At 58.1% G+C, this 112,724-nt stretch carries 99 protein-coding genes and 1 riboswitch; of the genes, 55 read left to right on the top strand and 44 right to left on the bottom strand.

Annotated elements, in window-relative coordinates; genetic code table 11:
- Positions 1-212 precede the first annotated feature (212 nt).
- The 4 genes from ruvA (at position 213) to ACIPF8_RS18505 (ending at position 3,430) form a co-directional block, all read left to right on the top strand.
- Complete coding sequence (ruvA, locus tag ACIPF8_RS18520; RefSeq protein ID WP_400423767.1) at positions 213-791, top strand: Holliday junction branch migration protein RuvA; 579 nt, start codon at positions 213-215, stop codon at positions 789-791.
- Between the two features lie 91 nt (positions 792-882).
- Entirely contained in the window at positions 883-1,941 is a 1,059-nt protein-coding gene (gene ruvB / locus ACIPF8_RS18515) for a Holliday junction branch migration DNA helicase RuvB (protein ID WP_400423765.1), read from the top strand.
- 43 nt (positions 1,942-1,984) lie between these two features.
- Complete coding sequence (locus ACIPF8_RS18510; RefSeq protein ID WP_400423763.1) at positions 1,985-2,437, top strand: YaiI/YqxD family protein; 453 nt, start codon at positions 1,985-1,987, stop codon at positions 2,435-2,437.
- A gap of 150 nt (positions 2,438-2,587) precedes the next feature.
- Entirely contained in the window at positions 2,588-3,430 is an 843-nt protein-coding gene (locus tag ACIPF8_RS18505) for a 2-keto-4-pentenoate hydratase (RefSeq protein ID WP_400423761.1), read from the top strand.
- Positions 3,431-3,566: 136 nt separating this feature from the next.
- On the opposite strand, the gene ACIPF8_RS18500 is transcribed toward ACIPF8_RS18505, so the two are convergent.
- A complete protein-coding gene (locus ACIPF8_RS18500) occupies positions 3,567-4,001 on the bottom strand; it encodes a DUF2147 domain-containing protein (RefSeq protein WP_400423789.1) in 435 nt (144 codons plus the stop codon).
- Positions 4,002-4,098: 97 nt separating this feature from the next.
- The gene (locus ACIPF8_RS18495; RefSeq protein WP_400423760.1) at positions 4,099-6,933 is read right to left on the bottom strand and encodes a valine--tRNA ligase; all 2,835 of its coding nucleotides are present in this window, start codon (positions 6,931-6,933) and stop codon (positions 4,099-4,101) included.
- Between the two features lie 234 nt (positions 6,934-7,167).
- Positions 7,168-7,274: riboswitch (TPP riboswitch) on the top strand.
- Positions 7,275-7,372: 98 nt separating this feature from the next.
- Between ACIPF8_RS18495 and thiC the strand changes: the two genes are divergently transcribed.
- From thiC to thiE, 5 genes are all read left to right on the top strand, one after another.
- Entirely contained in the window at positions 7,373-9,286 is a 1,914-nt protein-coding gene (gene thiC, locus ACIPF8_RS18490; protein ID WP_400423759.1) for a phosphomethylpyrimidine synthase ThiC, read from the top strand.
- An 8-nt stretch (positions 9,287-9,294) separates the two neighbouring features.
- Positions 9,295-9,495, top strand: a complete 201-nt coding sequence (gene thiS, locus ACIPF8_RS18485; RefSeq protein WP_400423787.1) for a sulfur carrier protein ThiS — start codon at positions 9,295-9,297, stop codon at positions 9,493-9,495.
- Positions 9,496-9,594: 99 nt separating this feature from the next.
- Complete coding sequence (locus ACIPF8_RS18480) at positions 9,595-10,407, top strand: thiazole synthase (protein ID WP_400423757.1); 813 nt, start codon at positions 9,595-9,597, stop codon at positions 10,405-10,407.
- The gene (locus tag ACIPF8_RS18475; RefSeq protein WP_400423755.1) at positions 10,404-11,237 is read left to right on the top strand and encodes a hydroxymethylpyrimidine/phosphomethylpyrimidine kinase; all 834 of its coding nucleotides are present in this window, start codon (positions 10,404-10,406) and stop codon (positions 11,235-11,237) included. Before ACIPF8_RS18480 ends, ACIPF8_RS18475 begins: the two co-directional genes overlap by 4 nt.
- Before the next feature lie 4 nt (positions 11,238-11,241).
- Positions 11,242-11,856 (top strand): thiamine phosphate synthase, encoded by a 615-nt coding sequence (gene thiE, locus ACIPF8_RS18470; RefSeq protein ID WP_400423753.1) that lies wholly within the window; start codon positions 11,242-11,244, stop codon positions 11,854-11,856.
- An 8-nt stretch (positions 11,857-11,864) separates the two neighbouring features.
- Here the strand turns inward: thiE and ACIPF8_RS18465 are convergent, their stop codons facing one another.
- Together ACIPF8_RS18465 and ACIPF8_RS18460 are read right to left on the bottom strand one after the other, a co-directional pair.
- Positions 11,865-12,353, bottom strand: a complete 489-nt coding sequence (locus ACIPF8_RS18465; RefSeq protein WP_061532259.1) for a Dps family protein — start codon at positions 12,351-12,353, stop codon at positions 11,865-11,867.
- 124 nt (positions 12,354-12,477) lie between these two features.
- On the bottom strand, positions 12,478-13,704 hold the full coding sequence (locus tag ACIPF8_RS18460) for an MFS transporter (protein WP_400423751.1): 1,227 nt from the start codon (positions 13,702-13,704) through the stop codon (positions 12,478-12,480).
- Between the two features lie 178 nt (positions 13,705-13,882).
- On the opposite strand from ACIPF8_RS18460, the gene ACIPF8_RS18455 reads away from it, so the two are divergent.
- On the top strand, positions 13,883-16,162 hold the full coding sequence (locus tag ACIPF8_RS18455; RefSeq protein WP_400423750.1) for a UvrD-helicase domain-containing protein: 2,280 nt from the start codon (positions 13,883-13,885) through the stop codon (positions 16,160-16,162).
- Positions 16,163-16,250: 88 nt separating this feature from the next.
- Here ACIPF8_RS18455 and ACIPF8_RS18450 read toward each other — a convergent pair whose 3' ends face one another.
- The 4 genes from ACIPF8_RS18450 to ACIPF8_RS18435 all read right to left on the bottom strand — a co-directional run bounded on the left by ACIPF8_RS18450 (position 16,251) and on the right by ACIPF8_RS18435 (position 19,494).
- Complete coding sequence (locus tag ACIPF8_RS18450) at positions 16,251-17,048, bottom strand: BPSS1780 family membrane protein (RefSeq protein ID WP_400423749.1); 798 nt, start codon at positions 17,046-17,048, stop codon at positions 16,251-16,253.
- A 15-nt stretch (positions 17,049-17,063) separates the two neighbouring features.
- Positions 17,064-18,020 (bottom strand): homoserine kinase, encoded by a 957-nt coding sequence (locus ACIPF8_RS18445; RefSeq protein WP_400423747.1) that lies wholly within the window; start codon positions 18,018-18,020, stop codon positions 17,064-17,066.
- Between the two features lie 122 nt (positions 18,021-18,142).
- Positions 18,143-18,571 (bottom strand): DUF2782 domain-containing protein, encoded by a 429-nt coding sequence (locus ACIPF8_RS18440; RefSeq protein ID WP_400423745.1) that lies wholly within the window; start codon positions 18,569-18,571, stop codon positions 18,143-18,145.
- A gap of 185 nt (positions 18,572-18,756) precedes the next feature.
- Complete coding sequence (locus ACIPF8_RS18435) at positions 18,757-19,494, bottom strand: TIGR00730 family Rossman fold protein (protein WP_400423743.1); 738 nt, start codon at positions 19,492-19,494, stop codon at positions 18,757-18,759.
- Between ACIPF8_RS18435 and polA the strand changes: the two genes are divergently transcribed.
- The 3 genes from polA (at position 19,495) to ACIPF8_RS18420 (ending at position 24,208) form a co-directional block, all read left to right on the top strand.
- Entirely contained in the window at positions 19,495-22,275 is a 2,781-nt protein-coding gene (gene polA, locus ACIPF8_RS18430) for a DNA polymerase I (protein ID WP_400423741.1), read from the top strand. It abuts the gene before it with no gap.
- A 56-nt stretch (positions 22,276-22,331) separates the two neighbouring features.
- Positions 22,332-23,216, top strand: a complete 885-nt coding sequence (locus ACIPF8_RS18425) for a dienelactone hydrolase family protein (protein ID WP_400423739.1) — start codon at positions 22,332-22,334, stop codon at positions 23,214-23,216.
- 197 nt (positions 23,217-23,413) lie between these two features.
- Entirely contained in the window at positions 23,414-24,208 is a 795-nt protein-coding gene (locus ACIPF8_RS18420; protein WP_400423785.1) for a ZIP family metal transporter, read from the top strand.
- Positions 24,209-24,337: 129 nt separating this feature from the next.
- On the opposite strand, the gene ACIPF8_RS18415 is transcribed toward ACIPF8_RS18420, so the two are convergent.
- From ACIPF8_RS18415 to ACIPF8_RS18405, 3 genes are all read right to left on the bottom strand, one after another.
- Positions 24,338-25,204 (bottom strand): sulfurtransferase, encoded by an 867-nt coding sequence (locus ACIPF8_RS18415; protein ID WP_400423737.1) that lies wholly within the window; start codon positions 25,202-25,204, stop codon positions 24,338-24,340.
- Between the two features lie 57 nt (positions 25,205-25,261).
- Positions 25,262-26,185 carry a DMT family transporter gene (locus tag ACIPF8_RS18410; RefSeq protein ID WP_400423736.1) on the bottom strand — a complete coding sequence of 308 codons (924 nt, stop codon included), beginning with the start codon at positions 26,183-26,185 and terminating at the stop codon, positions 25,262-25,264.
- A gap of 155 nt (positions 26,186-26,340) precedes the next feature.
- Positions 26,341-27,444: an aromatic ring-hydroxylating dioxygenase subunit alpha gene (locus ACIPF8_RS18405; protein WP_400423735.1), complete on the bottom strand. Its 1,104-nt coding sequence runs from the start codon at positions 27,442-27,444 to the stop codon at positions 26,341-26,343.
- Between the two features lie 234 nt (positions 27,445-27,678).
- Between ACIPF8_RS18405 and ACIPF8_RS18400 the strand changes: the two genes are divergently transcribed.
- From ACIPF8_RS18400 to folE2, 4 genes are all read left to right on the top strand, one after another.
- Positions 27,679-27,945, top strand: coding sequence for an exodeoxyribonuclease VII small subunit (locus ACIPF8_RS18400; RefSeq protein ID WP_400423734.1), 267 nt, complete (start codon positions 27,679-27,681; stop codon positions 27,943-27,945).
- Complete coding sequence (locus ACIPF8_RS18395; protein ID WP_400423733.1) at positions 27,942-28,871, top strand: polyprenyl synthetase family protein; 930 nt, start codon at positions 27,942-27,944, stop codon at positions 28,869-28,871. The genes ACIPF8_RS18400 and ACIPF8_RS18395 overlap by 4 nt, the downstream gene beginning before the upstream one ends.
- 8 nt (positions 28,872-28,879) lie before the next feature.
- A complete protein-coding gene (gene dxs / locus ACIPF8_RS18390) occupies positions 28,880-30,751 on the top strand; it encodes a 1-deoxy-D-xylulose-5-phosphate synthase (RefSeq protein ID WP_400423732.1) in 1,872 nt (623 codons plus the stop codon).
- Positions 30,752-30,871: 120 nt separating this feature from the next.
- Positions 30,872-31,675, top strand: a complete 804-nt coding sequence (gene folE2, locus ACIPF8_RS18385) for a GTP cyclohydrolase FolE2 (protein ID WP_400423730.1) — start codon at positions 30,872-30,874, stop codon at positions 31,673-31,675.
- 78 nt (positions 31,676-31,753) lie between these two features.
- Here folE2 and ACIPF8_RS18380 read toward each other — a convergent pair whose 3' ends face one another.
- Positions 31,754-32,311 carry a cob(I)yrinic acid a,c-diamide adenosyltransferase gene (locus tag ACIPF8_RS18380; RefSeq protein ID WP_400423728.1) on the bottom strand — a complete coding sequence of 186 codons (558 nt, stop codon included), beginning with the start codon at positions 32,309-32,311 and terminating at the stop codon, positions 31,754-31,756.
- A 94-nt stretch (positions 32,312-32,405) separates the two neighbouring features.
- Here ACIPF8_RS18380 and ACIPF8_RS18375 point away from each other — a divergent pair, with 94 nt between their 5' ends.
- Both ACIPF8_RS18375 and ACIPF8_RS18370 read left to right on the top strand, forming a co-directional pair.
- Positions 32,406-33,815: an FAD-binding oxidoreductase gene (locus ACIPF8_RS18375; protein ID WP_400423727.1), complete on the top strand. Its 1,410-nt coding sequence runs from the start codon at positions 32,406-32,408 to the stop codon at positions 33,813-33,815.
- A gap of 53 nt (positions 33,816-33,868) precedes the next feature.
- On the top strand, positions 33,869-34,756 hold the full coding sequence (locus ACIPF8_RS18370; protein WP_400423783.1) for a LysR substrate-binding domain-containing protein: 888 nt from the start codon (positions 33,869-33,871) through the stop codon (positions 34,754-34,756).
- Here the strand turns inward: ACIPF8_RS18370 and ACIPF8_RS18365 are convergent.
- Positions 34,743-34,925: a hypothetical protein gene (locus tag ACIPF8_RS18365; protein ID WP_400423725.1), complete on the bottom strand. Its 183-nt coding sequence runs from the start codon at positions 34,923-34,925 to the stop codon at positions 34,743-34,745. The genes ACIPF8_RS18370 and ACIPF8_RS18365 overlap by 14 nt on opposite strands.
- Here ACIPF8_RS18365 and ACIPF8_RS18360 point away from each other — a divergent pair.
- The 3 genes from ACIPF8_RS18360 to glcF are packed head-to-tail and all read left to right on the top strand — an operon-like array spanning position 34,924 to position 38,789.
- Complete coding sequence (locus tag ACIPF8_RS18360; protein ID WP_400423724.1) at positions 34,924-36,420, top strand: FAD-linked oxidase C-terminal domain-containing protein; 1,497 nt, start codon at positions 34,924-34,926, stop codon at positions 36,418-36,420. The two genes, ACIPF8_RS18365 and ACIPF8_RS18360, sit on opposite strands and share 2 nt — an antisense overlap.
- A 17-nt stretch (positions 36,421-36,437) precedes the next feature.
- The gene (gene glcE, locus ACIPF8_RS18355; protein ID WP_400423722.1) at positions 36,438-37,517 is read left to right on the top strand and encodes a glycolate oxidase subunit GlcE; all 1,080 of its coding nucleotides are present in this window, start codon (positions 36,438-36,440) and stop codon (positions 37,515-37,517) included.
- A gap of 21 nt (positions 37,518-37,538) precedes the next feature.
- Positions 37,539-38,789, top strand: coding sequence for a glycolate oxidase subunit GlcF (gene glcF / locus ACIPF8_RS18350; protein ID WP_400423720.1), 1,251 nt, complete (start codon positions 37,539-37,541; stop codon positions 38,787-38,789).
- A gap of 12 nt (positions 38,790-38,801) precedes the next feature.
- Here glcF and ACIPF8_RS18345 read toward each other — a convergent pair whose 3' ends face one another.
- From ACIPF8_RS18345 to ACIPF8_RS18310, 8 genes are all read right to left on the bottom strand, one after another.
- Positions 38,802-39,983, bottom strand: a complete 1,182-nt coding sequence (locus ACIPF8_RS18345) for a porin (protein ID WP_400423718.1) — start codon at positions 39,981-39,983, stop codon at positions 38,802-38,804.
- A gap of 16 nt (positions 39,984-39,999) precedes the next feature.
- Positions 40,000-42,471 (bottom strand): TIM-barrel domain-containing protein, encoded by a 2,472-nt coding sequence (locus ACIPF8_RS18340; protein ID WP_400423716.1) that lies wholly within the window; start codon positions 42,469-42,471, stop codon positions 40,000-40,002.
- A 22-nt stretch (positions 42,472-42,493) separates the two neighbouring features.
- Positions 42,494-43,771, bottom strand: coding sequence for an MFS transporter (locus ACIPF8_RS18335; protein ID WP_400423714.1), 1,278 nt, complete (start codon positions 43,769-43,771; stop codon positions 42,494-42,496).
- Positions 43,772-43,822: 51 nt separating this feature from the next.
- On the bottom strand, positions 43,823-44,773 hold the full coding sequence (locus ACIPF8_RS18330) for an aldose 1-epimerase (RefSeq protein ID WP_400423712.1): 951 nt from the start codon (positions 44,771-44,773) through the stop codon (positions 43,823-43,825).
- A complete protein-coding gene (locus tag ACIPF8_RS18325) occupies positions 44,770-45,555 on the bottom strand; it encodes an NAD-dependent epimerase/dehydratase family protein (RefSeq protein WP_400423710.1) in 786 nt (261 codons plus the stop codon). The genes ACIPF8_RS18330 and ACIPF8_RS18325 overlap by 4 nt, the downstream gene beginning before the upstream one ends.
- A complete protein-coding gene (locus ACIPF8_RS18320; RefSeq protein WP_400423708.1) occupies positions 45,552-46,442 on the bottom strand; it encodes an SMP-30/gluconolactonase/LRE family protein in 891 nt (296 codons plus the stop codon). Before ACIPF8_RS18320 ends, ACIPF8_RS18325 begins: the two co-directional genes overlap by 4 nt.
- A 91-nt stretch (positions 46,443-46,533) precedes the next feature.
- Positions 46,534-47,889 (bottom strand): glucarate dehydratase, encoded by a 1,356-nt coding sequence (gudD, locus tag ACIPF8_RS18315; protein WP_400423706.1) that lies wholly within the window; start codon positions 47,887-47,889, stop codon positions 46,534-46,536.
- 198 nt (positions 47,890-48,087) lie between these two features.
- Positions 48,088-49,161, bottom strand: a complete 1,074-nt coding sequence (locus tag ACIPF8_RS18310) for a LacI family DNA-binding transcriptional regulator (RefSeq protein ID WP_400423704.1) — start codon at positions 49,159-49,161, stop codon at positions 48,088-48,090.
- A 167-nt stretch (positions 49,162-49,328) separates the two neighbouring features.
- Here ACIPF8_RS18310 and ACIPF8_RS18305 point away from each other — a divergent pair, with 167 nt between their 5' ends.
- The 4 genes from ACIPF8_RS18305 to ACIPF8_RS18290 all read left to right on the top strand — a co-directional run bounded on the left by ACIPF8_RS18305 (position 49,329) and on the right by ACIPF8_RS18290 (position 54,531).
- Positions 49,329-50,123, top strand: coding sequence for a DeoR/GlpR family DNA-binding transcription regulator (locus ACIPF8_RS18305; RefSeq protein ID WP_400423702.1), 795 nt, complete (start codon positions 49,329-49,331; stop codon positions 50,121-50,123).
- 424 nt (positions 50,124-50,547) lie between these two features.
- A complete protein-coding gene (gene glpD / locus ACIPF8_RS18300; RefSeq protein WP_400423700.1) occupies positions 50,548-52,092 on the top strand; it encodes a glycerol-3-phosphate dehydrogenase in 1,545 nt (514 codons plus the stop codon).
- Positions 52,093-52,212: 120 nt separating this feature from the next.
- Positions 52,213-53,709, top strand: coding sequence for a glycerol kinase GlpK (gene glpK / locus ACIPF8_RS18295; RefSeq protein ID WP_400423698.1), 1,497 nt, complete (start codon positions 52,213-52,215; stop codon positions 53,707-53,709).
- A gap of 108 nt (positions 53,710-53,817) precedes the next feature.
- Positions 53,818-54,531 carry an MIP/aquaporin family protein gene (locus tag ACIPF8_RS18290; RefSeq protein ID WP_061532283.1) on the top strand — a complete coding sequence of 238 codons (714 nt, stop codon included), beginning with the start codon at positions 53,818-53,820 and terminating at the stop codon, positions 54,529-54,531.
- 135 nt (positions 54,532-54,666) lie between these two features.
- Here ACIPF8_RS18290 and ACIPF8_RS18285 read toward each other — a convergent pair whose 3' ends face one another.
- The 3 genes from ACIPF8_RS18285 to ACIPF8_RS18275 all read right to left on the bottom strand — a co-directional run bounded on the left by ACIPF8_RS18285 (position 54,667) and on the right by ACIPF8_RS18275 (position 57,419).
- A complete protein-coding gene (locus tag ACIPF8_RS18285) occupies positions 54,667-55,164 on the bottom strand; it encodes a glutathione peroxidase (RefSeq protein WP_400423696.1) in 498 nt (165 codons plus the stop codon).
- Positions 55,161-56,297: a PilT/PilU family type 4a pilus ATPase gene (locus ACIPF8_RS18280; protein ID WP_400423694.1), complete on the bottom strand. Its 1,137-nt coding sequence runs from the start codon at positions 56,295-56,297 to the stop codon at positions 55,161-55,163. Before ACIPF8_RS18280 ends, ACIPF8_RS18285 begins: the two co-directional genes overlap by 4 nt.
- A gap of 78 nt (positions 56,298-56,375) precedes the next feature.
- A complete protein-coding gene (locus ACIPF8_RS18275) occupies positions 56,376-57,419 on the bottom strand; it encodes a type IV pilus twitching motility protein PilT (protein WP_400423692.1) in 1,044 nt (347 codons plus the stop codon).
- Between the two features lie 179 nt (positions 57,420-57,598).
- Here ACIPF8_RS18275 and ACIPF8_RS18270 point away from each other — a divergent pair, with 179 nt between their 5' ends.
- Both ACIPF8_RS18270 and proC read left to right on the top strand, forming a co-directional pair.
- Positions 57,599-58,354 (top strand): YggS family pyridoxal phosphate-dependent enzyme, encoded by a 756-nt coding sequence (locus ACIPF8_RS18270; RefSeq protein ID WP_400423691.1) that lies wholly within the window; start codon positions 57,599-57,601, stop codon positions 58,352-58,354.
- A gap of 24 nt (positions 58,355-58,378) precedes the next feature.
- Entirely contained in the window at positions 58,379-59,203 is an 825-nt protein-coding gene (gene proC, locus ACIPF8_RS18265; RefSeq protein ID WP_400423689.1) for a pyrroline-5-carboxylate reductase, read from the top strand.
- Positions 59,204-59,342: 139 nt separating this feature from the next.
- On the opposite strand, the gene ACIPF8_RS18260 is transcribed toward proC, so the two are convergent.
- From ACIPF8_RS18260 to recG, 4 genes are all read right to left on the bottom strand, one after another.
- Positions 59,343-59,663, bottom strand: coding sequence for a YqjD family protein (locus ACIPF8_RS18260; protein ID WP_061532289.1), 321 nt, complete (start codon positions 59,661-59,663; stop codon positions 59,343-59,345).
- A gap of 71 nt (positions 59,664-59,734) precedes the next feature.
- Complete coding sequence (ubiA, locus tag ACIPF8_RS18255; RefSeq protein WP_400423688.1) at positions 59,735-60,589, bottom strand: 4-hydroxybenzoate octaprenyltransferase; 855 nt, start codon at positions 60,587-60,589, stop codon at positions 59,735-59,737.
- A 131-nt stretch (positions 60,590-60,720) separates the two neighbouring features.
- Positions 60,721-61,668, bottom strand: a complete 948-nt coding sequence (locus tag ACIPF8_RS18250) for a LysR substrate-binding domain-containing protein (RefSeq protein WP_061536965.1) — start codon at positions 61,666-61,668, stop codon at positions 60,721-60,723.
- 131 nt (positions 61,669-61,799) lie between these two features.
- Positions 61,800-63,929, bottom strand: coding sequence for an ATP-dependent DNA helicase RecG (gene recG, locus ACIPF8_RS18245; protein ID WP_400423686.1), 2,130 nt, complete (start codon positions 63,927-63,929; stop codon positions 61,800-61,802).
- 185 nt (positions 63,930-64,114) lie between these two features.
- Between recG and queA the strand changes: the two genes are divergently transcribed.
- From queA to secF, 5 genes are all read left to right on the top strand, one after another.
- Positions 64,115-65,134, top strand: coding sequence for a tRNA preQ1(34) S-adenosylmethionine ribosyltransferase-isomerase QueA (gene queA / locus ACIPF8_RS18240; protein ID WP_400423684.1), 1,020 nt, complete (start codon positions 64,115-64,117; stop codon positions 65,132-65,134).
- Between the two features lie 27 nt (positions 65,135-65,161).
- Complete coding sequence (gene tgt / locus ACIPF8_RS18235; protein WP_400423682.1) at positions 65,162-66,289, top strand: tRNA guanosine(34) transglycosylase Tgt; 1,128 nt, start codon at positions 65,162-65,164, stop codon at positions 66,287-66,289.
- A gap of 219 nt (positions 66,290-66,508) precedes the next feature.
- A complete protein-coding gene (gene yajC, locus ACIPF8_RS18230) occupies positions 66,509-66,862 on the top strand; it encodes a preprotein translocase subunit YajC (protein WP_400423680.1) in 354 nt (117 codons plus the stop codon).
- Between the two features lie 181 nt (positions 66,863-67,043).
- On the top strand, positions 67,044-68,909 hold the full coding sequence (gene secD, locus ACIPF8_RS18225; RefSeq protein ID WP_400423678.1) for a protein translocase subunit SecD: 1,866 nt from the start codon (positions 67,044-67,046) through the stop codon (positions 68,907-68,909).
- 102 nt (positions 68,910-69,011) lie between these two features.
- Entirely contained in the window at positions 69,012-69,956 is a 945-nt protein-coding gene (gene secF / locus ACIPF8_RS18220) for a protein translocase subunit SecF (protein ID WP_400423677.1), read from the top strand.
- 227 nt (positions 69,957-70,183) lie between these two features.
- Here the strand turns inward: secF and purB are convergent, their stop codons facing one another.
- Positions 70,184-71,551, bottom strand: a complete 1,368-nt coding sequence (purB, locus tag ACIPF8_RS18215) for an adenylosuccinate lyase (protein WP_400423781.1) — start codon at positions 71,549-71,551, stop codon at positions 70,184-70,186.
- Positions 71,552-71,788: 237 nt separating this feature from the next.
- Here purB and ACIPF8_RS18210 point away from each other — a divergent pair, with 237 nt between their 5' ends.
- A complete protein-coding gene (locus ACIPF8_RS18210; RefSeq protein WP_400423675.1) occupies positions 71,789-72,397 on the top strand; it encodes a glutathione S-transferase N-terminal domain-containing protein in 609 nt (202 codons plus the stop codon).
- A 223-nt stretch (positions 72,398-72,620) separates the two neighbouring features.
- Here the strand turns inward: ACIPF8_RS18210 and ACIPF8_RS18205 are convergent, their stop codons facing one another.
- Positions 72,621-73,412 carry an AraC family transcriptional regulator gene (locus tag ACIPF8_RS18205; protein ID WP_400423673.1) on the bottom strand — a complete coding sequence of 264 codons (792 nt, stop codon included), beginning with the start codon at positions 73,410-73,412 and terminating at the stop codon, positions 72,621-72,623.
- Between the two features lie 243 nt (positions 73,413-73,655).
- On the opposite strand from ACIPF8_RS18205, the gene ACIPF8_RS18200 reads away from it, so the two are divergent.
- Positions 73,656-74,897 carry an MFS transporter gene (locus tag ACIPF8_RS18200; RefSeq protein WP_400423779.1) on the top strand — a complete coding sequence of 414 codons (1,242 nt, stop codon included), beginning with the start codon at positions 73,656-73,658 and terminating at the stop codon, positions 74,895-74,897.
- Between the two features lie 79 nt (positions 74,898-74,976).
- Here ACIPF8_RS18200 and ACIPF8_RS18195 read toward each other — a convergent pair whose 3' ends face one another.
- The 10 genes from ACIPF8_RS18195 to ACIPF8_RS18150 all read right to left on the bottom strand — a co-directional run bounded on the left by ACIPF8_RS18195 (position 74,977) and on the right by ACIPF8_RS18150 (position 83,593).
- The gene (locus ACIPF8_RS18195; protein WP_400423671.1) at positions 74,977-75,516 is read right to left on the bottom strand and encodes a peroxiredoxin; all 540 of its coding nucleotides are present in this window, start codon (positions 75,514-75,516) and stop codon (positions 74,977-74,979) included.
- Between the two features lie 133 nt (positions 75,517-75,649).
- Positions 75,650-75,877 (bottom strand): hypothetical protein, encoded by a 228-nt coding sequence (locus tag ACIPF8_RS18190; RefSeq protein ID WP_400423669.1) that lies wholly within the window; start codon positions 75,875-75,877, stop codon positions 75,650-75,652.
- Between the two features lie 206 nt (positions 75,878-76,083).
- Positions 76,084-77,016 (bottom strand): carbohydrate kinase family protein, encoded by a 933-nt coding sequence (locus ACIPF8_RS18185; protein WP_400423667.1) that lies wholly within the window; start codon positions 77,014-77,016, stop codon positions 76,084-76,086.
- 223 nt (positions 77,017-77,239) lie between these two features.
- Positions 77,240-78,718 (bottom strand): DUF3426 domain-containing protein, encoded by a 1,479-nt coding sequence (locus ACIPF8_RS18180; protein WP_400423666.1) that lies wholly within the window; start codon positions 78,716-78,718, stop codon positions 77,240-77,242.
- Positions 78,719-78,728: 10 nt separating this feature from the next.
- Entirely contained in the window at positions 78,729-79,640 is a 912-nt protein-coding gene (gene prmA / locus ACIPF8_RS18175; RefSeq protein WP_400423664.1) for a 50S ribosomal protein L11 methyltransferase, read from the bottom strand.
- Positions 79,641-79,709: 69 nt separating this feature from the next.
- Complete coding sequence (gene accC / locus ACIPF8_RS18170; RefSeq protein WP_061536970.1) at positions 79,710-81,092, bottom strand: acetyl-CoA carboxylase biotin carboxylase subunit; 1,383 nt, start codon at positions 81,090-81,092, stop codon at positions 79,710-79,712.
- 165 nt (positions 81,093-81,257) lie between these two features.
- Positions 81,258-81,725 (bottom strand): acetyl-CoA carboxylase biotin carboxyl carrier protein, encoded by a 468-nt coding sequence (gene accB, locus ACIPF8_RS18165; RefSeq protein ID WP_400423662.1) that lies wholly within the window; start codon positions 81,723-81,725, stop codon positions 81,258-81,260.
- Positions 81,726-81,874: 149 nt separating this feature from the next.
- On the bottom strand, positions 81,875-82,312 hold the full coding sequence (gene aroQ, locus ACIPF8_RS18160; RefSeq protein ID WP_400423660.1) for a type II 3-dehydroquinate dehydratase: 438 nt from the start codon (positions 82,310-82,312) through the stop codon (positions 81,875-81,877).
- Between the two features lie 139 nt (positions 82,313-82,451).
- Positions 82,452-82,973: a TlpA disulfide reductase family protein gene (locus ACIPF8_RS18155; RefSeq protein WP_400423658.1), complete on the bottom strand. Its 522-nt coding sequence runs from the start codon at positions 82,971-82,973 to the stop codon at positions 82,452-82,454.
- The gene (locus ACIPF8_RS18150) at positions 82,973-83,593 is read right to left on the bottom strand and encodes a hypothetical protein (RefSeq protein WP_400423657.1); all 621 of its coding nucleotides are present in this window, start codon (positions 83,591-83,593) and stop codon (positions 82,973-82,975) included. Before ACIPF8_RS18150 ends, ACIPF8_RS18155 begins: the two co-directional genes overlap by 1 nt.
- Before the next feature lie 157 nt (positions 83,594-83,750).
- On the opposite strand from ACIPF8_RS18150, the gene mpl reads away from it, so the two are divergent.
- The 8 genes from mpl (at position 83,751) to corA (ending at position 92,418) form a co-directional block, all read left to right on the top strand.
- Positions 83,751-85,139 carry a UDP-N-acetylmuramate:L-alanyl-gamma-D-glutamyl-meso-diaminopimelate ligase gene (gene mpl / locus ACIPF8_RS18145; protein WP_400423655.1) on the top strand — a complete coding sequence of 463 codons (1,389 nt, stop codon included), beginning with the start codon at positions 83,751-83,753 and terminating at the stop codon, positions 85,137-85,139.
- Positions 85,136-85,735, top strand: coding sequence for a YqiA/YcfP family alpha/beta fold hydrolase (locus tag ACIPF8_RS18140; protein WP_400423653.1), 600 nt, complete (start codon positions 85,136-85,138; stop codon positions 85,733-85,735). Before mpl ends, ACIPF8_RS18140 begins: the two co-directional genes overlap by 4 nt.
- Positions 85,735-86,397, top strand: a complete 663-nt coding sequence (locus ACIPF8_RS18135) for a chorismate--pyruvate lyase family protein (protein ID WP_400423651.1) — start codon at positions 85,735-85,737, stop codon at positions 86,395-86,397. Before ACIPF8_RS18140 ends, ACIPF8_RS18135 begins: the two co-directional genes overlap by 1 nt.
- Positions 86,398-86,498: 101 nt before the next feature.
- Positions 86,499-88,598, top strand: coding sequence for a ribonuclease catalytic domain-containing protein (locus tag ACIPF8_RS18130; protein WP_400423649.1), 2,100 nt, complete (start codon positions 86,499-86,501; stop codon positions 88,596-88,598).
- Between the two features lie 96 nt (positions 88,599-88,694).
- The gene (locus ACIPF8_RS18125; protein WP_400423647.1) at positions 88,695-89,594 is read left to right on the top strand and encodes a TonB C-terminal domain-containing protein; all 900 of its coding nucleotides are present in this window, start codon (positions 88,695-88,697) and stop codon (positions 89,592-89,594) included.
- Complete coding sequence (gene aroE, locus ACIPF8_RS18120; RefSeq protein WP_400423645.1) at positions 89,591-90,430, top strand: shikimate dehydrogenase; 840 nt, start codon at positions 89,591-89,593, stop codon at positions 90,428-90,430. The genes ACIPF8_RS18125 and aroE overlap by 4 nt, the downstream gene beginning before the upstream one ends.
- Before the next feature lie 222 nt (positions 90,431-90,652).
- Positions 90,653-91,348: a monofunctional biosynthetic peptidoglycan transglycosylase gene (gene mtgA / locus ACIPF8_RS18115; RefSeq protein WP_400423643.1), complete on the top strand. Its 696-nt coding sequence runs from the start codon at positions 90,653-90,655 to the stop codon at positions 91,346-91,348.
- A gap of 104 nt (positions 91,349-91,452) precedes the next feature.
- Entirely contained in the window at positions 91,453-92,418 is a 966-nt protein-coding gene (gene corA / locus ACIPF8_RS18110) for a magnesium/cobalt transporter CorA (RefSeq protein WP_400423641.1), read from the top strand.
- Positions 92,419-92,519: 101 nt separating this feature from the next.
- On the opposite strand, the gene hemL is transcribed toward corA, so the two are convergent.
- Both hemL and ACIPF8_RS18100 read right to left on the bottom strand, forming a co-directional pair.
- Positions 92,520-93,803 (bottom strand): glutamate-1-semialdehyde 2,1-aminomutase, encoded by a 1,284-nt coding sequence (hemL, locus tag ACIPF8_RS18105; protein WP_400423640.1) that lies wholly within the window; start codon positions 93,801-93,803, stop codon positions 92,520-92,522.
- 81 nt (positions 93,804-93,884) lie between these two features.
- Positions 93,885-94,736, bottom strand: coding sequence for a hydroxymethylpyrimidine/phosphomethylpyrimidine kinase (locus tag ACIPF8_RS18100; protein ID WP_400423638.1), 852 nt, complete (start codon positions 94,734-94,736; stop codon positions 93,885-93,887).
- Between the two features lie 98 nt (positions 94,737-94,834).
- Between ACIPF8_RS18100 and ACIPF8_RS18095 the strand changes: the two genes are divergently transcribed.
- The 6 genes from ACIPF8_RS18095 to ACIPF8_RS18070 all read left to right on the top strand — a co-directional run bounded on the left by ACIPF8_RS18095 (position 94,835) and on the right by ACIPF8_RS18070 (position 105,224).
- Positions 94,835-94,987 (top strand): rubredoxin, encoded by a 153-nt coding sequence (locus tag ACIPF8_RS18095; RefSeq protein ID WP_061536974.1) that lies wholly within the window; start codon positions 94,835-94,837, stop codon positions 94,985-94,987.
- A gap of 161 nt (positions 94,988-95,148) precedes the next feature.
- Complete coding sequence (locus tag ACIPF8_RS18090; RefSeq protein WP_061536975.1) at positions 95,149-95,565, top strand: PleD family two-component system response regulator; 417 nt, start codon at positions 95,149-95,151, stop codon at positions 95,563-95,565.
- A gap of 58 nt (positions 95,566-95,623) precedes the next feature.
- Positions 95,624-95,989 carry a PleD family two-component system response regulator gene (locus ACIPF8_RS18085; RefSeq protein WP_061532314.1) on the top strand — a complete coding sequence of 122 codons (366 nt, stop codon included), beginning with the start codon at positions 95,624-95,626 and terminating at the stop codon, positions 95,987-95,989.
- 74 nt (positions 95,990-96,063) lie between these two features.
- Entirely contained in the window at positions 96,064-96,657 is a 594-nt protein-coding gene (locus ACIPF8_RS18080) for a chemotaxis protein CheW (protein ID WP_400423636.1), read from the top strand.
- Positions 96,658-96,724: 67 nt separating this feature from the next.
- The gene (locus ACIPF8_RS18075; protein WP_400423634.1) at positions 96,725-99,118 is read left to right on the top strand and encodes a methyl-accepting chemotaxis protein; all 2,394 of its coding nucleotides are present in this window, start codon (positions 96,725-96,727) and stop codon (positions 99,116-99,118) included.
- Between the two features lie 181 nt (positions 99,119-99,299).
- Entirely contained in the window at positions 99,300-105,224 is a 5,925-nt protein-coding gene (locus tag ACIPF8_RS18070) for an Hpt domain-containing protein (RefSeq protein ID WP_400423633.1), read from the top strand.
- Positions 105,225-105,284: 60 nt separating this feature from the next.
- Here ACIPF8_RS18070 and ACIPF8_RS18065 read toward each other — a convergent pair whose 3' ends face one another.
- Positions 105,285-106,784 carry a cryptochrome/photolyase family protein gene (locus tag ACIPF8_RS18065; protein WP_400423631.1) on the bottom strand — a complete coding sequence of 500 codons (1,500 nt, stop codon included), beginning with the start codon at positions 106,782-106,784 and terminating at the stop codon, positions 105,285-105,287.
- Positions 106,785-106,911: 127 nt separating this feature from the next.
- Between ACIPF8_RS18065 and ACIPF8_RS18060 the strand changes: the two genes are divergently transcribed.
- From ACIPF8_RS18060 to ACIPF8_RS18035, 6 genes are all read left to right on the top strand, one after another.
- On the top strand, positions 106,912-107,568 hold the full coding sequence (locus tag ACIPF8_RS18060; protein ID WP_400423629.1) for a YqgE/AlgH family protein: 657 nt from the start codon (positions 106,912-106,914) through the stop codon (positions 107,566-107,568).
- A gap of 42 nt (positions 107,569-107,610) precedes the next feature.
- Positions 107,611-107,997: a Holliday junction resolvase RuvX gene (gene ruvX, locus ACIPF8_RS18055; RefSeq protein ID WP_400423627.1), complete on the top strand. Its 387-nt coding sequence runs from the start codon at positions 107,611-107,613 to the stop codon at positions 107,995-107,997.
- Between the two features lie 33 nt (positions 107,998-108,030).
- The gene (pyrR, locus tag ACIPF8_RS18050; RefSeq protein ID WP_400423625.1) at positions 108,031-108,552 is read left to right on the top strand and encodes a bifunctional pyr operon transcriptional regulator/uracil phosphoribosyltransferase PyrR; all 522 of its coding nucleotides are present in this window, start codon (positions 108,031-108,033) and stop codon (positions 108,550-108,552) included.
- Positions 108,545-109,504, top strand: a complete 960-nt coding sequence (locus ACIPF8_RS18045) for an aspartate carbamoyltransferase catalytic subunit (protein ID WP_400423623.1) — start codon at positions 108,545-108,547, stop codon at positions 109,502-109,504. Before pyrR ends, ACIPF8_RS18045 begins: the two co-directional genes overlap by 8 nt.
- Before the next feature lie 126 nt (positions 109,505-109,630).
- Positions 109,631-110,920, top strand: a complete 1,290-nt coding sequence (locus tag ACIPF8_RS18040) for a dihydroorotase (protein ID WP_400423621.1) — start codon at positions 109,631-109,633, stop codon at positions 110,918-110,920.
- A complete protein-coding gene (locus ACIPF8_RS18035; protein WP_400423619.1) occupies positions 110,917-111,678 on the top strand; it encodes a lysophospholipid acyltransferase family protein in 762 nt (253 codons plus the stop codon). The genes ACIPF8_RS18040 and ACIPF8_RS18035 overlap by 4 nt, the downstream gene beginning before the upstream one ends.
- Positions 111,679-111,686: 8 nt before the next feature.
- Here ACIPF8_RS18035 and ACIPF8_RS18030 read toward each other — a convergent pair whose 3' ends face one another.
- The gene (locus tag ACIPF8_RS18030) at positions 111,687-112,520 is read right to left on the bottom strand and encodes a symmetrical bis(5'-nucleosyl)-tetraphosphatase (protein ID WP_400423618.1); all 834 of its coding nucleotides are present in this window, start codon (positions 112,518-112,520) and stop codon (positions 111,687-111,689) included.
- Between the last annotated feature and the right edge of the window lie 204 nt (positions 112,521-112,724).

Genomic DNA, 112,724 nt, shown 5'->3' with positions numbered 1-112,724 from the left:
TGATAGTGCTGCAACCAGTGTGAAAGTAGGTCATCGTCAGGCTTTTATTAGAAAACCCTCTGTGCTTAACCGCACAGAGGGTTTTTGCTTTGCGCAGAAAATTTAATCTTTCTGTTCACTTCGCTCAATTTCAGCATTCTCGCAAGAAAACTACTGTGTTTTTAACCAGTTGTCCTGTATGATTCATTGATTCACATTAAGGCCATACCGCGATGATAGGTCGTCTTTCAGGCATTCTGCTCGAGAAAAATCCTCCCCAACTGCTGATCGACTGCAATGGCGTCGGTTACGAAGTCGGGGTACCGATGAGTACTTTCTATAACCTGCCGGGACTTGGCGAAAAAGTCGCCTTGCTGACACATCTGGCGATACGCGAAGATGCGCACGTGTTGTATGGTTTTGGCAGCGCGGAAGAGCGAAATGTCTTCAAGCAGCTGATCAAGATCAGCGGTGTTGGTGCCCGTACTGCACTTTCTATCCTGTCCGGCATGTCGGTGCAGGATCTGGCCCAAGCTGTCACTTTGCAGGAAGCCGGACGGCTGACCAAAGTGCCTGGCATTGGCAAGAAAACAGCTGAACGCCTGTTGCTGGAGCTGAAAGGCAAGCTGGGCGCAGATTTGGGGCCGGTCGGTAGCCCGCACGGCAGCGATGCCAGCGGCGATATTTTGAACGCCCTGATCGCGCTTGGTTATTCCGACAAGGAAGCGATGCTTGCACTCAAGCAGTTACCGCCGGATGCGACCGTATCGGAAGGTATCAAATTGGCATTGAAAGTACTCTCCAAGCTGTAGGAAAGCGACACAAAGCAGGAAGATGTGTTTTTTATTGGTGTAGTGAATTTTTTTCTATATTTAATCGCCGCACACTGGCTACAATCCGATAATGAGTATCCAAACCGACGATTTCACCGAACAACGCATCATTGCTGCAACACCGGCTTCGCCGAACGAAGAGGCAATCGAGCGGGCGTTACGGCCGAAGCAGTTGGACGAGTACGTCGGGCAGGAAAAGATACGCGATCAGCTGCAGATTTTCATCACTGCGGCAAGGCAACGGCGCGAGGCGCTGGATCACACCCTGCTGTTCGGGCCGCCGGGCTTGGGCAAGACAACGCTGGCGCATATTATTGCGCGTGAAATGGGTGTCAATCTGCGCCAGACTTCGGGGCCGGTGCTTGAGCGTGCCGGCGATTTGGCGGCACTGCTGACCAACCTCGAGGCAAACGACGTTCTGTTCATTGATGAAATTCACCGTTTGTCGCCGGTTGTAGAGGAAATCCTGTATCCGGCATTGGAAGATTATCAGATCGACATCATGATTGGCGAAGGACCTGCAGCCAGGTCGGTGCGTCTCGATTTGCAGCCATTTACACTGGTCGGCGCCACCACGCGTGCCGGCATGTTGACTAATCCGTTACGCGATCGCTTCGGTATTGTGGCCCGGCTTGAGTTCTATACTCCCCCGCAACTGAGCAAGATCGTCACCCGCAGCGCCTCATTGCTGGGTGCGCCGATTGTCGATGATGGCGCATTCGAGATTGCCAAGCGTAGTCGCGGTACGCCGCGTATCGCCAATCGCTTGTTGCGGCGCGTGCGCGATTATGCGGAAGTCAAAGGCAACGGCGAAATCACCAAGGCGATGGCCGATGCCGCGCTGGTGATGCTGGATGTCGATCCGGTTGGCTTTGACGTCATGGACAGGAAGTTGCTGGAAGCGGTGCTGTTCAAATTCGGCGGTGGGCCGGTCGGGTTGGATAACCTTGCGGCAGCGATTGGCGAAGAACGCGACACCATCGAGGATGTATTGGAGCCGTATCTGATTCAGCAGGGATATTTGCAACGCACGCCGCGTGGTCGTATTGCTACGCCGGCCGCTTATAGTCATTTTGGCGTTGCGGCGCCGCGCACCGGGCCGAACGGCGAGTTGTGGGGGCAAAATTAATTCGCAGCCGGTGGCCGATGAGGCGCCGCGCCAGCTTGCAGAAATGCAGATCTGGGTGGATGCCGATGCTTGTCCCAACGTTATCAAAGAGATTCTGTACCGGGTTGCCGATCGGTTGCAGATACAGCTGATCCTGGTTGCCAATAAATTGTTGCGGGTGCCACCATCGCGATTCGTCAGGGCAGTGCAAGTACCATCCGGTTTTGATGTTGCAGACCGTGAGATTGTGCGCTTGCTGCAAGCCGGCGACCTGGTGATTACCGGCGATATTCCGCTGGCGGCGGATGTGTTGGAAAAAGGTGGCCATGCGTTGAATCCGCGTGGCGAGTTTTACACCAAGGACAATATCCAACAGCAATTGACGATGCGCAATTTCATGGACGAGTTGCGTTCCAGTGGAGTCGAAACAGGCGGTCCGGCCGCATTCAGCCAGGGCGATCGCCATTTGTTTGCATCACAGCTTGACCGTTTTTTACAAAAACATCGCAGTCGGTGAATTTTTTCCAATACGCCACTATCTATATGTGATGGCAGGTATGACGGCTCTTTTTATTCGGATGTCGAAAAGATAATAATTCGATGCTTGTATAAAAATTAAACGTCACAGACAATACGATAGTGTTCACTAATAGTGTGCAAATCAACCATGCTCATGTCCACCAAAGCTAACCGTTATGCCCATCAGCTTCTCGATGCGCGGGCGTGCGCCAAACTGATGCCTCTGTTGTCGAACGCGGATGTACTTTCGCCGACGGATGGCTACGATATTGGCAAGCGCATCCTTGATGCCAGTATCGGCCAGGGAGCAACCCCGGTCGGTCGCAAGCTGGGATTCAGTAATCGCACCATATGGAAAAAATATGGCGTGACCAAAGCCATCGATGAGCCTTTTTGGGCCCACGTATTTGATACCACGGTGCGCTATGCCGAAGATAACCGCGGGATTCAAAGCCTGGAAGGCGCGCTGCAACCGCGCATTGAACCGGAAGTGGTGTTCAGTCTTGGCACGACGCCATCGCCGGATGCCGGTATCGAGGAGTTGGCCGATTGCATCGAATGGATGGCGCACGCATTTGAAATTGCAGTTTGCCCATTTCCTGATTGGAAATTCGATGCGGTTGATGCGATTGCCGCGTTTGGCTTGCACGGCACGCTGATCATTGGCGAACCGCATGTACTGTCGTCTGCGACCCGGCGCAACCTGGCCAGCATGTTGGCCAACGCCAGCGTTTCACTGTCGTGCTGCACAGAAGATTCAGTGACATTGTGTGGCGCCGGTTTTGGCAGCGATGTGCTGGATAGTCCGGTGCACGCGCTATGGCATTTACATCAGCAGCTCAATGCACAATCACAGTTCGCACCGTTGCAAGCCGGTGAGATCATTACCACCGGCACCTGGACCGATGCTTATCCGGTGCAAGCTGGGCAAACCTGGGTGACCGCATTCTCGGGGATTGCACTGCCGGGCCTGACCGTTTCTTTTGTCTGAGCCAGGCCGACAACGCTGTTGTTGCTGTCCGCTGTTACTGCCGCCGTATATGAAAAATGCCGTTCAAGCTTTCAGCTGAACGGCATTTTTTATTTATGACTGATTACTTGTAAAACGACAGCGCTGCGCTACTGAATCACTCCTCGCGCAGCCAGGTTTGCGTGCGGCCGAGCAGCGGTACGCCAATGTAGCCGCGCACATTCAATTTCTTGCCGCCGTCGGTCAACGACATCTTGCTCTTGTAGACCTTGCCGTTGTCCGGATCCAGAATCTGACCGCCGTTGTATTCGTCACCGTCATGCTTCATTCCAGTGATGATGGTCATGCCGATGATGGGCTGGTCTTTCAGCGCACCTTCGCATTTGACGCATTTCGGATTCTGGTCTTCGCTTGGGTCGCGCAACAGCTTTTCAATTTTGCCGCGCAGCTCGCCGTTGGATTCGCTGATGCGGATCAGCGCTTTTGGCTTGCCGCTGTGATCGTCGATATTTTTCCAGAGACCCACCGGTGAGTTGATGTCCTGGGCGAAGGCGCCAAATGCCAGCAGCGCGCTACTGGCGATGGCGGTCATCAACAACCGCGTTGAAAGTTTGTGCATGCTTTGTCTCCTGTATTCGTTGCGCCGGCCGCGTTGCTGCAGCCGGACGCCACTATGTATTAGTAAGGAATCAAGATACTTTTAACTTTGCAAACTGTTCGCGTAACTTCTCCAGCGTACCTGAAAAATTGGCAAGACGCTCTTGCTCTTGCGCCACCACCTGCGCCGGCGCCCGAGCGACAAAGCTTTCATTACCCAACTTGGCCTGAGCTTTGACGATTTCACCCTCAATGCGGGTAATTTCCTTGCCGAGCCGTTCGCGTTCAGCTGCTACATCAATTTCTACTTTGAGCAGCAGCTTAGCATCACCGACTATCGAGACCGGCGCCGGGGATTCGGGTAGAGTCTCTACTACTTGCACTTCTGCCAACTTGGCCAGGGCTTGCAAGTATGGAGCGAAAGACTGCAAGGTCGCTTGCTGTTCTGCCGAGCCGGCGATAATCAGCGGTACGCGCAACGCTGGCGACAATTGCATTTCGCCGCGCAGGTTGCGACATGCATCCGTCAGCGATTTCAATTGCGTCATCCAGGCTTCGGCGCTTTCGTCGATCTTTTCCAGATTCGCTTCCGGATACGACTGGCGCATGATGGAATCGCCAGCTGGATCCAGTGTCTTGCCGGTCAGCGGCGCGACGCTCTGCCACAAGGCTTCGGTGACGAATGGAATGATCGGATGCGCCAGGCGCAACACCACTTCCAACACGCGCAACAAGGTGCGACGGGTAGCGCGCTGCTGCGCTTCATTGCCTTGCTGGATCTGCACCTTGGCGACTTCCAGGTACCAGTCGCAGTATTCATCCCAGACGAACTTGTAGATGGCCGAGGCGATATTGTCGAAGCGGTAGTCGGCAAAACCCTTGGCGACATCGGCTTCGGTACGCTGCAGCAGCGACACGATCCAGCGGTCGGCGTGCGAGAACTGCAGCTTTTCCTTGTCGCAGACGCCAGGCGTATGGCCCTCGAAACCGCAGTCCTTGCCTTCGGTATTCATCAGCACGAAACGGGTGGCGTTCCACAGCTTGTTGCAGAAATTGCGATAGCCGTCGCAGCGGCCGAGGTCGAAGTTGATGTTGCGGCCGAGCGTTGCCAGCGAGGCGAAGGTAAAGCGCAGTGCATCGGTGCCGAAGGCCGGGATGCCGTCTGCGAATTCCTTGCGGGTCGCCTTGGCAATGCTGTCAGCCTGCTTTGGATTCATCAGGCCGACGGTACGCTTGGCAACCAGATCATCAAGGCTGATGCCGTCGATCAGGTCGATCGGATCGAGCGTATTGCCCTTCGACTTCGACATTTTCTGGCCGTTACCGTCACGCACCAGGCCGTGTACATACACGGTCTTGAACGGCACCTTGCCGGTGAAGTGGGTGGTCATGATGACCATCCGCGCGACCCAGAAGAAGATGATGTCGAAACCGGTGACCAGCACCGATGACGGCAAGAACATCTTGTAGTCAGGCGTTTCTTCTGGCCAGCCGAGGGTCGAGAACGGCACCAGCGCCGACGAGAACCAGGTGTCGAGCACGTCGTCGTCGCGGCGCAGCGCGCCGGTATAGCCGGCTGCCGCAGCTTGCGCCTTGGCGTCCGCTTCATTGCGGGCGACATAGATCTTGCCGTCGTCGGCATACCAGGCCGGAATCTGATGGCCCCACCACAGTTGGCGGGAAATGCACCAGTCCTGGATATTATTGAGCCACTGGTTGTAGGTGTTATTCCAGTTTTCCGGAATCATCTGGATTTCGCCGTTGGCGACTTTTTCCAGCGCTACTTCGGTAATCGATTTGCCCGGGAAATGCGTGCCTTCCGGCGCCGGCTTGCTCATCGCCACGAACCATTGGTCGGTCAGCATCGGTTCGATGACGACGCCGGTGCGGTCGCCGCGCGGCACCATCAGCTTGTGCGGCTTGACGGATTCGAGCAGGCCTGCGGCGTCCAGATCGGCAACGATCTGTTTGCGCGCGACGAAACGGTCGAGGCCTTGATATTTGGCCGGGCCGTTTTCGTTGATCTTGGCGTCCAGCGTCAGTATGGTGATTTGCGCCAGCTTGTGCCGTTGTCCCACCGCATAGTCGTTGAAGTCATGCGCCGGCGTGATCTTCACGCAGCCCGTGCCGAATTCCTTGTCGACATAGCTGTCGGCGATGATCGGGATTTCGCGATCGGTCAGCGGCAGCTTCAGCATCTTGCCAACCAGGTGGATGTAACGCTCGTCAGTCGGATCAACTGCCACCGCGACGTCGCCCAGCAGGGTTTCCGGACGGGTAGTCGCTACCGTCAAATGGCCGCTGCCATCGGCGAACGGATAACGGATGTGCCACATCGAACCGTCTTCTTCTTCCGACAGCACTTCCAGTTCCGAGATAGCGGTGCCCAGCACCGGATCCCAGTTGACCAGCCGTTTGCCGCGATAGATCAAGCCTTGTTCGAACAGGCGCACAAATACTTCCACCACGGTGCCGGACAATTTGTCGTCCATCGTGAAATATTCACGGCTCCAGTCGGTGGAGGCGCCCATACGGCGCATCTGACCAGTGATGGTCGAACCGGATTTTTCTTTCCACTCCCAGACTTTTTCGACGAATTTCTCGCGGCCGAGGTCATGGCGCGAGACTTTCTGCGCATCGAGTTGTCGTTCGACCACGATCTGGGTCGCGATGCCGGCGTGATCGGTGCCAGGAATCCATGCCGTGTTGAAACCGCGCATGCGATGGTAACGCGTCAGGCCATCCATGATGGTCTGATTGAAGGCATGCCCCATGTGTAGCGTGCCGGTCACGTTGGGCGGCGGCAACTGAATGCTGAAGGACGGTTTGTCGGCGTCGGTGGTGGCGGTGTAATACCCGCGCTTTTCCCACTCGCTACGCCAGAATTGTTCAATCTCGGCAGGGTCGAAAGACTTGGCTAATTCCATGATTATTGGTGTTTTTTCCTAAAACGATGATTATAAAGTACGCAGCCGATTGGCTCCTAACATTGCGGGCCGGGACGCAGTTTTTTTGACGTAATGACAAGCGTGCCGACGAATTTGTTGCCGATGCGGCCTTCTATACTTGACCTGAGATAAGGAAGCCCGCATTTTTGATATACCGCGGGCGGATTGCGGGTGTAGAATTCTCTCCGCTGTCTTGGTATTGAATCCAAGGCGGCAAAACGCTAGGGGTCCTGATTGCTGAAATGCAATGCAATCGGGTGAGAAATACCCTCGAACCTGATCTGGGTAATGCCAGCGAAGGGAAGCTGTCGAGATTGTTGTCGGCCGATTCACCACGCATCATAGTGATCCCGCGCCGCTAGACTCGAAAACTCCTTTGCTGGCTCCAAGCCATGAATGACAAGCAAAGGAGCCAAAATTGAACGCCAACCCAAAATTCTTATCTGCCACAGCTACGGTGGATGAAGCCGCAATCCATCCTTTACCGAATTCCCGCAAGATCTATATCACTGGCTCGCGTCCTGATATCCGCGTACCGATGCGCCAAATCAGCCAGTCCGATACGCCGGCTTCGTTCGGCGCCGAAAAGAATCCACCGATCTATGTCTACGACACATCCGGTCCGTACAGCGATCCGGACGTCAAGATCGATATCCGCTCCGGTCTTGCAACACCACGCCTGCCGTGGATCATGGAACGCGACGATACTGAAGAACTGTCTGGTCCAAGTTCGGAGTACGGCATCGAACGCCTGAACGATCCGAAGCTGGCGGAACTGCGCTTCAACCTGCACCGCAAGCCGCGCCGCGCCAAGGCCGGCAAGAATGTCTCGCAAATGCATTATGCGCGTCAGGGCATCATCACGCCGGAAATGGAATTCGTGGCGATCCGCGAAAACATGCGCCGCAAGGAATACCTGGAAGAACTGAAAGCCTCCGGCCCGATGGGCAACAAACTGGCCGACCTGATGGGCCGCCAGCATCCGGGTCAATCGTTCGGTGCTTCGCTGCCGGCTGAAATCACGCCGGAATTCGTGCGCGATGAAATCGCCCGCGGCCGCGCCATCATTCCCGCCAACATCAATCACCCGGAAATCGAACCGATGATCATCGGCCGCAATTTCCTGGTCAAGATCAATGCCAACATCGGCAATTCGGCGGTGACCTCGTCGATCGGCGAAGAAGTCGAAAAAATGACCTGGGCGATCCGTTGGGGCGGCGACAACGTGATGGACCTGTCGACCGGCAAGCACATTCACGAAACACGCGAATGGATCATCCGCAATTCGCCGGTGCCTATCGGTACCGTGCCGATTTATCAGGCGCTGGAAAAGGTCAATGGCAAAGCCGAAGACCTGACCTGGGAAATTTTCCGCGACACGCTGATCGAGCAAGCCGAGCAGGGCGTCGACTATTTCACCATCCACGCCGGCGTACGCCTGCAATACGTGCCGATGACCGCCAAGCGCCTGACCGGCATCGTCAGCCGCGGCGGTTCCATCATGGCCAAGTGGTGCCTGGCGCATCATCGCGAATCCTTCCTGTATGACCATTTCGAAGAGATTTGCGAAATCATGAAAGCCTATGACGTCAGCTTCAGCCTCGGCGACGGCTTGCGTCCTGGCTCGATCTACGATGCCAACGACGAAGCGCAACTCGGTGAACTGAAGACCCTGGGCGAACTGACCCAGATCGCCTGGAAGCACGACGTGCAGGTGATGATCGAAGGTCCTGGCCACGTGCCGATGCACCTGATCAAGGAAAACATGGACCTCCAATTGGAACAGTGCCACGAAGCGCCGTTCTACACACTGGGACCATTGACCACCGACATCGCACCAGGCTACGACCACATCACCTCCGGCATCGGCGCCGCCACCATCGGCTGGTACGGCACGGCGATGTTGTGCTACGTCACGCCGAAGGAACATCTCGGTTTGCCGAACAAGGTCGATGTCAAGGACGGCATCATCACCTACAAGATCGCTGCCCACGCAGCCGACCTGGCCAAGGGCCATCCGGGCGCGCAGATCCGCGACAACGCGTTGTCAAAAGCACGCTTCGAATTCCGCTGGGAAGACCAGTTCAATATCGGCCTCGATCCGGACAAGGCGCGTGAATTCCATGACGAAACCTTGCCCAAGGATTCGGCCAAGGTGGCGCATTTCTGCTCGATGTGCGGTCCGCATTTCTGTTCCATGAAGATCACGCAGGAAGTCCGCGAATATGCCGCCGCACAGGGCATTTCGGACATCGCTGCGCTGAAGCAGGGCATGGAAGTGAAAGCCATCGAGTTCGTCAAGAACGGTGCGGAAATCTACAGCAAGCAGTGAGGTCGATGATGGAAATCGTACTCAACGGCGCGCCGCATCCGTTGCCTGACGGTGAGAACCTGGAGCAGCTGATTGTCGCCCTGGAATTGGCCGGCAAAGCGGTGGCAGTGGCTGTCAACCGGCAGGTCGTGCCGGCCAAGCTGTGGCCGCAGCGCGTCTTGCAGCCGCAAGACAAAGTTGACGTGGTGCGCGCCATAGGCGGCGGCTGACATCGTAGGGTGGGCACGAGTGCCCACGCGGATGCCAACGATGCGCCAACGCGTGGGCATTCCATGCCCACCCTACGGAAATTTTTTTGAGGATTTGTCATGGATATCAATTCTTCCCTGGAGACAGGACAAGCAGACACCGGCCTGACCATTGCCGGCAAGACCTATAGCTCGCGGCTACTGGTCGGCAGCGGCAAATATCGCGACCTGGAACAAACGCGCGCCGCTACCGAAGCCAGCGGCGCGGAAATCATTACGGTGGCGATCCGGCGCGTCAATATCGGGCAGGACCCGAAGGCGCCTAATCTGCTGGATGTGGTGCCGCCGACGCGCTACACGATACTGCCGAATACCGCCGGCTGTTATACCGCGGCCGACGCGGTGTACACGCTGCAACTCGGGCGCGAACTGCTGAATGGCCATAAGCTGGCCAAGCTGGAAGTGCTGGGCGACGAACGCACATTGTTCCCGAACATGCCGGAAACCCTGAAGGCGGCGGAAGCGCTGGTCAAGGATGGTTTCGATGTGATGGTGTATTGCAGCGACGATCCGATCCAGGCACGCATCCTGGAAGAGATCGGTTGCGTCGCGGTGATGCCGCTGGCGTCGTTGATCGGTTCCGGCATGGGCATCTTGAACCCGTGGAACCTGTCGCTGATTATCGAACAGGCCAAGGTGCCGGTGCTGGTCGATGCCGGTGTCGGTACGGCGTCCGATGCGGCGATCGCGATGGAGCTGGGATGCGATGGCGTACTGATGAATACGGCGATTGCCGGCGCCCAGGATCCGATCCGCATGGCGCGGGCGATGCGGCTGGCGATTGAAGCCGGACGCGAAGCATTTCTCGCCGGGCGGATTCCGAAGCGCTTTGCGGCGTCGCCATCGTCACCGATGGCTGGACGAGTCAAGTGAGTGCAGTAGCAACACCGCCGAGCGTATTGGTATTTTCCGGCTCGGACCCGAGCGGCGGCGCCGGCATGCAAGCCGATATCACCGCGATCGCTGCGTTCGGCGCGCACCCGTTGTCAGTGGTGACGGTGCTGACGGTGCAGGACAACGAACGGGTGTTCGGCGTTTATCCGGTGGCGGCAGAATTGGTGCGGCAACAGGCGCAAGTGCTGGTTGATCGTATCGATATCGCCGCGGTCAAGCTAGGTATTGTCGGCAATCGCGCCAATGCCGAAGTGATTGCTGCGATCATCCGCGACTTGCGCACGCGGCGGCCGGATTTGCCGGTGGTGTTCGATCCGGTGCTGGCGAACGGCCATGGCGATAATCTGGCAAGTGAAGATCCGATTGCTGCGATTGCACCGCTGTTTGAACTGGCGACAGTCATCACGCCGAACCGGATCGAGGCGAATCGCCTGTGTGGCGCAGAAGCCAGTCCGGAGCAGCAGGCGGCCTTGCTGCTGGAGCGTGGTTGCCGGCATGTACTGCTGAAGGGCGGACACGGACCGGAACAGCATGAAGTGTTGAATCGCTGGTTCAGCGCCAACGGGCAACGCAATTGGAGCTGGCCGCGCTTGCCGGGAGAGTTTCACGGGAGCGGCTGTACGCTTGCTGCAGCCCTGTCGGCGCTGCTGGCGCGCGGATTCAACATGGAGCAGGCGATTGATGCGGCGCAAACCTATTGCCAGCAAACGTTGGCCGCATCCTATGCAATAGCTCCGGGCCAGCGGATTCCCAGCCGGACGCTGCCGTTTCTTGCATCCCCTATTTCACATCTCACATTGCAAGGATAGAGCCATGAAGGGTCTATACATCGTTACGCCCGATTGGGATGACACCGACAAACTGTTGCATGTCACCGAGCAGGCATTGCAAGGCGGCGCGGCATTGCTGCAATATCGGCACAAGACCGCCGATGCAGCGCAGCGGCGCCAGCAAGCTGGTGCTTTGCTGGCATTGTGCCGTCGTTATCAGCGGCCATTCATCATCAATGACTTTGTTGAATTGTGCATGGAACTGGATGCGGACGGGATTCATGTTGGCGGTACCGATGCCAGCGTGGCCGAGGTGCGCGCTTTGGTCGGCCCGGACAAGATTGTCGGCGCTTCCTGCTATGGCGATCTGGAACTGGCGCATGTCGCACATCGGGCCGGCGCCAGTTATGTCGCTTTCGGGGGATTCTATCCGTCGCGCGTCAAAAAATATCCGGTCACCACTGCACCCGATATCGTCACGCGCGCCAAGGCTGAAATCGCGTTGCCGAATGTGGTGATCGGCGGCATGACGCAGGAGAATGCGGTGCCGCTGATCGCTGCTGGTGCAGATATGGTGGCCGCGATCAGCAGTGTTTATCTTGCGGACGACTCAACTGCTGCGGCACGCGAGTTCACTGCCTTGTTTGAAAAACGCTAGTCGGCGGTTCAGCTTTCCAGCAAGCTGCGCAACATCCACGCATTCTTTTCATGCAGCTGCATGCGTTGCGTCAGCAGATCGGCGGTCGGTTCATCGGCGGCGGCGTCGACCACCGGGAAGATTGAACGCGCGGTGCGCGTCACTGCTTCCTGGCCGGTCACCAACTGCTGGATCATCTCGGTCGCGTTAGGCACGCCTTCTTCTTCCGAAATGGAAGTCAGTTTCGAAAACGCTTTGTAGGTGGCCGGCGCTGGATAGCCGAGTGCGCGAATGCGTTCGGCGATCAGGTCAACCGCCAGCCACAGCTCGTTGTACTGGGTTTCGAACATCAGGTGCAGCGTGTTGAACATCGGCCCGGTGACGTTCCAGTGGAAGTTGTGGGTCTTGAGATAGAGGGTGTAGGTATCGGCCAGCAGTTTGCTGAGTCCGTCGGCGATTTTCTTGCGATCCTTGTCGCTGATGCCGATATCGATTGCCGCGACGATTTTCTTTGCCATTGTGCTGCTCCTTCTAACAATGATGTATGAATGAGAGACTTGCACCCCGATTTTATGTCAATTCGCAATCGGCAAGGAAATCGGCCGGAAAATGCGGCGCGTCTAACATCGCGCCGCAAGCCGTCTAGCCGGCGGTTACAGGGCTCGTTGCCGCCTGTGAGCGGCGATACATGTTGACCGTCAGCGCCACAGCCGCCAGCGATGCGATCGCGGCAAACAGGAATACTTCGGGATAGCCGAATTCGCTGACGATCAAGCCTGCCAGCGGACCGGTAACGCCCAGCGCCAGGTCCAGAAACACTGAATACGCGCCCAGCGCACTGCCGCGATTGTTGGCCGGCACCAGGTTCACTGCCTCCACGCCCAGCGCCGGGAAGATCAAGGCGAAACCGAAGCCGGTGAGCGCCGCGCCGACCAGCGCCATCGGCGGTGAGCTGGCTTGCCACAGCAGCAGCAGGCCGAGCGCCTCCACCGAAAAACAGACGATCGATACGCGGAATCCGCCGAATTGCGAGATGGTGCGGGCAAACAGCAGTCGCGCGCCGACGAAGAAGGTGCCGAACAGCGTCAGCGAAAAAGCTGCGTTCGGCCATTGATGGCTGGCGTAGAACAGGGTGATGAAGGTGGCAATCGAACCGAAGCCGATTGATCCCAGCGCCAGGCCCATACCGTGCGGGAATACCCGGCGCAGTACGTTGCCGAATGGCATATGCTCGCCGCGCACCACCGCGGTCGGGGCTTTCATGCGCGCCAGGAAGAAACCGCCGACCGACAGCACGGCGACAGTGGCGCCAACGGCAGCCAGGCCCCAGGCGTGCTCGATCACCACGCCGAGCGGGGCGCCTATGGCCAGCGCGCCGTAAGTGGCGATGCCGTTCCAGGAAATCATGCGTGCCGTATGCTGGGCGCCGACCTGGCCGATGCCCCAGGTGATGGCGCCGGTGCCGACCATGCTTTCACCGCAGCCGAGCACCAATCGCCCGATCAGCAGGATGGCCAGGCTCAATGCCGGAATATGGGTGAAGAACGCCGCCACCAGCAGGAATACGCCGCTGATGCTGCAGCCGACCAGGCCGCGCAGAACCGCAGTCTTGGGCCCGACCGAGTCCGCCATGCGGCCGGCCAGCGGACGGCTCAGCAGGGTGGCCAGGTATTGCATGCTGATCGCCAGCCCCGCCAATACCGAGCTGTAGCCCAGATCTGTGTGGACATAGCCGGGCAGCACGGCCAGCGGAATACCAATTGCCAGATAGCAAATAAATGTGAAAAATGCAGTGGAGACGATCTGAAACGTAACGGCGGCCTCTGACCGCGGCTGGCTGGCGCGGTCGAGACGAACTTCTTCGGGCATGATATTAGACGGCTTGGTTGATTTTTTGGAAGGCGTCCAGAGTGGACAATGATGCAATGCAGTATTTTACTCTTCCAGTCACGATGCTGCTGGCGAGCACAATTGTTGGTATTTTCCTGTCTGGATAAGTATGGGGAACTAGGCATCAGGCATCACCCGTGCAGCTTATAATGGCGGGATGCAAAATCTTCTTCATAACCTCAATCAAGAGCAGCTGGCGGCAGTAACCTTGCCAGCGCAATCCGCACTGATCCTGGCGGGCGCCGGCTCCGGCAAAACCCGGGTCCTGACTACGCGCATTGCCTGGCTGATCCAGACCGGCCAGGTGTCGCCCGCCGGCGTGCTGGCGGTGACATTTACCAACAAGGCTTCCAAGGAAATGATGACGCGTTTGTCGGCGATGCTGCCGATTAACACGCGCGGCATGTGGATCGGCACTTTCCACGGTTTGTGCAATCGCTTGCTGCGCGCGCATTATCGCGATGCCGGATTGCCGCAGACCTTTCAGATCCTCGATTCGCAGGATCAACTGTCGGCCATCAAGCGCTTGTTGAAGGCAATGAATGTCGACGATGAAAAATATCCGCCGCGGAATCTGATGTATTTCATCAACGGCGCCAAGGATCAGGGGCTGCGTGCCAACGATGTCGAGGCCAATGACGATTACAACCGCAAGTTCGTCGAGCTGTACGATCTGTACGACCAGCAATGCCAGCGCGAAGGCGTGGTCGATTTCGCCGAATTGCTGTTGCGTACATATGAACTGCTGAGCCGCAACCAGCCGTTGCGCGAGCATTATCAGTCGCGCTTCCAGCACATCCTGGTCGACGAGTTCCAGGATACCAATGACCTGCAATACAAGTGGCTGAAGCTGATGGCCGGGCAGCGCGGCGCGGTGTTCGCAGTGGGCGATGATGACCAGAGCATCTACGCCTTCCGCGGAGCCAACGTCGGCAACATGAGCGCTTTCGAGCGCGAGTTCCGGGTCGAGAACCTGATCAAGCTGGAGCAGAACTACCGCTCGCACGGTCACATCCTCGACAGCGCCAACACGCTGATCGCCAACAACAGCAAGCGCCTCGGCAAGAACCTGCGCACCGATGCCGGACATGGCGAACCGGTGCGCATCTACGAAGCCACCAGCGATTTGCAGGAGGCGCAGTGGATCGTCGAAGAAACCAAGAGCCTGATCAACGACGGCGCCAGCCGCAGCGAAATCGCCGTGCTGTACCGCTCGAATGCGCAGTCGCGCGTGATCGAACATGCTTTGGTGGCGTCCGGCATTCCATACCGGGTGTACGGCGGCCAGCGCTATTTCGAACGTGCTGAAGTCAAGCACGCGATTGCGTATCTGCAGTTGATGGATAATCCGCACAATGATTCAGCCTTCCTGCGCGTGGTGAATTTCCCGGCGCGCGGCATCGGTGCGCGCTCACTGGAACAGTTGCAGGATGCGGCAAAACAATACGGCATTTCCCTGTACGCGGCGGTGCCGTATGTGGCCGGCAAGGCCGGTGCCACGCTCGGCTCTTTCCTCAAGCTGATCGAAGGCGGACGCTTCGAAACCCAGCATCTGCCTTTACCGGAAATGGTGCAGGTGGTGCTCGATCTGAGCGGCCTGTTGAAGCATTACCAGACTGAAAAAGAAGGCGCCGACCGCATCGAGAATCTGGAGCAGCTGGTGAATGCTGCGACCCTGTTTGTCTCGGAAGAGGGATTCGGCATCGATGCGCCAGCCTTGCTTGGCCCGAAGGCGCAAGCGGTGTCGGGCGCAGCCATCACGACCGCCGACGGCATCGAGATTTTCGATGCTGATGCGCCGTTGTCCGCGGTCATGTCGCCATTGTCGGCTTTCCTTTCGCATGCTTCGCTGGAGGCCGGCAACAACCAGGCCCAGGCCGGTGAGGAAGCCTTGCAATTGATGACGGTGCACTCGGCCAAGGGGCTGGAATTCGACGCGGTGTTCATCACCGGGCTGGAAGAGGGTTTGTTCCCGCACGAGAATTCGCAGAAAGAAGATGCCGGCGTGGAAGAGGAGCGGCGCCTGATGTATGTCGCCATCACTCGCGCCAAGAAGCGCTTGTACATGAGCTTTTCACAGACTCGCATGCTGCACGGCCAGACCCGCTACAACATGCGCTCGCGTTTCTTCGACGAGTTGCCGGAAGATGCATTGAAATGGCTATCGCCGAAGGTGCAGCAGCATAGCTGGTTTGCCAATCCGAAATCGGCGTGGGATGAGGCGCCGGAAAAGGCTGCGAATTCGATTTCCAAGAATTTTGGGCGGCGCGATATCGGCTGGCGCATCGGCGAAAACGTCGCGCACCAGAAATTCGGTGAAGGTGTGATCGTCAATATCGAAGGCAGCGGCGGCAATGCACGCGCTCATATCAACTTCGGCAGGCATGGGATGAAGCTGCTGGATTTGAGTGTGGCGAAGCTGGAGAAGGTGGCGTAGGGTTGGCGCCTGTGCCCGCGTCTGAGTGGCGTGGGGCCTTGCAGCAACGCGTGGGCAGAAAAATCCTGCCCACCCTACGTCCGGTTATTTATTCTTGGGGTTCGGTTGCCGGCGGCAACGGCAAATCTTCTTCGGGCCTGCCGAAAATGTGAGTGTAGGTCGGATAGAAAGAGCAGTACATCACCACCGTCAAGGCAATCGACAGCGGCAGCAGGACCATCATGGTGACCGCCGCATTGCCGATCAGCAGTGCAATCAGCACGCTGATGATTGCCGGCAGCATGACGCCGATGGCAGCCCACGCCAGGCCATACACGGTGAATGCTTTCATTTCACGCCATACCGCAAAGAAGCTGTAGAAAACCGCCTTCGAGACGCTCATTTTTTTCCACATGATGAGCGGCGCGGCGTACCAGAAGGCCATGGCGGCCGGCGTGTACACCAAGGCGGAAAACAGCATCCCCAGCGACATGCTGGAATCCTGTATTTCTTTTGCATCGAGCGAAGTCTGGCCGGTCAAGGTTTTCCAGAACATGCCGTCGTCGACCAATGCAGACGCAGCAATCGCGACGACGCCGGCGATCAGGTACAGCACGCCAAGGATCAGCAGATTCTTGATCGCCGGCGAACGGAAGCCGACCAGAAGCAGATTCGGGAAGACGCGTTTCCCTTGCTCGATATGCACGCACGCTTCCATGAAGGACATCGCAAATACCGGGATCAGGACCAGCGGCATGATCTGGCCCAGCACCGGGATGAAATTGAGCAGCAGCATCAGGAACATATATCCCAGGAACAGCGTGGATATTTCAGCGGGTTGTTTGCGGAAAAGCGCAAAGCCCTCTTTGATCCAGATCCATCCGGTTTTTGCAGGCAGTTTTTCCATCGTTTCCATCAACAATCAGTACAGGGCAGGAGCAGGGTGCGCCACGCGCTGCTGCAAAATTCGTTCAAAGTGGCTTGGGTCGTGCGGCGTCAACATTTCCGCAGCACGAGGCAAGTAAAAGTCGTACAGTCGCGACAGCCAGAAGCGCAACGCCCCGGCTCGCAGCATCGGCTGCCACGCCGTCTGTTCGGCGGCGCTGAACGGCCGCACCGCATGATAGGCGTCGAGCATGGCGCGCACCCTGGCGTTGTCCAGAACGCCGCTGTCGAGGTCGATGCACCAGTCGTTGACAGTCACCGCCAGGTCAAACAGCCAGGTATCGCAACCGGCGAAGTAGAAATCGAAGAATCCGGTCAGCCGGTCGCCGTCGAACATGACATTGTTGCGGAACAGATCGGCGTGGACCGGCCCGTTCGGCAGTTGACGATAGGTATCCGAGGCGGCGAAAGCTTCCTGGAACGCCATTTCATCATGCAGCAATTGCTGTCCTTCTGCTGGCAGGTACGGCAATACAACCGGCGCCGTTTCGCGCCACCATGGCAGACCGCGCAAATTAGGCTGGCGGATCGGGAAATCCTGTGCCGCCAGATGCATTTTTGCCAGCATCGCGCCCACCTCTGCGCAATGTACCGCCGCCGGCGCCAGTTGGCAATCGCCGGCCAGCTTGGTGACGATTGCAGCCGGTTTGCCGTGCAGAGGGTTGATGATCTGCCCTTGGCTGTTGGCGATCGGCTCCGGCACCAGCACGTCCCGTTGCGCCAGGTGGCGCATCAATTCCAGGTAGAACGGCAGTTGCTCGAAAGTGAGCTTTTCAAACACTGTCAGCACGTACTCGCCGCGCTCGGTATTGATGAAAAAATTGCTGTTCTCGATACCGGAGGAAATCCCTCTGATTGCCAGCGCCTTGCCTAACGAGAAGGGGGGAATCCACTGCGAGAGATCGTCCAGTGTGACGGGAGTAAATACTGCCATGGGAAAAATCGGGGAAAGAACTACGTTAAGACTATGTCGGAATAAATATGCGGCAAATGCGCGGCTAATCTGTGTTGATTCCGCGCATTAGCCGCATGGCTGCTTGCTGGCCGTTGCAGTTGCTAGTTCTGGGACGCCGGTATGGTAGGCGGTGGCAATCCCGGATCGCCGTTGGTTTGCGCCGCTTCGCCTTCCTTGCGTGGCTTCTGGCCCAGATCGAATTCCTTGATCTGCCATTGCGCGCCGCGTACCGGTCCGTCATTTGGGCCCAGGGTGCCGGCTTGCGATTGCGGTTTCACAGAATAGGTGCTGCCGCCGCTGTTGACCTTGACTTCGGTAACTCGGCCTTGCTCACGCTTTTCGGTGATGTCGGCAGGGCCTTCGCCCGGCTTGCGGATCGTCACGGCCGGCGCTTCGCCTTCGTCGAGCTTCTGCAGTTCGGGCGGCGGCGGGGCGACGGTCTGCGGTGGTTGCTGAGCGTTCACCAACACCGGTGTTGCAATCGAGGCAATGCAAACTGCCAATAGTTGCCAGACTTTGGATTTATTCATGTGAATTTGGGCTGCCTTGGTTAAAACAAGATGTGGAAGCGAGTCTCCATTGTAACAAACCGCCGACCTGGATAGGCGATAAGGCGGCCTTGGTCCACCGATTCCGGTAAATTCAGCCGCCTGCGCCCATCTTTATATAAAGCCATTAACTGTTGTGCAAATGGCAGTTATTTCATGCCGAAATGTTACAGCAGCACGCCGGTATGGCGATCGGACTCGGCCATGACGGTTTCGCCGGATTCATAGAATTTCACCACTGCATCGAGAATCTCGGCCGGATCGTCAAGCACCTGGATCAGATCCATGTCCTTGGCGGCAATCATGCCGTCGCCAACCAGCTGCGTACGGAACCAGTCCAGCAGGCCGCTCCAGAAGCTGCTGCCGACCAGGATGATCGGGATATGGCGGCATTTGCCGGTCTGGATCAGGGTCAGCACCTCGGTCAATTCGTCCATCGTGCCGAAACCGCCAGGCAAGACGATGTAGGCATCGGCGTAGCGCACGAATGCAACCTTGCGGGCGAAGAAATGGCGGAAGCTGAGAGAAATGTCCTGCCATTTATTTCCGCTTTGTTCATGCGGCAATTCGATGTTCAGGCCGACCGATGGCGATTTGCCTTCGAAGGCGCCTTTGTTGGCGGCTTCCATCAGGCCTGGGCCACCGCCCGAAATCACGGCAAATCCTTCGTCCGAAAAACGGCGCGCGATATCCATGCACAGCGGATAATATGGGTTGTCAGCCTTGATGCGCGCCGAGCCGAAGATCGATACTGCGGGATGCAACTCGGAAAGGCGTTCGGTCGACTCGATAAATTCTGCCATAATCGTGAACATATGCCACGATTCGCGCGCCTTCTTTGAAGTGGCGCGTTCGATGTCCGTCACTTGCCGCAAACGCGGCACATTTTTTCCGTTCAATTCCATATGCAAAAAACCCTGCTGTTAGTTGATGGTTCCAGTTATCTTTACCGGGCCTTTCATGCGCTGCCCGATATGCGCAATGCCGCCAATGAACCGACCGGCGCACTATACGGCATCATCAATATGTTGCGCCGTTTACGCATTGATTACCCCGCAGCTTACCTTGCCTGTGTGTTCGATGCAAAAGGTAAAACTTTTCGCGACGACATGTACGCCGACTACAAGGCCACTCGGGCATCGATGCCGGAAGACCTGGTTAAACAGATTACGCCAATTCACGCCGCCGTGCGCGCGATGGGCTGGCCGATCCTGATGGTCGAAGGCGTGGAGGCCGATGACGTGATCGGCACACTGACCGTGCAGGCGGTTGCGCACGGCATGGATGCGGTGGTCTCGACCGGCGACAAGGATCTGGCGCAACTGGTCAACGACCATGTGACACTGATCAACACCATGAACAATGAGAAGCTCGACCGCGCTGGCGTGATCGCCAAGTTTGGCGTGCCGCCGGAACGCATCGTCGATTACCTGACATTGATCGGCGATACCGTCGACAATATTCCGGGTGTCGCCAAGGTCGGTCCGAAGACCGCGGTCAAATGGTTGGCGCAATACGACACTGTCGATGCGGTCATCGCGAACGCAGCGAACATCGGCGGCGCGGTAGGCGAGAACCTGCGCCAGGTGCTCGATTGGCTGCCGAAGGCCAAGGAACTGGTGACGGTAAAAACCGATTGCGACCTGAGCGCACACATGGTGTCGATCCCGGAATCGCTGAAGGCGCCGGAGCAAGACAAGGACACCCTGATCGACTTGTTTACCCGTTACAACTTCAAGACCTGGCTGCGTGAATTGAGTGGGCCAGGAGATGCTGCCGTCGTTGCAGAAGGCGCCGCCAAAACTGCCGGCAACGATAGTGTGGGGAAGAGCGCACCGGGTAGCGCCGAGCCGGCCCAAAGCAGCCTGTTTTCCAAGGTTGAGCGGCACTACGAAACCGTGCTGACGGAAGCCCAGCTGGACCAATGGCTGAAACGTATCGACAGCGCTACCTTGACTGCGGTAGATACGGAAACTACGTCGCTTGAACCGATGACGGCGCAACTGGTCGGCATCTCGTTGTGCTGCGAAGTCGGCACAGCCGCCTACATTCCAGTGGCGCATCGTTACCAGGACGTGCCGACGCAATTGTCGCGCGAGTTCGTGCTGGAAAAAATGCGCGCCTGGCTGGAAGATGACAGCAAGCCGAAGGTTGGCCAGAACCTCAAGTACGACAGCCATATCTTCGCCAACCAGGGTGTGAACCTGCGTGGCATCGTGCATGACACGCTGCTCGAATCCTATGTGTTCGAATCGCATCGCAGCCACGATATGGACAGCCTGGCGCTGCGGCATCTGAACCATCAGACCATCACGTTCCAGGAAGTATGCGGCAAGGGCGCGTCGCAGATCGGGTTTGATGAAGTCGAGATCGGCCGCGCCACCGAATATGCGGCGGAGGATGCCGACATCACGCTGCAGCTGCATCTGGCGATGTGGCCGCATATCGTCGACGACGCCAAGCTGCGTTTCATCTACGAAAAAATCGAAGTGCCGACTTCGGTAGTGCTGCAGAAGATCGAGCGCAACGGCGTGCTGATCGATGCCAGCCGACTGGCGACGCAATCGAATGAACTGGGCAAGCGCATGCTGGAAATCGAACAGCAGGCTTATGACCTGGCAGGGCAACCGTTCAACCTGAGTTCGCCGAAGCAGTTGGGTGAAATCCTGTTTGAAAAACTCAAGCTGCCGGTGGTCAAGAAGACGCCGTCCGGATCGCCGTCGACCGATGAAGAAGTGCTGCAGAAACTGGCCGAGGATTATCCGTTGCCGAAGGTGTTGCTCGACTACCGCAGCCTGTCGAAACTGAAGTCGACCTATACCGACAAATTGCCGAAGATGGTCAATCAGAATACCGGCCGCGTGCACACAAATTATGCGCAGGCGGTGGCGGTAACCGGGCGGTTGGCATCGAACGATCCGAACCTGCAGAACATTCCAATTCGCACAGCCGAAGGACGGCGCATCCGCGAAGCATTCGTGGCGCCCGAGGGTAGCGTGATCGTGTCGGCCGACTATTCGCAGATCGAGTTGCGCATCATGGCGCACATCTCGGGCGATGAAAACATGCTGAGCGCGTTTGCCGAAGGCGTCGACATCCACCGCGCCACCGCTGCCGAAATCTTCGGCACGCCGGCGGCTGAAGTCACCAGTGAGCAACGTCGTTACGCCAAGGTCATCAACTTCGGTTTGATCTATGGCATGAGCGCATTCGGCCTGGCCGGCAATCTCGGCATCGAACGCGCGGCAGCGCAGATGTACATCGAAAAATATTTCATGCGTTTCGCCGGCGTCAAGCAATTCATGGACATGACCAGGGTGCAGGCCAAGTCGCAAGGCTATGTCGAGACCGTGTTCGGTCGCCGTCTGTGGCTGCCGGAAATCAATTCGCCGAACGGCCAGCGTCGCCAGGGCGCCGAACGCGCGGCGATCAATGCGCCGATGCAAGGCACCGCCGCCGACCTCATCAAATTGTCGATGATCGCCGTGCAAAACTGGATTGAAACAGACCGGTTAAAATCCAAGATGGTCATGCAGGTGCACGATGAACTGGTGCTGGAAGTGCCGCAGGACGAATTGGAACTGGTGCGGGTAAAACTGCCGCAGCTGATGGCTGGTGTGGCTGAATTGCGGGTGCCGCTGATTGCAGAAGTGGGAGTCGGGAAGAACTGGGACGAAGCGCATTGATGCTGACGCCGATGCGTAAATCGATCATTGATGGTCAATGTTGAAGGAGAGCTTGCATGCCGAATTTGAAAGAGGATTTCGATAGCCTGGTGGCGAAAACCAGTTTGTCTGGCGAGGTGGATCGCCGCACCTTCCTGAAGACGACGCTGGGTACCGGGTTTGCCGCTGCGGTAATGCCTGTCACCGCGCAAACCGTGATCAAGACCGATTCCGTCGGCCTCACCGCCGGGCCGCTCGAGATCCAGCAGAACGGTCTCAGTGTGCCGATCTACCGCTCGCAGCCTGAGGGGAAAACCAATCTGCCGGTGGTGCTGGTGATTTCCGAAATTTTCGGAGTGCACGAGCACATTGCCGATATCACCCGGCGTTTTGCCAAGCTGGGTTATCTGGCGATTGCCCCGGATCTGTTTGTTCGCCAGGGCAATCCGGCGGCTTTTGCATCGATTCCCGAGTTGTATAAAAACGTGATTTCAAAAGTGCCGGACGATCAGGTGATGGGGGATATCGATGCCTGCGTCGCCTGGGCCAAGGAAAATGGCGGCAACGTCGACAAGCTGACCATCACCGGCTTCTGCTGGGGTGGCCGCATTACGTGGCTGTATGCCAGCCATAATCCCAAGGTGAAGGTGGCTGCGGCATGGTACGGCGGCCTGGTGGGTGAGCGCAACGAGCTGACGCCGAAACAGCCGGTCGATATCGCGCCTACCTTGAAAGTGCCGGTGCTTGGATTGTATGGCGGCAAGGACCAGGGCATTACCCAGGAGCATGTGGCGCAGATGAAAGAAGCGCTGGCCAAGGGCAACAGCAAGTCGGAATTTGTTGTCTACCCGAATTCCGGTCATGCATTTAATGCCGATTACCGGCCCAGCTACGTTGAAGCGGATGCCAAGGATGGGTGGAAGCGGGTCTTGGCTTGGTTCAAGGCGCATGGCGTGAGTTGACGCGATGGCGGCGACTTCGTGCTTTCTTGATCTTTAAATGTCGTTTTGTCATCTGGTAACTCGTAGGGTGCGGGCAAAAAAACTTGCCCATCCTACGGGATGACATGGCTGTTGGGCTCCGTTCCAAAAAAGTAAAATTTGCCCAATTGCAGCGGTTGTGCTTTAATTTGCAACATTGTTGCATCTAACATCTGTTGCTGGGGCCAAAAATTAATTCCACACTCGTTTCAATTCTCCTGGCGACCACTATCGCCGGCCTCTTCAGTATCACCGCTGCCGCCATATTTTCGTTCGCTCTGCTGTCCAAGATGGTCGAGCGCATGGTCAGTTTGTCAGTCGGCATCATGCTGGCGACTTCTTTGCTGCACGCGCTGCCTGAGGCGTTCGAATCGAATGCCGACAGCCACACGCTGTTCTCAGTGCTGCTGGGCGGTTTGCTGGCGTTCTTCGTGCTGGAAAAATTTGCCATCCTGCGCCACTCGCATCATCACGAAGAAGATGGGCATGGGCATCACCATGGACATGACAAGAAAGAAGCGGGCAAGGCCGGCTGGATGATCCTGGTCGGCGATGGCTTGCATAATTTCACCGACGGTATCCTGATCGCTGCAGCCTTCCTGGCCGATCCGCATCTGGGTTTGATCACCGGCCTGGCGATCATCGTGCATGAAATCCCGCAGGAAATCGGCGACTTCATCGTGCTGCTGAATGCCGGCTTCTCCCGTACGCGTGCCTATGTGTATAACCTGATCTGCAGCCTGATGGCGGTGGCCGGCGGCTTGCTGGGTTATTTTACGCTGGAGCGCGGCATGGAATGGATTCCCTACGTGCTGGTGTTTGCCTCATCGGGGTTCATCTACATCGCTGTGAGCGACCTGATGCCACAAATGCAGCGCCGCGCCACGTTGCGCGAAACCATTCCGCAGATACTGCTGATCGGCGCCGGGGTAGCGATTGTGCTGTTCCTGACTCGTCACGCGCATCATCATTAAATTTCGGCGTTAGCCGAAACACCAAACCTAGGAGTAGGGTGGGCAGGGTGTTCTGCCCACGCGGAACTCCCGGTTCGCATGCAATGCGTGGGCAAAAAAACTTGCCCACCCTACCTATTGCAATGATGTTCAGGCGCCCCTGGCCATCGGCCGGGTGGCGTCGGAACACCATTCGCTCCATGAACCCGGATAGAGCGCTGCACCGTGCAGGCCGGCGATTTCCAGCGCCAGCAAGTTATGGCAAGCGGTCACGCCGGAGCCGCATTGCATGACTGCCGCTTGCGGTTCGCTGATCAGCGCGCCGAATTCCTCATGCAATTGATGCCCCGACTTGAAACGGCCGTCGGCTTGCAGGTTGTCCTTGAAGAAGCGGTTCTTGGCGCCGGGAATATGGCCGCCGACCGGGTCGATGGTTTCATTTTCACCGCGAAAGCGATCCGGCGCGCGGGCGTCGATCACGGTCCTTCTTGGGCTGGTCAGGTTGACCAGCACGTCATGGGCGTCGACGCTGCTGGTCAGCGGCGCCTTGGCGCTGATGTTGCCGGGTGTTGGCGTCGGCTCGGCCGTGGTCAGGGTTTGCCCCTCCGCCTGCCAGGCAGCAAGGCCGCCGTCCAGCACGGCGACCGAGTCGTGACCGATCCAGCGCAGCAACCACCACAGGCGTGCGGCATACATGCCGCCCTGGGCATCGTAGGCTACGACTTGCGTGTCGTCGCTGATGCCCCAGCCGCGCAGTGTTGCAATCAGCGCGTCTTTTTCAGGCAACGGATGGCGGCCTTTGAAGCTGCCGTCGGCGGCTTGCTTGGCGCCGGACAGGTCGCGATCGAGGTTGGCGAAACGGGCCCCGGCAATGTGGCCGGCGGCATACGCCGCCTGACCCGCGCCCGGGTCCATCAAATCATGGCGGCAATCGACGATGACCCAATTCGGGTTGTGCGCGTTCGGCAACAGATTGGCTGCCGAAATCAGCGTCTTGTAGGGATGTGCTTGGGTCATGGCTTTCCTCTTGTCTGTAGGTTGATCAGGTGCTGCGGTAATGCACCGGAAATGCGATCAGACGGTCTCGTCGGCCAATGGCTTTTCCTGCCGCAGCGGCGTCTGTGGACGCGCCTGCCTTTGATTATAAAACGTTGCCAGCAAACCGCCGACAAGGATTACCGCCGTGCCCGTCCAGCCGCGCCAGCCGAGCTGATCTTGCCAAATGAGAATCCCCCAGACGCTGGAAAAGACGATGCCGGTGTATTGCAGGTTGGCTGTCAGTAGCGGATTGCCGAGCCGATACGCGCGCGTCATGGCCATCTGCGCCAGGGTGGCGGACAGGCTGAGGGTGACCAGCAACGCTACGCCTTGCACGTTGTGTGCATGCCAGAACGGTATGCTGCCGCCGGGCAGCAGCAGGCAGCAGGCCAGGCCGGCAATCGCGCTGGTTGTCGAAAAATAAAAAACCACCCGATATTCCGGTTCGCCCAGCTTTCCCAGGTGACGCACCTGCAGGTAGGCAACCGCCGAGATCAGACCGGATGCCAACGCAATCAGGCCACCCAGGGTCTGGTTCGGATCGAAGGATGGTTGCAGCAGCAACATCACGCCGATGAAACTGATCAGGATGGTAGCCGCCATGCCCCAATCGAAGCGGGTGTTGCCGCGCCACCAGGCGGCGCCGAACAATATTGCCGCCAGCCAGATCGAGGAAGTGTAGTTGAGGGTGGTGGCGGTGGCGACCGGCAGCAGGCTGAACGAATAGAACCACAACGACAGCGCAATCACGCCGATCACCCCGCGCCATACATGCTGGCGCGGCATCGGCGTCTTCAGTGTGCCGCCTTTGACCAGGATCAGGGCGATGATGAACAGCATGCCGATCAGGCCGCGGCTGAGGACGATTTCCCAAATGGAGTAATGATCGGAGGCGAGTTTGACGCAGACGCCCATGATAGAAAACATGAGGCTGGCGAGGAGCATCCAGAGGGATTGCATGAAATGAGGGGCGAAGGCCGGTTAGCAGCGAATCCGTTATTTTGACCGATTCCACGGGCGTTGCCTGTTTTGTGTCGCAAATAATGAAAAAGGCCGGGTTGATTCGCTTGATCAAACGAATCAACCCGGCCCAAGTGCGGCGATTGAATGCGGTGTTACAGCAGGCCGGCCTGGTTGCGATACCACTCGTGGAAGTGCTGCATGCCGTCTTCCATTGGCGACTGGTAAGGACCTACTTCGCTGACGCCGCGCTCCATCAGGATGCGTCGTCCGGCATCCATGCGCAGTGCAATTTCGTCATCTTCGACGCAGGTTTCCATGTAGGCGGCGCGTTCCGCTTCCACCATTTCGCGCTCAAACAGCGCAATCTCTTCCGGATAATAGAACTCGACCACGTTGGTGGTTTTTTGCGGGCCGCGCGGCCACAGCGTCGATACCACCAAGACGTGCGGATACCACTCGACCATGATGTTCGGGTACAGCGTCAGCCAGATCGCGCCGAATTTCGGTGCTTCGCCATTGTTGAACTTGAGGACTTGTTCCTGCCACTTGCGATAGGTCGGCGAACCGGATTTTGCCAATCCGTGGTTGACGCCAACCGTCTGCACGCTGTAATCCTTGCCGAATTGCCATTGCAGATCGTCGCAGCTGACGAAACTGCCCAGGCCCGGATGGAAAGGCTCGACGTGATAATCCTCCAGGTAGACCTCAATGAAGGTCTTCCAGTTGTAGTCGCACTCGTGCACTTCGACGTGGTCGAACAGATAGCCGCTGAAATCCAGGTCCTTGGCAACGCCGAGCTCTGCCAGTTTTTCACCGACATGGAAGGCATTTTGCTCGAACAGCAGGCCGTTCCAGCTTTGCAGCGGTGTCCTGGACAGGTTCATGCACGGCGTTTCGCCGAAATGCGGCGCGCCGATCAGTTCGCCCTTCAGATCGTAAGTCCAGCGATGCAGCGGGCAGACGATGTTGCGTGCATTGCCGCGGCCATCGAACATCTTGGCCTGCCGATGACGGCAGACGTTGGAAATCAACTCAATCCCCTGAGGATTGCGCACCAGCATGCGGCCTTCCGCTTCGGATGCAAGCGTGGCGTAATCGCCGACGTTAGGCACCATCAGTTCATGGCCGACATAACGCGGGCCATTATGGAAGAGTTGCTGGATTTCGCGCTTTAAAAGCGCTTCGTCAAAATAGACGTTGACTGGAAGTTGCGCATCGGAGCGCGCGAGCTTGGTAATAGAAGCCAGATCGGACATCCCTCCACCCCCAAATGTGTTGTATCAACCTAAGAGAGAAAGAATCCGCAAAAACCTGTGTTCAAATAATATGAAACGGAAATTTTGGACAGAACCGAGGATTATCCCATAAAAATCCGGAAAAGGGCGCTGTTTTGGCCTGGTTATCGCCTATTTATCCAGATTAACTGCTCGAAATTCAACGAGTTACACATGTTTGCTCTAAAATAGCGGACTAAACTATTTACATCCACTATGCCAAAAAATCCGATTTCCACCAGCACTCCGGCTTCGTTCGAGCAGGCAATGGCCGAACTGGAGCAACTGGTTGCCCAGATGGAAGCTGGCGAGTTGCCACTGGAAGCCTCTGTTGCCGCCTATAAACGAGGATCGGAGCTGGTCAAGTTTTGCTCTTTGCAACTCGATAAGGTCGACAGCCAGGTCAAGGTACTGGAAGGCGACATGCTCAAGCCGTTCGCCGGTGAAGCCCTCAATGATCACAGCGGCGGAGCCGACGAATGACGGCAGCTCAGCTAACGACGCAGTTGCCGAACCAGGCACAGCCTTTCGCCGACTGGATGCGCCAGGTGCAGGCCGATATGGAGGCTGCCCTCGGCCGTTTCCTGCCAACCGAAACAAGCACGCCGGCGAAGCTGCACCAGGCCATGCGCTATGCGGCGCTGGACGGCGGCAAACGGGTGCGGCCATTGCTGGCATTTGCCGCTGGGGAACTGTTTTCGGCGCCGGCCACTGTCGTGCAACGCGCTGCCGCAGCGGTCGAAATGATTCATGCCTATTCGCTGGTGCACGACGATATGCCGTGCATGGATGACGACGCCTTGCGCCGCGGCAAGCCGACGGTGCACGTGAAATACGACGAAGCGACTGCCTTGCTGGTCGGCGACGCCTTGCAGGCACAGGCATTCGTGGTGCTGGCTGCTGCAGATGAGGGCATCGATGCGGCGCGCCAGATCGTCATGCTGCGCTTGCTGGCGCAGGCTTCCGGTTCGCTCGGCATGTGCGGCGGACAAGCCATCGACCTGGCCAGCGTCGGCCTGAATCTGTCGCTGGCAGAGCTGGAACAGATGCACAAATTGAAAACCGGCGCCTTGCTGCGCGCGTCGGTCTTGCTTGGCGCCTGGAGCGGCAAGGTGTTGTCGCAAGAAGAAGTCGCCGCGCTGGAAGCCTATGGCGCGGCCATCGGCCTGGCGTTCCAGGTAGTCGACGATATCCTTGATGCGACCGCGGATTCTGCTACGCTGGGTAAAACCGCTGGCAAGGATGCTGCCGACAACAAGCCGACTTACGTTTCGATCCTGGGTTTGCCGGAATCGCAGGCGCTGGCGGAAAAATTGCGCAATGACGCCCATCAGGCGCTTGCGATCTTTGGTGACAAGGCACGACGCTTGCGCGAGCTGGCGGATCTGATCGTGCAGCGAAAAGCTTAGTAGGGCATATGGAAATTCTCAATACAATAGACAGCCCGGCAGATTTGCGAAAACTGACACGGGCGCAACTCAAACCGTTAGCCGACGAGTTGCGCGAATTCGTCATCGAATCGGTATCGCAGACCGGCGGCCATCTGTCGTCCAACCTGGGCACGGTGGAACTGACGATTGCGCTGCATTACGTATTCAACACGCCGGAAGACCGCATCGTCTGGGACGTCGGCCATCAAACCTATCCGCACAAGATTCTCACCGGTCGGCGCGAGCGCATGAACACCTTGCGCCAGCTGAACGGCATCTCGGGTTTCCCGCGCCGCGACGAAAGCGAATACGACACCTTCGGCACGGCGCATTCGTCGACTTCGATTTCGGCAGCATTGGGCATGGCCCTGGCCGCCAAGACCAAGGGCGAGACCGACCGCCATGCGATTGCCGTGATCGGCGATGGCGCGATGACCGCCGGCATGGTGTTCGAAGCCATGAACAACGCCGGTGTCTACGACGACATCAACATGCTGGTCATCCTGAACGACAACGACATGTCGATCTCGCCGCCGGTGGGTGCGCTGAACCGCTACCTGGCGCGTTTGATGTCGGGGCAGTTCTACGCGCAGGCCAAGAATGTCGGCAAGTCGATCCTGCCGGCGCCGATGCGGCAGCTGGCCAAGCGTTTTGAAGAACACGCCAAAGGCATGGTGGTGCCTGCCACCATGTTTGAAGAATTCGGTTTCAATTACATCGGTCCGATAGATGGTCATGACCTCGAATCGCTGATCCCGACGCTGCAAAACCTGAAGAACCTGAAAGGCCCGCAGTTCCTGCACGTGGTGACCAAGAAGGGCCAGGGCTACAAGCTGGCGGAAGCCGATCCGGTGCTGTACCACGGCCCCGGCAAGTTCAATCCGGCGGAAGGCATCAAGCCGGCTGCGGTCAGCAAGATGACTTACACCCAGGTGTTCGGCGACTGGCTGTGCGACACGGCGGCACAGGACGAAAAATTGATCGGCATCACCCCGGCGATGTCCGGCGGCTCCGGCCTGGATACGTTTGCCAAGCGTTTCCCGCAACGCTTCTACGACGTTGGCATCGCCGAACAGCATGCAGTCACGTTCGCCGCCGGCATGGCGTGCGAAGGCCTGAAACCGGTGGTGGCGATTTACTCGACTTTCCTGCAGCGCGCCTACGATCAATTGATCCATGACGTCGCCCTGCAAAACCTGGACGTGACGTTTGCGCTGGATCGTTCCGGCCTGGTCGGCGCCGATGGCGCCACCCATGCCGGCAATTACGACATGGCGTACCTGCGTTGCATCCCGAACATGGTGGTGATGGCCGCCTCCGACGAGAACGAATGCCGGCAGATGCTGACTACCGCTTATCAATATAACGGCCCGGCCGCAGTGCGTTATCCGCGCGGCAGCGGCACCGGCGCGGCTATCGATCCGGCACTGACGGTTCTGCCGCTGGGTAAGGGCGAGATCAAGCGCAAAGGTCACAATGTTGCGATCCTGGCCTTCGGCTCGCTGCTGGCGCCTAGCATTGCCGCCGGCGAACTGCTGGACGCCACGGTGGTCAACATGCGTTTCATCAAGCCGCTGGATGTCGAACTGGTGCTGGAATTGGCTGCCAGCCACGACGCACTGGTCACGGTGGAAGAGGGCTGCATCATGGGAGGCGCCGGCGCCGCTGTGGCGGAAGCATTGGCTGCCGCAGGATGTGTCAAGCCGCTCTTGAATCTCGGCCTGCCGGACCGATTTATCGATCATGGCGACGCCAACCTGCTGTTGGCGCAGTGCGGCCTGAATGCCGAAGGCATCGCAGCTTCGATACGTCAGCGCTTTGGCAAAGATCAGCCGCGCCTAGTCGTTAATCAAAATTAATAGAAGCAAAATCAATACAGTAGGGTGGGCATGCAATGCCCACGCGGTAGCAGCCAATTGGCGTCCGCGTGGGCACGATGTGCCCGCCCTACGTTCTTTCACTCTAAGGCTCAGCATTTCATGAATACTCGTGACAACAACCTGACGATTCCAGACGTGCAAAGCAGCGTCGATACCCGCCACATCGCGATCCAGCGTGTCGGCGTCAAAGGCGTACGCTATCCGGTGACGGTGCGCACCGCCGGCAAAGCGCAACCGACTATCGGCAACTGGAACATGTATGTGCATCTGCCGGAACAGCAGAAGGGCACCCACATGTCGCGCTTCATCGCGTTGCTGGAAGGCCTGGACGGCCCGCTCGACGTCACCTCCTTTGGCGAATTGATGCGCAAGATGGTGACCTTGCTGGACGCCGAGCGCGGCCGCATCGAACTGACCTTCCCGTATTTCGTCAACAAGACCGCGCCTGTGTCCGGCGTGCAGAGCTTGATGGATTACGAAGTCGGCCTCACCGGCGAAATCAACAATGGCGTGCTGGAGGTGACGTTGAAAGTGTTGGTGCCGGTGACCAGCCTGTGCCCATGCTCGAAGCAGATTTCCGCTTACGGCGCGCACAACCAGCGTTCGCACATCACCGTCAATGCGGTGCTGGATGGCGAGATATTGGTCGATGAGCTGATTGCCAACATCGAAGCGCAAGCATCGTGCGAACTGTTTGGTTTGCTGAAGCGTCCGGATGAAAAATATGTGACCGAGCGCGCTTACGAGAATCCGAAATTTGTCGAAGACCTGGTGCGCGATGTGGCGGTGGCCTTGAACAACGAGCCGCGCGTGCTGGCGTATGTGCTGGAAGCCGAGAACTTCGAGTCGATCCATAATCACTCGGCATATGCGTTGATCGAGCACGACAAACGTAGCAAATAAGCGTTACAAACAACGGCACTTGCCGCATTGCGGGCCGGCTGATGTTGCACTTCAAGTGCTGCACAGCCGGCCCGTTTTTTATTGTTCGGGTGCGCCGTCCTTTTGCCACAGCACATCGCTACCGCCGTCCGCACGGTTCAGCACGCGCGACAGCACGAACAGCAGATCGGATAAGCGGTTCACATACTGCCGAACCGGCTCATGTACCGTTTCTTCCCGGCCCAGGCTGACAATGCTGCGCTCTGCGCGCCGGCAGACAGTGCGGCAGACATGCGCCAGCGCCGCTGAATGGCTGCCGCCGGGCAGGATGAATTCCTTCAGCGGCGGCAGGTCGGCATTGTATTTCTCCAGCAGTTGATCCAGTTGCATCACTTGTGCTTCGGTAATCAGGGTATAGCCTGGAATGCAAAGTTCGCCGCCGAGATCGAACAGCGCGTGTTGTATCGCCAGCAATTCTGCACGCATCAGCGGATCCAGTTTGTTGCACAACAGAAGTCCAAGTTGCGAATTCAATTCATCAACATCGCCAATGGCCTGGATACGCAAGCTGTCCTTGCCGGTCCTGCTGCCGTCGCCGAGCCCGGTGCTGCCGTTGTCGCCGGTGCGTGTCGCAATTTTTGAAAGTCGGTTGCCCATGTTGTTGCTCGCTTCGTTTGGATTCAGAATGCTGGTACTTTACACCAGCACTAGTCGCCGCTGCGGAGTAAAATCATGACAAAGGAGCATGTCAATGAATCATATAGCCGATTTCGCCGCAACCAGGAAACCATTGCCGGATGACCTGATTGCAACCCTCAAAACCCTGTTCGGCGAGCGTTTCTCGACCACCATGGCGATGCGCGAGCACCACGGCCGCGATGCCTCGTCCTACGATCCGATGCCGCCCGATGCGGTGGTGTTTGCCGAGTCGACCGAAGATGTCGCGGCGCTGGTCAAGCTGTGCAGCGAATATCAGGTGCCGGTGATTCCGTTCGGCAGTGGCACGTCGCTCGAAGGCCATGTACTGGCGCTGCAAGGCGGTATTTCCGTCGACCTGTCGCGCATGAACCGGATGTTGGCAATCCATGCCGAAGACTTGACTGCGACCGTACAGACCGGCGTCACCCGCAAGCAGTTGAATCATGAAATCAAGGATAGCGGCCTGTTCTTCCCGATCGATCCCGGCGCCGATGCTTCGATCGGCGGCATGGCCGCCACCCGCGCTTCCGGCACCAACGCCGTGCGCTACGGCAGCATGCGTGAGAACACGTTGGCGTTGACAGTGGTAACGGCCGATGGCCGCATCATCAAGACCGGTACGCGCGCCAAGAAATCGTCGGCAGGCTACGACCTGACCCGCATCTTTGTCGGCAGCGAAGGCACACTCGGCATCATTACCGAAGTCACCGTCAAGCTGTATCCGCAACCGGAAGCGATTTCCGCCGCAGTCTGTTCGTTTGAAACGATAGCCGATGCTGTCAATGCCGTGATCCAGGCGATCCAGCTTGGCGTGCCGCTGGCGCGGGTTGAACTGCTGGATGAAAACGGCGTGCGTGCGATCAACGCTCACTCCAAGCTGGCGCTGCCGGAGCAGCCGCTGTTGCTGTTTGAATTCCATGGCAGCGAGAATGGCGTCAAGGAGCAGGCCGAGCTGGTGCAGGAAGTGGTGGCGGAGCATCGCGCCACCGGTTTTGAATGGGCGACCCGGCCGGAAGACCGCTCGCGCCTGTGGGCAGCGCGTCACGATGCATATTTCGCGTTGCTACAGCTGCGTCCCGGCAGCCGCGCGATCTCCACCGATTGCTGCGTGCCGATTTCGCGGCTGGCGGAGTGTATCCTCGACACCAAGGCCGATTGCGAAGCGAACGGCCTCGTGTACTCGATCATCGGCCATGTCGGCGACGGCAATTTTCATACGCAGATGTTGGTCGATCCGGATAGTGCGGCCGACATTGCGCGCGCCGAAGGCGTCAATGCGCGCATGGTCAGCCGCGCCATCGCCATGGACGGTACCTGCACCGGTGAACATGGGGTGGGCTTGCACAAGATCGATTTCCTGGTCGAAGAACACGGCGAGGAAGCGATTGCGACCATGCGCATCCTCAAGCATGCGTTCGATCCGAAGAACATCATGAATCCCGGAAAAATAATCCGCTGGTAAACTGCCCGAGCCTGATCAACCCGCCAAGAAAAAAGATGTCGAATAAAACTCCCTTGGTCAATCGCCTGCCGCCGGTGCATGCCTTGTCGGCGTTCGAAGCCGCCGCGCGCCATCATTCGTTTGCGCTGGCGGCCGACGAACTTTGCATTACACCGTCGGCGCTGTCGCACCGTATCCGGCTGCTGGAGGATTTTGTCGGCGAGCGTTTATTTTCACGCGAGGGCCGCACGGTGGCCCTGTCGGAATTCGGCCATCGCTATCTGGATGTGGTGCGCAGCGCCTTGCGCACCCTGACCGAATTCCCACTGCCGCAACGCAATGCCCAGGTGCAGCCGCGCGTCAAGCTGACCGCGCCGCCGACATTCGCACGCAACCTGCTGATTCCGCATCTGGACGATTTCGTCCAGCGCCATCCTGATATCGTGGTCGAGATTTTCCTGTCGGTGCCGCTGTACGACCTGAGCCTGACCGAGAGCGATCTGGAAGTACGTTTCGGCGCCGGCAACTATCCCAACACCACTACCGAAAAGCTATTCGAAGAACCGACCTTTGCTGTCACCAGTCCGCAATACCTGAAGAAAATCGGCCCCCTCGACAAGCCTGCCGACCTGCGCAAGGCGACCTTGCTGCGCTCGGCGCTGGAGCCTTGGCAGCCGTGGTTCCAGGCTGCCGGACTGGATTGGCCTGAGCCATCCTCCGGTTTGCGCGCCGACGACCTGGGTTTGCTGCTGGAATTGGTGCGGCACGGCCACGGCGTAGGCCTGACCCGCAAGCATTTCGCCCAGCAGATGATTGCGCAGGGAGAGCTGGTGCAGCTGTTCGATATCAGCCTGACTTCGCCGCCACACGCCTATTACCTGGTGTACCAGCAAAAGCCGCAGGAACGGCCGGAAGTGACGACTTTCATCGATTGGATGAAGCAGACCTTCAGCCGTATCTGACTTTCCCGGGCAGGCGCTGCCAGCCGCCTGAAAACATTTCACCTGCACGGTGCAAGTTTTTCAGCAGCTGGGTTGGCGGAAAACATCCTGTAAAAAACGCAAAATCGTTATACTCATTGGCGGAGATATAGATCGCTCTGAAGAGCGTCAATAAATAGGAAAACAGCATGAACTCGCTCGCTTCAGCAGCTGAAACCACTTTCAGTCCTGCTCGTCAACAACAGGTAGTCGCCGCGTTGCGGGCGCTGTTGCCGGAACATGCCTTGTTGTCGAATAGCGAAGACACCCGGCCCTACGAATGCGACGGCTTGGCCGCCTACCGGCAAATGCCGATGGTGGTGGCGCTGCCGGAAAACGAAGCGCAAGTAGTTGCCATCCTCAAAACCTGCCGCGACCTGAAGGTGCCGCTGGTGCCGCGCGGCGCCGGCACCGGCCTGTCGGGCGGTGCCTTGCCGATCGCCGATGGCGTGGTGCTGTCGACCGCCAAATTTACCCGCATCGTCAAGCTCGATCCGTATGCCCGAACTGCCGTGGTGCAGCCCGGCGTGCGCAACCTCGCCATTTCCGAAGCAGCTGCAGCGCATGGTTTGTATTACGCGCCGGACCCGTCTTCGCAGATCGCCTGCACCATCGGCGGCAACGTCGCCGAGAATTCCGGCGGCGTGCATTGCCTGAAGTACGGGTTGACTGTCCATAATGTGCTGCGCGTCAGGATGGTGACCATCGATGGCGAGATCGTCGAACTCGGCAGCGAGGCACTGGATGCTCCCGGCCTGGATCTGCTGGCCGTGTTCATCGGCTCGGAAGGGATGCTGGGCGTGGTCACCGAAGTGACGGTCAAATTGATTCCGAAACCGCAGGCGGCAAGAGTCATCATGGCCTCGTTCGACGATGTCGTGAAGAGCGGCAATGCGGTCGCCAACGTGATCGCTGCCGGCATCATCCCGGCTGGCCTGGAGATGATGGACCGCACCAGTTCGCGCATGGTCGAACCTTTCGTCAAGGCCGGCTACGACATCGATGCCGCTGCCATCCTCTTGTGCGAATCGGATGGCACTACGGAAGAGGTCGAAGAAGAAATCGGCCGCATGAGCGCGGTGCTGAATGCCAGCGGCGCTACGCGCATCGAAGTATCGACCTCGGAAGCCGAGCGGCTGCGTTTCTGGTCCGGCCGCAAGAACGCCTTCCCGGCTGCCGGCCGTATCTCTCCCGATTATTACTGCATGGACGGCACCATTCCGCGCAAGAACCTGGCGCAGGTGTTGCTCGGTATCGAACAGATGGAAGCCAAGTACGGCTTGCGTTGCGCCAACGTGTTTCATGCCGGCGACGGCAACCTGCATCCGTTGATCCTGTTCGATGCCAACCTGCCGGGGGAATTTCACCGCGCCGAGGAGTTTGGCGCTGAAATCCTGGAATTGTGCGTCGCCGTTGGCGGCACCATTACCGGCGAACACGGCGTCGGCATTGAAAAAATCAATTCGATGTGCGTGCAGTTCTCGCCGCTTGAGCGTGAGGCGTTCTTCAACGTCAAGCGCGCTTTCGATACGGCGTTCCTGCTCAATCCGGACAAGGCGATTCCGACTTTGCAGCGCTGCGCCGAGTACGGCAAGATGCACGTGCAGCGCGGGCAGTTGAAGTTTCCAGAGTTGCCTCGCTTCTAACCGACAGACACAGAATAATGACTATGGACGCACAGCTTTTCAGGGAACAGGCCAAGGCGCAAATTCTTGCGGCAGGCGCTGCGCATCGTCCGCTGGAAATTCGCGGCAGCGGTAGCAAGGCCTGGTATGGCCAGCAGGTGCAAGGCGAACTGCTCGATACGCGCGGTTATAACGGTGTCATCGATTACGAGCCGACCGAGCTGGTGATTACTGCGCGTTGCGGCACACCGCTGTCCGAGATCGAGGCCTTGCTGGCGCAGCACAATCAGATGCTGCCATTCGAGCCGCCGCATTTCGGCATCGGCGCCACGCTCGGCGGCATGCTTGCCAGCGGGTTATCCGGCCCTTCGCGGCAAGCGGTCGGTGCGCTGCGCGACTTCGTGCTCGGCGCCGTGCTGATGGATGGCAAGGGCGACGTCCTGCACTTCGGCGGCCAGGTCATGAAGAATGTCGCCGGCTACGATGTATCGCGCTTGTTGGCCGGCTCGCTCGGCACATTGGGTTTGATCCTTGAGATGTCGGTGAAAGTGTTGCCGCGGCCGATCGCCAGTAGCAGCCGGCGCTTTGAGCTTTCCCAAGCCGATGCGATCCGTTGCCTGAATCAATGGGGTGGTTTGCCGTTGCCGATTTCTGCCAGCTGCTGGCAGGACGGCATGCTGACGGTGCGTTTGTCGGGTGCGCAAGCCGCAGTCAGCGCAGCGGAAAGAAACCTGGGCGGCGAGGCAGTTGTCGGCGCTGATGAATTTTGGCATGCCGTGCGCGAACAAACGCACTGCTTCTTTGCGACATCCACTGCAAACAAGGCCTTGTGGCGCCTGGCGGTGCCGTCGACAGCCGCGCCGCTGGCCTTGTCGGGTGACACCTTGGTTGAGTGGGGTGGGGCACAGCGCTGGTTGTTTGCCGATGACGATGCAGAGACGATTCGGGCGACGGCTGCCGCCACAGGCGGTCATGCGACCCTGTATCGCGGCGGCGATAAAAGTGCCGGCGTGTTTCATCCGCTGGCTCCTGCGGTAGGACAGATTCATCGACGCCTGAAAGCCAGTTTCGATCCGGCGGCAATTTTCAATATCGGTCGCATGTATCCGGACTTCTAGCCATTCATCACGTAGCCATCCATGCAAACCAATCTAGCCGATTTTATCAAGAACACCCGCCAGGGCCAGGAAGCCGACGCAATTTTGCGCGCCTGCGTGCATTGCGGATTCTGTACCGCCACCTGTCCGACGTATCAACTGCTGGGCGACGAACTGGACGGTCCACGTGGACGAATTTACTTGATCAAACAGGTGCTGGAAGGTGCCCAGGCGACATCCAAGACACAAGTGCATCTTGATCGCTGCCTGACTTGCCGCAACTGCGAATCGACTTGTCCATCCGGCGTTGAATACGGCCGGTTGCTGGATATAGGCCGGAAGGTGGTGGACGACCAGGTGTCGCGTCCGGTTGCTCAGCAATTGACGCGCAAGCTGCTCAAGGAATTCCTGCCGCGGCCATGGCTGTTCAAGCCCGCCATGGCGGCTGGTCAAATGCTGCGTCCGCTGTTGCCGCAGAAGCTCAAGAACAAGATTCCCGAAAAACAGGATGCCGGCGCGCTGCCGCAGCGTCAACATGTACGCAAGATGCTGGTGCTGGACGGTTGCGTGCAACCGGCGATGTCGCCCAACATCAATCGCGCTGCGGCGCGGGTGTTCGATGCGCTCGGCGTGCAATTGCTGGTGGCGCCCAAGGCCGGCTGCTGCGGTGCGATCCGCTATCACCTGAATGATCAGGACGCTGGCCTGGACGACATGCGGCGCAATATCGACGCCTGGTGGCCGTATGTCATCGGCAGCAATGGCCAAGGCGTGGAAGCGATCGTCATGACTGCCTCCGGTTGCGGCGCTACCGTCAAGGAGTACGGCCATCTGCTGGCGCGCGATCCGGTTTATGCGGTGAAGGCCAAGGCCATCTCGGCACTGACCAAGGATTTGTGCGAAATCCTGCCGGCATTCGAGGCGGAGTTGCAGCAACAACTGAAAGGAAAATTTCCCGAACGGGTGGCTTATCATCCTCCCTGCACTTTGCAGCACGGTCAACAAATTCGCGGCAAGGTAGAAGGGCTGCTACGCAGCGTCGGCATTGATGTGCAGACCTGTGCGGATAGTCATTTGTGTTGCGGATCGGCCGGCACTTATTCAGTGCTGCAGCCGGAGCTGTCGTATCGCTTGCGCGATAACAAACTCGACAAGCTGCAAGCGACCAAGCCGGACATGATCGTCTCGGCCAATATCGGTTGCCTGACGCATTTGCAATCAGGCACCGAGACGCCGGTCAGGCATTGGATAGAACTGTTGGATCAGGGGCTTTCATCCGGACCAGCCGCCTGATCCTGTATCCGACTAGAACTGATGGCGGATCCCGACCGCCGCGACAAATTGCTTGCCATCGGAAGACGGTGAACCATTTTGCGAATCACCAACAACGGCAACCGCATTGACCGGTGTCACGCCGTTGGCGCCCAAGGTCTGGCCGCGCGCCTTTTGATAGGCTTCCAGGAAATACAGTGCGGTCCGCTTGGAGAAGTCGTAAGTCTGCTCCAGGGAAATTTGCTGATAACGCGCCGGATCGCTGATACCGTTTGCCGCCGATTCGCGCGTGTAGCTATAACCGGCAGCCAGAGTTACCGCCGACGTCAACTTGTAGGTGGAGATCACACCAGCGGTGTTGAAGGTAGCCTGATGGGTGAACAGCGACATCGCTCCCGGCGCCATCTGCACATTGGAAAAATTCAAGCCCAGCATCAGATTCGCCGTGGCGTTATAGCGTGCCGCGGCGGCGATCATTTGCACCGATTTCGCCGAGGCATAGCCGGCATTGACCGGCGATTGTGCGTAACTGCCTGAGGTGACGTTCGGGTCCCATTGGGCAAAGCCCTTGAGATTGTTGTTGTTCAGTTTCAGATAGCCTAGCGCCACGCTCATCGCATTGTAGTCATAACGCAGCGCCGCGCTGGTCGAATTGCCGGCGCTGATGGCGCCGGCATTTTCGCCGAAGCCATACAGGGCGCTGGCCTGGAAACCGCCGATTACCGGCGTCGCATACACCAGCGAATTGTTGATGCGGACGGTGGTGTCGAGACCGTCCAGATCGCCGGGATGGGCGCCGGTGGCGCCAGTCAGCACGCCGGTTGGGCCGAGGCCGCCGACATAGCGCCAGTACGGCGTGTACTGGCGACCGAGTGTAAATGTGCCGTAGCGGGCATCGCTCAAGCCGACAAAGGCTTGGCGATTAAAGGCTTTGGTGGCATCGCTCTGGGCGCCATTGTTGAGGCTGAAACCTTGCTCCAACGTGAAAATCGCCTTGCTGCCGCCACCCAGGTCCTCGCCGCCGGTGAAGCCAAGCTTGCTGGCATTCAGATTGCCGCTGTTCATATAGGTGTTTGAATTGCCGCGTTGATTGCTTGAGTAAACAATCGCCGCATCGGCGGTACCGTAAATCGTGACGCTGGTTTGCGCCTGACTATATGCGGCGCCAGTCAGCGACGTGGTTGCCAGTAATAATTTGAGTGTTGTGTTTTTCATGTCTCCCCCTTGGGTTTTATTTATTGAAACGTTTAAGAATGCTGACGATCTTTTGCTTGATGGATGGCTTGGGATCGGCTTGCAGTTTGATTTTCAACTGGATTTCACGACGTTGATTGACGATGGCGTCGCCCAGGATGGCGGCGGCGCTGAGTACAACCTGGCGCGTTTCATGCTGCGGCAGCAGCAAGGTCACCAGGTCGGATGCCGGCTGGATGCCGGTGCATTCAAGATCGATGTCCAGCGTTTCAGCATTGCTCTGGACCTGGATTTTCCACAGGCTGCTCTTGCCGTCCAGGTAGGCATTGCTGTCGCCGTCGTCGTCGAAGAATTCTGTTTCAAAAGCGCCATCCTGCTGATGTGGGAACACCATGAAGCCTTGTAGATGCGCAGCCTGGTTGAAGTGCTGTTCAGCGACGTTGATGGCGATGGCGCTGCCCGCACGCGCCAGCAGCGGCGGTTGTTCACCCACGGCCGGCAATACGATCTCTTGCCCGCCGTGGTGATGGGCGCCGCTCCAGAAGTCGTACCAGTCGGCGCCGGCGGGAAGATAGACGTTGCGACTGCTCTGGTTTGGTTCAACCACTGCCGCCAGCAGCAGGCTGCTGCCGATCAGCATGTCGTCGTTTTCGGTGAAGCATTTCGGATCGTTTGGAAAGGCCAGGAAAGTCGGCCTGATCATCGGTTCGTAGTGCTGGTGATAACGCCACAGCAGGTCGTAGAAATACGGCGTCAGGCAGGCGCGCAGCTTGAGCAGGTTGCGAATCGCAGGGGTAATCTCGGGATACATCCAGGGTTCATTGACGGTCTTGTCGTCGTTCCAGGAATGGATCGAAAAGCGCGGCATGAAAATGCCGAACTGCACCCAGCGCAACAGCAACTCCGGGCTTGGCGCCGGGCCGCTGAAGCCGCCGACGTCGTGGCCGGTGTTGGAGATGCCGGACATGGCCAGGCCCAGTCCCATCTTGATGTTGTACTTCAAGGTCTGCCACGAGGTGTAGTTGTCGCCGGACCAGGTTTGCACGTAACGCTGCATGCCGGCGGCGCCTGCGCGCGATACCAGGTAGGGCCGCTTGTCCGGCGTGAATTCGGTTTGCGCTTCCCGCGAAGCGGCCATCATCAGCAGGGTTTGCAAGCCTTTCGCTTCGACCGCCTTGAAGCGCTGGCCGAAGCCGTTGGCGGTGGCTTGGGGATTCAATACCTGGAATTCATTGTTGTCGTTCCAGGTGCTGGTAATGCCGTATTCCAGCAGCGAGGTGGTAACCGCGCGTTTCCACCAGGCGATGGTGTCGGGATTGGTAAAGTCCAGATAGGCGCCGATTGCATCCCAGAACTGCACCATTTCCGGTTTGCCGTCCTGGTTCTTGATGAACAGGTTCAGGCTTTCGGCTTCGCTGAAGCGGGGGTGATCTTGCAACAGGCAAGGCTTGATGTTGGCGCACAGGCGGATGCCGTGATCCAGGTAGTGCTGGGCGAAGGCCTTCGGATCGGGAAACTTGTCGCGATTCCAGTTGAAGACGTAGCGCTTGTTGTCGATCGAGGTGTAGCCGGAGGACAGGTGGAATGAATCGCACAACATGTCGTGCTGCTCGCAGTTGGCCAGGAACTCATTCATCTTTTCTTGCGCGTTCGGCTCGTCGGTATACGTCATGGTCGAACCGGAATAGCCCAATCCCCATTTCGGCGTGAACGCCGGCTTGCCGGTCATCCAGGTATAGCGTCGCACTACCTGTTCCATGCTGTCGCCAGCGATGAAGTAATAGTCCAGGTCGCCGTGGTCGGCGACGAAATAGCGGTAGTGGCCGTGATAGTTGTCCATCTCGCAGCCCATGTCGAGCTTGCCTTCGGACAGGGTGTCGTAGAACAGGCCGAAGGCGGCTTGCTGGCGCTTGCTCCAGGTGACATAGAACGGAATGTGCTTGTACAAGACATCGGTGCTGCTGGCGTTGTAGCCCATCGCATCGATGGTTTTCAGCGAGTAGCTGCGGCCATGGCGGTTGGTGTCGCCGCTGCGCTCGCCGAGGCCGAAATACATTTCATCCTCAGCATCGCGTTTCAGATAGTGATAGACCTTGTCGTCCCAGTAGCCAAAATTGACGGCTTGCGTGCTGCGGTCGCGCGCCACTTCTTTCCACTCGCCGGCGGGACGGGTTTCCCAACTGCAGAACAAGCCTTTCAGCTGTACTGTCAGGCGGATTTTCTCGGTCTGTATCTGCAGGGCGCCGGACAGGTTCCTGAGGGTGTAGTCGGGCTGGGAAAAGCCCGCCAGCGACAAGCGTTCACGGCCCTCCAGCGGCAACTGCTGGGTGCCGGGCGCGATTGCCCAGGTGCGTGGAAAATGCAGCTGCGCATCCGGTAGCACCACGACGCGGATGATGTCCTGTTCAAGGACGAAGATATGGGCGACATGGCCGTCTTCGCTTTTCAGCGTCAGCGTTGCGCCGTTCTTTTCTGCCAGGTGGAATTCAGGAATATGGTTAACCGACATGCAAATCTCCAAAGTGCTTGGTTCAGGTTCTGGCCAATGTGGCGCTGTTGTCTTTATAGCCGCGATACAGCAGGAACAGGATGGTGGCTCCCACTACGTCGAACATGCCCAGGGCCGCAAACAGCGGGGTGTAGCCGATCGATTCGGCCAATTGCCCGATCAACAGTGAAAACGAGAGGCCGCCAATCCAGCTGATCATGCCGGTCAGGCCGTTGGCCGTACCGACTTCGCGGGTGTTGAAGACATCGGTCGTCATGGTGTTGACCAGGCCGGAAATCATTTGATGAGCGAAGCCGCCTATGCAAAACAGGGCGATCGCAGTGTAAGGACTCTGCACATAGCCGACAAAGCCGACACTGGTCATCAGCAGCGCGCCGGTGGCGATGCCGGCGATGCGTGAGTTGACCAGCTTGAGTTTCAAATGCTTCATCAGGAACGGTGACAGATAGCCGCCCAGGATGCCGCCCATGTCAGCGGCAAAGAATGGCATCCAGCCGAAGATGGCGAACTCTTTCAGGTTCATGCCGCGCACTGAAATGAAGTACAGCGGAATCCAGAAGTTGAAGGTTTGCCAGGCCGGCTCCGCCAGGAAGCGCGTGATGGCAATGCCCCAGAAGCGGCGTGTGCTGACGATTGTCTTGACGGATGGCTTGGCGTGCGATTGGCTTTCGGCGATGCTTTCCTGGCCGGAAAGAATGTATTCGCGTTCGGCATCGGACAAGTTGGGATGGTCTTTCGGGGCGCGGTAGAAGAAGAACCACAAACCTGCAAAGACGAAGCCCATTGCCCCGGTCACGATGAACGCGGCTTGCCAGCTATGCTTGTACAGCAGCCAGGCCACCAGCACCGGCGCGATCACTGCGCCCATGGAAGTGCCGGCGTTGAAATAGCCAACCGCCACGGAACGCTCCTGTTTTGGAAACCATTCCGACACGGCCTTGATGCCGGCCGGTATCGCCGCAGCCTCGGTCAGGCCGAGCAAGCCGCGGAAAAATGCCAGCGACAGCCAGCCGGTGGCAAAACCATGCAGCATCCCGACCACCGACCAGGCGGCGGCGAACAGCGCGAAGCCGACTTTCAAACCGAGGAAATCGATGATGTAGCCGCACACCGGCTGCATGACGGTGTAGGCGACCTGGAAGGCTGCCACCACATACGAGTATTCCTTGGTGGTGAAGGCTAGATCGTGTTTCAGCGTGTCGGCCAGCACGCCCAGCGAATTGCGCGATATGTAGTTCAGGATGGTGCCAAAACATACGAGGGCAATAATCCACCAGCGCAAACCTTTGATACGTTTCATATTTTTTTGTCTCGGTTAGTTTTTATAAGCAACGCCAATGTGGCGTCACGGTTATTCCGGAACTGCGGTTACATCAAGAAAATCCAGCCGGATGTCGCAGCTGAATGTGTGGCCACCAGCAAGGCGCTGCAGGCCGGTATTCGAATGTCCGGCTTGCGCCAGGTTGACGGCATCGGCGACGTGGGTTACCGGCTCGATGCAGAAATAATCGCGCATCGCCGGCGCGTGCAATACCAGGTGCGAGACAGACGGCGACGCCGATATCAGGATGCGGTTGCCTTGGTTGTCCGCGACGCTGGCTTGTCGTTGCCAGCCGCCGTAGTAATAAGTCAACTCATCGTCGGCTGCGATCGCGCGCGCGGAACGATAGTCGTGTTGCGCCCTTATCTCGCCAACTCCGGTTGCGACATGTTCGGCATCGGCATGCCACAGCTGCCGGGCGTCAAAGGCAACATGCTGCGCGAAGCGGCGTGGAAAGTAGGGATGGAAACCGGCGCCGAGCGGCATCGGCGGCAATGGCTCGTCGCTAAGATTGCGGAATTCGAGTTTCATGCTGAGCGCGCCAGCATCCAATACGATTTTTTGTCTCGCCTCGAATGCCCATGGCCAGCCGTGTTCGCCGGCCGCGTGGCTGTACAGCATCTCCGCGCTGTTGTCGTCGCAATCCAGCAGTTCCCATTCTGCGGTGTGGCTAAAGCCGTGCATGGCGTGGTGTTCACCGGGGTGTAGCGGCAACGTGAGTTGCAGGCCATCCCAGGAAAATTTCCCGGCACGGATGCGGTTGGAAAACGGCAGCAGGGGATAGATGCCGGCTTTGGGCCATGCGGTTGCAGGAAAACCATCCTGGCGGCATTGCTCAGATATCGGCACGATCCAGTCCATCGCCTGGCCGTCGTGCAGCGAGATCAACGAAGTGACTCGTCCACCCGCAGACGGCGACAGCGTTAGCCGCCAGCCGTCTTTGCTCAGCACGATCTCTGGCGCGAGATGAAGTGTCTTCATTTGTTTTTGGAATAGTCCACGGCAGCGAAGCCGCCACCCTGAAACTGTTCCGCCAACGGACCGCCCCTGCTGGGAATATCTGCGATCCGCGCGGCAAAGTCTTCTGCGTTGCTTTGCGGTTGATAGCCGATGGGATTGTCGGTCTGCTGCCACCAGCGGCGCGTATTGGCCGACACGCCGTACATGATCTGGAATCCGACTTGCGGCGCTTCTATGCAGCATTCAACCAGGTGTTGCATGTCGGGATGCGAGAGCCAGGTATGCAGATGGCGCCGTTCGAAAGGTTCGGTCTCGAACGAACCGATGCGTAGGCAAACCGATTCGACGCCGTGCTTGTCGTAATACAGCCGGGCGATGCCTTCGCCCCAGACCTTGCTGATGCCGTACAGGCTGTCCGGTCTTACTGCAGCGTATTCGTCGATTTCGGCTTCCACCGGATACATGCCGATGGCGTGATTGGAGCTTGGATAGACGACGCGCACTGCATGGGAACGGGCAGCCTGATACACGCTGAGCAGGGCTTTCAGGTTGTGCTCGATCAGCAGATCAAGTTCAAGATCGGTGCCGATGCCGGCCATGTGCACCACCGCATCTGCGCCTGCCAGCAGCTCCGAGCAAAAGGCCGCATCGCGCAGGTCGCCGGCATGCAGGGTTTCGTGCGCGGCCATCGGGCCGAGCGGTTTGATGTCATTGAGCCGCAACCGATAACGGCCATCCGACCATTGCTGCCTGAGGACCTTGCCGATGTTGCCGGCGGCGCCGGTAAGCACGATGGTTTTCATATGCCGAACTCCGCGACGGTTGTACCGGCCACCGGCATGCTCACTGCAAACAGTGCGCCGGCCAATGGTTCCTGCGCCAGTTCATCGGCGCTCATGTTTTCGGTAAGTGATGTGACGTACAGCGTTTTCAGGTCGCTGCCGCCGAAGGCGCACATGGTTGGGCGCGATACCGGCAGTGGCAGATAACCCAGCAATTCGCCTTGCGGTGAAACTTTGTTGATGCGTCCGGCGGTGATGCCGCAGCCCCAGTAACAGCCATCGGCATCGACCGCGCCGCCATCGGGACGGCCCCATTCCGCTTGCATCTGCACGAATATTTCACGCGGGCCGAGCGTGCCGCTGGCGACGTCGAAATCATAGCGATAGATCATTGCCCGGCGTGAGTCGGAGTGGTACATGGTGCGGCCGTCAGGGCTCCATGCCAGGCCATTGGACACCACCAGTCCGTTGCCGTGGGCGCTGATGCTGCCGTCCGGCGCCAACCGATAGAGCGAGGCGCAGGCTTGCTTGTCGGCGCGGTCGTCCATGGTGCCAGCCCAGAAAGCGCCGTCCGGCCCGGTCTTGCCGTCGTTGAGGCGGTTGTGCGAAATATGCGGTTCTGGATGAGCGATCAGGGTCCAGCTGGCGTCAGCCGGATCAAACCAATGAAAGCCGCTGCGCAATGCGGCGACAATCTTGCCGTTCTTTGCCAGGCTGATGGAGCCGATTGAGGCCGGCGCCGGCCAGCTGCGTTGCTGTCCGGAGGCCGGATCAAAGCGATACAGCGCCGGTTTCAGAATGTCCACCCAATACAAGACTTGTTCACGTTGCGACCACACCGGCGACTCGCCGACGATTGCACCCTCGTCGCAGATCACGCGGACTGGATAATCAAATTGCTGAATCATGGTGCTACCTCATTGCGGGTCATGCGATGGTTGGGTATACAGGCCTATATGATGCTGGCTTCTTGAAAACTTGGTCGCTGCGCGCGCTGTTCTAGCGCAGCAGGCAAGGTTTCTTGTTGTCGAATTTCCAGCCCGGAATCAGATATTGCATGGCGATGGCGTCGTCGCGCGCACCCAGCCCCATGTTGCGATACAGCTGATGCGCGGCCTCCAGTTCTGCCAGGTCCAGCTCGATGCCGAGACCGGGTTTTTTGGGCACCTCGACCATGCCGCCGACGATCTGCAGCGGTTCCTTGGTCAGGCGCTGGCCATCCTGCCAGATCCAATGGGTATCGATGGCGGTGATGTTGCCGGGGGCAGCCGCAGCCACGTGCGTGAACATCGCCAGCGAGATATCGAAATGGTTGTTGGAGTGTGAACCCCAGGTCAGGCCCCACTCGTGGCACATCTGCGCTACCCGCACTGAACCTTGCATGGTCCAGAAGTGCGGGTCGGCCAGCGGGATGTCTACCGATTGCAGCTGGATCGCATGGCCCATTTCGCGCCAATCGGTGGCGATCATGTTGGTCGCGGTTTGCAGACCGGTCGCACGGCGGAACTCAGCCATCACTTCGCGTCCGGAAAAGCCGTTCTCGGCGCCGCACGGATCTTCCGCATAAGCCAGCACGGAATGCTGGTCGCGGCACAGGCGGATCGCGTCCTTGAGCAGCCAGCCACCATTTGGATCGAGCGTGATGCGCGCTTGCGGAAAGCGTTCCGCCAATGCGGTCACGGCTTCCATTTCATCTTCGCCGCGCAGCACGCCGCCCTTGAGTTTGAAATCGTTGAAGCCGTAACGTTGATAGGCTGCTTCCGCCAGCGCGACTACCGCTTGCGCGTCGAGCGCCGGTTGGTGGCGCAGGCGCAACCAGTCATCTTTGGCATCAAGTTCGTTGGCGTAAGGCAGGTCGGTGGCGCTGCGGTCGCCGATGTAGAACAGGTAACCGAGCATTTTCACCGCCTCGCGCTGCTGGCCTTCGCCTAGCAAGGCGGCCACTGGCACGCCGAGGAATTTTCCCAGCAGGTCGAGCAGGGCGGCTTCCAGCGCCGTCACGGCGTGGATGGCGATGCGCAGGTCAAAGGTTTGCAGCCCGCGGCCGCCAGCGTCGCGGTCGCTGAAAGCGGTACGGGCGCTGTTCAGGATGGCCTGGTAGTTGCCGATGGCTTTGCCCAGCAGCAGCGGGCGCGCATCTTCCAACGTTTGCCGGATGCGTTCGCCGCCCGGCACTTCGCCGACGCCGATGTTGCCGGAGCTATCGGTGAGGACCACGATATTGCGGGTGAAGTAGGGGCCGTGTGCGCCGCTCAGGTTGAGCAACATGCTGTCGCGTCCGGCGACCGGCACCACGCGCATGTCGACGATGAGGGGAGTGCTCGATAGCGGGAATTGCGTGCTCGATGATGTCATGTAAGGCTGCCTGTGGCTAAGTGGATATCGAATCGGGTGATGCTGTCGGTACGCGCCTCGGCTTGCTGCAGAGCGGTTGCGCCTTGCGCGCCTGGCGTGGTTTTAGTTGCATTATTTTCACAAAATGGGACCGCTACCAATTCAAATGGTAGCGGTCCCATTTTTGACTGTCAATGCTTATTTTTGTGAAAGAAGGGTTTAAACGCTGGCGCGCTCTATGATGCTGAAGCCGATATCGCAGACCGGTTCGGCGACGCTTTTTCCTTCGGAACGGGCGATGATGAAACGGGCCGCGGTGCTGCCGATGACGGTGCCGTCGATGCGCACGGTGGTCAGCGGCGGTTGCAGGTCGCGTGCAAAAGACAGGTCGCCGAGACCGATCACCGCCAGCTGTTTTGGAATGGAAATGCCGCTGGCTTGCGCTTCGATCATGACGCCAAGCGCCAGCATGTCGGAGCTGCAAAATACGGCATCGATATCGGCGGCGCGCGCCAACATGTCTTGCAGCGCGCTGCGGCCGTGGCCGAGCGTGGTTGGTGCGGCCACTTCGCAGGAGGGAATCTCGCTTGCTTCTGCCGGAGCCATGCCGAGTCGCACTGCTTCCTTTGAAAAGGCGCTGACACGGCGACGGCTGCGGTCGTCGCTGGCGCCGATGGCGGCAACCCGGCGGCGACCTGCGGCGTGCAGGTATTGCGCAACCGCAGTGCCGATCTTTTCATGGGAGAAACCGACCAGCATGTCGACCGGCGTCGGCGTCAGGTCCCAGGTTTCGACCACCGGAATGCCGCTCGCCAGCAAGCGCCGCCGGGCTTGCGCCGAGCGGTTGATGCCGGTCAGCACGATGCCGTCAGGCCGACGACCGATGATGGCGTCGAGCAGCGCATCTTCGCGTGAGTTTTCATAACCGCTCTGACCCAGCATGACCTGGTAGCCGGCAGCGGCAAGGGTGTCGGTCAGCGACTCTACGGTTTCCAGAAACATCGGACCGGACAGGGTGGGCACCACCGCGGCGACCAGGCGACTTTTCTGCGATGCCAGCGCGCCGGCCAGCAGGTTCGGCACGTAGCCGGTTTGCTGCACAGCGGCCTGGACTTTTTGCAAGACCTTGGCGGAAACTGCATCGGGCGTGTTCAATGCACGCGAAGCGGTGATCGGCGCCACGCCGGCTAGCTTGGCGACGTCGCGCAGGGTGAAACCGCCGGTCTTGCGGCCACCTTTGCGGCGCGCAGTAACATCGGCTACGACTGCATCCAGTAATGTTTCTTTTTCCATGGCGAAATTCTATCATTAATGAAAATGATACCGTTACCATTTTGCAATTTGTGATGCAAATCTGCCGCATCATGCAGGACTAGTCCGCTACAATCCAGGTTGGATTCCCATACTGCGGAATTCCAATCATAATAAAAAACTTTAAAAATACGCACGGGACAGGTTTCATGCCAGAGATATCAACGCAACAGCTTAATGCGCGCCAGCAGGAATTATTGAGTTATGTGCAGCGCGACGGCTTCGTCACGGTTGAGCATCTGGCTACGCGTTTCCAGATGACGCAGCAGACGATTCGGCGCGATATCAATTTGCTGGCGGAGATGAACCTGCTGCAGCGCTATCACGGCGGCGTCGGCCTGCCGTCCAGCGCTGAAAATATCGCGTATGGTGCGCGCCAGGGTTTGTACTCGGAAGAGAAGCGCCGTATCGCCGCGCTGGTAGTCGAGCATATTCCCGACCAGGCAACGCTTTTCATCAATCTCGGCACCACCAACGAGGAAGTCGCCAAGGCCCTGAGCCGCCGCCGCAACCTGCGCGTCATCACCAACAACCTCAACGTGGCCGCCATCATGAGCGGTTATCCGGGCTGCGAAGTCATCATCACCGGCGGCGTAGTGCGGGCGCGCGACCTCGGCATTACCGGCGAGGAAACCATCGATTTCATCCGCCGTTTCAAGGTCGATTTCGGCATCATCGGCATTTCCAGCATCGAGGCCGACGGTACTTTGCGCGATTTTGATTATCGTGAAGTGCGGGTGTCGGAGGCGATCATCGAACATTCGCGCACTGTATTCCTGGTTGCCGATCATTCGAAATTCTGGCGGCCGGCGCTGGTGCGGCTGGGCGACATTTCGAAGATCAATGCGCTGTTTACGGACCGGCCGGTGCCGGAAGAAATGAGCGGGATTTTCGAAGAGGCGAAGATCGATGTGTTTGTTGCGGATGCCAATAAGCCCGTTTGATTGCCGGCATTCCCTTTCACTGAAACAAAGAAATCGCCAAAGACTCACTCGCGCCACGAGCGTCAGGCGCTAAACAATATCGCCGGCGTTGTTTTTTTGCCGACAAGGCTCACTGCAGCCGACTCCTCCTTCCCCCGCATTTACTGCACCGCTTCGGCGCGCATTCATCTGAGCGCCTGAATCTGGCTGGTCTTCCCTTGAGGTTGCTGCGTATGAGGGCAATATAGAAATCACCTATTCACAATTAAGATTATTCCTATCAGCCAATTGCCTCTAATAAATATAAACGATTATCAATGTTCGAATTCGAACAATATACTTTCGAATATAAATATTTTATGATGTCTGGTGACATTGCGAACATGCTTTTTTGCCAATTGGCAGCGGCGCGTTTGCCCGATGAGCGAGTTACCGACACAAGGAGATGGCTGTGGCATCAGGTGAAATTGTTGATTTATTGGTGGTAGGCGGCGGCATCAACGGCGCCGGCATTGCGCGCGATGCAGCTGGGCGCGGGCTGAGCGTGTTGCTTTGCGAACAGGATGACCTGGCTTCGCACACGTCGTCGGCCAGCACCAAACTGATCCATGGCGGCTTGCGCTATCTGGAGCACTACGAATTCAGCCTGGTCCGCAAGGCGCTGCAGGAGCGCGAGCGCTTGATGCGCATGGCGCCGCATATTATTGGGCCGCTGCGTTTCGTGATGCCGCATGTATCGAGCCTGCGGCCAGCATGGATGATCCGCGCCGGCATGTTCTTGTATGACAATTTGGCCAAACGCGAACTGCTGCCAGGTTCACGCTCCATCGATTTCCGCAAGCATGTCGCCGGCAAGCCGTTGAAAAAAACGCTGACCAAGGGCTTCGTCTATTCGGACGCGGCAGTGCAGGACGCACGCCTGGTGGTACTCAATGCGATGGATGCGAAAGAGCGCGGCGCCACAATTCTCACCAAAACCCGCCTGATCGAAGCCAAGCAAGGCAAGCAATATTGGGACGCCACCTTGCAATCGACCCAGAGCGGCGAAACCATTGAAGTCAAGGCGCGTTGCGTAGTCAACGCCGCCGGACCTTGGGTCGCCAGCTTGCTGAGCGGCGCTTTGCATACGTCGGCACAGCATCACATTCGCTTGGTCAAGGGCAGTCACATCGTCACCAAGCGCCTGTTCGATCACGATCATGCGTACATTTTTCAGAATCCCGACAAGCGCATCGTCTTTGCGATTCCGTATGAAACCGACTTCACCCTGATCGGCACCACCGATGTCGAATACAGCGGCGATCCGAGCAAGGTCACGATTTCCGAAGAGGAAACCGCTTACCTGTGCGAATCGGTCAGCCGCTATTTCGAAGTCCCGGTAACGCCGGCGCAGGTGGTCTGGTCGTATGCCGGCGTGCGCCCGCTGCTGGAAGAAGAAATTGCCAATCCGTCCGCTGTCACACGCGATTACCGCCTGGAGTTGAAAGCCGAGCAGGGCTTGGCGCCGGTGCTGTCGGTCTTCGGCGGCAAGATCACCACTTACCGCCGTCTGGCGGAAGAGGCGATGGAACATCTGCAGCCGTTGTTCGGCTACATGAAAGCGCACTGGACAGCCGACGAAGCGCTGCCGGGTGGCGATATGCCAAACGCCGACCTCGCAGAGTTCCATCGCATTTTCCAGCAACGGCATGCCTGGTTGCCGGTTGCACTGGCGGCACGCTATGCACGCACCTACGGCACCCGCAGCGCGCGTCTGCTGGACGGCATTCATGATGTCGCCGGCCTGGGCCAATTGTTTGGCGCCGATCTGTATGAAGCCGAAGTGCGCTACCTGATGCGCAACGAATGGGCGCTGACTGCAGACGATATCCTGTGGCGCCGTTCCAAGTTGGGGTTGCGTCTTGACGCCTCGGAAGTGGCGCGCCTGACAGCGTGGCTGGAGTCGCAGCAAGCGCAAGCGGCGCCGCAGCCGGCCACCATGCTCGCCTGAAATTCTGCTCCGGTGCAAATACTTGCACCGGAAGAAAAAAGAGACTGATCCGGAATTGCTGCGGATCAAAGTCGACAACCGGTCCGCGCAAGCGGATTCACAAACCTTGGAGTAGACAAGTTGAAAGATAAATACATTTTAGCCCTGGATCAAGGGACTACCAGCTCGCGCGCCATCCTGTTCGATCGCCAGGGCAATATCGTGTCTTCAGCGCAAAAGGAATTCCGTCAGATCTACCCGCAGCCGGGCTGGGTCGAGCATGATCCGCAGGAAATCTGGTCGACCCAGGCAGGCGTTGCCGCCGAAGCGATGACCAAGGTCGGTTTGAACGGCACGGCGGTTGCGGCTATCGGTATTACCAACCAACGTGAAACCACCATCGTCTGGGACCGCGAAACCGGCAAGGCGATCTACAACGCTATCGTCTGGCAGGACCGCCGCACCGCTGCATTCTGCGATGAACTGAAAACGCGTGGGCTGGCGGAAAGCATCCGTCAAAAGACCGGCCTGCTGGTGGACTCCTATTTTTCCGCCACTAAGATCCGCTGGATACTGGAAAACGTCGACGGCGCGCGCCAGCTGGCTAATCAAGGACGCCTGGCGTTCGGTACTGTAGATACCTGGCTGGTGTGGAACATGACACGCGGCCAACGTTATGTGACCGATGTCTCGAATGCATCGCGCACCATGCTGTTCAATATCCATACGATGCAATGGGATGACGAACTGCTCGATATCATGGGCGTCCCGCGCAGCATGCTGCCGGAAGTGCACTCGTCGAGCGAGGTTTACGGCCATACCGAAATTTCCGGCTTTGGTTCGGAAATTCCAATTGCCGGCATCGCCGGCGACCAGCAGGCGGCATTGTTCGGCCAGATGTGCACGCAGCCGGGCATGGTCAAGAATACCTACGGCACAGGTTGCTTCATGATGATGAACACCGGCGCCAAGCCGATCATCTCGAAGAACAATCTGCTGACCACTGTCGCCTGGAAAATTGGCGGCCAGGTCAGCTATGCACTGGAAGGCAGCATCTTCATCGGCGGCGCGGTGGTGCAATGGCTGCGCGACGGCCTCGGCATCATCAAATCTTCTACCGAAGTCGAAGCGTTGGCGCGCAGTGTCAATAGCACCGACGGCGTGTATCTGGTGCCAGCGTTTGCCGGCCTTGGCGCACCGCACTGGAATCCGCATGCGCGCGGCACCGTTTTCGGCGTCACCCGCGGTACGACAGCGGCGCACTATGCACGCGCTGCGCTCGACAGCATCGCCTACCAGACCATGGACGTATTGAAGGCAATGGAAGCCGATGCCGGCATCGTGATTCCGGAACTGCGTGTCGATGGCGGCGCTACCGCGAACAATCTGCTGATGCAATTCCAGTCGGACATTCTCGGCGTCGACGTGGTGCGTCCAAAAGTCACGGAAACGACAGCGCTCGGCGCGGCCTACCTGGCTGGCCTGGCAGTCGGATACTGGAGCAGCACCGACGATGTGCAAGGACAGTGGCAGCTCGACCAGCGCTTCAAGCCGGCACTGCCGGCTGAGGAAGTGCAGGCCAACATCAAGGGTTGGCAGCGGGCGATTGCCGCCGCGACGGTGTGGGCAAACGCCTGACCTGACTTGAGTTGAACTGACCTGAACTGGCGTGGAGCCAATACATGGGAAGCGGATCGACATCTGCTTCCCGGGTCTTCCTACATCCTATTTCCGAAAGAGTTTGTCATGACTCCTTATTTGGCTGAATTCGTGGGCACTGCCCTGATTGTCCTGCTTGGCAACGGCGTGGTTGCCAATGTTCTCTTGAGTAAAACCCACGGCAATGGCAGTGGTCTGATCGTGATCACCGTCGGCTGGGCGATGGCAGTGTTTGTTGGCGTGTTCGTCGCGGCGTCTTCCAGCGGCGCACATCTCAACCCAGCCGTGACGCTGGCGCTGGCTGTGGCCGGCAAGTTTGCCTGGGGCAGCGTGCCCGCTTATATCGTATCGCAGATGCTGGGCGGCATGGCGGGTGCTTTCCTGGTGTGGCTGGTGTATCGCAATCACTTTGCCGAAACCAGCGATGGCAATCTTAAACTGGCAGCGTTTTGCACTGCGCCGGCGATCCGCAACAAATTCGGCAACATCGTGTCCGAAGTGGTTGGTACCTTCGTGCTGGTGTATTGCGTGTTGAATATCGCCTCGCCGAAGATGGGGCTGGGCGCGCTGGATGCATTGCCGGTGGCATTGCTGGTGATGAGCATCGGTGTTTCGCTGGGCGGGACAACAGGCTACGCGATCAATCCGGCGCGTGACCTTGGTCCACGCCTGATGCACGCGTTGCTGCCGATTCCAGGCAAGCGTGATAGCGACTGGGGTTATGCGTTGGTGCCGGTAGTGGGTTCGATTTGCGGCGGCGTGCTGGCTGCGCTGGTTTATGGCCTGCAGATGGCGCATTGATCATGGTTGCCCGCAACAACTGCAATAGCTGAGTTGCGAGCAACCGGTAGGGTGGGCAGAAACTCTGCCCGATCTACCAGACTGAAGTATCCGGATCGGCTGCTGACCTGTAACTGGTCGCCAGCCGATTTTTCTTTATTTCGCCAGCAATTTTTCGATGTCCGCAGCCAGCGATTCCGGCTTGGTCTGCGGCGCAAAACGGTCCACCACGCTGCCATCCTTGGCCACCAGGAACTTGGTGAAATTCCATTTGATGCCTTCGCTACCGAGCAAGCCTGGCGCCGCATTTTTCAGGAACTGATAGAGCGGGGCGGCATGATCGCCGTTGACGTCGATTTTCTCGAACAGCGGGAAAGTGACGCCGTAGTTCTTTTCGCAAAACGCACCGATTTCATCGGCAGTTCCCGGCTCCTGGGCACCGAATTGGTTGCATGGGAAACCGAGCACTTCCAGGCCTTGTGCGTGATACTTCTGATAAATCTCTTCCAGCCCTTTGTATTGCGGCGTGAAGCCGCAATTGCTGGCGGTGTTGACGATCAGCAGCACCTTGCCGCGAAACGCTGCGAGCGGGCCAGGTGTGCCGTCCAGTTGATTGACGGTAAAGTCGTAAATGCTGCCAGTGTTGGTACTCATACAATCCCCAGATGTTCTGTGCCCGCGGACAAGTCGCGATCCTTGGCTTCTTTGCCGCGCAGCTTGATGGACAGGCGTAAATCGTTGATCGAATCGGCGTTGCGCAACGCGTCTTCGTAAGTGATTTTATCGTCTTCGTACAAATCGAACAGCGCCTGGTCGAAAGTCTGCATGCCGAGTTCACGCGACTTCTTCATGATTTCCTTGATCTCATGGACATCGCCCTTGAAGATCAGGTCGGAAATCAACGGTGAATTCAGTAGGATCTCGACCGCGGCGCAGCGGCCCTTGACGGTTTTCAGCGGAATCAGCCGCTGCGAGACGATCCCTTTCAGGTTCAGCGACAAGTCCATCAGCAATTGCGGCCGACGCTCTTCCGGGAAGAAGTTGATGATGCGGTCGAGCGCCTGGTTGGCGCTGTTGGCATGCAGGGTGGCCAGGCACAAGTGGCCGGTTTCGGCGAAGGCGATGGCGTAGTCCATGGTTTCGCGATCGCGGATTTCGCCGATCAGGATTACGTCCGGCGCCTGGCGCAGGGTGTTTTTCAGGGCCACGCTCCAGCTTTCGGTATCGACGCCGACTTCGCGCTGGGTAACGATGCAGTTCTTGTGCGGGTGGATGTATTCGACCGGATCTTCGATGGTGATGATGTGGCCGTAACTGTTTTCGTTACGGTAGCCAACCATCGCCGCCAGCGTGGTCGATTTGCCGGAACCGGTGGCGCCGACCATGATGACCAGGCCGCGCTTGGTCATCGCGACATCTTTCAGCGTCGGCGGCAAGCCGAGGTCTTCAAATTTCGGGATATCGGTGGTGATCACCCGCAGCACCATGCCGACCCGGCCTTGCTGGATGAATGCCGAAGCACGGAAGCGGCCCAGCCCGTTGGGGCTGATTGCAAAATTGCATTCCTTGGTTTCTTCGAAGTCGGCAGCCTGCTTGTCGCTCATGATGGCGCGCGCCAATTCCAGCGTATGCACTGCGGTCAGCGCCTGGTTCGACACCGGCGTGATCTTGCCGTCAATCTTGAAGGCCGGTGGGAAGTCGGCGGTGATGAACAGGTCAGAACCACGCTTGCTGACCATCAGGCGCAGCAAATCGTGCATGAATTTGGTCGCTTGATCTCTTTCCATGACTATCCTATTTCGATGTATTTAAAAGCAATTGCGGACGGGAGTGATGATCGCATCGTCCGCAGTCGACTATTCTGATTAACCGGGGAAGTTGTCCGGCGTTTTGGCCGCGGCGCGCGCAGTGGCCATCGAAATGACATTGCGTTTGACCAGTTCGGTCAGGTTGCTGTCAAGCGTCTGCATCCCCATGTTGCTGCCGGTCTGGATCGCCGAATACATCTGGGCGATCTTGCTTTCGCGGATCAGGTTACGGATCGCCGGCGTGCCCAGCATGATTTCATGGGCAGCGACGCGGCCGGAGCCGTCCTTGGTCTTGAGCAGGCTTTGCGAAATCACCGCCTGTAGCGATTCCGACAGCATCGCGCGCACCATTTCCTTTTCTTCTGCCGGGAACACGTCGACGATACGGTCGATGGTCTTGGCGGCCGAGGAGGTGTGCAGCGTACCGAATACCAAGTGACCGGTTTCAGCAGCGGTCAGCGCCAGGCGGATAGTTTCCAGGTCGCGCAATTCGCCGACCAGGATTACGTCGGGATCTTCCCGCAATGCCGAGCGCAACGCGTTGTTGAACGAGTGCGTGTGTGGTCCGACTTCGCGCTGGTTGATCAGGCACTTGTTGGATTGGTGGACGAATTCGATCGGATCTTCGATGGTCAGGATGTGCGCGTATTCGTTTTCGTTGACGTGATTGACCATCGCCGCCAGCGTGGTCGATTTGCCGGAGCCGGTCGGGCCGGTGACCAGCACCAGGCCGCGTGGCTTCAATGACAGTTCGGCAAAGATGCGCGGCGTATTGAGCTGTTCCAGCGTCAGCACGGTCGATGGAATGGTCCGCAACACGGCGGCGGCGCCGCGATCCTGGTTGAAGGCGTTGACGCGGAAGCGTGCCAGTCCAGGGATCTCGAACGAGAAGTCGACTTCGAGGTTTTCTTCGTAAGCCTTGCGCTGACCATCGTTCATGATGTCATAGATCATGCCATGCACATCTTGGTGCTCCAGCGCCGGCAGGTTGATGCGGCGCACATCTCCATGAACCCGGATCATCGGCGGCAAGCCTGCGGATAAATGCAAATCGGATGCCTTATTCTTTACCGAAAAAGCCAGAAGTTCGGAAATGTCCATTTATAATCCTCGTGCTGTGTTTTGTTTGTTGAGCGATATTCCCGGATGCCCGTTGCAGGATGGAGAGCGCGCTCATGAAGATGTCGCCGACGGCAAAATCCGGATAAAGCAGCTATAAATCAAGCTCGGTAGCATGTTCCAGAAATTTCCTTGCGGTAATCTTTCCGAAGTCCCCGATTATGTCCTTAATTTCGCAGAAGTTGCAAGCCGTCCACACGAGTATTCAGGCTGCAGCGCGTGCTGTGTCGCGCCGACCTGACAGTGTTACGTTGCTGGCGGTATCCAAGACTTTTGGCGCCGACGCGGTCGCCGAGGCAGTTGCTGCCGGCCAGCGCGCCTTTGGCGAAAACTATTTGCAGGAAGCCATCGACAAAATGGGCGCGGTGAAGGAGGCGCTGGCCGCCGCACCGGATAGCGCTCAGTATGCAGACGTATTGCTGGAATGGCACTTTATCGGCCCGATCCAGAGCAACAAGACCAAGCCGATTGCCGAACATTTCGACTGGGTGCATACGGTCGATCGCGAAAAGATCGCCCAGCGCCTGTCGGCGCAACGCCCTGCACACCTGCCGCCGCTCAACATCTGCCTGCAAGTGAATATCAGCGGCGAGGCCAGCAAAAGCGGCGTGGCGCCGTCGGCAGTGCTGGAAACAGCGCGTACGATTGCCGGATTGCCGCACCTGATCCTGCGTGGCCTGATGACCATTCCAGAGCCGACCGAGGATGAACAGAAACAACGTGCTGCATTTCGCCAGACGCGGGAATTGCTGCAACAACTTCGGGCAGAGTTGCCGGACCAGGCGGCGCAACTGGATACCTTATCGATGGGCATGTCAGCCGACATGGCCGCGGCGATTGCGGAAGGCGCGACCATTGTCCGCGTCGGCAGCGCCATTTTCGGCCATCGGACCAAGCCAGGATCACAGACAGCATAACCACAGGACAACCACAGGAAAATCATGAACAACCAGATCAAAATCAGTTTCATCGGCGGTGGCAACATGGCGGCGGCCTTGATCGGCGGCCTGGCCGGCAAGGTCACCGACGGCGCCAACCTGCATGTGGTCGATCTGAATCCGGAAGCGCTGCAAAACCTGGCGCAGCGGTTTGGCGTCAGCACTTCTACCGAGATCGACGCTGCAATTGGCCGCAGCGAAGTGATCGTGCTGGCGGTCAAGCCGCAGCAGATGAAAGAAGTGGTGGCCAAATTGCAGCCGCACGTGACGACCCAATTGGTGCTGTCGATCGCCGCCGGCATCCGCGCCGTCGACTTGGCGCGCTGGCTCGGCGGCCACGACGCCATCGTGCGCTGCATGCCGAATACGCCGGCGTTGATCGGCCAGGGCATTACCGGCATGGTTGCCACCGCCGGTGTTTCGGCGCAGCAGCGCGAGACCGCCGACGTTATTTTGCGCGCGGTAGGGAGCACCGTGTGGCTGGATGATGAGAGCAAGATCGATGCAGTGACGGCGGTATCGGGCAGCGGCCCAGCCTATGTGTTCTATTTCATCGAGGCCATGCAACAGGCGGCGCAGGAACTGGGTTTGACAGCGGAGCAGGGCATCGAACTGGCCAAGGCCACTTTCGTCGGCGCTGCGCAACTGGCAACGCAATCGTCAGAACCGGTTTCCTTACTGCGCGAACGCGTCACGTCGAAGGGCGGCACTACCTACGCAGCGTTGAGCAGCATGGAAGCCAGCGGCGTGAAGGCATCGATCGTCAGCGCCATCAAGGCTGCTGCGGATCGCGGGCGGGAGCTGGGCGACGAATTCGGCCGCGATTAGTCGCAGGACCTCTACAAAAATCCGGGTAGTGACCGGCTGAAAATAAAAACAGCGGCAATCGCATCGCGACAACCGCTGTTTTTTTGAGTAGCGTCAAGGCTCGGCAAGCAAGCCCGAGCCGATATTCCTGTTGCTGGTTTTATTTGCTGCGGCCGATCACCAAGCCTGCCAGCAAGCCGATGGCGGCAGCTACGCCGACTGCTTTCCACGGATTGTCGCCGACATAGTCATCGGTGACATGGGCAGCGTGTTTGGTATGCGCCACGGCCTTCTTGGTGGCTTTCGGCAGTTCAGTCTTGGCGGTATCCAGTGCAGCCCGCAGTTTGGCGCGTGCCGAATTGTATTTTTTCTCCGCATGGTCATGCGTATCGTCGAGCAAGGTTTCTGCTTCCTTGATGACCGATTTCAGTTCGCCAGCCAAATTGTCGCGCATCTCTTTTACGTTGTCGGTAGTGGTCATGTTTGCCTCTTCAAAGTGGTTTGCCGGGGTTAAGATGTTGCCTAATGTACCATGGAAATCGTAACTTATTGTTATCGTAGCGCATAGTCCAGTGCGATCCCGCCGAATATCGCGGCGCCGAGCCAGTTATTGTGGCGAAAGGCGGCAAAGCAGCCGGCCCTGTCGCGGGTGCGGATCAATGTGTAGTGATACAAGGCGCAGCCGAGCGCCAGAAGCATGCCGGCGCCGAACCAGCCGCGCAGTCCGAACTGCCAGCCTACAGCAAATATTAATCCCAAACTGAACAGATAACAAAGCATGACCGCCAGCACGTCGTAGCGGCCGAAGGTAATTGCCGAAGTCTGGATGCCGATCTTCAGGTCGTCGTCGCGGTCGACCATCGCATATTCGGTATCGTAGGCGACGGCCCAGAACACGTTGGCAACCAGCAGCAGCCAGGCTGCCGGGGGAACCGTTCCCTGTACTGCGGCAAAGCCCATCGGGATGCCAAAGCCGAAGGCGATGCCCAGATAAGCTTGCGGAATGGCGAAGAAGCGCTTGAAGTAAGGATAACTGCCGGCGACGATCACCGCAACCACCGACAACTGCTTGGTCAACGCATTCAGCGGCAGGATCAACAGGAAAGACAGTAATGTCAGCACCAGCGCTACCATCACAGCTTCCCAGGCGGCGATCTTGCCGCTGGTCAGCGGCCGTTCGGCGGTGCGTTTGACATGCTTGTCGAAATCGCGGTCGGCAAAATCGTTGATCGCGCAGCCGGCCGAACGCATCAGCGCCGTGCCGATGCAGAAAATGGCGACCAGTGTCCAGGCCGGCTTGCCGTCCGAAGCCAGCCATAGCGCGGCCAGCGTCGGCCATAGCAGCAGCAGGATACCAATCGGCTTGTCCATGCGGATCAGACGGAAATAAAGTTTGAGGCGATTCATGCTGTTTATGCGATGAGAAAAAAGGGATGCTTCAGGGCGTAGCCTGGGCAGTGAAGTGTACTGGCTTTGATCTTGATACAAAGACGGCAGGCGTTGCCGCCTGCCGTACCTTGATGCTGGGTTAGCGGATTCTAGCCTTCGACGGCTTTCGCGTCATGCAGCAAGGTGACGCCTTTCAGGCCACAGGCCAGCACCGCTTTTTGCACCGCTTCGATGGCGGCATGGCGGGTGAAGCTCTTGCGCCAGACGATGACGACGCGGCGCGACGGACCCGGCGCAGTGAACGGCACATAACGCAGCATGCCGTCCTTGGCGTCCAGGTCGGGCACCGAGGCTTGCGGCAAAACGGTAATGCCGATGCCGGATGCCACCATATGGCGGATGGTTTCCAGCGACGAGCCCTCGAAGGTGCGGGCGATGCCATCGCCGGCGGTCGAGTAGCGCGACATTTCCGGGCAGACTTCCAGCACCTGATCGCGGAAGCAATGGCCGTTACCGAGCAGCAGCATGGTTTCCGATTTGAGATCTTCAGCGCTGATGCTCTCGCGATTGGCCCAGGCATGGTGCTTGGGCAGCGCCACCACGAACGGTTCGTCGTACAGCGGCTGCACCATCAGGCCATGCTCGGGAAACGGCAGGGCGATGATGGCTGCATCCAGTTCGCCCTGGCGCAGCAGCTCCAACAGGCGCACGGTGAAATTTTCCTGCAGTACCAGCGGCATTTGCGGGACTTGCTCGATCATGGTCTTCACCAGCGGCGGCAGCAGGTAAGGGCCGACCGTATAGATGATGCCCAGCCGCAGCGGTCCGGCCAGCGGATCCTTGTTCTGGTTGGCGATTTCGCGGATGGTGGCGGTCTGCTCCAGTACGCGTTCGGCCTGCGCCACGATCTGCGCGCCGAGCGGCGTCACCGAGATTTCCGTGCCGCCTCTTTCGAAGATCACGACGCCCAGTTCATCTTCCAGCTTCTTGATCGCCACCGACAGCGTCGGCTGCGCCACGAAACAGGCTTCAGCCGCGTGGCCGAAATGTTTGACGCGGGCTACCGCGACGATATATTTGAGTTCGGTTAGAGTCATGTCGTTATCTTCTCATAATTTTTACCGGACATTGTATCCCCATGTTTCAGTGCCGCTTTTGCAATATCCGGCACCGCTTCCGTAGCACCGGCTATTGCGTCAGCGCAGGGTGAGCACAATGTGCGCACGCATCACACCTTCAAAAAATCTTCCTTGCCACCTAGCCAACGCGCCAGATGGGCGTTGACGGTGGCGACGTTGGCTGGCGTCGGCTCCTGCAGCAGAGCCTGCGCCAAGTCGCGCGCGCGGTCGACCAGCCATTGGTCGGTCGTCAAATCGGCAAAGCGCAACATGGCCTGGCCGGATTGGCGCGCGCCGAGGAATTCGCCGGGGCCGCGGATTTCCAGGTCGCGCCGGGCTATTTCGAAGCCGTCGGTAGTCTCGCGCATGGTCATCAGGCGCTGTTTGGCGATCTGGCCCAGCGGGCTTTGATATAGCAGCAAGCATACGCTGGCCGCCGAGCCGCGTCCAACTCGCCCGCGCAACTGGTGAAGTTGCGACAGGCCGAAGCGTTCCGCATGCTCGATCACCATCAGCGACGCGTTCGGCACATCGACGCCGACTTCAATCACGGTGGTGGCCACCAGCACGTGGCATGCGCCGGCGCTGAAGGCATCCATCACCTCTTGTTTCTCGGCTTGTTTGAGACGGCCGTGGACCAGGCCGATGCGCAGTTCGGGCAGTGCTTCCACCAGCGTTGTATAGGTTTCGGTCGCGGTCTGCAGTTGCAGCGCCTCCGATTCCTCGATCAACGGGCAGACCCAGTAGGCCTGGCGGCCATCCTGCACCGCGGCGTGGACCCGCTCGATCACCTCGTCGCGCCGGTTCTGATCGACCGCGCGGGTTACGATCGGCGTGCGGCCCGGCGGCAATTCGTCAATGACCGAAATTTCCAGGTCGGCGTAGTAGGTCATTGCCAGTGTGCGCGGGATCGGCGTGGCGCTCATCATCAGTTGATGCGGCACTACCGCCACGGCGTTCGTGTCGTCCGGCACGGCGTCGCTGCCGCCGCTCTCGGAAATGGTCTTGTTGCGCAGGGCCAGCCGCTGGCCGACGCCGAAGCGATGCTGTTCGTCGACAATCACCAGCCCCAGTCTGGCAAACTGCACTGTATCCTGGATCAATGCATGGGTGCCGATCACCAGTTGCGCTTCGCCCGATTCGATCTTGGCCAGGGCGGCCAGCTTTTCTTTCTTTTTCAGGCTGCCGGTGAGCCAGGCAACGCCGACGCCGAGCGGTTCCATCCAGGCGGCGATCTTGCGGAAATGCTGGTCGGCCAGGATTTCGGTTGGCGCCATCAGCACCGCCTGGTAGCCGCTGTCGATCGCCTGCGCGGCGGCCAGTGCGGCGACCACGGTCTTGCCGCTGCCGACATCGCCCTGCAGCAGGCGCTGCATCGGGAACGAGGCGCGCAAGTCGGTGCTGATTTCGGCCACGACCCGCTGTTGCGCTTTGGTCAGCGTGAACGGCAGGGCCGCCAGGAAGGCGGCCGACAACGCGCCGACCACCGGCAGTGCCCGGGCATTCTTGGCGCGGCGCGCGACCTGGGCGCGCTTCAACGACAGTTGCTGGGCCAGCAGTTCGTCGAATTTCATGCGTACCCAGGCCGGATGCGAACGATCTTCCAGCGCATGTTCGTCGACTTCCGGCGGCGGGTTGTGCAGCAGGCGCACCGCCGTTTCGAACGGCATCAGTTGCTGGGCCGCGAGTTGTGCAGGCGACAAGGTGTCGCGCCATTCGATGTGCTGCATGGCGTCGGCAATCGATTTGCGCAGGAAAACCTGCGACAGGCCTTCGCCGGACGGATAGACCGGCGTCAGGACTTCCGGCAGCGGGGCGCCTTCCAGCACCACCTTATAATTGGGGTGGACCACCTCGGCGCCGAAAAAGCCGTGGCGGATTTCGCCGCGCGCACGCACCCGGGTGCCGACCGCCAACTGCTTGGTCTGGCTGCCGTAGAAATTCAGGAAACGCATCACCAACTGGCCGCTATCGTCGGCAATCGTGACCACCAGTTGCCGGCGCGGCCGATACTGGATATCGCAGGCCGTGACGACGCCTTCGACTTGCGCTACGCTGGTGCCCATCATGCCGGCGCGCTGAATGCTGACGATTGCGGTTTCATCCTCGTAGCGCATCGGCAGGTGCAGGACCAGGTCCATGTCCGAGCGCAGCCCGAGCTTTTCCAGCTTGCTGGCGCGGGTATTCGCGACTGGTGTGGAAGGGGACTTGGCGGCGGTTTTTCGCTTCGGAGCAGACATATCGGGCCGTTATCGGTCGGCAGGGCGTAAAATAGAGGGTTTGCTCATCAAAAAGCATCAAGTGCCGAGATTCCGCACTGTGCGGATTTCAGCGCTTGCCATTGTAAAGCCTATAGCCGTATTGGCAACCCGGCCTGGTGTTTTCTATTGAACACTCTGACTGTTATTTCATTATTTATTCGAGCATGCACTCTCTTTCCGACTACGATTTCGACCTGCCGCCAGAACTGATCGCGCAAACGCCGCTGTCCGAGCGCAGCGCTTCGCGCCTGCTGCACGTCGATGGCGAACAATTAATTGATCGGCAATTTACCGATATTGTCGACCTGCTCAATGCCGGCGATTTGCTGGTGTTTAACGATACCCGCGTACTCAAGGCGCGCTTTTTCGGCGTCAAGGAAACCGGCGGCAAGGTTGAAGTGCTGGTCGAGCGGGTGGTCGACAACCGTACCGTGCATGCGCAGGTGCGGGCCTCGAAATCGCCGCCGGCTGGCACCCGCATCCGGCTCGCCGAGGCATTTGACGTGGTGGTCGGCGAGCGCGTCGGCGAGTTTTATACGTTGCAATTCCCGGACGATGTGTTTGAACTGATCGAGGCCCACGGCCGCCTGCCGTTGCCGCCGTATATCGAGCACGACGCCGATGCGTTCGATGAAACACGTTATCAAACGGTCTATGCCAAGCATGCCGGCGCGGTCGCCGCGCCTACCGCTGGCCTGCATTTCGACCAGGCCCTGCTGGAACGCCTGCGTCAAAAGGGTATTGGCTTCGCCTACGTCACGTTGCATGTCGGCGCTGGCACTTTCCAGCCGGTGCGCAGCGAAAACCTGGCGGAACACAAGATGCACAGCGAGTGGTACACCATCGGCGAGGCGACAGTCGATGCCGTGCGAGCCACCAAGGCGGCTGGCGGTAAAGTGGTAGCGGTGGGCACCACCAGTTTGCGGGCGCTGGAATCGGCCTCGCAATCGGGCGTTTTGCAGGCCGGCAGCGCCGATACTGCCTTGTTCATCACGCCCGGCTACACATTCAAGACTGTGGACCGGCTGGTCACCAATTTCCATTTGCCGAAATCGACCTTGCTGATGCTGGTCTCTGCGTTCGTCGGCTATGAGCGCATCCGCTCTACCTACGCCCACGCCATCGCGCAGCGTTATCGCTTCTTCAGCTACGGCGACGCGATGCTGCTTACCTATAACGTTTGATCCTGATTATTTAGATTGCCACTACCCATGCTTGAATTCACGCTGCTGAAAACCGAAGGAAAGGCCCGCCGCGGCCGTCTGAAACTGAACCACGGCTATGTCGAAACGCCGATCTTCATGCCGGTCGGCACCTATGGCTCGGTGAAGGCGATGTCGCCGCTGGAGCTGGTCGAGATCGAAGCCCAGATCATCCTCGGCAATACCTTCCATCTGTGGCTGCGGCCCGGCACTGACGTCATCGACAAATTCAGCGGCCTTCACAAGTTCATGGGCTGGGACAAGCCGATCCTGACCGACTCCGGCGGCTTCCAGGTGTTTTCGCTCGGCGCGATGCGCAAGATCACCGAGGAGGGCGTGAAATTTTCCTCGCCGATCAACGGCGACAAACTATTCCTCTCGCCCGAGGTGTCGATGCAGATCCAGAAATCGCTGAATTCCGACATCGTGATGCAGTTCGATGAATGCACGCCGTATGAAATCGATGGCCGCCCGGCCACCAGCGAAGAAGCGGCGCAATCGATGCGCATGTCGCTGCGCTGGGCCAAGCGTTCGAAGAACGAGTTCGATCAACTGGAAAATCCGAATGCGCTGTTTGGCATCGTCCAGGGCGGCATGTTTGAAAACCTGCGCGATGAATCGTTAGCCGGTTTGGAAGACCTGAATTTCCACGGTATCGCCATCGGCGGCCTCTCGGTCGGGGAACCGAAGGAAGAAATGATGCGTGTGCTGCAGCATATCGGGCCACGCCTGCCGGCCGACAAGCCGCACTATCTGATGGGCGTCGGCACCCCGGAAGACCTGGTGGGCGGGGTCGAGAACGGCGTCGACATGTTCGATTGCGTGATGCCGACGCGGAATGCCCGCAATGGCTGGTTGTTCACCCGTTTCGGCGACCTGAAGATCAAGAATGCGCGTTACAAGGATGATACCCAGCCGCTCGACGAAACCTGCGGCTGCTATGCCTGCCGTAATTTCTCCCGTGCTTACTTGCATCATTTGCACCGCACCGGCGAAATCCTTGGCGCGCGGCTGAATACGATACACAATCTACATTATTACCTGGACCTGATGAAGAATATCCGGGCCGCGCTGGATGCAGGGCAGTTCGCGGCATTTGTCGTGAAATTCCACGCTGATCGGGCGCGCGGCGTCTGATTGCGTCAAGGAAAACAAGTAATAAAATGTAATTTTGCAACTATTTTCTGGCGGATTGATCTATATCAGCGGGTTTTTCGCGCTGCAGCAAAGTATTCGCTGCAGCGTGCCGGCCCGATTTTCCCGGCAATAAATGGTGGTGGGTGATGTGCCAGGCGGTTGTATGCCGCTACCCAATGCTAGAATGCTGGGCTATTTTCAAACTACTTGGAGCAACTCGTGTTCATTATTTCCAATGCATATGCGCAAGCTGCGCCTGCTGCTACTGCTGCAACCGGTCCATTCGGACTGAGCGGCAACCTGACCAGCTTCTTGCCGATCATCCTGATGTTCGTGGTTTTGTATTTCCTGATGATTCGTCCGCAAATGAAGCGTCAGAAAGAGCAAAAATCCATGATGGACGCGCTCGGCAAAGGCGACGAAGTAGTAACAGCCGGCGGCATGCTGGGCAAGATCACCAAGGTTGCAGACGGTTACATCACTTTGGAAGTCGCCAGCGGCACCGAAGTCGTGGTGCAAAAGGGTTCGGTCACCACGCTGTTGCCAAAGGGTACGATCAAGACGGTGCTGTAAGCGCCCACAGCTTGAGAGAATGAGGGCATCCGGTTGGATGCCCTCTTCAAATGTACCTGCCCGGTACGGACAAGAGCCCTGCAGTGCACTGCGCGCAGGGTATCGGCAGCATCAACTATGCAAGCAAGAGACTCGTTTAGACTCACTTGATCTCGAGACTCACACAGAACGCTGAATCAATATGAATCGCTATCCTATTTGGAAATATATTCTGATCGTCATCGCGCTGTTATTTGGCGTGCTGTACACCATACCGAACTTCTTTGGCGAATCGCCTGCGGTACAGGTGAGCAGCGGCAAATCGACGCTGAAGATCGACAGCTCACTGGCTGACCGGGTCTCGCAAGTCCTGCAGCAAGGCAATTTGCAGGCGGACGGCGTCGCGTTTGAAAACACCGGTGCTCAAGGCACGGTACGCGCCCGTTTCCACGATACCGACACGCAATTCAAGGCCAAGGCCTTGCTTGAGCAAAGCCTGAATACCGATCCAACCGATCCGACCTATGTCGTCGCCTTCAACCTGATGCCGAACACGCCGCACTGGCTGCAAGCCATGCACGCGTTCCCAATGTACCTGGGCCTCGATTTGCGCGGCGGTGTGCACTTCCTGATGCAGGTCGACACCAAGGCAGTCATCAGCAAGCGCCTGCAAGGCTTGCAAGCCAGCGCCCGTGGCGCCTTGCGTGACAAGGACATCCGCTACAGCGGCATCAACCGCAACGGCGATGCGATCGAAATCAGTTTCCGTGACCAGGACACCCTCAACAAGGCGCGCGACCTGCTGGCGCCGCAATTGACGGAAATGCAGCTCCAGGTTGCGCCGCCGGTGGCTGGCACCGATCCGACGCTGGTGGCGACGCTGAAGCCGGATGCGCTCAAGCAGATCGTCGATAACGGCGTCACGCAAAACATCACCACGCTGTCGAAGCGGGTGAATGAATTGGGCGTTGCCGAGCCGATCATCCAGCGCCAGGGCGCAGACCGCATCGTGGTGCAACTGCCTGGTGTGCAGGATGTCTCGCGCGCCAAGGACATCATCGGCCGTACCGCAACGCTGGAAGTGCGGATGGTGGATGAGTCGGTGACTCGCGGTACCGAAGCCACTGCAGCTGTGCCGTTCGGCTCGGAACTGTTCAAGGTCGGCAAGAATGCGCCGGTAGTGCTGTACAAGGATCCAGTCCTGACTGGCGACTACATCTCCAACGCCGCTGTCAGCTTTGACCAGAACCAGCAGCCTGCAGTCAGTATCGACCTTAACGGCGACGGTGGCCGCAAGATGCGCGACGCCACCCGCGGCAAGGTCGGCAAGGCCATGGCGATTGTGCTGTTTGAAAAAGGCAAGGGCGAAGTCCTGACCGTAGCGACCATCCAAAGTGAACTGGGCTCACGCTTCCAGATCACCGGCATGGGTTCGCCGGAAGCGGCAGCCGACCTGGCGCTGCTGTTGCGCGCCGGTTCGCTGGCGGCGCCGATGGAAATCATCGAAGAACGCACCATCGGTCCGCAGTTGGGTGCTGAGAACATCAAGAAGGGCTTTGATTCGACCATGTACGGCTTTGCCGTGATCGCCGTGTTCATGATCGCCTATTACATGCTGTTCGGCTTGTTCAGCGTGTTGGCGCTATCGGTCAACCTGCTGCTGTTGATCGCTGTGCTGTCGACATTGCAAGCGACCTTGACCTTGCCGGGTATCGCCGCGATTGCGCTGACACTGGGTATTGCGATTGATGCCAACGTGCTGGTGAATGAGCGTATCCGCGAAGAGCTGCGTAACGGCAATTCACCGCAAGCTGCGATTTCCATCGGTTTCGACCGCGCCTGGGCCACCATCCTGGACTCCAACGTGACGACGCTGATCGCCGGCCTGGCGCTGCTGATTTTCGGTTCCGGTGCGATCCGCGGTTTCGCGGTGGTGCACTGCCTCGGCATCCTGACCTCGATTTTCTCGGCGGTCTTCGTGTCGCGCGGTTTCGCTAATCTGTGGTACGGCCGCAAGAAGAAATTGACCAGCTTGTCGATTGGTCAAATCTGGAAGCCGAACGCTTAAAGCGAGCTCAAGAAACGTCGTCATTCCCGCCTGCGCGGGAATGACGCAGCAGTAATTCGAGGCCGCCTTAAGCTGCGGCCACAGTGAACTAAAAGGAATGTGATGGAACTTTTCCGCATCAAAAAAGATATTCCGTTCATGCGCCATGCATTGATTTTCAATGTGATTTCGGCGCTGACGTTCGTGGCTGCAGTGTTCTTTCTGTTCTCGAAAGGCCTGCATCTGTCGATTGAATTTACCGGTGGTACAGTCATCGAGGTGGCATACACCAAGCCGGCGAATATCGAAGGCATTCGCAAGACTGTTGAAGGCCTCGGTTATACCGACAACCAGGTAACCAATTTCGGCACTGCGCAAGACGTCATGATTCGTCTGCCTGCCCAAAAAGGTGTGAACTCCGGTCAGCAAAGTGCGACCGTGCTGGCCGCACTGAAGCAACAGGACGCCGATGTCGAACTGAAGCGTACAGAGTTCGTTGGACCGCAGGTTGGCGACGAACTGGCGCATGACGGCTTGATGGCGCTGCTGTTCGTGGTGATTGGCATCGTGATCTACCTGGCGATCCGTTTCGAATGGAAATACGCGGTGGCGGCGATCATCGCCAACTTGCATGACGTGATCATCATCCTGGGCTTCTTCGCATTCTTCCAGTGGGAGTTCTCGCTGACAGTGCTGGCGGCGATCCTGGCGGTGCTGGGCTATTCGGTGAATGAATCGGTGGTGGTGTTCGACCGCGTGCGCGAAACCTTCCGTGACCGTCGCTTCGGCAAGCTGGCAGTGCCGGACGTGATGAACCATGCGATCACCAGCACCATCTCGCGTACCATCATCACCCACGGCAGTACCGAAATCATGGTGTTGTCGATGTTCGTCTTCGGCGGCCCGGCACTGCACTATTTTGCGCTGGCGCTGACCATCGGTATTCTGTTCGGTATCTACTCTTCGGTATTCGTGGCGGCTGCGGTAGCAATGTGGCTGGGCGTCAAGCGTGAAGACATGATCAAGCCGATCAAAGAAAAAGACGAGACAGATGGCGCCGTAGTCTGACGGGGCATCGATAAACCTACTGCGCGCTACAATCTCGACACTGCGATGCTCACCGTACCTGCGTACGGTTGCAATTCTCCTGCCGACCTTGCAGCGCTCGCTACGGGTTTTCGCAACCCCTGCGGCATCTGAATAATAAAAAAACCAGCCTTCGGGCTGGTTTTTTTATTGCTAGGAAACGTAGGGTGGGCACTGGTGCCCACGCACGCTCCTTGAATCAGTGTTACTTAGATTTTCTTCGCCAATGCCGCTGCCTGTCCGATGTAGTTGGACGGCGTCATCGCCAGCAAGTGATCCTTGGCTTCCTGCGGGATTTCCAGCTTGAGGATGAACTCGCGCAGCGCATCCTTGGAGATGCCCTTGCCGCGGGTCAGCTCTTTCAATTGCTCGTACGGATTTTCAATGCCGTAGCGGCGCATCACGGTTTGCACCGGTTCCGCCAGCACTTCCCAGGTTGCGTCCAGGTCTTCACCCAGGCGCGCTGGATTGACTTCCAGCTTGTTCAAGCCACGCAGGCAGCTGTCGTACGCCAGGATCGCATAACCGAGGCCGACGCCGATATTGCGCAGCACGGTCGAATCGGTCAGGTCGCGCTGCCAGCGTGACAGCGGCAGTTTTTCCGACATGTGCTTGAGCACGGCGTTGGCCATGCCCAGGTTACCTTCGGAATTTTCGAAGTCGATCGGGTTGACCTTGTGCGGCATGGTCGATGAACCGATTTCGCCGGCCTTGGTGCGTTGCTTGAAGTAGCCGAGCGAGATGTAACCCCAGATATCGCGGTTCAAATCCAGCAGGATGGTGTTGCTGCGGCTGATTGCATCGAACAGTTCGGCCATGTAGTCGTGTGGCTCGATCTGGATGGTGTATGGATTGAAGACCAGGCCGAGGCGTTGTTCGATGACGTTCTTGGAGAAGTTTTCCCAATCGAAGTCGGGGTAAGCCGACAGGTGGGCATTGTAGTTGCCGACGGCGCCGTTCATCTTGCCGAGGATTTCGACTGCGGCGATGCGCTTGGTGGCGCGCTGCAGGCGTGCCACAACGTTGGCGATTTCCTTGCCGAGTGTGGTCGGGCTGGCCGGCTGGCCGTGGGTGCGCGACATCATCGGCAGATCGGCGTTGGCGTGCGCCAGTTCGGTCAGCTTGGCAATCACTTGTTGCAGAGCCGGCAGCAACACGGTGTCGCGCGCCGCTTTCAGCATCATGCCGTGCGAGGTATTGTTGATGTCTTCGGAAGTGCAGGCGAAGTGGATGAACTCCGACGCCGCAACCAGTTCCGGTACATCCTTGACTTGCTCTTTCAGCCAGTATTCGACTGCTTTCACGTCATGGTTGGTGACTGCTTCGATGGCCTTGATGCGTTCTGCATCGGTTTCGCTGAAATCGCTGGCCAGTTTGTCGAGCAACGCGGTAGCGCTGGCCGAGAACGGTTTGATTTCAGTGAAGCCGGCTTGCGACAGAGCCTGCAGCCAAGCGATTTCAACCTTGACCCGGTGGTGCATGAAGCCTGCTTCGGACAGGATCGGGCGCAGTTTGTCGGTTTTGGCGGCGTAGCGGCCATCCAGCGGGGACAGGGCGGAAAGCGTGGAAAGAGACATGATAGTGATGACTATAGAGGTGAATGAAGATAAGGTCACGGGGCAACAATTCCTATACTGCAATTGTGCGCCGTTGTTGCTTATCCGTAAGAAATCAGGGGAATAACAACTGAAGCCGAATTTTACCATTGTGATCGTGGTAAATCTGTCGCTTTCCGCGCCGGCAGGGGTCGGGATGAACAAAGTGGCTTATGTCGAATGCTATAATCGCTCATAATTTTTTGCTATAAGTGACATATGAAGCTGATCGGTTCCCTCGGTAGTCCTTTTGTTCGCAAAGTCCGTGTTGTCATGGCGGAGAAGAAGCTTGATTACGACTTTGTGCTGGAGGATGTGTGGGCTCCGGACACCAAGATCCAGGCGTCCAATCCGTTGGGTAAGGTACCTTGCCTGGTGATGGAAGATGGCGGCGCCATGTTCGATTCTCATGTGATCGTCGAATATCTCGATACCCTGACTCCGGTTGGCAAACTGATTCCGATCAACAGCCGTGAACGCTCCGAAGTCAAATGCTGGGAAGCGCTGGCCGACGGCGTCCTCGACGCGGGTGTGATGATCCGACTGGAAGGCTTGCAGCGTCCTGCCGAATTGCGCAGCCAGGCCTGGATCGATCGCCAGCAGCGCAAGATCGATGCCGGCCTGAAGGCGATGGCGACCGGTTTGGCAGAAAAACCATTCTGTTCCGGCACGCATTATTCGCTGGCCGATGTTGCAGTTGGTTGCGCACTGGGCTGGCTCAGTTTCCGTTTCCCGGAAATCACCTGGCGCGAAGATTATCCGACACTGGCAAAATTGTTCGAGAAATTGTCCGAGCGCCAGTCGTTCAAGGATACCGTCCCACAGTAAGCGTAATACGCCAACTGGTGCGGACAATAGGCGCATAGCAAAAGCAGCAACTCAGATCACTGACGCTGGCTGTTTCGTCAAATAGAAGACGAAACAGCCAGCGCCCAGATTTCAGATATATCTTCCCTCCGCATCAATTCCCACGCATTTCCGGGCACTTCGCCCAACTACGATCCGATCAGGATTTGTCATTCCACGTTGTCGTCTCTTAACTGATGGCGCGCTAGTTTTTCTTGGGCGTGAAGAAAGTCGATGGCGACTGCCCGAAGGTTTTGCGGAACATCGCGGAAAACGCCGACTGGCTGGCATAGCCCAATTCGGCCGCAACCAGCGACAGCGGCATGCCGCGCGCGATCATCGGCGCGGCATGCGCCAGTCTGATCTGTTGCCGCCATTGGCCGAAAGTCATGCCCAGGTCGCGTTCGAACAATCGCGCCAGGGTTCTTTCCGAAGCGCCGACTTGCTGTGCCCAATCGGCTAGCGTGGTATTTGAATCGGGTGTCTCGATCAGGGCCTGGCAGATGGCGTGCAGGCGTTTCTCGGTCGGCAGCGCGATCCGTATCGCCTGGGTCTTGGCTTCGGCCAGTTCGTTCAGGATCAACTGGCTGATCAGCGACTCGCGCTGGCTATCTTCATTGACCTGCGATAGTGCGGCGATCAGTTCGCGCAGCAAGGTGGAGACTTCCAGCACGATGCATTGCCGGCCTTGAAACGGCACCGAGTCGCTATGCACATACAGTGCGCGCAATAGCGATTTTTCCATGGTGGCGATTTCATGCTCCACCAGCGGCGGAATCCAGATTGCCCTGAGCGGTGGCACGATCCAGGTGCTGTTGCCGACGCTGACGCGCAGCACGCCTTCCGCAGCATAGGTAACCTGTCCCCATGGATGTGAGTGGGCGTGCAGCTGTTCGGCAGCCTCCAGGTTGCGGGCGCGCAGCCGGACCGGATGTGTTGCATCCGGCACAACGTCAAGCAGGCCGATGCGGGTATGGGTGAGTATTTGCGCGGGCATGGGCTTATCTCTAAATACTGTGATGCTTCTGGGCCAAGCCCGGTCTGACAGCTGTGGGCGAGGATGGCAGGCAACGGTCGGCAGGTCAAATTGGCAGAAAGTCGACAAATTATGTCGCCCTATCTTAAAACAGTCTCCAAGTTTTTGCTTACACTTCTAACTTGCCCATGACCAAAGCCCGCTGCGACGCGATACAAGAGGCGGCGGCGCCATCTGGGGCACATGATTTCCCACTTTTATTCGATGACCATGCAAACCGCTACCAAGCAACTTTCCCCCACGCTGGGGTCGCACGATGCCGAAAAGACCGGCTTCCGTGTATTGGGCGCCATCAGTTTTGCGCACTTCCTCAACGACATGATCCAGTCGCTGATCCTGTCGATCTATCCGCTGCTGAAGGGGAATTTCAACCTCAGCTTCGCACAGATCGGCCTGATCACGCTGACTTATCAGATTACCGCATCGATCCTGCAGCCGCTGGTCGGGCTGTACACCGACAAGCATCCGAAGCCGTATTCGCTGGCGCTGGGGATGGGCTTTACGCTGATCGGCCTGTTGCTGCTGTCGGTTGCGCCCAACTACGGCATCCTGCTGTTGGCGGCGGCGCTGGTCGGCACCGGTTCGTCGATCTTCCATCCGGAATCGTCACGGGTTGCCCGCATGGCGTCCGGCGGCCGCCATGGCTTGGCACAATCGATCTTCCAGGTCGGCGGCAATGCCGGCAGCTCGATGGGGCCGTTGCTGGCCGCATGGATCGTGATCCCGCACGGACAAAGCAGCATCGCCTGGTTTTCGGCCGCAGCGCTGCTGGCGATCGTGGTGCTGTGGCAGATCGGCAACTGGTACAAGCGCAAGCGTCAGGAGGCCAAGAGCCGGCCAGCCAAGGCGCAGCAGCCGCATTTCGTGTTGCCACGCAAGAAGGTCATGTTTTCGATCGGCATCCTGCTGATGCTGATCTTTTCCAAGTACTTCTACATGGCCAGCTTGAGCAGCTATTTCACGTTCTACCTGATCGATAAATTCCATCTGTCGGTGCAGTCGGCGCAGTTGCACTTGTTCGTGTTCCTGTTTTCGGTCGCTGCCGGCACCGTGCTGGGCGGACCGATCGGTGACAAGGTCGGGCGCAAGCTGGTGATCTGGGTGTCGATTCTGGGCGTGGCCCCGTTCACATTGATGCTGCCATATGCCAACCTGTTCTGGACCGGCATCCTGACGGTGGTGATCGGCGTGATCCTGGCTTCGGCATTCTCGGCGATCCTGGTGTTTGCCCAGGAACTGGTGCCAGGCAAGGTGGGCACCGTATCCGGCCTGTTCTTCGGCTTTGCCTTCGGCATGGGCGGCATCGGCGCCGCGGCGCTGGGCAAATTGGCTGACATGACCAGCATCAGCTTCGTCTACCAGGTTTGCTCGTTCCTGCCGCTGATCGGCTTGCTGGCGATGTTCCTGCCGAATCTCGATGCCTATCGGCGCAAGGCAGCGGGCTGACCTCGCAGATAAGACGTTCATAAAAAAAGCGCGCTTGCATTTGGCAAGCGCGCTTTTTTATTTTGGAGAACCGTTATGATTATTTCTTTTGCTTGGCGACCCATTGTTCCAGCGCCTGCAGCGTGTTGCTGACGTGCTTGTCCGGGTCCATGCTGCTGTATTCGTAAATGATGCTGCCGTTCGGTGCGATCACGTAGGACACGCGGTCGGCATAACCGGTTTTATAGAGCAGCACCGAATCGTAGGATTTCATGATGCTCTGGTCCTGGTCGGCGGCAACCGGAAACTTGCTGCGGCATTCGCTTACCGAAAATTTGTTGAGGGTATCGATGTTATCTGCAGAGACTCCGATTACGGTGGCGCCGAGTGCTTTGTACTTGTCGACCGCATCGGCAAACAGATGCGCTTCAATGGTGCAGCCCTTGGTGAAGGCGGCGGGATAGAAGTACAGCACGACCGGGCCTTTTTTCAGCTCGTCGGCCAGCGAATAGGTAAACACCTGGCCGCCCAGCGACGCTTGTGTCGTGAAGGATGGCGCTTTGTCGCCTGCTTTAAGGGCGGCAAAAGCAGGCGCAGTCATAGCGCCGCAAATCAGCAATGCTGCAATCAGTCGTTTCATGGGGACTCCTGGTCAAAGATATCCACCATCATGCTTCGAGACACGGAAGTTGTCCAATGACTTGTTTGGTCAGCCGGAAAATATGCAGTCGATGACGCGCATCGACCTCATTCTGTGCTGACCGCACGTTGCATCAACGACCGCGCCAGCCGCCACCCCAGCCACGTCCGCCCCAGCCGCCATAATAGCCAAAGCCGATACCGATGGCAGGCGCCGCATACACCGGTGCCGGCGCATAGTAGCCGCCATCGTAATAGCCGCCGCCATAATACTGGTTGCCGTTATAAGGCACGGCAACGCAGCCCCCCAGCAGTACGGTTGCACCTAGCAAGCCTGCTGTCATGAGAAGTCGCTTGTTCATTTGGCCCTCCATCCGTTTATCTAATGGAAATTGGATATAAGCCTAGCAGATAAGTTCAGGTTGGGAAGGGTGGCATGTATCACGCATGAATCGGTGATAGAGGGGAGTATGTCTAAAAAAGAAGATTAAAACCTCGGAACAGAGCCTAATTCCTTTCCATACTCCGTACAGTATCAATACGGAGCATGGAAAAGGATGTGCTACTTTTACAATCGGTAACCAAATTCACGCTGGAATTGGTCGTCGATTTCTGCGCGGCTAGGTGCATGGTTCTGCGGGCCCAGGTGCGCAATCTTGATGCTGCCCAACAAACTGGACAGGCGGCCGGTCGTGGCCCAGTCCATGCCATTGGTCAGGCCGTACAGAATGCCGGCACGGAAAGCGTCGCCGCAACCGGTCGGATCGAGCACCCGTTCGGCCTTGACGCAAGGAATATCGATCTTGCTGTTGGAGGTAAAGATCTCTGCACCCAGTTCACCGCGGGTTACCACCAGCGCCGATACGCGTTCGGCAATCTGTTGCAGCGACAAACCGGTGCGCGACGCCAGCATTTCTGCTTCGTAGTCATTGACCGCGATGTAAGTCGCCAGTTCGATGAAGTGCTTCAGCTCATCGCCATTGAACATCGGCATGCCTTGGCCTGGATCGAAGATCAGCGGTATGCCCTGGGTGGCGCAATCTTCAGCGTGCTGCAGCATGCCGTCGCGGCCGTCCGGAGCGACGATCGCCAGTTTGACCGGGCCGGCATCGGCCACTTTGTTTTCATGCGAATAAGTCATTGCGCCCGGATGGAAGGCGTTGATCTGGTTGTTGTCGGCGTCGGTGGTGATGAAGCATTGCGCGGTGTAGATCGACTCGATGGTGCGCACCGAGCGGCGCGAAATACCTTGCTGATCCAGACGCTCAAGGTAGTCACCGGCATCATGGCCGACAGTCGCCATGATCTGCGGATCGCCGCCCAGCAGTTTCAGGTTGTAGGCGATATTGCCGGCGCAGCCGCCAAACTCGCGGCGCATGGTCGGCACCAGGAATGAAACGCTGATTTTATGTAATTGATCGGCCAGCAGCGATTCCGAGAAGCGCCCCGGGAATTGCATGATGACGTCGTACGCCAGTGAACCGCAGATGAGTGATGTCATAGTTTATATTTTGTGGAACGGAGTTTCGCAGCGTAGGGTGGCCACATCGTGCCCACGCGTGAATTCACAGCGTCTACATACGGTGTTGATGCCGAGCAGGCTTACACTCTGGCCATCATGGGCACGCGCGGGCACTGCGTGCCCACCCTACGACAAAGCGGTTAAATTTCAAATAAAAACAGTTGTGCCAAGTGTAGCATCGGAGAAACGAAGCTTGCTGAGATCAAGGATAAAACAGATAAACCCGATAACCCGATGCTTTCAGTTGCTGTAGTTCGAACGTCAACTTGATGGGTTGCTCCTGGTCGCTACCGAAACCAAGACTGGCATTGGTTGCTGCGCTAAGATAATCGCGCGGCGTAAATACGCGGCGCACGATGGCCTTTTCGTTGGCATCGTTCAAGGTCAATTCGATATTTGGCCACGCCTGCACAGTGTCGCTGCGATTGCGCAGCAGCAGGTTCAGCGAAAAGATATTGCGCGCTGGATCAAGTGCCTGCAATTCATTGGCATCGATCGAAATCGTGTCGATTTTCATCGGCAGGTCAACGCGACAGCCGATTTTGGCGCAGGCGCCGGTCAGCAGCGGCTTGAGCTGCGGCACGCGCACCGCCAACTGGTCGCGGAACAGGTAAGCCGATTGGCCGATGGCGCCGACCAGCAACAGCGCGCCGACACCCCACATGACGCCGCGCAATGCGCCGCCGATGCGTTGCTTGCGGCGGGCACTGAGGACGAAATCCGGTTCGTCGGAAATTTCTGGGTCCGAGTCATTAGTTTTGTCGCGACCCTTCCTGCGGCTGCCGCTTTCACTGCCGTCGGCTGCGTTCTGCGCCGCGGATGCATTCTTCACGCCGCGCCAGGGTTTGCGCTGCAACTCGTCGATGATGCGATCAAGTTCATCGTCATCGGATGGCGCTTTGCCTTCTTTTGGGATTGGCTTGCCGTCGGTGTCGACCAGGTAGTCGTTTTCGCCGGCAACATGCATCAAGGTCATGCGCGCCATCTGTTTGTCGCTGTCATCCTCGTCGCTGACATAGGTGTTGCCATCGACATCTGCATCAACATGACGATGCCAGACATTGGGCGCTGGCGCTTCGCCGGTTTCGTCACCCAGTTCTGCAGGAGCGGAAGGCTTGACCAGGCCGAACGGCGTGTGATGTACGTCGGCAGGAGCGGATTGACTGGTTTCCTCGGCGATGCGTAAATCTTCTTCCAGGCCGTCGATGGCCGCTTCTACGCGGTCCGATGCGGAGGTCGGCATCTTTTCGAACGGCGCTGGGGTAGGCACGGCGGTTTCGCTGCGCGCAATGGTCGGTAGCGGATGATCGGTGGCGACCACCACCGTTGCATCGGTTTCCGGTATACGTTCGGGTTCGGGTTCCGGTGCCGTTGCTGTGACGGTTTCTTCCTGATGCGGATGCGATGGAGGCGTAGCCGGCTTCTGTTCCGCCGTTGCTGCGATTGCTGGTGCAGCCAGGCTGGCTGGCTGCGTCGCAGCAGGGACTGGATCGGGAGAGGCGGCCGGCGCGGCTGCTGGTGTGGCGACAGGAGCTGCAACCTCAGGCCGCACCAAGTGCTCGATGCCGTTGAATACTTCGCGGCAGCTACCACAGCGGACCAGGCCGCCGCGCAGCTTCAACTGGTCATTGGCGACCCGGAAGGTGGTTTGACAATGCGGACATTGGGTCGCTAGCGCCATGGTGTGCGGCTTATGCCTTCAGTTTTCCGGAGAGGGCAACCCAGCCGTCGTGTTCGGCCCATACCGTCAGTGGAATCCACTGGGCATAGGCGGCGATGACGTCGTCGGCCTGGGCCGCGAGCACGCCGGACAGGGTCAGGCTGCCGCCGGGAGCGATGCGGCTACACAGCATCGGCGCCATCAGCTTGAGCGGGCCTGACAGGATGTTGGCTACCACGGCGTCGAAAACCTGCACGCTGGCGCTGCTGCTGAAATCTTCCGGCAGGTAGTAGTCGACGCTGCAATGATTGCGTTCGCTGTTGTAGCGTGCCGCATCGATCGCATGCGGATCAATGTCGACCCCAACCACGGTCGGGCAGCCGAGTTTTTTGGCAACCATGGCCAGGATGCCGGAGCCGCAGCCGTAATCGAGCAGCGATTGCGGCTGCTGCGCCGGTACATTGATTTCCAGCCATTCCATGCACAGGCGGGTAGTCGGATGGCTACCGGTGCCGAACGCCAGGCCCGGATCGAGTTCCAGGATCAGGCCGTTGGCATCCGGCGCATCGTGCCAGCTCGGCACGACCCAGATGTTCTTGCCGATATGAATCGGATCAAATTGCGATTGCGTCAATCGCACCCAATCCTGTGCCGCGACTGGGCGCAAGGAATAAGGTGGGACCGGCACGCCGCAGGCTGCGGCGGCAGTGCTGACGATGGCTGCGTGGTCGGCATCGACTTCGGCCAGGACCACTACGCGGCTGCGCTGCCATGCCGCTTCCTTGGGCTCCATGCCAGGCTCGCCGAACAGCGGTTGTTCGGATGCGGTACCTTCGTCGGCGTCTTCCACTGAAACCGACAGCGCGCCAGCCTCCATCAACGCATCGGACAGATTCTCGGCGTCGGTTAGTGGCACTTCAATAACAATTTCGGTCCAACTCATCTGATGCCTTAATTACTGTACTTGTGCGTTATGGAGCGCCGGCGCGGGCGTGAAAGCCCGCTGCCGTCTTTATTTCTTGACCGCTTTATCCGTTTCCTTGGCCACAACCGGACGTTCAGCCAGTTTATGCTCAAGATAATGGATGTTGGTGCCGCCTTCAATGAAGCGCGCATCGATCATCAGTTCGCGGTGCAGCTGGATGTTGGTCTGGATACCCTCGACCACCATTTCCGACAGCGCGATCTGCATGCGCTTGATCGCTTGCTCGCGATTGGCGCCGTAAGAAATCACCTTGCCGACCATCGAGTCGTAATGCGGCGGCACGAAGTAACCGGCGTAGGCATGCGAGTCAACCCGGATGCCAGGGCCGCCAGGAGCATGCCACGACAGGATTTTGCCGGGAGATGGGGTAAATTTGAATGGGTCTTCGGCGTTGATACGGCATTCGATGGCGTGACCGGAGAGCTGGATATCGCGTTGACGGAAGCGCAGCTTTTCGCCGGCCGCAATGCGAATCTGTTCCTGGACGATGTCGATGCCGGTGATCATCTCGGTGATCGGATGCTCAACCTGGACCCGGGTATTCATTTCGATGAAGTAGAACTCGCCGTTTTCATACAGGAATTCAAACGTGCCGGCGCCGCGGTAATCCATCTTGCGGCAGGCTTCGGCGCAACGATCGCCGATCTTCTCGATGATCTTGCGTGGGATGCCAGGCGCTGGCGCTTCTTCGATCACTTTCTGGTGGCGGCGCTGCATCGAGCAGTCGCGTTCGCCCAGCCAGACGGCGTTCTTGAATTGGTCGGCGAGGATCTGGATTTCCACGTGACGCGGATTTTCCAGGTACTTCTCCATATAGACTTCCGGATTGCCGAATGCAGCGCCGGCTTCCGTCTTGGTCATGGTCACGGCATTGGCCAGTGCGGCTTCAGTGTGCACCACGCGCATGCCGCGTCCGCCACCGCCGCCAGCGGCCTTGATGATGACCGGATAACCGATCTTGCGGGCGATCTTGACGATTTCTTTCGGATCGTCCGGCAGTGCGCCTTCGGAGCCGGGAACGCATGGCACGCCAGCGCGGATCATGGCTTGCTTCGCCGATACCTTATCGCCCATCAGGCGGATGTTGGCCGGACGCGGGCCGATGAAGACGAAGCCGGATTGCTCCACGCGTTCGGCGAAATCGGCGTTTTCCGACAGGAAGCCGTAGCCAGGGTGGATCGCCTCGGCGTCGGTAACTTCCGCCGCGCTGATGATGGCCGGCATGTTGAGATAGCTCAGGCTGGACGGCGCCGGTCCGATACAGACCGATTCGTCAGCCAGTTTCACGTATTTGGCGTCGCGATCGGCTTCGGAATGGACCATCACGGTTTTGATGCCCATTTCACGGCAGGCGCGTTGAATGCGCAAGGCAATTTCGCCGCGATTGGCAATAAGGATTTTTTCAAACATAGTAAATGGTATGTGCGTCGCTAAGAGTCAAGCGTTATCAAGCATTGGGCTGGCAATACGGGCGAGCTGCGGTGCGCTGCGTGAGACGTTGCAAGCGAACCGGATGGCCCTGCATTGGCAACCAGAATGGCGCCATCGGGAAAGCCCGATGGCGCCGGATAAATATTAGCCAATGATAAACAGTGGTTGGCCGAACTCGACCGGCTGGCCGTTCTCAACCAGAATCTTCTTTACTACGCCGGAAGCGTCGGCTTCGATTTCATTCAACAGTTTCATCGCTTCGATGATGCACAAGGTGCCGCCTTCTTTGATTTCCGAGCCGACTTCGACAAACGGTGGCGTGCCGGGAGCCGACGAGCGGTAGAAGGTACCAACCATCGGCGATTTGACGATGTGGCCTTCCGGTACCGCTGCCACTTCAACCGGCGCTGCGACTGGAGCCGAGGCAGTTGGCGCTACCTGGAAATGTGCTGGTTGTTGCTGCGCCTGCGGCTGCATCATGACAACCTGGTTCTGCGGGGATGCAGATGATTTGACGATACGGACCTTGCTTTCGCCTTCGGTCACTTCCAGCTCTTCGATGTCCGATTCAGCGACCAGGTCGATCAGCGTCTTGAGTTTTCTCAAATCCATATGCAATCCTTCAGAATATGTGTGTTCTATAAATAGTGAAAATTTAAAGCAATTTTCGTTTTTTTAGCAGTCGAATCCGCGAAGTTGCAAGCTGCTTGCAAGCACGAAGGATCCGCCGCGGCAAAGCTTCAATTACAACGCGTGTTCAACTAGAGTTTCTTAATTGCAAAATCAACGGCGGCGCGATAACCGTCCACGCCCAAACCGCAAATGACCCCAACAGCCACATCCGACAAATAGGAGTGATGCCGGAAAGCTTCTCGCTGGTGGATATTCGAGATGTGGATCTCCACAAAACGGATAGCGACTCCCGCCAGTGCGTCGCGCAAGGCTACACTGGTATGCGTGAGACCGCCAGGGTTGATCACAATCGCGTCGACGCCTTCTGCCTTGGCCGCATGGATGCGGTCTATCAGGGCGCCTTCATGATTGCTTTGGAAGCACTCCAGCCGGGCGCCGGCGGCGCTTGCCTGGGCCTGGGCTGCCTGCTCGACATCGGCCAGCGAGGTCGAACCGTAGACTTCTGGCTCTCGTGTACCCAGCAGATTCAGGTTGGGTCCATTGAGTAGAAGTATATTTTTTGCCATGGAGATAGTGCTCCGTTTGACGACGATGCGCGCATTTTGCCGTCAAATGACGTTGACTGGCAAGGGAAAAATTGTTTCTGTGAAATTTCGGCGTGGATTTGTTAAATTTCTTTTTGGAGAAATTAATACTTAATAATATTTAAAGTAATGCCAAGTCCTTGCGTATTTCATCGAATTTAATACTGCCCAAATATACCTTTTTCACGGCCCCATCGCGGCCGATCAAGACCGTGAACGGCAGCCCGCCAGCCTGGTTGCCGAACTGCCGCAGTAACGCCGTGGCACCGCTGCCGGCCACATATAGAGGATAGGAAATCTTGTATTTCTCGGCAAATTGGGCGATGTTGTCTTGGGAATCGATGCCAATCCCGATAATTTGAATGTTCTTGGAAGCTATTTCCGCTTGCAAGGCATTCAATTCCGGCATCTCTTCAACACAAGGTGCACACCAGGTCGCCCAGAAATTAACAATCAGCGGCTTGCCTTGCCATTGCGCGAGCGAACTCGCCTTGCCGCTCGCATCAGGCATCGATTGCGTAAACAAATTGGCGACGGCAGCGTTTTCCGGCGCTGCTGGCGTATGGCGTTGTACACCAAAATAAATGCCGATAGCGCAAAATAGAATCGCAATCGGCACAAATATCAAAATATTTCGTTTCATTAATCTTCTTCTTGATTGATTAACATGCGTACGGCATTCAAGTCGGCGCGTTCTGCACGCTTGCCTGACGCGGCCCTGATACTACCTCGCAAATCGTCAGTTTCATATAGGGTTAAATGTATACCTTCTTTTTTATACATGAAACTCACAGTTTCCACCGGGTCGTTATTACCACCGCTTTTAAGGGATGGGCTGCTTGATAGCTCAAACTGCACATTCTTGTTAAAAAGGAAAATTTCAACGTCTTTGGGGCTGTCGACGAACAAATGCAGATAAATGTCCGAGTGCTCGCTAGCTGTGCCGTTGAGGACTGCACCGGTAAGGTAGGGATTAAACTGAGCCAGTTCGCCCATCATTTCGACAGCAAGTTGCCGTAAATGTAAAAGTCGCCCGGGCTGGGTGTCGCCGAAGAATAATTCGTTATAGATGCGTACTTCTTCTTCGATCTGGGCATTATCGGGCAGGAATTCGCCGCGAACCCGTTTGTTGCCCAGGCACATTTTGACGGCTTTGCGCTTTGCGGTGCCATAATCGGCGCCGTCTTCCGCGATCATGCGTGCCGCCGTTGCGGCAATTTCTGCGCGCAGTTGTTCTAGTTCAGGAGAGAGATTGGATGCCATAAGCCGGATCATAAAGCGATTTCTGGTTAGTGTGCCATTCCGCCGCAACTGCGAAGCCGAAGTCGCCCGGAAAAAATCTAGGCGTCAGTTTATCGGTCAAACCGGCCGCTCAGGTAAAATCACGGTATTCCTCTTAGTAGAATAGTGAAACTCAAGAATGCATATTCATATCCTTGGCATCTGCGGCACCTTTATGGGCGGTTTGGCGGTGTTGGCTAAACAGGCCGGACATAAAGTGACCGGCTGCGATGCCAATGTGTACCCGCCGATGAGCACCCAGCTCGAGGCGCAAGGCATCGAACTGATCCAGGGTTTCGGCCCGGAACAGATAAACCTGCAGCCGGACTTGTTCGTGATCGGCAATGTGGTCTCGCGCGGCAATCCCTTGATGGAAGAGATACTGAACCGCGGTTTGCCGTATGTCTCGGGGCCGCAATGGATCGGCGAGCATATCTTGCGCGACAAATGGGTCCTGGCGGTAGCCGGCACCCACGGCAAGACCACCACTTCAGCGATGCTGGCCTGGATCCTGGAAGACGCCGGTTACGATCCCGGTTTCCTGATCGGCGGCGTGCCGATGAATTTCGGCATTTCTGCCAGGTTATCGGGCAAAGCCGGTGCCGCAGCATCTTCGTTCTTCGTCATCGAAGCCGATGAATACGACACCGCCTTCTTCGACAAGCGCAGCAAGTTTGTCCACTATCACGCCAAGACCGCGATCCTGAATAACCTGGAATACGATCACGCCGACATTTTTCCTGATCTGGCAGCGATCGAAACCCAGTTCCATCATCTGGTCCGCACCGTCCCCGGTGTCGGCCGCCTGGTTGTGAATGCCCGCGAACCGGCGTTGCAACGCGTGCTGCAACGCGGTTGCTGGAGCGAAAAGGAAATGTTTGGCGGCGAGCAGCAAGGCTGGTCGCTCCACACCCTGGAGAACGGCGACTTTGAAGTGAGCTTCAATGGCGAGCTCCAGGGCGTGGTGCAATGGCAGTTGAGCGGTGAGCACAATCGCATGAACGCGGTGGCTGCGATTGCCGCCGCCCGCCATGTCGGCGTGCCGCCGGTGCAGGCGATTGCCGCACTGAGCAAGTTTGAAAACGTCAAACGCCGGATGGAATTGCGCGGCACGGTACGCGATATCGCGGTGTATGACGATTTCGCCCACCATCCGACCGCCATCGCCACTACCGTTGCCGGCTTGCGCAAGAAGGTCGGCAAGGCGCGCATCCTGGCGGTGCTGGAGCCGCGTTCGAACACGATGAAGCTGGGCGCCATGAAAGATGCGCTGCCGGGTAGTTTGGGCGAAGCCGACCTGGTGTTCGGCTATGGCGCCAAAGGCACAGGCAAGGAAGCGCTCGATTGGAACCTGGGCGAAGCGCTGCAGCCGCTCGGCGACAAAGCGAGTGCTTACGACGATCTCGAACAATTGGTGGCGGCGATTGCCAAGGCCGCCAAGCCGGGCGACCAGGTGCTGGTGATGAGCAACGGCGGTTTCGGCGGCGTCCATCAGAAAATCCTGACCGCCTTGTCTGGATTGCAATGATTCTTTATCTGCACGGCTTCCGTTCATCGCCGCAATCCTTCAAGGCGCGCCTGCTGGCCGAACGCATGCAACAGCTGGGCCGGGCGGGCGACTATCTGTGTCCGCAGTTGCCGGCTTCGCCGGCCGCTGCGATCAGCCTGGCGCAAGACTGCATCAAGGATTGCAAGCCGGCCGACCTGACCCTGATCGGTTCGTCGCTGGGCGGCTACTACGCCACCTGGTTGGGCGAACAGATTGGTTGCCGTGCGATCCTGCTGAATCCTGCCGTCAAGCCGCCGCGCGACCTGGAAAAGTATGTCGGCGTCAGCACGCAATATCACTCCGACGAGCCGTTTGAATTCAAGCGCGAGTACATCGCAGAATTACAGGCTTTGCAAATTGACCGCATCACGCGGCCCGAGCGCTATTTTCTGATTGCCGCTACCGGCGACGAAGTGCTCGATTGGCGCGAGATGGTCGGCCATTATCCGCAGGCCAGGCAAGTAGTGATCGAGGGCAGCGACCACGGCATCAGCGAATTCGCCGATTATGCCGATGCAGTGCTGGCTTTTTGCGGCATACCGCTGACTGCCGGCGCAGCCGGATCGGGTGCCTGATGCCGCGTTCACATACTTTTGCCAAATGGCATGAACACGCAAATGGCGTTCATCCATCGGACAATATGCGCGACTGGCTGACCGATCGGGCTTCGTTGACCTACAAGCTGATGGCGCATTGCCAGCAGTTTCGGGTACAGCGCCTGCGTCAGCAGCGCGCCATGTGCCTGGCCGATGAGTGGCAGGAGATCGCGTTGCCGCGCCGTCTGCAGGTACAGGAGCGGGATGTCCTGCTACGTTGCGACGGCCGGCCGATGGTGCTGGGGCATACCGTGGTGGCGCTCGGCGCGACGACCACAGAATGGCCGTTTTTCAGCACCTTGGGTGAGCGCTCACTTGGCACTACCTTGTTCGGTGATCCGCTGGTGGCGCGCGGTCAGCTGCAATTTGCCCGCTTGTATGGCAGCCATCCGCTGGTGCGGCGCATGTGTGCTGCGGTCGGGGTAGACCGTTTCGATTTTCCCTTGTGGGCCAGGCGTTCGGCCTTTCGCCGCAAAACCGGCGTGATGTTGGTGACGGAAGTGTTTTTCCCCGAAATCGACGAACTGCGACGGGCGCGGCCCGATCTGAAAATGGTGTTTTCCGCAGCAGCCGTTGTCGGCGATTCTTCCCGGCACAATCCACCGGTCCTCCAACCACTCTCATTTGGCGCTGTTAAGTAATCAGTAATCAGTAAGCAATTCTGCAAGCAGTTAGATAAACAAGTAAGCAAGCACACTGCGCTGACAGCGGTATCATCAGAAATCCACACGTAAAGCATGCAATGAATCTATTTTTCGAAGAGTCCGGCGACTTTAAAGCAGGTGTTGTACTGTCGCAGCAAGGCGAGGCCTATCAGGTCGAACTGCCAACGGGCAAACGCAGCAAGGTCAAATCCAAGGACGTGCTGCTGCAGTACAACACGCCGTCGCCGCAGGAATTGCTGGAAGAGGCGCAACGTATCGCGCAAGAGATTGAACTGGATTTCCTGTGGGAAGTCGCTGGCCAGGAAGAGTTCGGGTTTGCCGAACTGGGCGCCGAATATTTCGGCCATGCGCCGCTGCCGGTGGAAGCCGCCGGCTTGTTGCTCAGCCTGCACACGGCGCCGATCTATTTTTATAAAAAGGGCCGGGGGCGCTACAAGGCAGCGCCGGAAGCGTCGCTCAGGGCAGCCCAGGCTGGCATCGAGAAAAAGAAACAGCAGGGCTTGATCCAGGCGCAGTACGTGGAGCAGCTCAAGGCCGGCGAGTTGCCGGACGTGATGAAGCCGCTGGTGCTGCAATTGCTGTTCAAGCCGGACAAGAACAGCATCGAATACAAGGCACTGGATGCCGCCTGCATTGAGTTGCAGACTTCGCCGCAGCGCCTGATGTTGAAGGTTGGCGGGATTGCTTCGGCGAAGCAGTTGCACCTGTCGAAATTCCTGCTGGAGTTTTTCCCCAAGGGTGCCGGCTTCCCCAAGATCACCATTCCGTCAGTGGCGGAGTTGCCGCTGGCGGCAGTGCAGGCTTTCTCCATCGACGATGTGACCACCACCGAAATCGACGACGCGCTGTCGGTGCAGACGCTGGCCGATGGCAATATCCGGGTCGGTATTCACATTGCTGCGCCGGGCCTGGGCATCAAGCGTGGCGACGCGCTGGATGCGATTGCGCGCCAGCGCATGTCGACCGTGTATATGCCGGGCGACAAGATCACCATGCTGCCGGATGAACTGGTCGAGGCCTTCACGCTGGCGGAAGGCAAGAATTGCCCGGCGCTGTCGCTGTACGCCACCCTCAATCCGCAAGACTGGAGTGTGATCGGCACGGAAAGCCGCGCCGAACTGGTGCCGATTTCGGCCAACCTGCGCCACAACACGCTCGACGAACTGGTGACCGAGGAAAATCTGGCCAACGATGCCGGCGACTATCCGCACAAGGCCGATATCGCGGTGTTGTGGAAATGGATACAGGTGCTGGAGCAAGGCCGTATGGCCAAGCGCGAAAGTTTCGGCTTGCGGCCCGAGCAAAACAACCGGGTCGATTTCAATTTCTATGTGGAAGACGATGTCGTCACCATCGCTCGCCGCAAGCGCGGCGCACCGCTCGACAAGATCGTCGCCGAACTGATGATCTTTGCCAACAGCAGCTGGGGCAAGTTGATGTCGGATCATGGCGTACCTGGCATCTACCGGGCGCAGGGCGGCGGCAGCGGCGGCTGGGCTGCCAAGATGCAGGTGCGCATGGTCACGCATGCCGCGCCTCACCAAGGCCTGGGTGTGGATCAATATGCGTGGAGCACCTCGCCATTGCGCCGTTATACGGATCTGGTCAACCAATGGCAGATCCTGGCATGTATCGAAGGCGGCGTTGCGGCGCCGCTGGTGGCGCCGTTCAAGCCACGCGATGCCGATCTGTTTGCTATCGTCTCCGGCTTTGATGCGGCATATTCCGGCTACGGCGATTTCCAATCGACCATGGAGCGCTACTGGTGCTTGCGCTGGCTGGATCAGGAGCAGGCACGCCAGGTTGAGGCGGCGGTGCTGAAAGACGAGATACTGCGCTTGGCGGCGATCCCGTTGATCATCAAATTGCCAGGCATGCAACAACTGGCGCGCGGCACCCAAGTCAAGCTGGACATCTTGCGCTGGGATGAGGTCGACCTGACAGTCGAGGCGCGCTTGCTGGAAGTGTGTGCGGCGCCGAGCGCCGATGCGCAGCAACTGGATGAGGCGGAGGACGAGGAGATTGCCGAGGAACTGGATGCGGCAATGGACATGCCGCATGAGACCGCGGAAGTCGCCGCGCCGGATGAGCCGGGCGAAGCAGGAGCCTCTGCAGAAACCGGACCGGCAGTTGATGACGAGAGTATTGTCCAGGAAGCCAAGCCACAGGCTGATTGAATCCGCGACCAGCGACAAAGCGACTGTAAATTTCCCGTTGGAATGTCGCTTTGTCGTAGAATCCCTTTCTTCCTTATAGCGACTTGTGGCTCACGCGTGAAATCCATTTTTCAAAATCGAATCCTGGTTGGCGCCATCGTGGCGTCAGTCGTCGCGCACGCCGCGTTGCTGGCAGTGCGCTTTACCGGCGCCGACGCGTTCAAACTGAAACCGACCGATCCCACGCTGGAAGTGATCCTGGTCAACGCCAAGCACAGCACCAAGCCGGTCAAGCCGGAGGCGCTGGCGCAAGCCAACCTGGACGGCGGCGGCAATGCCGATGCCGGGCGCGCCAAGTCGCCGCTGCCGGATCTGCGCAAATCCGAGGACGGCGACAACGTAATGGCCACCAAGCGCCGCATCGAACAGCTGGAGCAGCAACAACAACAGATGTTGGCGCAGATGCGCAAGGAAACGCCGTTGAAATTGCCGGCCATGAGCGTGCAGGACAAGGCCAGCGACAATACGCCGCAGCCGAGCGGCAGCGACCTGGTTGAAAGCGCCAAGGCGATCGCCCGCAAGGAAGCCGAGATCGCCAAGAATATCGACGATTACAACAAGCGGCCGAAGAAGACGCAGATCACGCCGAGCACGCGCGCGGTCGGCTATGCGGCTTACTACAAGGCATTCCAGGATCGCGTCGAAAAACTGGGTACGCTGAATTTCCCGAAAAAGAACGGCCGCAACCTGTATGGGAAGCTGGTGGTGTATATCCCGATCTACCAGGATGGCTCGATCTATACCAAGGAAGGCGGCGCCCGCATCGAACGCGGCTCCGGCAATCCCGATCTCGATAGCGCAACCTTGAAGATCATCGAGCGCGCGGCGCCGTTTGGGCGCTTTCCCGAGAACATGCGCAGCAGCGGCAAGGACGACGTGTGGGAAGTGATCTCGACTTTTGAATTTACCCGCGAGGGCTTGCTCGAGGCGCAACTGATGGGAGGAAATAACCAATGACCGCCGCAACGTCATTCGCTGAGTATGTGGTGATCGGCAATCCGATTGCACACAGCAAATCTCCCGATATCCACACCCGATTTGCCGCCGACACCGCGCAAGACCTGCGCTACGGCCGCCTGCTGGCGCCGCTGGATGGCTTCGTCGCGACGGTGCAGGAATTCGTCGCGCAGGGAGGCAAGGGCGCCAATGTCACCGTGCCATTCAAACTGGAAGCCTATGCACTGGCGACTACCCTGACCATCAGGGCCAAGGCTGCCGGCGCGGTCAACACGTTGAAGTTCGATGGCGACGACATACTCGGCGACAATACCGATGGCGTCGGCCTGGTCAGCGATATCGCGCGTAATGCAGGCTTCGACCTGGCCGGTAAAAAAATCCTCCTGCTGGGCGCGGGCGGCGCTGCGCGCGGCGTCATTTTGCCGTTGCTGGAATCCCATCCGGCACAGCTGGTGATTGCCAACCGTACACCGGCCAAGGCACTCGAACTGGTGCAACAATTCCAGCCTTTCGCCGGACAGTGTGCGCTGAGCGCCTGCGGTTTTGCCGATGTGCAGCAACAGTTCGACCTGGTAATCAATGCGACTTCGGCCAGCCTGCAGGCTGACGTGCCGCCGATTGCGTCACAGGTGTTCGGCCCGGCGACGCTGGCCTACGACATGATGTACGGCGGACAGCCGACGGTGTTCATGCAGTTCGCTGCGGCGCACGGCGCGCAGGTGCGCGACGGCCTCGGCATGCTGGTGGAGCAGGCGGCAGAATCCTTCTTCGTTTGGCGTGGCGTGCGCCCGCAAACCGATGCAATATTTGCTGCGTTGCGCGCGCAATTGAAGTAATTGCAATCGGTAGGGTGGACAAGTTTTTTTTGCCCACGCGTCGCAGAAACGAACCGCATCGATGAAATTGAAATGACGCGTGTGCACAGGTGCCCACCCTACGGTAGATTAGATAGATTGCTTCAATACAAAGAATGATAATCGTGGGAAAAGCTGAAGAGTCGCCGCGATGCGGCGATGACATTTTCCCTAATCGACCAAATAATCAAGCAGGAAATGAGAATGAAATCAGTGGGCAAAATAATATTGCGTTTATGCATGCTGCTGATCGCCGCAATCTTGCTGTTGCAAGTTTATTTTTTCGTGCAGATCTGGTGGTGGGTGGATCACAATCCGAGCTCCACCAGTTTCATGCGGGCTCGCTTGTCCGAGTTGCGCGAGACTGTGCCGGATGCGCAGCTGCAATTCAAATGGGTGCCTTATGCGCGTATCTCAACCAACCTTAAACGCGCCATCATTGCCTCCGAAGACGCCAATTTCTCCGAGCATGACGGCGTCGATTGGGACGCTCTGCAGAAGGCTTACGAAAAAAATGAAAAGAAAGGCAAGGTGGTGCGCGGCGGTTCCACCATCACCCAGCAGTTGGCGAAAAATCTGTTCCTGTCGGGCGAGCGCAGTTATTTGCGCAAGGGCCAGGAACTGATCATCACCTACATGCTTGAGTTCTGGATGGATAAAGAGCGCATCTTCGAGATTTACTTGAACGTGGTGGAGTGGGGCAACGGGGTTTTTGGCGCCGAAGCGGCAGCCCAGCATTACTATAAAACCTCGGCCGCCAACCTCGGCGCCAGCCAGGCTGCGCGGCTCGCGGTGATGCTGCCGAAGCCGCGCTTCTACGACAAGAATCGCGGCTCGGCATATCTGCAGCAACGCACCGGTTTGATTTTGCGGCGTATGGGATCAGCGGAATTGCCTTAGAATGCGGGCTTGTCAGAAGTTGTTTAAATTGCAGTGAATGTGAGTTTCCCCGGCGCAAAAAACTGAAGAGCAACTTCTCTGAAAAATCTGTCTGCGAGATAAGCATGATCAATGTATTCGTATTGCAAAACGGCCGCCTGAACCAGGTCAACATCGAGAGTCACAGTGATCTTGAAAAAGTGCAGCCGGTATGGGTCGACCTGACCGAGCCGAACGATCAGGAACGAGCCTGGGTCAAGAGCATCTATGGCGTGACCTTGCCGGGGGAAGACGAGGTCAAGGACATCGAAGCGTCGGCCCGCTATTACGAGGCAGAAAACGGCGATCTGCATCTGCGCACCGACTTCCTGTTTGAAGAAGACGACGGTCCTTCGTCGACCGTTACCGTAGCCTTTATCCTGGCGCGCAATATCCTGTTTTCAGTGCATGGCGAGGATTTGCCGGTGTTCCGCCTGGTACGGATGCGGGCGCGTTCGCGGCCGGGGTCGATCGGCGATTACATGGACGTGCTGCTCGACCTGTATCAGACCGACGCCGAGTATTCGGCCGACGCGCTGGAAGGCGTGTACAAGACACTGGATGAGGTGAGCCAGCGCGTACTGCAAAAGAAGTTGACCGATCAGGCCGCCGCCGAAGCGTTGAATGCCATGGCGCACGAGGAAGATTTGAACGGCCGGATTCGCCGCAACATGATGGATACGCGGCGCGCTGTCAGTTTCCTGATGCGCGGCCGCCTGCTAAGCGTGGACCAGTTCGAAGATGCGCGGCAGATTCTGCGCGACATCGAATCGCTTGACGGTCACACCGCTTTTCTGTTCGATAAAATCAACTTCCTGATGGATGCCACGGTCGGTTTCATCAACATCAACCAGAACAAGATCATCAAGATTTTCTCGGTGGCCTCGGTGGCGTTCTTGCCGCCGACACTGATCGCCAGCATCTACGGCATGAACTTCCGCTTCATGCCAGAGTTTGAATGGCATCTGGGCTATCCGCTGGCATTGGTGCTGATGGTGTGCTCGGCGATCACGCCGTTCTGGTATTTCCGTCGACGTGGCTGGTTGAACTGAGGCGCTGGGACAGATCCTCGTAGGGCGGGCAGGTTTTTTTGCCCACGCGGAAATCCTCTTGCTGACGGATATACCGCGTGGGCACAAGTGCCCACCCTGCTTTACGCCAACTGCGCAAAGGCGCAGCGCGCCGCCGCCACGGTTGCTTCAATCACGGCGTCGTCATGCTGCGCCGAGACAAAGCCCGCTTCGAATGCCGATGGCGCCAGGTAGACGCCGGCGTCGAGCATCGCATGGAAGAATTTGTTGAACAAATCCTTGTTGGATTTCATCACGGCGGCGTAAGTGCCTGGCACCGCGTCCGCGAAATACAAACCAAACATGCCGCCGATTGCATCGCCGATGAACGTGACGCCAGCGTCTTTTGCTGCCTGGTTCAAGCCGACGACCAGCTTCTCGGTTTGCGCTCCCAATCTGTCGTAGAAACCCGGCTCCTGAATCAGTTTGAGCGTGCTCATGCCTGCCGCTACCGCCACCGGATTGCCGGACAGGGTACCGGCCTGGTACACCGAACCGAGCGGCGCCATATGCGCCATCAAGTCGGCGCGTCCGCCGAAGGCCGCTACCGGCAAGCCACCGCCGATGACCTTGCCCAGTGCGGTGATATCGGGAGCAATGCCATACAACGATTGCGCGCCGCCAAGCGCGACACGGAAGCCGCACATGACTTCATCGAAAATCAGCACGGCGCCGTACTGCGTGCACAGGCGGCGCATGGTATGCAGGAATTCCGGCGTCGCGCGCACCAGGTTCATGTTGCCGGCCACCGGCTCGACAATCACGCAAGCGATCTGATCGCCCATGTTCTTGAACGCATCTTCAAGCTGCTCGGTGTTGTTGTAGTCCAGCACCAGCGTGTGCTTGACGAAATCTTCCGGCACGCCGGCCGAAGTCGGATTGCCGAACGTGAGCAGGCCGCTGCCGGCCTTGACCAGCAGCGAATCGGCGTGGCCGTGATAGCAGCCTTCAAACTTGACGATCTTGTCGCGGCCGGTGGCGCCGCGCGCCAGGCGCAGCGCGCTCATGGTCGCTTCGGTGCCGCTGGATACCAGGCGCACTTGTTCGATCGATGGCACCAGCTTGCAGATTTCTTCGGCGATCTCGATTTCGCCTTGGGTCGGTGCGCCAAAGCTGAGGCCGCGCGCAGCCGCGTCCTGTACCGCCTTGATCACGGTCGGATGCGCGTGGCCGACAATTGCCGGGCCCCAGGAGCCGATGTAATCGATGTAGCGGCGATCGTCGGCATCCCAGAAATACGGGCCTTCGGCGCGCGTGATGAAACGTGGTGTGCCGCCGACCGAGCGGAATGCGCGTACCGGCGAGTTGACGCCGCCAGGGGTAGTCAGTTGAGCGCGGGCGAAGAGGGTATCGTTGTTGGATTTCATAAGATTCTAATTTCTTGTTTCATGTTCATTACAGGATTTATCAGGCGCTAGGCAAAGCTGGTGCAGAAGAGCCTCGACACATCAAGGCGAATTTTCCGCATCCGCATCATCCGCACGCAGTCCTTCTTCACGCGCCCAGAAATAGCGATCCGGAATCAGCTTACCCATCCCCAACCGTTGCGCGGCCGTGACCGCTGCCAGCGTGAATTCCTGCGCTTCAGAGACTGCCTCCGGTACGTCCAGTCCATTCGCCAGCATCGCCGCAATGGCTGCCGACAAGGTGCTGCCGGCGCCGATGAATGAGCCGGAAACGCGCGGCCACTGGTCTTCGCGCACCACGCCGGTGTCGTTGAACAAGGTGTTGCCGATTTCGGCGGCCGAGGTTGGCGTGCCGGTGACGAACAGGTACTCGCAGCCGAGTTCGATGATGCGCATTGCATCCACGCTCAGCATGTCTTCGGCCGACGGTTCGCGCCAGGTTTCCGCCAGGCGCGCCAGCTCCACCGCAGACAGCAGCATGACGGTGGTTTGCGGGATCAGCAATTCGCGTATGGCGGTAAGCAGGTCTTCGCTATCCTGGCCCTGATCCGGCATGGCCGATAGAAAAGGGTCTAGAATCAGCGGAATTTCCGGATAGTCGGAGACGATTTCCGCGATCACCGACACGCTCTCGATGCTGCCGACGGCGCCGACCTTGAAAGCGGCCACCGGCATGTCTTCCAGCAGTACGCGGGCCTGGTCGGCGACCCAGTCGGCGTCGATCTGCTGGGTGTCTTCGATACGGGCGGTGTCGCCGATCAGGATCGACGTGATGACCGACAGGCCGTGGCAGCCCATCGACGAAAAAGTGGCCAGGTCGGCCTGAATTCCGGCGGCGCCGACGGGGTCGGCAACGCCGAATGTCAATATGAGTGGAGAAGTTTGGTTTTGCACGGCGGGTAGATTAAGATATCTGACTTTGCATTTTACTTGATTGAAGGGTCACCGCTGTGAGCAATAACGAAACTACCAAGACAGAGTTCAAAACCTGGATGTGTCTGATTTGCGGCTGGGTCTATGACGAAGAAGCGGGGCTGCCGGAAGAGGGCATTGCGCCGGGCACACGCTGGGATGACGTGCCGATGAATTGGACATGCCCTGAATGCGGCGCCCGCAAGGAAGATTTTGAAATGGTTGCCATTTAATCCAGATACCAATTTATTTCTTATGGGAATGTTAACTTAACGTTCAAAGTTACAAAAAAAATTGAACTTTAAGCTCCCCCTGTAAGAAACATTGTTCTAAGGAATGTCTTTCTTTGTTACAGTGACGCCGTAGATTTATTTGGATTGAATGAGACGATTTCATGACAACATCACTTGGCGGCGTCAACCTGAAGGTAATGGTGATCGACGATAGCAGCACAATTCGGCGTTCCGCAGAGATTTTCCTGAGTCAGGCCGGCTATCAGGTTGTACTTGCAGAGGATGGTTTCGATGCCTTGGCAAAAGTTAACGATCATAAGCCGGCGCTGATTTTTTGCGACATCCTGATGCCTCGCCTTGACGGCTATCAAACCTGTGCGCTAATCAAGAAAAGCGCCAAATTCCATGCTACGCCGGTGATCATGCTGTCGTCCAAGGACGGCTTGTTCGACCGCGCACGTGGCGCCATGGTCGGTTCCGACGAATATCTTACCAAGCCGTTTACCAAGGACAGCCTGCTCAAGGCAGTGCGTCAGCACACCCAGGCAGCGGACGGCGCGATTGCGGTCAATGCCTGATGGCGTTGACTGATTTGAAATAATTTGACGTAACTGTAAAGTAATTAAAGGTTGAAAAATGGCCATACAAAAGATTCTGATTGTCGACGACTCCCCAACTGAGCGTTATTTCCTGACCGATATCCTGGCGAAGGCCGGCTACTCCGTGTCCACCTCCGAAAACGGTGAAGGCCTGCTCGACAAGATCAAGGCGGACAAGCCGCAGCTGATCCTGATGGATGTGGTCATGCCCGGCCAGAATGGCTTTCAGGTGACGCGTTCGATCACCCGCGATGACGACACCAAGGACATTCCTATCATCATCTGCAGCAGCAAGGGCCTGGAAACCGACCGCATCTGGGGTTTGCGCCAAGGTGCACGCGACTACCTGGTCAAGCCGATCGATCCCAAGGAATTGCTGGCAAAAATCGCCGCTCTTGGTTAATTGCGCGCTGGATTTGCGGCCTCCCAAGGCCGTGAACACCAGCCAGATTCACGTCACATGAGCGCCCAATCAATATGACCCAATCAACCTCGCACCTGACCGCCGAATTGTCGCCGTCGTCGCTGCTGCCCGTGAATAAGGCCGCGACCGATGCCGACTCGCGACGCACCCGCCTGCGCGAATTCCAGTCGCACTTGCTGGAGCGGATGCAAGCCGCCCGCAGTGGCGCTGAGGCGCAGGAAAGCCAGCTTGGCTTGTTGATCGGACAGAGCCGCTGGTTGTTGAATTTGCAAGAGGCCGGCGAAATCGTCGCGGTCGACAAGATTTCCCGCGTGCCGCTGACCCATGATTGGTTTCTGGGATTGAGCAACGTGCGGGGTAGCCTGATCAGCGTGATCGATTTTGCCCGGTACCAGGGACAAGGTTTGACGCAAATTGACAAGGAATGTCGGATTGTGGCGTTTGCCCCGACGTTTTCGTTCAGCAGCGGATTGCTGGTGTCGCGCGTGCTGGGTTTGCGGAACGTGGCCCAGATGACCTTGCAGCCTGCGGAATCCATAGACAGCACCGGTGCCAAGCGCTACGTCGATAGTGAGTCACAGGTCTGGACCGAGCTGAGTATGGCCCGGATCTTGCAAGACCCTCGTTTTTTACAAGTAGGTTTATGAGTCCCAGGTGCTGCCGCAATAGCGGCAGTATCCGGTGGCAGCGAATTTGCAATTAGGAGATTCTGTAATGGCATTCAAACTACCGTCTTTATCGAAGGCGGCCAAGGAAGAGCAGGGAGAAGCTGGTGATCGCTTCGCGCTGGAAGCATTGATGCACGATCCTGAACAGACTGTCATGGAGGAGCGCTTCATTCCAGAACCGCAGTCTGCGCCGACAATCGTGCCGGCAGCTGCTCCGGCGCCTGCCCCAGCCTCAGCCCCTACTCCTCGGGAAGCTGTCAGAGAATCCATCGCCAATGCCGCCAGTGCGGGTGTGGCTGCCGCTGCTAGCGCAACTGCGGCCGGCCCTGCAATCGCCAGCCCGGATGCGGTGCCGCTGCCGCTGATCGGCAAATTGCCGCAGCAAAAGCAGATTCGCCTGTTGCTGATCGCACTCGGCGCCGGTCTGTTGCTGACCATCCTGTTCTTGTGGTTGAGCTCCAAGAGTTCGACGATGAGTTCGACCCAGACCCAGATCGCCGGCGACGCGCTGATGCACTCGCAGCGTATCGGTAAGGCGACACCGAATGCGATTCAGGGTAATCCTGAGGCATTCAAACAGTTGGCGGACAGCCGCAAGGAATTCAACCAGGATCTGAACATCCTGATGAAGGGCGGCGACTACAAGGGCCACAACATCGGCACGCCTAGCGCGCAAATGGAATCCAAGCTGACCGAAGTCAGCAAGGTCTGGTCGAATACCGACAAGGCTGCGGACACTATCCTGAAGCTGCAAAAGGAATTGACCAGCTTCGGCGTGACCCTGCAAAAACTGAACGGTATTTCGCCGAATCTGCTGGATCTGTCGGAACAGATCTCGACACTGAAAACCCAGAGCGGCGCGACTCCGCGTGAAATCGCAGCGTCTTCGCAGCTGGTCATGTTGACCCAGCGTCTTGGCCGTAGCGCGAATGAATTCCTGACCTCTGAAGGTGTGAACCCGGAAACCGCGTTCTTGCTGGGTAAGGATACCAATACTTTCCGCGACATCGTCAGCGGCTTCCTGAACGGCAGCGATGTATTGCGCCTGTCGGCTAGCAAGAGCGATGAAGAGCGCAGCAAGCTGACCGAACTGGAAACCAGCTTTGCCGAATACCAGGAATCGGTTGCATCGATTCTGGGCAACATGCAGAACTTCGTCTCCGCCAAGCAATCGGAACAGCTGATTTTTACCGAGAACGAAACCCTGAAGCAACGCTTGGGCGCTCTGCAGGATACCTATCGCGATGCGCAGGATACGCAAAGCATCTGGTTCTGGTTGATGTTGCTGGCCGCGCTGGCTACCCTGCTGGCAGCAGCGGGCATTGCCTGGGTGCTGGTGCAAGACGGCCGTCGCCGTACCCACGAAGCTGACGTACGTCGTATGGAAGCGGAAGAACAGCGTCTGCAGGCGATCAAGCAAGAAGAAGACGCGAGTAACGCCAACGACCAGAACCAGGCCGCGATTTTGCGCTTGATGAATGAATTGCAGGAAGTGGCGGACGGTGACTTGACGGTGCAGGCGACGGTGTCGGAAGACATTACCGGCGCGATTGCCGACTCGGTTAACTATACGGTGGAAGAATTGCGCGGACTGGTCGGACGGGTTACCGCAACGGCGCAGCAGGTTACTGTGGCGTCGGATCAAGCGCAAAGCATTTCGATCGAACTGTTGGCGGCGTCGCAACGGCAGTCGCGCGACATTCAAGAAACCACGCAAGCGGTTCTCGACATGGCGACCCAGATTACCGACGTTTCCAAGTCAGCTAGTGAATCAGCTGAAGTGGCGCGGCAGTCGGTTAGTGCGGCGGAAGAAGGTTCCAAGGCGGTGGAAAACGCGATTTCAGGCATGAACGAAATCCGCGAACACATCCAGGAAACTTCCAAGCGCATCAAACGGCTGGGTGAATCGTCACAGGAAATTGGTGAAATTACCGAGCTGATTTCCGACATTACCGAACAGACCAACGTGCTGGCGCTGAATGCAGCGATCCAGGCGGCATCGGCAGGTGAAGCCGGCCGTGGATTCTCGGTGGTTGCGGAAGAAGTTCAGCGCCTGGCGGAACGTTCAGGCGCTGCTACCAAGCAGATTGGTGCGCTGGTGCGTACCATTCAGACCGACACCCACGATGCGGTGGTGGCGATGGAGCGTTCGACCCAGGGTGTGGTCGAAGGTGCCAAGCTGTCAGATGCCGCCGGTGCGGCGTTGTCGGATATCCGACGCGTTTCGAACCGGTTGGCGGAACTGATTCAAAGCATTTCCTCCACTACCGAGCAGCAGGCCAACTCGGCAAACGGCGTGGCTACCAACATTCAAAACATTCTTTCGGTGACGGAAAAGACGCGGGAAGGTACACGCCAGACGGCGCTGTCGATTCGCGAACTGTCCAAGCTGGCAGAAGATTTGAAGAGTTCGGTATCGCGTTTCCGCGTGACCAACTAATGTGTACCACCGTCCCGGCTGGCCTTCGTTTTCCGAAGCCCGGCTGGGACGGCATTGGCCGGAGCTTGCCGCAGTCGTTGCGGCATCTGTGATGCTGCGCTGCTGCAATGTTGTGCGGCGCTTTGGCCGATATGCATGTGGTCAATCCAGATTGGCCACTCCCTGAATCCATGAGGCAGTCATGACCACCGATTTTTCCAGTACCGCTGCGCATTTGCAAGATTCGACGCGGACGCACCTTGATACCGGACCATTGTCATGGGTGATGAGCGAAATTCGCGAGGCACTGAGCCAATCCGGCAATGCCTTGTCGAAAGCCGCTGACTCTGCAGCCGGCGACGATCAGTCGACCGCCATTCGTCATGCCAAGACCTATCTGCACCAGGCGCACGGCGCATTGCAGATGGTTGACATCGACGGCGTCACCATCATTACCGAAACCGTTGAAGATATTTTAGAGCGTGCCGAGTCGGGACAAGCCGAACTGACGGCTCAGCACGTGGAAATCGTCCGCAATGCGTATCAGGCGTTGATTGAATACCTGGACGAATTGCTGGCAGGCGGTGCTCATCAGCCGGTGCGGCTGTTCCCGTACTACCAGTCGCTGCTGGAAATCCGCGGCGCCGAGAGAATCCATCCGGCCGATCTGTTTTTCCCGGACCTGACCATTCGCCCTCATTTCCCGGAGGCCGAGCAGGTTCTGCCGGTTGAAGCCGCAGCCTATCTGCCGTTGCGCAAGCGGTTTGAGCGCGCCTTGCTGCCATTCCTGAAAAGCGCCGACAAAGCTGTAGAGCTGGAGAACGCCGGCGCCATGCAAGGCGTGGTTGGCGAAGTCGAACAGATGCAGCGCAACCAGCAATCCCGGTCGTTCTGGTGGGTGATGCATGGTTTTTCCGAAGCAGTTGCGGCGGCGCAGATTTCAAACGAACTGTATGTCAAGCAGCTGTTCGCTCGTATCAACCTGCAGTTGCGGCGCTTGAGCCAAGGTTCGTCGAGCATTTCCGAACGCCTGTTGCGCGATGCACTGTTTTTCATCGCCGGCGTTGAACAGAGTTCCAAGTTGGGTGCGCAGATTCGCGCCGCTTATCGCTTGAACGGCCTGGTGCCGTCCGATTACGGCACGCGCCACTACGGGCAGATCAGCCCGGAAGCGTTGAGCGCGGCCAAGGATCGCCTGACGCAGGCGAAGAACATGTGGGATCGCCTGGCCAGCGGCGATGCTGCTCCTGCTGCTGCATTTGAGCAGGAAATGCTGGGCTTGAGCGAAGCCGGCAGCCGCCTGAATGCGCCATCGCTGTCGAAACTGTTGCGCGAATTGAACGGCATTGCGCGCCACGCTGCGCATTCGCGGCCGGGCGATGCGATTTGCATGGAAATCGCCACCAGCCTGTTGTTCATTGAAAACACGCTGAATCACATCAGCCGTTTGCCGGAAAATTTCTCGGAACGTGCCGATGCGATGACTGCACGTCTGCTGTCGGTTGTGTCCGGTGAAACATTGGGCAAGCCGGCGCAATGGATCGATGATATCTATCGTGAAGCGCAGCAGCGCCAGACCGTCAAGATGCTGGCCTCGGAAATGCTGTCGAGCTTGCGCCAGGTCGAGAAGATGCTGGACGAGTTCTTCAACGATCCGGAGCGGCGCGATGTGCTGACACAGATCGGCCAAGTGCTGTATCAGATCCAGGGCGCGCTGGCGATCCAGGATCAGACCGATGCATTGCGGGTGGTCGAACATACGCGCAATACCTTGCAGCGCTTTGCCGCTGAAGGCAGCGATGTGGTGCCGGAGCAGAAGGAATTCGAACAGATTGCGCAAAACATTGGCGCACTGAGCTTCTTTATCGAAACCTTGCAGCACCAGTCGGATACGCAAAACAACCACTTCACTTTCGATGAAGAGGCCGGCGTGTTCCGCGTCAATCTGCTGGAGCGTCGCGCCGTAGTCGCGGCGCCGCAACCTGATCCGGTGGTGCACGCGGCTGAGGTGGATAATGTCGATGCCCACGCTGCTGTTGCTTCTGCTGCCGACAGTTTACCTGCGTTGCCGGAGTTGGCAACGGTGGAAGACGAGCTGCTGCAACATCAGAACAAGTCTGCTGAATTGGCGCTGTCGCTGACGGCACAACCGCACGACGCCGCGCTGCAGGAACAGTTGAAGGAATCGCTGGTGCAGATGCGCGTTGACGCCACATTGAGCGACAACCCGGAAGCCAACGAGCGCGCCCAGGCTGCGATCGATATCCTCGACCATCCTGATTTCTCGGCGTCGCAGCAATCGTTGGCGGAGATCGTCACCACCATCGTGCCGCTGCATGCGGTGGAAACAGTTGCGCCAGCGGCAGTTTCGGTAACCGACGAGGAGGCCGATGCCGAACTGCGTGAGATTTTTTTGTCAGAAGCGGACGAGGTCCTGACGAATGCCAGGCAAACCTTGCCGCAACTCCGCGATAGTTCGCATACGCAGGAACCCCTGACGGTATTGCGCCGCGCCTTTCATACCTTGAAGGGCAGCAGCCGCATGATCGGCTTGAATGCCTTCGGTGAAGCGGCATGGAGCATTGAGCAGGTGCTGAACGTGTGGCTGTCAGAATCGCGTCCTGTGACCGCTGATCTGCAGTCCCTGCTGGATCACGCCGTGACGCAGCTGGACGGCTGGGTCAAGGAAATCCTTGAGCACGGACAATCGCAGCAAACGCCGCAGGCATTGACTGAAATTGCCGAGCAGGTCCGTCATGGCGGTGCATTTTTCGAACCGTCAGCAGCGGCCCCAGTCGCACACGTCGCTGTCGATGGTCCAGCTGATGTGGTCGCCGATGCCGCACTCGAAGCGACGGAAACGCTGGAACTGAGCGATCTGCCGGAGCTTCCAGCTCAGGCAGAAGAAATTCAACTGACCGACGAAGATCTCGCCTTGTTCGGTGAAGGCCATGGTTTGCCATCCTTTGCCGAGGAAGAGAAAGTTCCGGTTGTGGCAGAATTCGAAGCCAAGCCCAGCGACGTACCTGATGTTGAAACATTCGTCGCCGACGTACCGGCAGAAGAGCCTGCAAGCGCAGAGGTAATCGCCTTTCCGGGCATGCAGGAAATCCGCCACGACGACAGCACCAAGCAAATCGGCGAGCTGCTGATCAGCCTGCCGCTGTACAACATCTATCTGGCCGAAACCGATCAGCTGGTACGGCATTTGGCGCAGGATTTTGCCGAATGGCGGCATGAGCCGGAACGTCCGGTCATGACGCAATCGGTGCATGCCGCGCACTCGCTGGCCGGCAGTTCCGCCACAGTGGGCTTCAAGCCGCTGCAGGAAGTTGCACACGCCCTGGAAATGGCATTGCAGAGGATGGCGTTACAACCGGGCGCTTTGCACGGACAGGATTACGACACACTGCAATTGAGCGTTGAACGCATCAAATGGATGTTGCAGCAATTCACGCAAGGCGACATGCCGTATTACGAGCCGGCACTAGTTAGCAGCCTGGATAGTTTGTGGCAGCGGCAAGAGCAGCGTGCGCCGGAAGCGGAGCATGTTGCAACGGCAGTCGAATCGTTTGATACGCCACAAGTAGCTGTCGAGCCCGAACCGGTTATCGAAAATATCGTCGAACATGGCTACTCCCCGGTGGAGTCGTTGCATGCGCAGGTGCAGCCGTTAGTGCCGACTGCACCGCTGGAAGCGGTGGCTCCCGAGACATTGCATTTGTTCGAGCCTGGCAAGGAAGACATCGATCCATCTCTGGTGGTCCGGGATGAGCTGGATGCCGACCTGTTGCCGGTGTTCCTGGAAGAGGGCAGCGATATGTTGCCGCAGATCGGCAGCGCGCTGCGGACCTGGCAGCAGAATCCTGCCGACAACGGCGCGTCGCAATCCATCCTGCGTCATCTGCATACGATCAAGGGTAGTGCCCGCATGGCCGGCGCGATGATTCTCGGCCAGCACATGCACGAGATGGAAAGCCATATCGAAGTCGTGCTGCATTCGGGTACGCCATCGCGTCACACTATTGACGAGTTGTTGGCGCACTACGACCGTGGCGTGCAGATGTTCGACAATCTGCGTAATCCGCAGGCAGCAGTGCCTGTTGCAGCGCCGGCTGTCGAGGCCGCAGCGACAGAGCCGGCTGTTGCGCATGCGCTGGTCAATGTACCGAGCGTGATGCCTTCACTGGCACCAGGCTTGACACCGGCAGCGGCAGTAGCAGCCACCGCCAGCGGACTGGTGTCGCAGGTGCGTGTCAATGCAGAGATTCTGGATCGTCTGGTCAACCAGGCCGGTGAAGTGTCGATCACTCGTTCGCGTTTGGAGTCGGGGATCGGGACTTTGCAATTGTCGCTGTCCGAATTGACGGAAAACGTCGATCGTCTGCGTAGCCAGTTGCGGGAAATTGAAATTCAGGCTGAAGCGCAGATCAGTTCACGCATGACGCAGGCCGGCGAGCGTGAATTCGATCCACTCGAGTTTGACCGTTTCACTCGCTTGCAGGAGTTGACGCGGATGATGGCGGAGAGCGTCAACGACGTCGCCTCGCTGCAAAAGAACTTGACCAATACGGTTGAAGGCGCCAACGCCGACTTGTTGACACAAGGGCGATTGACGCGTGAACTGCAGCAAGACCTGATGCATGTGCGCATGGTGCAGTTTGCCAGTATCGCAGAGCGCTTGTATCGGCTGACGCGCCAGGTGTCGAAGGAACTCGATAAGCGCGTCAATCTGGACATTCGCGGCAGCCACGTCGAAATCGACCGTAGCGTGCTGGAAAAGATGATCGGCCCGTTCGAGCATCTGCTGCGTAACGCCATCGTGCACGGCATCGAATCGCGTGAAGCGCGGCGCGCTGCCGGCAAGAACGAAACCGGTGAACTGAAGATCGAAATTCGACAAGACGGTAATGAAATTCTGATCAAGATGTCGGATGACGGCCAGGGTTTGAACCTGGGACGGATTCGCGACAAGGCCCGCACTATCGGCCTGCTGGAAAACGATCAGGAATTGTCTGACCTGGAAACTACCGACCTGATTTTCCGGCCCGGTTTTTCTACTGCGTCGGATGTCACCGAATTGGCTGGCCGCGGCGTCGGCATGGATGTGGTGCGTTCCGAAGCGGCTTCGCTGGGCGGCCGGGTTGAGGTTAGCAGCGATGCTGGCGCCGGCACCGAGTTCACCATCCACTTGCCGTTGACGTTGGCAGTGACGCAGGTGGTGATCCTGACCACCGGCGGCAATACCTATGCAGTGCCGTCGGCCCTGGTTGAACAAGTGCAGCAGTTGAAAGCGGTGGCGTTGGCTGCTGCCTACAACGATGGCATGTTGATGTGGCAGGGGCATCGCGTGCCGCTGCAATATCTGTCGGCCTTGCTGGGCGATGCGGATACGGTGCCGGTGGCGCAGCAGTATTCGCCGGTCATCATTTTGCGCACCGGTAATGAGCGGGTCGCGATCCACGTCGATGAAATCATCGGCAACCGAGAAGTCGTGGTCAAGAATATCGGACCGCAATTGTCGCGGATGATCGGGATTGCCGGCGCCACTGTGCTGGGTTCGGGCGATATCGTGCTGATCTTGAATCCGGTGCCGCTGGCTCAGCGTTTTGCGCACGAACAGCGCGCGCCGCGCTTGTCGCCCCTGGCTACGCATGATGCAATGGGCGCAGTGGCTGAAATGGCAGCTGGCGCCGACCTCAAGTTGCCACAGGCAGCCCAGGCCGTGCAAGGCTTGCGCAGCCAGAACGTGGTGATGGTGGTCGACGATTCACTGACCGTGCGTCGCGTCACCCAGCGTTTGCTGTCGCGTGAAGGCTACCAGGTGGTGCTGGCGAAAGACGGCGTCGATGCGCTGGAGCAGTTGCAGGCGATTACACCGGACGTCATGCTGGTCGATATTGAAATGCCGCGTATGGATGGTTTCGACCTTACCAGGAATATTCGCAACGATGACCGGACCCGCCATATTCCGATCATCATGATCACCTCGCGCACTGCGTCGAAGCATCGTAGCTATGCGATGGAGCTGGGTGTGAATGAATACCTGGGCAAGCCGTACCAGGAAGATGAACTGATGAGCACCATCAAGTCGTTCATCAAGACTGAAGCCAAAACCCTGCACTAACAGTTTGCGCGCCGGTTGCGGAGGATTGTTTCTTCCGCAATCGGCGCGCAAATTCCCTCCTTATTCGTCCGTCACCTTTTTAACCACCGCGTAGCGCTGCAAAGTCAGCTTTCGCGCCTCATCGTGCTGCACCAGCGGTAACGGATAGTTCTTTCCCAGTTTGATTCCTGCTTTTTCCAGTTCATCCAACGGCGCCAGCCATGGCGCGTGAATATGCTTGCCGGTGAGGCCCGCCAATTGCGGCAGGTAGCGGCGTATGAATTTACCATCCGCATCGAATTTCTCGGATTGTGTGGTCGGATTAAAAATCCGGAAATAGGGTTGCGCATCGCATCCTGACGACGCCGCCCACTGCCAGCCACCGTTGTTTGCGGCCAGGTCGAAGTCATTCAATTTGGCGGCGAAATATTGTTCGCCCCAGCGCCAGTCGATGCCGAGGTCCTTCATCAGGAACGAAGCCACCACCATGCGCAGGCGATTGTGCATGTAACCACTCTGATTGAGCTGCAGCATGGCCGCATCAACCAAAGGATAGCCGGTGCGGCCATCGCACCAGGCTTGAAACAGGGATTCGGCGTGCGCACCCGATTCCCATTGGATCGCATCGTAGTCCGGCTTGAAGGCACGTTGCGCGACATGTGGGTGGTGGTGCAGGATCATGAAGTAGAAATCGCGCCAGGTGAGTTCTGACAGCCATACCGCGGCGCCGCTGGCGGCGCTGCCCTGATGCAGCGTCTGATATGCCATGCGCGCCAGCGTGCGGATGGATATCGTGCCGAAGCGCAGGTGCACCGACAGGTAAGACGGTCCTTTGATCGCGGGGAAGTCGCGGGCTTGGCCGTACTGACCGATGCGCGGCATGAAATCTTCCAGCAGGCTGGCGGCGCCCGACATGCCAGGCGTAATCTTCAGGTCGAGCAGATTGGTTGTTTCAAAGCCGAGCGCGGCAAGGCTTGGGATGGCGTCGGCGGGCGAAGTGGGCGAAGTGGGCGATGGGGCCAGCTGTGACGCGTATTTTTCAATCGGATAGGGCTGCAGGAAGAAGGCGCCGTCTGCGGCGGCCAGTCTCTTCATCCAGGCGTTCTTGTATGGTGTAAATACCGAGAACGGTTGATTCGCCAAAGTAAGGATTTCATCGCGTTCAAAGATGACTTGGTCCTTGAAGCTGCGCCATTGGCGCCCGTCCGCCGCCAGCGCATTGGCGACCTCGGCATCGCGCTGCGTCGCCTGCGGTTCGTAATCGTGGTTGGTGAATACCGCATCGACACCGAGTTGCGCAGCCAGCGCCGGAATTTCATGGCGGGCCGCGCCGTGGCGCACAATCAATCCGCCGCCGAGTTTGCGTAGTTCGCTATCCAGTTCAACAATGCTGGCGTGGATGAATTCGACCCGGCGATCGGCGCTCAATCCGGCATCGAGTAAAGGCTGCAGGATGTCGGTATCGAAAACGAACACGCAAAACACCTGCTTGCTTGCCTTTAAAGCATGATGCAGGGCAGCGTGATCAAACACGCGCAGATCGCGGCGAAACCAGAGCAGGGATTTTTCAAATTGCGGCATGAAGGCGACGATCAATGAAATGAATGATGGAAAAGGCAGCAGCGGGGCAGGCTTGCGAGCGACTTTACCGGAGAAGCAAGACGATGCAAAGCGGCTTTAGCCCATTTAAAACTGATAAAATGCGGCCATGGCCAAGCTCGATACATCTCCCGACGACTCACCCGCGCGCAAGAGCGCCGCGAAGGCGTCAGGCAGCCCGGATTCTCCCTCGTTGAATCTGACAAATCATTTCCTCATTGCAATGCCATCCATGCTGGATCCCGTTTTCGGCGGGACGGTAGTCTATTTGTGTGAGCATAATGCTAACGGTGCGCTTGGTGTGGTGATCAACAAGCCGACCGATATGACCATGCAAGTGTTGTTTGACCGCATCGATCTGAAACTGGAAATCAGCCCGGGGCTGGATTTCGACGACACGATTGCCGAGCGGCCAGTCATGTTTGGTGGTCCGGTCCAGGTTGAGCGCGGTTTCGTGCTGCATGCGCCTATCAAGAACTATTCCTCGACACTGAAGGTGACCGAGCAGATTGCGATGACGACTTCCAAGGATGTGCTGGAAGAAGTCGCCCACGGCACAGGACCGCAGCGGCTGCTGGTCAGCCTTGGCTGTTCCGGCTGGAGCGCCGGTCAGCTGGAGTCGGAAATCGTGCGCAACGGCTGGCTGACTGTCGCCGCCGATCCTGCCATCATTTTTGAGCTGCCGATTGCCGAGCGCTTCGCCGCTGCGGTTAATCTGCTGGGTATTTCCCCTTTCATGTTGACTGCGGAATCCGGACGTGCGTGATCTGTTTGCCAATGTCGCGTTACGTCGGGCACTGCTGAGCTGATGGGCACCATACTCGGTTTCGATTTCGGCCTCAAGCGCATCGGCGTTGCCGTCGGCAATACTGTGCTGAAGCAGGCGCAGCCGCTGCAGGTGATCAGTGCCGCCACCAATGATGGCAAATTTGCCGAAATTGCGATCCTGGTGAAAGAATGGCAACCGGATCTGTGCGTGGTTGGCTTGCCCCTGCATCCGGATGGCGCGGAACACGAAATGACGGTCCGTTGCCAGCGCTTTGCGAACCAGTTGCATGGCCGCTATGGCGTCGCCACGGTGTTGGTGGATGAGCGCTACTCGTCGGCCGTGATCAAGCAACAGCGCGGTGAAGTGATCGACGATCGCGCCGCGGCGATTATTTTGCAGCAGTATTTTGACGATCTATCTGAATGAATGATGTTGTCCTGAACCAGCGATGAAGATGCAATGACCACTATCACTCCCCAATTCGATGCCGAGGCCCTGTATCAGGTGCTTGAGGCCAAAGTAAAGGCCGGCCTGGCGCAGGCCGATAATGTTGCCGTGATCGGCATTTACTCGGGCGGCGCATGGCTGGCCGAGCGCCTAGTCGCCGCCTTGCAATTGAATCCGGCCGAGCGCCTCGGATTCATCGATGTCTCGTTCTATCGCGACGATTTTTCAGAAAAGGGTTTGCGCACCGATATCAAGCCGACGCAGATTCCCTTCGATGTCAACGGCGCGACGATTCTGCTGGTCGACGATGTGTTGTACACCGGGCGCACCACGCGCGCGGCAATCAACGAATTGTTCGACTACGGCCGCCCCGCCAAGATCATGCTGGCGTCGCTGATCGACCGCGGCGAACGGGATCTGCCGGTGGCGGCGGATTTTGTCGCCCAGGCGGTGACACTGCAGCCGGGCGAGTCCCTCCAACTTCAACGTGCCGATGACGGCGGATTTACCCTGATGGTGCAATCTAATGCATAACCCCCAACTCAATAAAAACGGCGAACTGCAACATCTGTTGACCATCGAAGGATTACCGACTTCGGTAGTGACGCATATCCTCGATACCGCTTCTTCATTCGTTGGCGTCAGCGACCGCGATGTCAAGAAAGTGCCGCTGATGCGCGGCAAAAGCGTGTTCAACCTGTTTTTTGAAAACTCGACACGTACCCGCACCACCTTTGAAATTGCTTCAAAGCGTTTATCGGCAGACGTCATCAACCTGAATATTTCCGCATCGAGCGCCAGCAAAGGCGAGTCCTTGCTGGACACGATCGATAACCTGTCGGCGATGCATGCCGACATGTTCGTGGTGCGTCATGCGCAATCCGGCGCACCCTACCTGATCGCCAAGCATCTGACCGACACCCGGCAGGATCACGTGCACGTGGTCAACGCCGGCGACGGCCGCCATGCGCACCCGACCCAGGGTTTGCTCGACATGTACACGATCCGTCATTACAAGAAGGATTTCAGCAACCTGACAGTGGCGATTGTCGGCGACATTCTGCACAGCCGCGTGGCGCGCTCGGACATCCACGGTTTGACTACGCTTGGCGTGCCTGAAGTGCGCGCCATCGGCCCACGCACGCTGCTGCCTGGCGGCCTGGAACAGATGGGCGTGCGGGTCTTTACCGACATGAACGAAGGCCTGAAAGGCGTGGACGTGATCATCATGTTGCGCTTGCAGAATGAACGCATGAGCGGCGCATTGCTGCCGTCGGCGCAGGAATTCTTCAAGAGCTACGGACTGACGCCGGAACGCCTGGCGCTGGCCAAGCCTGACGCCATCGTGATGCACCCAGGGCCGATGAACCGCGGCGTGGAAATCGATTCGGCAGTAGCCGACGGTTCGCAGGCGGTGATTTTGCCGCAGGTGACGTTTGGCATCGCGGTGCGGATGGCGGTGATGAGTATTTTGGCGGGCAACTAGCGCTGTCGTTTTTGTTTTTCAGAGTGTTACGTAGCTTCAAACTTCCAGTTTAGTTAGTTGGGGACCGAGTAATTCGTCGCGCTACGGCGGCTCTTAAACTTTGTCCCGCAATATATAAAATTACAGATGAAACTTCACATCAAAAACGGCCGTCTGATCGACCCCGCAAACAACATCGATGCGCAGCAGGATCTGTTCATTGCAGCCGGCAAGATAGTCGGCGTAGGCACGCCGCCAGCCGACTTCTCGGCGAATAAGACAATTGACGCCAAGGGCATGGTGGTGACGCCGGGGCTGGTCGACTTGAGTGCGCGCCTGCGCGAGCCAGGTTATGAATACAAGGCGACGCTGGAATCGGAAATGCAGGCTGCGATGCAGGGCGGCGTGACCAGCCTGGTTTGTCCGCCGGATACCGATCCGGTGCTGGACGAGCCGGGCCTGGTGGAAATGCTGAAGCATCGCGCCAAGGGCTTGAACCAGGCCCATGTCTATCCGCTGGGAGCGTTGACGGTAGGCCTCAAAGGCAAGGAGCTGACGGAGATGGCGGAGCTGACCGATGCCGGTTGCATCGGTTTTGCCCAGGCCGAAGAACCGATCCTCGACACCACCGTATTGCTGCGCGCGCTGCAGTATGCACGCACCTTCGACTACACAGTTTGGTTGCGTCCACAAGATCCTTACCTTGGCAACGGCGGTATCGCCCATAGCGGCCCGGTCGCCTCGCGGCTTGGCCTGTCCGGCGTGCCGACGATGGCCGAGACGATACGCCTGCACACCATTTTCGAATTGATCCGCGCCACCGGCGCTCGCGTCCACCTGTGCCGGATTTCGTCGGCGCCGGGCCTGGAACTGATTCGTGAAGCCAAGAAGGAAGGCTTGCCGATTACTTGCGACGTCGGCGCCCATCACATCCACATGACCGATGTCGATATCGGCTTCTTCGATTCGAATGCGCGCATGACGCCGCCGTTCCGCTCGCAACGCGATCGCGATGCAATTCGGCAGGCGCTGCTGGACGGCACTATCGACGCGATCTGTTCCGATCACACGCCGGTCGACGACGACGAAAAACTGCTGCCGTTTGGCGAAGCAACACCGGGCGCTACCGGCCTGGAATTGCTGTTGTCGCTGGCATTGAAATGGGCCGACGAATGCGTCGAGCCGTCACAGTATGGCCTCAGCCGCGCCCTGGCAAAAATCACCGCCGATGCGGCGCGCGTAGCCGGTTTGCCGGCCGGCCAGTTGGCGGTTGGTAGCCCGGCCGATATTTGCATCTTTGATCCCGCCGTACGCTGGAAGGTCGAAGCCAAGGAACTGGCCAGCCAGGGCAAGCACACGCCTTTCCTCGGCTATGAGCTGAGCGGACGCGTCAAAACCACGATTGTCGCCGGCCATATCGCCTTCGAGCGCGCATGAACGGGTGGCAAGTGTTGCGTTTGCTGCGGGTGCTGTCGCACTTGATGGTCGGCTTGTGGACTTGTGCAGTCGTGTTTCCGTTTGCTGACGACACCGGTCGGCAATGGCGCATCAAGCATTGGTCGATCAAGCTGTTGGCGATCTGCAGGGTGCGGGTTGCGTTGAGCAATCCGCAGGGCAGCGTGGCGCCGTTGCGCGCCTTGATCGTCGCCAATCACGTCTCGTGGCTGGACATCTTCGTCATCAACTCGATTCAGACCTGCCAGTTTGTCGGCAAGTCGGATATCCGTGACTGGCCATTGATCGGCTGGTTGTGCGAGAAAGGCGGCACCATCTTTATCGCGCGCGGCAAGCAGCGTGACGTGCGACGGATATTCCAGGGCCTGGTCACCAGCATTCAAGCCGGCGACCGCGTGGCTTTTTTCCCCGAAGGAACCACGGCGGCCCAAGGCTCGGTGTTGCCTTTCCATGCCAATCTGTTTGAGGCGGCATTGGACGCCAAGGTACCGGTGCAGCCGTATGCGCTGCGTTACCTGGATGAACAGGGGAATCTGCATCCGGCGGCAGACTTTATCGGCGACATGACTTTCGCGCAAAGCATGCTGGCGATTCTGAAAGCGCCGCCGATGAAAGCCGAATTGATCCAGTTGGCCCCTCTTGAGACCACCGGATCACATCGTCGGGAGTTGGCAGCAGCTACGCGCACCCTGATCGCGGAAGCACTGGGGCAGACAGAAAGCGTCGCGGCCGAGGTGTAGTTTTCGCCTCATCCAGGCCGCTGAGCCTGCGGGCAACTCACCTGAACCAGTTGGCGATCCGCCAGCCGAACAGCAGTCAGTTTGCCGCCCCAGACGCAACCGGTGTCCAGCCCGATCAGATTCGGCCGGAGCACCAATCCCATGGTCGACCAATGTCCGTACACCACGGTAACATCCTGTGTTTGCCGGTGCGGGACGTCGAACCATGGCAGATAGCCGGGCAGGGCGGTGCCGACGCTTTCCTTGGCATTGAATTCCATTGTGCCGTCTTCGGTGCAGAAGCGCAGACGGGTCAAGGCGTTGACGATACAGCGCAAGCGATCATTGCCTTGCAATGCATCGTTCCAACGTGTCGGCTGGTTGCCATACATTTCGCGTAAAAAATCGACCCAATGCGGACCGCGCAACACGTTTTCCACTTCCTGCGCCAACGCCAATGTTTGCGATGCGGACCATTGCGGCAGGACGCCTGCATGCAAAAACAGATGATCCTGTTGCAGCAGCGCCAGTGGACGGTGACGCAGCCAGTCGAGCAATTCTTCCCGGTCGGGGGCGTTGAGGATTTCATCCAGGGTGTCGCTCTTATGCAGCTTGCGAATCCCATGCGCGGCGGCCAGTAGATGCAAATCATGGTTGCCCAACAATGCCTGTGCGCGATCACCGAGCGAACGTATTAATCGCAATGTCGCCAGCGATTGCGGACCGCGGTTGACCAAATCCCCGACGAAAATGAAATGCGCATCCGGAGTTGTCGCATCGACACGTTTTAACAGCTCCAGCAGGCTTTGATGGCAGCCTTGCAAATCGCCGATGGCAAACAGGTTGGAGCTGATGGAGGTCATGTGTTTTGGCGATTGATGTAGTTGCGGTTCGCTATTGTAGATCGACAGTCATTTTTTCGAGTTGCTCGTGGTTATGCAGGGAATTTGAGGGATAAGTAATTGCCGATGAAATTGAAGAGATGAAGGGGCGTGTGGCACTTCCTGCATTTCTCACGGTCGGATAGCAGCTTGCATTGAAGAGATTTGTTGTCGGGTTGTTATTTA

This window comes from Collimonas sp. NPDC087041 (assembly GCF_044745265.1).
In the GTDB taxonomy this organism is placed as follows: domain Bacteria; phylum Pseudomonadota; class Gammaproteobacteria; order Burkholderiales; family Burkholderiaceae_D; genus Collimonas.
The sequence above is the reverse complement of the archived record's forward strand: the minus strand, read 5'-3'. Positions and strand labels throughout refer to the sequence as shown.

What these genes read in the sequence shown, in the direction of transcription:
- ACIPF8_RS18440 (WP_400423745.1), bottom strand. Translation starts at nt 18,571, where the DNA reads ATGAATAAATCCAAAGTCTGGCAACTATTGGCAGTTTGCATTGCCTCG.
- ACIPF8_RS18275 (WP_400423692.1), bottom strand. Translation starts at nt 57,419, where the DNA reads ATGGACATTTCCGAACTTCTGGCTTTTTCGGTAAAGAATAAGGCATCC.
- secD (WP_400423678.1), top strand. Translation starts at nt 67,044, where the DNA reads ATGAATCGCTATCCTATTTGGAAATATATTCTGATCGTCATCGCGCTG.
- thiE (WP_400423753.1), top strand. Translation starts at nt 11,242, where the DNA reads ATGAAGGGTCTATACATCGTTACGCCCGATTGGGATGACACCGACAAA.
- ACIPF8_RS18080 (WP_400423636.1), top strand. Translation starts at nt 96,064, where the DNA reads ATGACCCAATCAACCTCGCACCTGACCGCCGAATTGTCGCCGTCGTCG.
- ACIPF8_RS18070 (WP_400423633.1), top strand. Translation starts at nt 99,300, where the DNA reads ATGACCACCGATTTTTCCAGTACCGCTGCGCATTTGCAAGATTCGACG.
- tgt (WP_400423682.1), top strand. Translation starts at nt 65,162, where the DNA reads ATGCTTGAATTCACGCTGCTGAAAACCGAAGGAAAGGCCCGCCGCGGC.
- ruvA (WP_400423767.1), top strand. Translation starts at nt 213, where the DNA reads ATGATAGGTCGTCTTTCAGGCATTCTGCTCGAGAAAAATCCTCCCCAA.
- ACIPF8_RS18375 (WP_400423727.1), top strand. Translation starts at nt 32,406, where the DNA reads ATGAATCATATAGCCGATTTCGCCGCAACCAGGAAACCATTGCCGGAT.
- ACIPF8_RS18405 (WP_400423735.1), bottom strand. Translation starts at nt 27,444, where the DNA reads ATGTCCGATCTGGCTTCTATTACCAAGCTCGCGCGCTCCGATGCGCAA.
- ACIPF8_RS18495 (WP_400423760.1), bottom strand. Translation starts at nt 6,933, where the DNA reads ATGGAATTAGCCAAGTCTTTCGACCCTGCCGAGATTGAACAATTCTGG.
- ACIPF8_RS18325 (WP_400423710.1), bottom strand. Translation starts at nt 45,555, where the DNA reads ATGAAAACCATCGTGCTTACCGGCGCCGCCGGCAACATCGGCAAGGTC.
- ACIPF8_RS18505 (WP_400423761.1), top strand. Translation starts at nt 2,588, where the DNA reads ATGCTCATGTCCACCAAAGCTAACCGTTATGCCCATCAGCTTCTCGAT.
- ACIPF8_RS18075 (WP_400423634.1), top strand. Translation starts at nt 96,725, where the DNA reads ATGGCATTCAAACTACCGTCTTTATCGAAGGCGGCCAAGGAAGAGCAG.
- ACIPF8_RS18045 (WP_400423623.1), top strand. Translation starts at nt 108,545, where the DNA reads ATGCATAACCCCCAACTCAATAAAAACGGCGAACTGCAACATCTGTTG.
- ACIPF8_RS18410 (WP_400423736.1), bottom strand. Translation starts at nt 26,185, where the DNA reads ATGCAATCCCTCTGGATGCTCCTCGCCAGCCTCATGTTTTCTATCATG.
- ACIPF8_RS18195 (WP_400423671.1), bottom strand. Translation starts at nt 75,516, where the DNA reads ATGAAACGACTGATTGCAGCATTGCTGATTTGCGGCGCTATGACTGCG.
- ACIPF8_RS18155 (WP_400423658.1), bottom strand. Translation starts at nt 82,973, where the DNA reads ATGAAACGAAATATTTTGATATTTGTGCCGATTGCGATTCTATTTTGC.
- ACIPF8_RS18270 (WP_400423691.1), top strand. Translation starts at nt 57,599, where the DNA reads ATGTCCTTAATTTCGCAGAAGTTGCAAGCCGTCCACACGAGTATTCAG.
- ACIPF8_RS18065 (WP_400423631.1), bottom strand. Translation starts at nt 106,784, where the DNA reads ATGCCGCAATTTGAAAAATCCCTGCTCTGGTTTCGCCGCGATCTGCGC.
- glpD (WP_400423700.1), top strand. Translation starts at nt 50,548, where the DNA reads ATGGCTGTGGCATCAGGTGAAATTGTTGATTTATTGGTGGTAGGCGGC.
- ACIPF8_RS18090 (WP_061536975.1), top strand. Translation starts at nt 95,149, where the DNA reads ATGACAACATCACTTGGCGGCGTCAACCTGAAGGTAATGGTGATCGAC.
- ACIPF8_RS18060 (WP_400423629.1), top strand. Translation starts at nt 106,912, where the DNA reads ATGGCCAAGCTCGATACATCTCCCGACGACTCACCCGCGCGCAAGAGC.
- ACIPF8_RS18345 (WP_400423718.1), bottom strand. Translation starts at nt 39,983, where the DNA reads ATGAAAAACACAACACTCAAATTATTACTGGCAACCACGTCGCTGACT.
- ACIPF8_RS18380 (WP_400423728.1), bottom strand. Translation starts at nt 32,311, where the DNA reads ATGGGCAACCGACTTTCAAAAATTGCGACACGCACCGGCGACAACGGC.
- ACIPF8_RS18455 (WP_400423750.1), top strand. Translation starts at nt 13,883, where the DNA reads ATGCAAAATCTTCTTCATAACCTCAATCAAGAGCAGCTGGCGGCAGTA.
- ACIPF8_RS18445 (WP_400423747.1), bottom strand. Translation starts at nt 18,020, where the DNA reads ATGGCAGTATTTACTCCCGTCACACTGGACGATCTCTCGCAGTGGATT.
- glcF (WP_400423720.1), top strand. Translation starts at nt 37,539, where the DNA reads ATGCAAACCAATCTAGCCGATTTTATCAAGAACACCCGCCAGGGCCAG.
- glcE (WP_400423722.1), top strand. Translation starts at nt 36,438, where the DNA reads ATGACTATGGACGCACAGCTTTTCAGGGAACAGGCCAAGGCGCAAATT.
- ACIPF8_RS18435 (WP_400423743.1), bottom strand. Translation starts at nt 19,494, where the DNA reads ATGGAATTGAACGGAAAAAATGTGCCGCGTTTGCGGCAAGTGACGGAC.
- ACIPF8_RS18180 (WP_400423666.1), bottom strand. Translation starts at nt 78,718, where the DNA reads ATGGCGCTAGCGACCCAATGTCCGCATTGTCAAACCACCTTCCGGGTC.
- ACIPF8_RS18030 (WP_400423618.1), bottom strand. Translation starts at nt 112,520, where the DNA reads ATGACCTCCATCAGCTCCAACCTGTTTGCCATCGGCGATTTGCAAGGC.
- prmA (WP_400423664.1), bottom strand. Translation starts at nt 79,640, where the DNA reads ATGAGTTGGACCGAAATTGTTATTGAAGTGCCACTAACCGACGCCGAG.
- ACIPF8_RS18425 (WP_400423739.1), top strand. Translation starts at nt 22,332, where the DNA reads ATGCCGAATTTGAAAGAGGATTTCGATAGCCTGGTGGCGAAAACCAGT.
- ACIPF8_RS18320 (WP_400423708.1), bottom strand. Translation starts at nt 46,442, where the DNA reads ATGATTCAGCAATTTGATTATCCAGTCCGCGTGATCTGCGACGAGGGT.
- ACIPF8_RS18200 (WP_400423779.1), top strand. Translation starts at nt 73,656, where the DNA reads ATGACCATGCAAACCGCTACCAAGCAACTTTCCCCCACGCTGGGGTCG.
- ACIPF8_RS18480 (WP_400423757.1), top strand. Translation starts at nt 9,595, where the DNA reads ATGGATATCAATTCTTCCCTGGAGACAGGACAAGCAGACACCGGCCTG.
- ACIPF8_RS18400 (WP_400423734.1), top strand. Translation starts at nt 27,679, where the DNA reads ATGCCAAAAAATCCGATTTCCACCAGCACTCCGGCTTCGTTCGAGCAG.
- recG (WP_400423686.1), bottom strand. Translation starts at nt 63,929, where the DNA reads ATGTCTGCTCCGAAGCGAAAAACCGCCGCCAAGTCCCCTTCCACACCA.
- ACIPF8_RS18415 (WP_400423737.1), bottom strand. Translation starts at nt 25,204, where the DNA reads ATGACCCAAGCACATCCCTACAAGACGCTGATTTCGGCAGCCAATCTG.
- secF (WP_400423677.1), top strand. Translation starts at nt 69,012, where the DNA reads ATGGAACTTTTCCGCATCAAAAAAGATATTCCGTTCATGCGCCATGCA.
- ACIPF8_RS18500 (WP_400423789.1), bottom strand. Translation starts at nt 4,001, where the DNA reads ATGACCGCCATCGCCAGTAGCGCGCTGCTGGCATTTGGCGCCTTCGCC.
- queA (WP_400423684.1), top strand. Translation starts at nt 64,115, where the DNA reads ATGCACTCTCTTTCCGACTACGATTTCGACCTGCCGCCAGAACTGATC.
- ubiA (WP_400423688.1), bottom strand. Translation starts at nt 60,589, where the DNA reads ATGAATCGCCTCAAACTTTATTTCCGTCTGATCCGCATGGACAAGCCG.
- aroE (WP_400423645.1), top strand. Translation starts at nt 89,591, where the DNA reads ATGACCGCCGCAACGTCATTCGCTGAGTATGTGGTGATCGGCAATCCG.
- polA (WP_400423741.1), top strand. Translation starts at nt 19,495, where the DNA reads ATGCAAAAAACCCTGCTGTTAGTTGATGGTTCCAGTTATCTTTACCGG.
- ACIPF8_RS18250 (WP_061536965.1), bottom strand. Translation starts at nt 61,668, where the DNA reads ATGACTCTAACCGAACTCAAATATATCGTCGCGGTAGCCCGCGTCAAA.
- ACIPF8_RS18095 (WP_061536974.1), top strand. Translation starts at nt 94,835, where the DNA reads ATGTGTCTGATTTGCGGCTGGGTCTATGACGAAGAAGCGGGGCTGCCG.
- ACIPF8_RS18310 (WP_400423704.1), bottom strand. Translation starts at nt 49,161, where the DNA reads ATGGAAAAAGAAACATTACTGGATGCAGTCGTAGCCGATGTTACTGCG.
- mpl (WP_400423655.1), top strand. Translation starts at nt 83,751, where the DNA reads ATGCATATTCATATCCTTGGCATCTGCGGCACCTTTATGGGCGGTTTG.
- ACIPF8_RS18210 (WP_400423675.1), top strand. Translation starts at nt 71,789, where the DNA reads ATGAAGCTGATCGGTTCCCTCGGTAGTCCTTTTGTTCGCAAAGTCCGT.
- ACIPF8_RS18335 (WP_400423714.1), bottom strand. Translation starts at nt 43,771, where the DNA reads ATGAAACGTATCAAAGGTTTGCGCTGGTGGATTATTGCCCTCGTATGT.
- ACIPF8_RS18190 (WP_400423669.1), bottom strand. Translation starts at nt 75,877, where the DNA reads ATGAACAAGCGACTTCTCATGACAGCAGGCTTGCTAGGTGCAACCGTA.
- hemL (WP_400423640.1), bottom strand. Translation starts at nt 93,803, where the DNA reads ATGAAATCCAACAACGATACCCTCTTCGCCCGCGCTCAACTGACTACC.
- ACIPF8_RS18340 (WP_400423716.1), bottom strand. Translation starts at nt 42,471, where the DNA reads ATGTCGGTTAACCATATTCCTGAATTCCACCTGGCAGAAAAGAACGGC.
- purB (WP_400423781.1), bottom strand. Translation starts at nt 71,551, where the DNA reads ATGTCTCTTTCCACGCTTTCCGCCCTGTCCCCGCTGGATGGCCGCTAC.
- aroQ (WP_400423660.1), bottom strand. Translation starts at nt 82,312, where the DNA reads ATGGCAAAAAATATACTTCTACTCAATGGACCCAACCTGAATCTGCTG.
- ACIPF8_RS18360 (WP_400423724.1), top strand. Translation starts at nt 34,924, where the DNA reads ATGAACTCGCTCGCTTCAGCAGCTGAAACCACTTTCAGTCCTGCTCGT.
- ACIPF8_RS18450 (WP_400423749.1), bottom strand. Translation starts at nt 17,048, where the DNA reads ATGGAAAAACTGCCTGCAAAAACCGGATGGATCTGGATCAAAGAGGGC.
- ruvB (WP_400423765.1), top strand. Translation starts at nt 883, where the DNA reads ATGAGTATCCAAACCGACGATTTCACCGAACAACGCATCATTGCTGCA.
- proC (WP_400423689.1), top strand. Translation starts at nt 58,379, where the DNA reads ATGAACAACCAGATCAAAATCAGTTTCATCGGCGGTGGCAACATGGCG.
- ACIPF8_RS18330 (WP_400423712.1), bottom strand. Translation starts at nt 44,773, where the DNA reads ATGAAGACACTTCATCTCGCGCCAGAGATCGTGCTGAGCAAAGACGGC.
- ACIPF8_RS18185 (WP_400423667.1), bottom strand. Translation starts at nt 77,016, where the DNA reads ATGACATCACTCATCTGCGGTTCACTGGCGTACGACGTCATCATGCAA.
- accB (WP_400423662.1), bottom strand. Translation starts at nt 81,725, where the DNA reads ATGGATTTGAGAAAACTCAAGACGCTGATCGACCTGGTCGCTGAATCG.
- ACIPF8_RS18510 (WP_400423763.1), top strand. Translation starts at nt 1,985, where the DNA reads ATGCAGATCTGGGTGGATGCCGATGCTTGTCCCAACGTTATCAAAGAG.
- ACIPF8_RS18395 (WP_400423733.1), top strand. Translation starts at nt 27,942, where the DNA reads ATGACGGCAGCTCAGCTAACGACGCAGTTGCCGAACCAGGCACAGCCT.
- pyrR (WP_400423625.1), top strand. Translation starts at nt 108,031, where the DNA reads ATGACCACTATCACTCCCCAATTCGATGCCGAGGCCCTGTATCAGGTG.
- ACIPF8_RS18280 (WP_400423694.1), bottom strand. Translation starts at nt 56,297, where the DNA reads ATGGAAAGAGATCAAGCGACCAAATTCATGCACGATTTGCTGCGCCTG.
- thiS (WP_400423787.1), top strand. Translation starts at nt 9,295, where the DNA reads ATGGAAATCGTACTCAACGGCGCGCCGCATCCGTTGCCTGACGGTGAG.
- ruvX (WP_400423627.1), top strand. Translation starts at nt 107,611, where the DNA reads ATGGGCACCATACTCGGTTTCGATTTCGGCCTCAAGCGCATCGGCGTT.
- ACIPF8_RS18365 (WP_400423725.1), bottom strand. Translation starts at nt 34,925, where the DNA reads ATGCTGTTTTCCTATTTATTGACGCTCTTCAGAGCGATCTATATCTCC.
- ACIPF8_RS18305 (WP_400423702.1), top strand. Translation starts at nt 49,329, where the DNA reads ATGCCAGAGATATCAACGCAACAGCTTAATGCGCGCCAGCAGGAATTA.
- ACIPF8_RS18085 (WP_061532314.1), top strand. Translation starts at nt 95,624, where the DNA reads ATGGCCATACAAAAGATTCTGATTGTCGACGACTCCCCAACTGAGCGT.
- folE2 (WP_400423730.1), top strand. Translation starts at nt 30,872, where the DNA reads ATGAATACTCGTGACAACAACCTGACGATTCCAGACGTGCAAAGCAGC.
- ACIPF8_RS18035 (WP_400423619.1), top strand. Translation starts at nt 110,917, where the DNA reads ATGAACGGGTGGCAAGTGTTGCGTTTGCTGCGGGTGCTGTCGCACTTG.
- ACIPF8_RS18205 (WP_400423673.1), bottom strand. Translation starts at nt 73,412, where the DNA reads ATGCCCGCGCAAATACTCACCCATACCCGCATCGGCCTGCTTGACGTT.
- ACIPF8_RS18465 (WP_061532259.1), bottom strand. Translation starts at nt 12,353, where the DNA reads ATGGCAAAGAAAATCGTCGCGGCAATCGATATCGGCATCAGCGACAAG.
- dxs (WP_400423732.1), top strand. Translation starts at nt 28,880, where the DNA reads ATGGAAATTCTCAATACAATAGACAGCCCGGCAGATTTGCGAAAACTG.
- corA (WP_400423641.1), top strand. Translation starts at nt 91,453, where the DNA reads ATGATCAATGTATTCGTATTGCAAAACGGCCGCCTGAACCAGGTCAAC.
- ACIPF8_RS18130 (WP_400423649.1), top strand. Translation starts at nt 86,499, where the DNA reads ATGAATCTATTTTTCGAAGAGTCCGGCGACTTTAAAGCAGGTGTTGTA.
- ACIPF8_RS18290 (WP_061532283.1), top strand. Translation starts at nt 53,818, where the DNA reads ATGACTCCTTATTTGGCTGAATTCGTGGGCACTGCCCTGATTGTCCTG.
- mtgA (WP_400423643.1), top strand. Translation starts at nt 90,653, where the DNA reads ATGAAATCAGTGGGCAAAATAATATTGCGTTTATGCATGCTGCTGATC.
- ACIPF8_RS18040 (WP_400423621.1), top strand. Translation starts at nt 109,631, where the DNA reads ATGAAACTTCACATCAAAAACGGCCGTCTGATCGACCCCGCAAACAAC.
- gudD (WP_400423706.1), bottom strand. Translation starts at nt 47,889, where the DNA reads ATGACATCATCGAGCACGCAATTCCCGCTATCGAGCACTCCCCTCATC.
- ACIPF8_RS18285 (WP_400423696.1), bottom strand. Translation starts at nt 55,164, where the DNA reads ATGAGTACCAACACTGGCAGCATTTACGACTTTACCGTCAATCAACTG.
- accC (WP_061536970.1), bottom strand. Translation starts at nt 81,092, where the DNA reads ATGTTTGAAAAAATCCTTATTGCCAATCGCGGCGAAATTGCCTTGCGC.
- ACIPF8_RS18135 (WP_400423651.1), top strand. Translation starts at nt 85,735, where the DNA reads ATGCCGCGTTCACATACTTTTGCCAAATGGCATGAACACGCAAATGGC.
- ACIPF8_RS18150 (WP_400423657.1), bottom strand. Translation starts at nt 83,593, where the DNA reads ATGGCATCCAATCTCTCTCCTGAACTAGAACAACTGCGCGCAGAAATT.
- ACIPF8_RS18260 (WP_061532289.1), bottom strand. Translation starts at nt 59,663, where the DNA reads ATGACCACTACCGACAACGTAAAAGAGATGCGCGACAATTTGGCTGGC.
- ACIPF8_RS18460 (WP_400423751.1), bottom strand. Translation starts at nt 13,704, where the DNA reads ATGCCCGAAGAAGTTCGTCTCGACCGCGCCAGCCAGCCGCGGTCAGAG.
- ACIPF8_RS18140 (WP_400423653.1), top strand. Translation starts at nt 85,136, where the DNA reads ATGATTCTTTATCTGCACGGCTTCCGTTCATCGCCGCAATCCTTCAAG.